The 114285-nt window shown below is 52.9% G+C and carries 111 protein-coding genes and 2 riboswitches (2 of these 113 only partly in view); of the genes, 85 read left to right on the forward strand and 26 right to left on the reverse strand.

Going from position 1 to position 114285, the window contains the following annotated elements; genetic code table 11:
• A protein-coding gene (locus ACFOLF_RS18345; protein ID WP_210039235.1) for a helix-turn-helix domain-containing protein crosses the window boundary here: on the reverse strand, positions 1 to 409 show its beginning. It extends 566 nt beyond the left edge of the window; 409 of the gene's 975 nt are visible here — the first part of the coding sequence; the start codon lies at positions 407 to 409; its stop codon lies off the left edge, out of view.
• A 214-nt stretch (positions 410 to 623) separates the two neighbouring features.
• Between ACFOLF_RS18345 and ACFOLF_RS18350 the strand changes: the two genes are divergently transcribed.
• The 5 genes from ACFOLF_RS18350 (at position 624) to ACFOLF_RS18370 (ending at position 6059) form a co-directional block, all read left to right on the forward strand.
• A complete protein-coding gene (locus ACFOLF_RS18350; RefSeq protein ID WP_210039234.1) occupies positions 624 to 1931 on the forward strand; it encodes an ABC transporter substrate-binding protein in 1308 nt (435 codons plus the stop codon).
• Positions 1932 to 2011: 80 nt separating this feature from the next.
• Positions 2012 to 2872, forward strand: coding sequence for a carbohydrate ABC transporter permease (locus ACFOLF_RS18355; RefSeq protein ID WP_210039233.1), 861 nt, complete (start codon positions 2012 to 2014; stop codon positions 2870 to 2872).
• Between the two features lie 21 nt (positions 2873 to 2893).
• Positions 2894 to 3760 (forward strand): carbohydrate ABC transporter permease, encoded by an 867-nt coding sequence (locus tag ACFOLF_RS18360; protein WP_210039232.1) that lies wholly within the window; start codon positions 2894 to 2896, stop codon positions 3758 to 3760.
• Positions 3761 to 3767: 7 nt separating this feature from the next.
• Positions 3768 to 5252: a sulfatase gene (locus ACFOLF_RS18365; protein WP_210039231.1), complete on the forward strand. Its 1485-nt coding sequence runs from the start codon at positions 3768 to 3770 to the stop codon at positions 5250 to 5252.
• A gap of 321 nt (positions 5253 to 5573) precedes the next feature.
• Complete coding sequence (locus ACFOLF_RS18370) at positions 5574 to 6059, forward strand: glutathione peroxidase (protein WP_210039230.1); 486 nt, start codon at positions 5574 to 5576, stop codon at positions 6057 to 6059.
• A gap of 199 nt (positions 6060 to 6258) precedes the next feature.
• Here ACFOLF_RS18370 and ACFOLF_RS18375 read toward each other — a convergent pair whose 3' ends face one another.
• A complete protein-coding gene (locus ACFOLF_RS18375; RefSeq protein WP_210039229.1) occupies positions 6259 to 7455 on the reverse strand; it encodes a helix-turn-helix domain-containing protein in 1197 nt (398 codons plus the stop codon).
• Between the two features lie 279 nt (positions 7456 to 7734).
• Here ACFOLF_RS18375 and ACFOLF_RS18380 point away from each other — a divergent pair, with 279 nt between their 5' ends.
• The 4 genes from ACFOLF_RS18380 to ACFOLF_RS18395 are packed head-to-tail and all read left to right on the forward strand — an operon-like array spanning position 7735 to position 11509.
• Complete coding sequence (locus ACFOLF_RS18380; protein WP_210039228.1) at positions 7735 to 8739, forward strand: sulfonate ABC transporter substrate-binding protein; 1005 nt, start codon at positions 7735 to 7737, stop codon at positions 8737 to 8739.
• A gap of 44 nt (positions 8740 to 8783) precedes the next feature.
• Positions 8784 to 9926 carry an FMNH2-dependent alkanesulfonate monooxygenase gene (gene ssuD / locus ACFOLF_RS18385; RefSeq protein ID WP_210039227.1) on the forward strand — a complete coding sequence of 381 codons (1143 nt, stop codon included), beginning with the start codon at positions 8784 to 8786 and terminating at the stop codon, positions 9924 to 9926.
• Positions 9927 to 9950: 24 nt separating this feature from the next.
• A complete protein-coding gene (gene ssuC / locus ACFOLF_RS18390; protein WP_210039226.1) occupies positions 9951 to 10724 on the forward strand; it encodes an aliphatic sulfonate ABC transporter permease SsuC in 774 nt (257 codons plus the stop codon).
• Positions 10725 to 10741: 17 nt separating this feature from the next.
• Positions 10742 to 11509, forward strand: coding sequence for an ATP-binding cassette domain-containing protein (locus ACFOLF_RS18395; RefSeq protein WP_210039225.1), 768 nt, complete (start codon positions 10742 to 10744; stop codon positions 11507 to 11509).
• A gap of 254 nt (positions 11510 to 11763) precedes the next feature.
• Here ACFOLF_RS18395 and ACFOLF_RS18400 read toward each other — a convergent pair whose 3' ends face one another.
• Positions 11764 to 12774, reverse strand: coding sequence for an LLM class flavin-dependent oxidoreductase (locus tag ACFOLF_RS18400; protein WP_210039224.1), 1011 nt, complete (start codon positions 12772 to 12774; stop codon positions 11764 to 11766).
• Positions 12775 to 13062: 288 nt separating this feature from the next.
• Between ACFOLF_RS18400 and ACFOLF_RS18405 the strand changes: the two genes are divergently transcribed.
• The 12 genes from ACFOLF_RS18405 to ACFOLF_RS18460 all read left to right on the forward strand — a co-directional run bounded on the left by ACFOLF_RS18405 (position 13063) and on the right by ACFOLF_RS18460 (position 24798).
• Positions 13063 to 13728, forward strand: coding sequence for a response regulator transcription factor (locus ACFOLF_RS18405; RefSeq protein WP_210039223.1), 666 nt, complete (start codon positions 13063 to 13065; stop codon positions 13726 to 13728).
• Positions 13718 to 15274 (forward strand): sensor histidine kinase, encoded by a 1557-nt coding sequence (locus ACFOLF_RS18410; RefSeq protein ID WP_210039222.1) that lies wholly within the window; start codon positions 13718 to 13720, stop codon positions 15272 to 15274. Before ACFOLF_RS18405 ends, ACFOLF_RS18410 begins: the two co-directional genes overlap by 11 nt.
• Positions 15275 to 15289: 15 nt before the next feature.
• Entirely contained in the window at positions 15290 to 15901 is a 612-nt protein-coding gene (locus ACFOLF_RS18415; protein WP_210039221.1) for a hypothetical protein, read from the forward strand.
• Between the two features lie 370 nt (positions 15902 to 16271).
• Entirely contained in the window at positions 16272 to 17468 is a 1197-nt protein-coding gene (locus ACFOLF_RS18420) for a ParM/StbA family protein (RefSeq protein ID WP_210039220.1), read from the forward strand.
• Between the two features lie 56 nt (positions 17469 to 17524).
• Complete coding sequence (locus ACFOLF_RS18425) at positions 17525 to 17899, forward strand: hypothetical protein (RefSeq protein WP_210039219.1); 375 nt, start codon at positions 17525 to 17527, stop codon at positions 17897 to 17899.
• Between the two features lie 593 nt (positions 17900 to 18492).
• Complete coding sequence (locus ACFOLF_RS18430; protein ID WP_210039218.1) at positions 18493 to 19221, forward strand: amino acid ABC transporter ATP-binding protein; 729 nt, start codon at positions 18493 to 18495, stop codon at positions 19219 to 19221.
• Positions 19222 to 19251: 30 nt separating this feature from the next.
• Positions 19252 to 20136 carry a transporter substrate-binding domain-containing protein gene (locus ACFOLF_RS18435; protein WP_210039217.1) on the forward strand — a complete coding sequence of 295 codons (885 nt, stop codon included), beginning with the start codon at positions 19252 to 19254 and terminating at the stop codon, positions 20134 to 20136.
• An 80-nt stretch (positions 20137 to 20216) separates the two neighbouring features.
• Positions 20217 to 20870, forward strand: coding sequence for an amino acid ABC transporter permease (locus ACFOLF_RS18440; RefSeq protein WP_210039216.1), 654 nt, complete (start codon positions 20217 to 20219; stop codon positions 20868 to 20870).
• Between the two features lie 15 nt (positions 20871 to 20885).
• Positions 20886 to 21536 carry an amino acid ABC transporter permease gene (locus ACFOLF_RS18445; protein WP_210039215.1) on the forward strand — a complete coding sequence of 217 codons (651 nt, stop codon included), beginning with the start codon at positions 20886 to 20888 and terminating at the stop codon, positions 21534 to 21536.
• Positions 21537 to 21633: 97 nt separating this feature from the next.
• Entirely contained in the window at positions 21634 to 22926 is a 1293-nt protein-coding gene (locus ACFOLF_RS18450; RefSeq protein ID WP_379114407.1) for an ATP-binding protein, read from the forward strand.
• 9 nt (positions 22927 to 22935) lie between these two features.
• Positions 22936 to 23847, forward strand: a complete 912-nt coding sequence (locus ACFOLF_RS18455; RefSeq protein WP_210039214.1) for a response regulator — start codon at positions 22936 to 22938, stop codon at positions 23845 to 23847.
• A 132-nt stretch (positions 23848 to 23979) separates the two neighbouring features.
• Positions 23980 to 24798 carry an S-layer homology domain-containing protein gene (locus ACFOLF_RS18460; protein ID WP_210039213.1) on the forward strand — a complete coding sequence of 273 codons (819 nt, stop codon included), beginning with the start codon at positions 23980 to 23982 and terminating at the stop codon, positions 24796 to 24798.
• A 168-nt stretch (positions 24799 to 24966) separates the two neighbouring features.
• Here the strand turns inward: ACFOLF_RS18460 and ACFOLF_RS18465 are convergent, their stop codons facing one another.
• Positions 24967 to 26130 carry an epoxide hydrolase family protein gene (locus ACFOLF_RS18465; protein ID WP_210039212.1) on the reverse strand — a complete coding sequence of 388 codons (1164 nt, stop codon included), beginning with the start codon at positions 26128 to 26130 and terminating at the stop codon, positions 24967 to 24969.
• A 263-nt stretch (positions 26131 to 26393) separates the two neighbouring features.
• On the opposite strand from ACFOLF_RS18465, the gene ACFOLF_RS18470 reads away from it, so the two are divergent.
• From ACFOLF_RS18470 to queF, 6 genes are all read left to right on the forward strand, one after another.
• Positions 26394 to 26993: a TetR/AcrR family transcriptional regulator gene (locus tag ACFOLF_RS18470; RefSeq protein ID WP_210039211.1), complete on the forward strand. Its 600-nt coding sequence runs from the start codon at positions 26394 to 26396 to the stop codon at positions 26991 to 26993.
• 69 nt (positions 26994 to 27062) lie between these two features.
• Positions 27063 to 30188, forward strand: a complete 3126-nt coding sequence (locus tag ACFOLF_RS18475; protein ID WP_210039210.1) for an MMPL family transporter — start codon at positions 27063 to 27065, stop codon at positions 30186 to 30188.
• Positions 30189 to 30272: 84 nt separating this feature from the next.
• A riboswitch (PreQ1 riboswitch) is annotated at positions 30273 to 30317 on the forward strand.
• Between the two features lie 168 nt (positions 30318 to 30485).
• Complete coding sequence (gene queC, locus ACFOLF_RS18480) at positions 30486 to 31157, forward strand: 7-cyano-7-deazaguanine synthase QueC (protein ID WP_210039209.1); 672 nt, start codon at positions 30486 to 30488, stop codon at positions 31155 to 31157.
• Positions 31154 to 31600: a 6-pyruvoyl trahydropterin synthase family protein gene (locus ACFOLF_RS18485; protein ID WP_210039208.1), complete on the forward strand. Its 447-nt coding sequence runs from the start codon at positions 31154 to 31156 to the stop codon at positions 31598 to 31600. The genes queC and ACFOLF_RS18485 overlap by 4 nt, the downstream gene beginning before the upstream one ends.
• Positions 31590 to 32318 carry a 7-carboxy-7-deazaguanine synthase QueE gene (gene queE, locus ACFOLF_RS18490; protein ID WP_210039207.1) on the forward strand — a complete coding sequence of 243 codons (729 nt, stop codon included), beginning with the start codon at positions 31590 to 31592 and terminating at the stop codon, positions 32316 to 32318. Before ACFOLF_RS18485 ends, queE begins: the two co-directional genes overlap by 11 nt.
• 24 nt (positions 32319 to 32342) lie before the next feature.
• Entirely contained in the window at positions 32343 to 32843 is a 501-nt protein-coding gene (gene queF, locus ACFOLF_RS18495; protein WP_210039206.1) for a preQ(1) synthase, read from the forward strand.
• Between the two features lie 328 nt (positions 32844 to 33171).
• Here queF and ACFOLF_RS18500 read toward each other — a convergent pair whose 3' ends face one another.
• Genes ACFOLF_RS18500 through ACFOLF_RS18510 form a run of 3 tightly spaced genes read right to left on the reverse strand, consistent with a single transcriptional unit; the run spans position 33172 to position 36528 of the window.
• Complete coding sequence (locus ACFOLF_RS18500; protein ID WP_210039205.1) at positions 33172 to 34251, reverse strand: mannose-1-phosphate guanylyltransferase; 1080 nt, start codon at positions 34249 to 34251, stop codon at positions 33172 to 33174.
• Positions 34244 to 35347: a glycosyltransferase gene (locus tag ACFOLF_RS18505; protein WP_210039204.1), complete on the reverse strand. Its 1104-nt coding sequence runs from the start codon at positions 35345 to 35347 to the stop codon at positions 34244 to 34246. The genes ACFOLF_RS18500 and ACFOLF_RS18505 overlap by 8 nt, the downstream gene beginning before the upstream one ends.
• The gene (locus ACFOLF_RS18510) at positions 35347 to 36528 is read right to left on the reverse strand and encodes a glycosyltransferase family 4 protein (protein WP_210039203.1); all 1182 of its coding nucleotides are present in this window, start codon (positions 36526 to 36528) and stop codon (positions 35347 to 35349) included. Before ACFOLF_RS18510 ends, ACFOLF_RS18505 begins: the two co-directional genes overlap by 1 nt.
• A 436-nt stretch (positions 36529 to 36964) precedes the next feature.
• Here ACFOLF_RS18510 and ACFOLF_RS18515 point away from each other — a divergent pair, with 436 nt between their 5' ends.
• The 6 genes from ACFOLF_RS18515 to ACFOLF_RS18540 all read left to right on the forward strand — a co-directional run bounded on the left by ACFOLF_RS18515 (position 36965) and on the right by ACFOLF_RS18540 (position 41204).
• Positions 36965 to 37240, forward strand: coding sequence for a helix-turn-helix domain-containing protein (locus ACFOLF_RS18515; RefSeq protein ID WP_210039202.1), 276 nt, complete (start codon positions 36965 to 36967; stop codon positions 37238 to 37240).
• Positions 37241 to 37271: 31 nt separating this feature from the next.
• Positions 37272 to 38216 carry a DUF1861 family protein gene (locus ACFOLF_RS18520; RefSeq protein WP_210039201.1) on the forward strand — a complete coding sequence of 315 codons (945 nt, stop codon included), beginning with the start codon at positions 37272 to 37274 and terminating at the stop codon, positions 38214 to 38216.
• Between the two features lie 226 nt (positions 38217 to 38442).
• On the forward strand, positions 38443 to 38880 hold the full coding sequence (locus ACFOLF_RS18525; protein ID WP_210039200.1) for a DUF6526 family protein: 438 nt from the start codon (positions 38443 to 38445) through the stop codon (positions 38878 to 38880).
• A 173-nt stretch (positions 38881 to 39053) separates the two neighbouring features.
• Complete coding sequence (locus ACFOLF_RS18530; protein WP_210039304.1) at positions 39054 to 39497, forward strand: MarR family winged helix-turn-helix transcriptional regulator; 444 nt, start codon at positions 39054 to 39056, stop codon at positions 39495 to 39497.
• A gap of 69 nt (positions 39498 to 39566) precedes the next feature.
• Positions 39567 to 40625, forward strand: coding sequence for an LLM class flavin-dependent oxidoreductase (locus ACFOLF_RS18535; RefSeq protein ID WP_210039199.1), 1059 nt, complete (start codon positions 39567 to 39569; stop codon positions 40623 to 40625).
• 12 nt (positions 40626 to 40637) lie between these two features.
• The gene (locus ACFOLF_RS18540; protein ID WP_210039198.1) at positions 40638 to 41204 is read left to right on the forward strand and encodes an NADPH-dependent FMN reductase; all 567 of its coding nucleotides are present in this window, start codon (positions 40638 to 40640) and stop codon (positions 41202 to 41204) included.
• A gap of 110 nt (positions 41205 to 41314) precedes the next feature.
• Here ACFOLF_RS18540 and ACFOLF_RS18545 read toward each other — a convergent pair whose 3' ends face one another.
• Together ACFOLF_RS18545 and ACFOLF_RS18550 are read right to left on the reverse strand one after the other, a co-directional pair.
• A complete protein-coding gene (locus tag ACFOLF_RS18545; RefSeq protein ID WP_210039197.1) occupies positions 41315 to 42145 on the reverse strand; it encodes a carbohydrate ABC transporter permease in 831 nt (276 codons plus the stop codon).
• Positions 42146 to 43045, reverse strand: coding sequence for a carbohydrate ABC transporter permease (locus tag ACFOLF_RS18550; protein WP_379114410.1), 900 nt, complete (start codon positions 43043 to 43045; stop codon positions 42146 to 42148). It lies immediately after the preceding gene.
• 181 nt (positions 43046 to 43226) lie between these two features.
• Between ACFOLF_RS18550 and ACFOLF_RS18555 the strand changes: the two genes are divergently transcribed.
• The 6 genes from ACFOLF_RS18555 to ACFOLF_RS18580 all read left to right on the forward strand — a co-directional run bounded on the left by ACFOLF_RS18555 (position 43227) and on the right by ACFOLF_RS18580 (position 54509).
• Complete coding sequence (locus tag ACFOLF_RS18555; RefSeq protein ID WP_210039196.1) at positions 43227 to 45074, forward strand: sensor histidine kinase; 1848 nt, start codon at positions 43227 to 43229, stop codon at positions 45072 to 45074.
• On the forward strand, positions 45052 to 46695 hold the full coding sequence (locus ACFOLF_RS18560) for a response regulator transcription factor (RefSeq protein WP_210039195.1): 1644 nt from the start codon (positions 45052 to 45054) through the stop codon (positions 46693 to 46695). Before ACFOLF_RS18555 ends, ACFOLF_RS18560 begins: the two co-directional genes overlap by 23 nt.
• Before the next feature lie 121 nt (positions 46696 to 46816).
• Positions 46817 to 48145 carry an ABC transporter substrate-binding protein gene (locus ACFOLF_RS18565; protein ID WP_210039194.1) on the forward strand — a complete coding sequence of 443 codons (1329 nt, stop codon included), beginning with the start codon at positions 46817 to 46819 and terminating at the stop codon, positions 48143 to 48145.
• A 134-nt stretch (positions 48146 to 48279) separates the two neighbouring features.
• Positions 48280 to 50382 (forward strand): alpha-galactosidase, encoded by a 2103-nt coding sequence (locus ACFOLF_RS18570; protein ID WP_210039193.1) that lies wholly within the window; start codon positions 48280 to 48282, stop codon positions 50380 to 50382.
• A 519-nt stretch (positions 50383 to 50901) separates the two neighbouring features.
• Positions 50902 to 52644 carry an ABC transporter ATP-binding protein gene (locus ACFOLF_RS18575; RefSeq protein WP_379114412.1) on the forward strand — a complete coding sequence of 581 codons (1743 nt, stop codon included), beginning with the start codon at positions 50902 to 50904 and terminating at the stop codon, positions 52642 to 52644.
• 122 nt (positions 52645 to 52766) lie between these two features.
• Complete coding sequence (locus tag ACFOLF_RS18580; RefSeq protein ID WP_210039191.1) at positions 52767 to 54509, forward strand: ABC transporter ATP-binding protein; 1743 nt, start codon at positions 52767 to 52769, stop codon at positions 54507 to 54509.
• Positions 54510 to 54556: 47 nt separating this feature from the next.
• Here ACFOLF_RS18580 and ACFOLF_RS18585 read toward each other — a convergent pair whose 3' ends face one another.
• From ACFOLF_RS18585 to ACFOLF_RS18595, 3 genes are read right to left on the reverse strand one after another with little or no spacing between them, the layout of a single operon-like run.
• Positions 54557 to 55111, reverse strand: a complete 555-nt coding sequence (locus ACFOLF_RS18585) for a DNA polymerase III subunit beta family protein (RefSeq protein WP_379114479.1) — start codon at positions 55109 to 55111, stop codon at positions 54557 to 54559.
• Complete coding sequence (locus ACFOLF_RS18590; protein ID WP_379114481.1) at positions 55108 to 55674, reverse strand: DNA polymerase III subunit beta; 567 nt, start codon at positions 55672 to 55674, stop codon at positions 55108 to 55110. The genes ACFOLF_RS18585 and ACFOLF_RS18590 overlap by 4 nt, the downstream gene beginning before the upstream one ends.
• Positions 55675 to 55692: 18 nt before the next feature.
• The gene (locus tag ACFOLF_RS18595) at positions 55693 to 55947 is read right to left on the reverse strand and encodes a hypothetical protein (RefSeq protein WP_210039188.1); all 255 of its coding nucleotides are present in this window, start codon (positions 55945 to 55947) and stop codon (positions 55693 to 55695) included.
• A gap of 143 nt (positions 55948 to 56090) precedes the next feature.
• Between ACFOLF_RS18595 and ACFOLF_RS18600 the strand changes: the two genes are divergently transcribed.
• The 9 genes from ACFOLF_RS18600 (at position 56091) to ACFOLF_RS18640 (ending at position 64624) form a co-directional block, all read left to right on the forward strand.
• A complete protein-coding gene (locus ACFOLF_RS18600; protein WP_210039187.1) occupies positions 56091 to 56432 on the forward strand; it encodes an MGMT family protein in 342 nt (113 codons plus the stop codon).
• 155 nt (positions 56433 to 56587) lie between these two features.
• The gene (locus ACFOLF_RS18605) at positions 56588 to 56953 is read left to right on the forward strand and encodes a winged helix-turn-helix transcriptional regulator (RefSeq protein WP_379114414.1); all 366 of its coding nucleotides are present in this window, start codon (positions 56588 to 56590) and stop codon (positions 56951 to 56953) included.
• Between the two features lie 352 nt (positions 56954 to 57305).
• Positions 57306 to 58844 (forward strand): GNAT family N-acetyltransferase, encoded by a 1539-nt coding sequence (locus ACFOLF_RS18610; protein ID WP_210039186.1) that lies wholly within the window; start codon positions 57306 to 57308, stop codon positions 58842 to 58844.
• 16 nt (positions 58845 to 58860) lie between these two features.
• Complete coding sequence (locus ACFOLF_RS18615) at positions 58861 to 59763, forward strand: carbon-nitrogen hydrolase family protein (RefSeq protein ID WP_210039185.1); 903 nt, start codon at positions 58861 to 58863, stop codon at positions 59761 to 59763.
• 202 nt (positions 59764 to 59965) lie between these two features.
• On the forward strand, positions 59966 to 60844 hold the full coding sequence (locus ACFOLF_RS18620) for an aldo/keto reductase (protein ID WP_210039184.1): 879 nt from the start codon (positions 59966 to 59968) through the stop codon (positions 60842 to 60844).
• Between the two features lie 46 nt (positions 60845 to 60890).
• Positions 60891 to 61709 (forward strand): ATP-dependent sacrificial sulfur transferase LarE, encoded by an 819-nt coding sequence (larE, locus tag ACFOLF_RS18625; protein ID WP_210039183.1) that lies wholly within the window; start codon positions 60891 to 60893, stop codon positions 61707 to 61709.
• 61 nt (positions 61710 to 61770) lie between these two features.
• Positions 61771 to 62460 carry a nickel pincer cofactor biosynthesis protein LarB gene (larB, locus tag ACFOLF_RS18630; protein WP_210039182.1) on the forward strand — a complete coding sequence of 230 codons (690 nt, stop codon included), beginning with the start codon at positions 61771 to 61773 and terminating at the stop codon, positions 62458 to 62460.
• Complete coding sequence (gene larC, locus ACFOLF_RS18635; RefSeq protein ID WP_210039181.1) at positions 62457 to 63935, forward strand: nickel pincer cofactor biosynthesis protein LarC; 1479 nt, start codon at positions 62457 to 62459, stop codon at positions 63933 to 63935. Before larB ends, larC begins: the two co-directional genes overlap by 4 nt.
• 149 nt (positions 63936 to 64084) lie before the next feature.
• A complete protein-coding gene (locus ACFOLF_RS18640; RefSeq protein WP_379114416.1) occupies positions 64085 to 64624 on the forward strand; it encodes an RDD family protein in 540 nt (179 codons plus the stop codon).
• Between the two features lie 50 nt (positions 64625 to 64674).
• Here ACFOLF_RS18640 and ACFOLF_RS18645 read toward each other — a convergent pair whose 3' ends face one another.
• Together ACFOLF_RS18645 and ACFOLF_RS18650 are read right to left on the reverse strand one after the other, a co-directional pair.
• Positions 64675 to 65628 (reverse strand): RNA methyltransferase, encoded by a 954-nt coding sequence (locus tag ACFOLF_RS18645; RefSeq protein WP_210039180.1) that lies wholly within the window; start codon positions 65626 to 65628, stop codon positions 64675 to 64677.
• 50 nt (positions 65629 to 65678) lie between these two features.
• Entirely contained in the window at positions 65679 to 66695 is a 1017-nt protein-coding gene (locus ACFOLF_RS18650; RefSeq protein WP_210039179.1) for a GTPase, read from the reverse strand.
• Positions 66696 to 66929: 234 nt separating this feature from the next.
• Between ACFOLF_RS18650 and ACFOLF_RS18655 the strand changes: the two genes are divergently transcribed.
• The 12 genes from ACFOLF_RS18655 (at position 66930) to ACFOLF_RS18710 (ending at position 77685) form a co-directional block, all read left to right on the forward strand.
• On the forward strand, positions 66930 to 67829 hold the full coding sequence (locus ACFOLF_RS18655; RefSeq protein ID WP_210039178.1) for a diacylglycerol/lipid kinase family protein: 900 nt from the start codon (positions 66930 to 66932) through the stop codon (positions 67827 to 67829).
• A gap of 55 nt (positions 67830 to 67884) precedes the next feature.
• Positions 67885 to 68163, forward strand: a complete 279-nt coding sequence (locus ACFOLF_RS18660; protein WP_210039177.1) for a hypothetical protein — start codon at positions 67885 to 67887, stop codon at positions 68161 to 68163.
• Positions 68164 to 68277: 114 nt separating this feature from the next.
• Complete coding sequence (locus ACFOLF_RS18665) at positions 68278 to 69279, forward strand: MBL fold metallo-hydrolase (protein ID WP_379114483.1); 1002 nt, start codon at positions 68278 to 68280, stop codon at positions 69277 to 69279.
• A 125-nt stretch (positions 69280 to 69404) separates the two neighbouring features.
• Entirely contained in the window at positions 69405 to 70157 is a 753-nt protein-coding gene (locus ACFOLF_RS18670; RefSeq protein ID WP_210039175.1) for a hypothetical protein, read from the forward strand.
• A 336-nt stretch (positions 70158 to 70493) separates the two neighbouring features.
• Positions 70494 to 70961 carry a hypothetical protein gene (locus ACFOLF_RS18675; protein WP_210039174.1) on the forward strand — a complete coding sequence of 156 codons (468 nt, stop codon included), beginning with the start codon at positions 70494 to 70496 and terminating at the stop codon, positions 70959 to 70961.
• Positions 70958 to 71953 (forward strand): CehA/McbA family metallohydrolase, encoded by a 996-nt coding sequence (locus ACFOLF_RS18680; protein WP_210039173.1) that lies wholly within the window; start codon positions 70958 to 70960, stop codon positions 71951 to 71953. The genes ACFOLF_RS18675 and ACFOLF_RS18680 overlap by 4 nt, the downstream gene beginning before the upstream one ends.
• Before the next feature lie 11 nt (positions 71954 to 71964).
• Positions 71965 to 72711: a glycerophosphodiester phosphodiesterase gene (locus ACFOLF_RS18685; protein WP_210039172.1), complete on the forward strand. Its 747-nt coding sequence runs from the start codon at positions 71965 to 71967 to the stop codon at positions 72709 to 72711.
• A complete protein-coding gene (locus tag ACFOLF_RS18690; protein ID WP_210039171.1) occupies positions 72701 to 73705 on the forward strand; it encodes a LacI family DNA-binding transcriptional regulator in 1005 nt (334 codons plus the stop codon). The genes ACFOLF_RS18685 and ACFOLF_RS18690 overlap by 11 nt, the downstream gene beginning before the upstream one ends.
• Positions 73706 to 73720: 15 nt before the next feature.
• Positions 73721 to 74545, forward strand: coding sequence for an ABC transporter permease (locus ACFOLF_RS18695; protein WP_210039170.1), 825 nt, complete (start codon positions 73721 to 73723; stop codon positions 74543 to 74545).
• 45 nt (positions 74546 to 74590) lie between these two features.
• The gene (locus tag ACFOLF_RS18700) at positions 74591 to 75631 is read left to right on the forward strand and encodes an ABC transporter ATP-binding protein (protein WP_210039169.1); all 1041 of its coding nucleotides are present in this window, start codon (positions 74591 to 74593) and stop codon (positions 75629 to 75631) included.
• 24 nt (positions 75632 to 75655) lie between these two features.
• Positions 75656 to 76849 carry an extracellular solute-binding protein gene (locus ACFOLF_RS18705; protein WP_210039168.1) on the forward strand — a complete coding sequence of 398 codons (1194 nt, stop codon included), beginning with the start codon at positions 75656 to 75658 and terminating at the stop codon, positions 76847 to 76849.
• A complete protein-coding gene (locus ACFOLF_RS18710; RefSeq protein ID WP_210039167.1) occupies positions 76846 to 77685 on the forward strand; it encodes an ABC transporter permease in 840 nt (279 codons plus the stop codon). Before ACFOLF_RS18705 ends, ACFOLF_RS18710 begins: the two co-directional genes overlap by 4 nt.
• A 188-nt stretch (positions 77686 to 77873) precedes the next feature.
• Here the strand turns inward: ACFOLF_RS18710 and ACFOLF_RS18715 are convergent, their stop codons facing one another.
• The 3 genes from ACFOLF_RS18715 to ACFOLF_RS18725 all read right to left on the reverse strand — a co-directional run bounded on the left by ACFOLF_RS18715 (position 77874) and on the right by ACFOLF_RS18725 (position 80238).
• Entirely contained in the window at positions 77874 to 78998 is a 1125-nt protein-coding gene (locus ACFOLF_RS18715) for a stalk domain-containing protein (RefSeq protein WP_210039166.1), read from the reverse strand.
• A gap of 104 nt (positions 78999 to 79102) precedes the next feature.
• On the reverse strand, positions 79103 to 79672 hold the full coding sequence (locus ACFOLF_RS18720) for a beta-class carbonic anhydrase (RefSeq protein ID WP_210039165.1): 570 nt from the start codon (positions 79670 to 79672) through the stop codon (positions 79103 to 79105).
• Between the two features lie 347 nt (positions 79673 to 80019).
• The gene (locus ACFOLF_RS18725; protein WP_210039164.1) at positions 80020 to 80238 is read right to left on the reverse strand and encodes a DUF1540 domain-containing protein; all 219 of its coding nucleotides are present in this window, start codon (positions 80236 to 80238) and stop codon (positions 80020 to 80022) included.
• 131 nt (positions 80239 to 80369) lie between these two features.
• Between ACFOLF_RS18725 and ACFOLF_RS18730 the strand changes: the two genes are divergently transcribed.
• The 5 genes from ACFOLF_RS18730 (at position 80370) to ACFOLF_RS18750 (ending at position 84051) form a co-directional block, all read left to right on the forward strand.
• Entirely contained in the window at positions 80370 to 80777 is a 408-nt protein-coding gene (locus ACFOLF_RS18730) for a VOC family protein (RefSeq protein WP_210039163.1), read from the forward strand.
• A gap of 378 nt (positions 80778 to 81155) precedes the next feature.
• Complete coding sequence (locus ACFOLF_RS18735) at positions 81156 to 82154, forward strand: LacI family DNA-binding transcriptional regulator (protein WP_210039162.1); 999 nt, start codon at positions 81156 to 81158, stop codon at positions 82152 to 82154.
• 383 nt (positions 82155 to 82537) lie between these two features.
• Complete coding sequence (locus ACFOLF_RS18740; RefSeq protein ID WP_210039161.1) at positions 82538 to 82792, forward strand: GlsB/YeaQ/YmgE family stress response membrane protein; 255 nt, start codon at positions 82538 to 82540, stop codon at positions 82790 to 82792.
• A 215-nt stretch (positions 82793 to 83007) separates the two neighbouring features.
• On the forward strand, positions 83008 to 83706 hold the full coding sequence (locus ACFOLF_RS18745) for a pirin family protein (protein WP_210039160.1): 699 nt from the start codon (positions 83008 to 83010) through the stop codon (positions 83704 to 83706).
• 15 nt (positions 83707 to 83721) lie between these two features.
• Positions 83722 to 84051: a hypothetical protein gene (locus tag ACFOLF_RS18750; RefSeq protein WP_210039159.1), complete on the forward strand. Its 330-nt coding sequence runs from the start codon at positions 83722 to 83724 to the stop codon at positions 84049 to 84051.
• Positions 84052 to 84314: 263 nt separating this feature from the next.
• Here ACFOLF_RS18750 and ACFOLF_RS18755 read toward each other — a convergent pair whose 3' ends face one another.
• The 3 genes from ACFOLF_RS18755 to ACFOLF_RS18765 form a co-directional block, all read right to left on the reverse strand.
• Positions 84315 to 85304 (reverse strand): Gfo/Idh/MocA family protein, encoded by a 990-nt coding sequence (locus ACFOLF_RS18755; protein WP_210039158.1) that lies wholly within the window; start codon positions 85302 to 85304, stop codon positions 84315 to 84317.
• A gap of 106 nt (positions 85305 to 85410) precedes the next feature.
• The gene (locus ACFOLF_RS18760; RefSeq protein ID WP_210039157.1) at positions 85411 to 85920 is read right to left on the reverse strand and encodes a cupin domain-containing protein; all 510 of its coding nucleotides are present in this window, start codon (positions 85918 to 85920) and stop codon (positions 85411 to 85413) included.
• Between the two features lie 55 nt (positions 85921 to 85975).
• Positions 85976 to 86488 carry an acyl-CoA thioesterase gene (locus ACFOLF_RS18765; RefSeq protein WP_210039156.1) on the reverse strand — a complete coding sequence of 171 codons (513 nt, stop codon included), beginning with the start codon at positions 86486 to 86488 and terminating at the stop codon, positions 85976 to 85978.
• 484 nt (positions 86489 to 86972) lie between these two features.
• On the opposite strand from ACFOLF_RS18765, the gene fdhA reads away from it, so the two are divergent.
• From fdhA to ACFOLF_RS18790, 5 genes are all read left to right on the forward strand, one after another.
• Positions 86973 to 88190 carry a formaldehyde dehydrogenase, glutathione-independent gene (gene fdhA / locus ACFOLF_RS18770; RefSeq protein ID WP_210039155.1) on the forward strand — a complete coding sequence of 406 codons (1218 nt, stop codon included), beginning with the start codon at positions 86973 to 86975 and terminating at the stop codon, positions 88188 to 88190.
• Between the two features lie 163 nt (positions 88191 to 88353).
• Entirely contained in the window at positions 88354 to 88716 is a 363-nt protein-coding gene (locus tag ACFOLF_RS18775) for a DUF2294 domain-containing protein (RefSeq protein ID WP_210039154.1), read from the forward strand.
• A gap of 404 nt (positions 88717 to 89120) precedes the next feature.
• Positions 89121 to 91475 carry an FdhF/YdeP family oxidoreductase gene (locus ACFOLF_RS18780; protein ID WP_210039153.1) on the forward strand — a complete coding sequence of 785 codons (2355 nt, stop codon included), beginning with the start codon at positions 89121 to 89123 and terminating at the stop codon, positions 91473 to 91475.
• 174 nt (positions 91476 to 91649) lie between these two features.
• Positions 91650 to 92438, forward strand: a complete 789-nt coding sequence (gene fdhD, locus ACFOLF_RS18785; protein ID WP_210039152.1) for a formate dehydrogenase accessory sulfurtransferase FdhD — start codon at positions 91650 to 91652, stop codon at positions 92436 to 92438.
• 178 nt (positions 92439 to 92616) lie between these two features.
• Positions 92617 to 93579, forward strand: a complete 963-nt coding sequence (locus tag ACFOLF_RS18790) for a phosphotransferase family protein (RefSeq protein WP_210039151.1) — start codon at positions 92617 to 92619, stop codon at positions 93577 to 93579.
• A gap of 154 nt (positions 93580 to 93733) precedes the next feature.
• On the opposite strand, the gene ACFOLF_RS18795 is transcribed toward ACFOLF_RS18790, so the two are convergent.
• Positions 93734 to 95974, reverse strand: coding sequence for a hypothetical protein (locus ACFOLF_RS18795; RefSeq protein ID WP_210039150.1), 2241 nt, complete (start codon positions 95972 to 95974; stop codon positions 93734 to 93736).
• Positions 95971 to 100179 (reverse strand): hypothetical protein, encoded by a 4209-nt coding sequence (locus tag ACFOLF_RS18800; protein WP_210039149.1) that lies wholly within the window; start codon positions 100177 to 100179, stop codon positions 95971 to 95973. The genes ACFOLF_RS18795 and ACFOLF_RS18800 overlap by 4 nt, the downstream gene beginning before the upstream one ends.
• Positions 100180 to 100589: 410 nt before the next feature.
• On the opposite strand from ACFOLF_RS18800, the gene ACFOLF_RS18805 reads away from it, so the two are divergent.
• Positions 100590 to 101372 carry a YheC/YheD family protein gene (locus ACFOLF_RS18805; protein ID WP_210039148.1) on the forward strand — a complete coding sequence of 261 codons (783 nt, stop codon included), beginning with the start codon at positions 100590 to 100592 and terminating at the stop codon, positions 101370 to 101372.
• 153 nt (positions 101373 to 101525) lie between these two features.
• On the opposite strand, the gene ACFOLF_RS18810 is transcribed toward ACFOLF_RS18805, so the two are convergent.
• Entirely contained in the window at positions 101526 to 102428 is a 903-nt protein-coding gene (locus ACFOLF_RS18810) for a LysR family transcriptional regulator (protein ID WP_210039147.1), read from the reverse strand.
• Positions 102429 to 102563: 135 nt separating this feature from the next.
• Here ACFOLF_RS18810 and ACFOLF_RS18815 point away from each other — a divergent pair, with 135 nt between their 5' ends.
• The 3 genes from ACFOLF_RS18815 (at position 102564) to ACFOLF_RS18825 (ending at position 106224) form a co-directional block, all read left to right on the forward strand.
• Positions 102564 to 103310: an SDR family NAD(P)-dependent oxidoreductase gene (locus tag ACFOLF_RS18815; RefSeq protein WP_379114419.1), complete on the forward strand. Its 747-nt coding sequence runs from the start codon at positions 102564 to 102566 to the stop codon at positions 103308 to 103310.
• A 286-nt stretch (positions 103311 to 103596) separates the two neighbouring features.
• Positions 103597 to 103704: riboswitch (guanidine-I (ykkC/yxkD leader) on the forward strand.
• A gap of 83 nt (positions 103705 to 103787) precedes the next feature.
• A complete protein-coding gene (locus ACFOLF_RS18820) occupies positions 103788 to 105125 on the forward strand; it encodes an APC family permease (protein ID WP_210039145.1) in 1338 nt (445 codons plus the stop codon).
• A 178-nt stretch (positions 105126 to 105303) separates the two neighbouring features.
• Positions 105304 to 106224: a helix-turn-helix transcriptional regulator gene (locus ACFOLF_RS18825; RefSeq protein WP_210039144.1), complete on the forward strand. Its 921-nt coding sequence runs from the start codon at positions 105304 to 105306 to the stop codon at positions 106222 to 106224.
• A 10-nt stretch (positions 106225 to 106234) separates the two neighbouring features.
• Here the strand turns inward: ACFOLF_RS18825 and ACFOLF_RS18830 are convergent, their stop codons facing one another.
• Complete coding sequence (locus ACFOLF_RS18830; protein WP_379114421.1) at positions 106235 to 106795, reverse strand: GNAT family N-acetyltransferase; 561 nt, start codon at positions 106793 to 106795, stop codon at positions 106235 to 106237.
• Positions 106796 to 106950: 155 nt separating this feature from the next.
• Here ACFOLF_RS18830 and ACFOLF_RS18835 point away from each other — a divergent pair, with 155 nt between their 5' ends.
• The 5 genes from ACFOLF_RS18835 to ACFOLF_RS18855 all read left to right on the forward strand — a co-directional run bounded on the left by ACFOLF_RS18835 (position 106951) and on the right by ACFOLF_RS18855 (position 110074).
• Positions 106951 to 107550 carry a DUF1349 domain-containing protein gene (locus ACFOLF_RS18835; protein ID WP_210039143.1) on the forward strand — a complete coding sequence of 200 codons (600 nt, stop codon included), beginning with the start codon at positions 106951 to 106953 and terminating at the stop codon, positions 107548 to 107550.
• A gap of 97 nt (positions 107551 to 107647) precedes the next feature.
• Entirely contained in the window at positions 107648 to 107947 is a 300-nt protein-coding gene (locus ACFOLF_RS18840) for a hypothetical protein (RefSeq protein ID WP_210039142.1), read from the forward strand.
• A 206-nt stretch (positions 107948 to 108153) separates the two neighbouring features.
• A complete protein-coding gene (locus tag ACFOLF_RS18845) occupies positions 108154 to 108933 on the forward strand; it encodes a hypothetical protein (RefSeq protein WP_210039141.1) in 780 nt (259 codons plus the stop codon).
• A gap of 23 nt (positions 108934 to 108956) precedes the next feature.
• Positions 108957 to 109430, forward strand: coding sequence for a hypothetical protein (locus ACFOLF_RS18850; RefSeq protein ID WP_210039140.1), 474 nt, complete (start codon positions 108957 to 108959; stop codon positions 109428 to 109430).
• A gap of 71 nt (positions 109431 to 109501) precedes the next feature.
• The gene (locus ACFOLF_RS18855) at positions 109502 to 110074 is read left to right on the forward strand and encodes a CBO0543 family protein (RefSeq protein ID WP_210039139.1); all 573 of its coding nucleotides are present in this window, start codon (positions 109502 to 109504) and stop codon (positions 110072 to 110074) included.
• Here ACFOLF_RS18855 and ACFOLF_RS18860 read toward each other — a convergent pair.
• Complete coding sequence (locus ACFOLF_RS18860) at positions 110071 to 110853, reverse strand: ABC transporter ATP-binding protein (protein WP_210039138.1); 783 nt, start codon at positions 110851 to 110853, stop codon at positions 110071 to 110073. The genes ACFOLF_RS18855 and ACFOLF_RS18860 overlap by 4 nt on opposite strands.
• Positions 110854 to 110886: 33 nt before the next feature.
• On the reverse strand, positions 110887 to 111222 hold the full coding sequence (locus ACFOLF_RS18865) for an MFS transporter (RefSeq protein WP_379114423.1): 336 nt from the start codon (positions 111220 to 111222) through the stop codon (positions 110887 to 110889).
• Positions 111223 to 111339: 117 nt separating this feature from the next.
• Here ACFOLF_RS18865 and ACFOLF_RS18870 point away from each other — a divergent pair, with 117 nt between their 5' ends.
• The 6 genes from ACFOLF_RS18870 to ACFOLF_RS18895 all read left to right on the forward strand — a co-directional run.
• A complete protein-coding gene (locus ACFOLF_RS18870; protein WP_210039137.1) occupies positions 111340 to 112164 on the forward strand; it encodes a helix-turn-helix domain-containing protein in 825 nt (274 codons plus the stop codon).
• 131 nt (positions 112165 to 112295) lie between these two features.
• A complete protein-coding gene (locus ACFOLF_RS18875) occupies positions 112296 to 112763 on the forward strand; it encodes a MarR family winged helix-turn-helix transcriptional regulator (protein WP_379114426.1) in 468 nt (155 codons plus the stop codon).
• A 66-nt stretch (positions 112764 to 112829) separates the two neighbouring features.
• The gene (locus ACFOLF_RS18880; RefSeq protein ID WP_210039136.1) at positions 112830 to 113279 is read left to right on the forward strand and encodes a peroxiredoxin; all 450 of its coding nucleotides are present in this window, start codon (positions 112830 to 112832) and stop codon (positions 113277 to 113279) included.
• Between the two features lie 334 nt (positions 113280 to 113613).
• On the forward strand, positions 113614 to 113814 hold the full coding sequence (locus tag ACFOLF_RS18885) for a cold-shock protein (protein ID WP_040951936.1): 201 nt from the start codon (positions 113614 to 113616) through the stop codon (positions 113812 to 113814).
• A gap of 78 nt (positions 113815 to 113892) precedes the next feature.
• Complete coding sequence (locus ACFOLF_RS18890; RefSeq protein ID WP_210039135.1) at positions 113893 to 114120, forward strand: cold-shock protein; 228 nt, start codon at positions 113893 to 113895, stop codon at positions 114118 to 114120.
• Positions 114121 to 114257: 137 nt separating this feature from the next.
• Positions 114258 to 114285, forward strand: the 5' portion of a protein-coding gene (locus ACFOLF_RS18895; RefSeq protein WP_210039134.1) for an ATP-dependent DNA helicase. It continues 2348 nt past the right edge of the window; only the first 28 of its 2376 coding nucleotides appear in the window; the start codon lies at positions 114258 to 114260; its stop codon lies beyond the right edge, outside the window.

The following is a 114285-nucleotide window of genomic DNA, read 5'->3' on the forward strand; positions in this document are numbered from 1 at the left end:
CTGCGTAATCCGCGGCGAGCTCCCGCCAAAGAGTGACCAGACGGTCGAAATCCTCCTGGCGGATATCAGAGACCACACGGGGAAAGCGGTACAACCTGATAAAATCAAAATAACCCACTTTGCCCTCACAGGCAAGCGATAGATAATGGAACGGCTCCTCACCCTCAAGAGATATCCACGATTGATAGGTCTGTGGCGGAATACTGACGATATCCCCTTGCCTGAGCGTATACCGGACCTGATCCAGCTCGATGACCGCAGCTCCGGAGAGGACGATCCATATCGCGGTATAAGGGAAAATAAACAAGTAAGTATGCGGCGTGGTTACGGTCCATTCCTTCATCCACCTCACATTGATATTCAACTGATCCAATGAGCTCTGATTGCTGAATTCCATCAAATTGGTCATTTATACCACCCTTGTCTATACAGGAATCTGCATTTTTGAAACATTATTGACCATTTAGGATAAATACGGCGGAGAGGCTCCGTGCTATAATCTTAAACATTGGCAGGCACAAATACAAGTAATTTAATAGGAATAGTAGACCTGTATTTCAGACCGGATAACCGAATGATGTGCTGCATAACATGAGACCAATAGAATCAGGGGGAAACCGAAGATGAAAAAAGCTTCACTGTTATCGCTCACTCTACTGCTTATGCTCACCATGCTCGCGACGGCGTGCTCGGGCGGCACCTCTAATGAACCCAATAATCAGGCAAACGCCGGTTCGGGAAATGAGCCACAAGAGGAGATGATTACGCTGAAATTCTGGTATCCGGGGACAGAGGATATCCTTACGACAGCTGTTAAGGACATTATTCAGAAGTTTGAAGACCAGAATCCCAATATTACGGTCGAGCTTACGTCCATTCCATGGGCCGACTATTTCCAGAAGCTGACCGTCTCCTATGCAGGCGGCCTGCAGCCGGATGTGCAGGGACTGGGCTTCGGTCAATTGATCTCTACCGTGAATCAAGGCAAATATCTGGATTTGAACCCCTATATAGAAGCGGATAACTGGGAGGGGAAAGAGGACTTCTTCCCGGATATTCTGAAGGCGGGTCAATATGAGAACGGACAATACGGACTGCTGATGCCGGAGATCCGTCCGCTGGCATACCGCAAGGACTTCTTCACCGAGGCGGGGCTTGATCCGAACAATCCGCCCAAGACCTTGGATGAAATCTTTGAGTATGCCGAAAAGCTGAAAAAGGTGGAGAACGGAAAAACGGTGCGCGGCGGAATTGATATCCAGACCAGCAACGGGGAGCAATCGTATCTCTCGCTCCTGCTGCTGCTGGGCGAGGACTTCTATGACGAGAAGGGCAATCCGACATTCGACTCGCAGACTTCCATCGATCTGGTGCAGAGAATGGTCGATCTGTACAAGTCGGGCGCCATTATCCAGGCAAATCAGCAGCAGGTAACCGGAACGCCCTTCCAGAACAGCCAGGCGGCGCTTGCATTCATCTCCACTTCCGGTGCGGCAGCGCTCAAGCAATCGGTGGGCGCTGACAAAATCGGTTGGGTGCTCCCTCCGGCAGGCAAAGACGGCAAACAGACCGCTCTGATGCTGGGGACCTTTCTGACCGCTTCCCAGAAGTCCAAGCATCCCGAAGAAGCCTGGAAATTCATTAAATTCTGGTTCGACAAGTCGAATATTCTTGATTTCACCACCAAGACAGGTTATATTCCTCCGCTTCAGTCGGTTAAGGCGGATTTTGTGAAGCTGGCTCCCGAGAATGAAATCTCCTTCGAAGCGCTTAATGATGCGCGTGGTTACGGGGCATCCGGCAGCTGGGCCATCAATGTGAAATATTTGCGGCTTGCGCTTGAGGAGTCCTACGCAGGAGTCAGACCGGTGGCGGAAGCGTTGAAGGACAATGCGGCCAAGGCCAGAGAAGAGCTTGCAAGCGCCCAGTAGAGTGCAGCTCAAGCAAAATAAGGTTTCTCCCGCGGATCGATCTTGCGGGAGAAGCCTTGATGTTCAAGGAGGAACCAAGGATGCAAAAGGGCTGGAACCGGATCGTTCCTTATTTTCTGATTTTGCCGAATGTGCTCATCTTTACTGTTTTCATCCTGGTGCCGGTCATTTGGGTATTGTATTTGAGCCTGACCGACTATACGATGCTGCAGGCTCCGGATTGGGTCGGCCTGAAGAATTACAGCCGTCTTCTGCATGACTCGATCTTTCACCGTGCGCTGATCAATACGGCCTGGTACTGGGTGGGCACAGTCGTTCCGGGTATGGCGATCGGTATGGTGCTGGCCAGTCTGCTGACGATGAAGCTCCGGGGACTTGCCGTGTTTCGGGCGCTTATTTATCTGCCTGGCGTCATATCTTCCGTCGCTGTCGCCATGACCTGGCTGTGGCTGCTGGATCCCCTTCAGGGACCGGTGAACCGGCTGCTGGATGTTGTCGGTATCGGCGGCCAGAATTGGCTGCAGGACCCGCATACATCACTCGGGTCTGTTATCGTGATCGGCATATGGACAGGGATGGGTTATGCGATGATCGTTTTTCTGGCCGGCATTCAAGGCATTCCCGAGACTCTGTATGAGGCGGCGGGTCTGGACGGCGCTTCCGGAATCAAGAAATTCTGGTTCATCACGCTGCCCTTATTGAAGCCGATGACGCTGTTTCTGTTCATTACGGCTACGATTCGTTCCTTCCAGGTGTTCGATCTCGTTTACATTTTGACCGGCGGGGGACCGGCCAATTCGAGCACCACCATCGTGACCCAAATCGTCGGAGCCAGCTTCCAGGAATACCGTATGGGATACGCATCGGCCATGGCCGTTTTCCTGCTGGCGGCGACGCTTGCGATCACATTGATTCAATATGGGATCGGCAGCCGGAATTAGGCGGCGGAATAGGAGCGGATCATGAGACATACACGAATCGAACAAAGCTTGGCCTATCTGGTGCTCGTGATCTTCTGCGCCATGACCATACTGCCGCTGCTGATTACATTCTTCACTTCCATGAAGGGAGATGAGGAGTTCTCGCTCGGGGCCATGAAGCTGCTGCCTGCGGCCTGGCATCCGGGCAACTATATCCGCGCCATGCATATGGGCGACTGGATGACCTATTTCAAGAATACGGCGATTGTGACGGCCGTCACCGTAATCGGCAGTCTGATCTTCAATCTGCTGGCGGGCTTCACTTTCGCGCGGATAACATTCAAAGGAAACCAGCTGATCTTCCTGACGCTGCTGGTCGGGATGATGGTGCCTGCACAGGTGACGGTCATTCCCCAGTTCCTGATTATGAAATCAATCCCGTTCTTCGGCGGGAACGATTGGCTCGGCAGCGGCGGCAACGGCTGGCTGGACAGCTACTTTGCGCTGATAGTACCCGAGCTTGCCGGTGCCTTCGGTATTTTCATGGCCCGTCAATATTATCTGCAATTCCCAAGAGCGCTGGACGACGCGGCTTATATGGACGGATCCGGTTATCTGCGTCTGTTCTTCTCCATCTATCTGCCGCAGAGCGGTCCGCTGCTGGCATCGCTGGGGATTTTCAAGTTTGTGGCGGTGTGGAATGATTTCTTCCATCCCCTTATCTATACCAACAGCGAGTCCATGCGGACGATTCAGCTGGGATTGCAGGTGTTCCGCGGTGAGCATCAGGTGCATTACAATCTGCTGATGGCCGCATCGCTGCTCGTTTCGCTGCCGATTATCGTCATGTTTTTCATCTTTCAGAAGCAATTTATCCGCAGTATGGTGGCATCAAGCGTGAAAGGATGATAATGAAATGAAAGCCATTATGGTCATGTTCGATACATTGAACCGGCATATGCTCTCTCCATACGGGGGCCCGGAATGGCTTCAAACGCCGAATTTCAAGCGGCTGGCCGAGCGCACGGCCGTGTTCGACAACAGCTACGTCGGGAGCATGCCCTGCATGCCTGCGAGAAGGGAGCTGCATACCGGGCGGTATAATTTCCTGCACCGCAGCTGGGGACCGCTGGAGCCATTCGACGACTCTGCTATTGAGAGGCTTGGGGAAGCGGGCGTGTATACGCACTTGGTTACCGACCACCAGCATTATTGGGAGGACGGAGGCGGAACGTATCATACAAGGTATGAATCCTTCGAGCTGATCCGCGGGCAGGAGGGCGATCCCTGGAAAGGCGAAGTGAAAGCTCCGGAAGGGCTGAACCTGGACAAGCTCCCTCCACATGCCCGCAAAATGGTCCGGCATGACCGGATCAACCGCACATATATCCAGGAGCCGGAGGAGTTTCCTCAAGCCCGGACGTTCGAGAAGGGACTTGCATTCATCCAGCGGAACCATCAGGAAGACCAGTGGTTCCTGCAGCTGGAGACCTTCGACCCGCATGAACCCTTTTACAGCCCGGATGCGTTCAAAAAGCTCTATCCGCACGAGTATGAGGGCCGTCCCTTCGATTGGCCGCCGTACGGTCCTGTAACCGAATCGCCGGAGGAGGTCCGGCATATGCGTTATGAATATGCGTCGCTGCTGAGCATGTGCGATCATTATTTGGGCAAGGTGCTGGACTTGATGGATCAGCTGGACTTGTGGAAGGATACGCTGCTGATCGTCAATACCGACCATGGCTTCCTGCTCGGAGAGCATGATCAGTGGGCGAAGTGCGTACAGCCCTTCTACAATGAAGTGGCCCACACTCCGCTGTTCATCTGGGACCCGCGCAGCGGGGTGCAGGGCGAGCGGAGGCAGAGTCTGGTACAGACGATTGATCTGCCTGCAACGCTGCTGGATTTCTTCGGCGCAGCGCTTCCTCCCGACATGCAGGGCAAGCCCCTGCGGCAGGCCATTGCTTCGGACGAGCCGGTCCGCGAAGCGGCATTGTTCGGGATTCACGGGGGGCATGTCAATGTGACGGACGGCCGTTATGTCTATATGCGTGCCGCGGATTCCGTGAAGAACGGGCTGCTCTACGACTATACGCTGATGCCGACCCATATGCGCAGCCGCTTCCATCCGGCAGAGCTGCAGAATCTGGAGCTTGCGGAGCCGTTCTCCTTCACCAAGGGCGTGAAGACCTTGCGCATTCCTGCACGGACCTATGGCAATCTCCACGCCTATGGAACGCTGCTTTATGATGTGCAGACGGACCCGCAGCAGCGGGAACCAATTGCGGATGCTGCCGTCGAGGCCAGAATGGTCGGCCTCCTGACGGAGTTGATGCGGGAGAATGAAGCACCTGAAGAGCAGTATGCGCGCCTGGGACTGCCTGTCCGAGGTAGAGAATAGAGCTGAGATATTCGCCTCGTCAACCTATGATTTGGAATAAATGTAGAGGAAGTCATTTTGAGAAGGCCGTGTATTCAGGCCGGTTCGAAATGGCTTTTTCTGAATAATGGAATGAAGAAGCTTCATAATTCTGTTCTGCTAATTCCGTTTGGCAGAAGCCTGCATCGTCATGTATAAAGATCCAGCCGGTCCTTTCTTTTTGGAACAGGGAAGAATATAGAAGGGAACTCACCAACAGGTTGACAAAAGGGGCAGGGAGAGGTATATTATACACAATTAAATTGTGAACAATTTAAAATAAGCTTTGTGGAGGGAACCATCATGTCCGTTTATGACTATACCGTTAAAACCGCAGCATCAGGAGAGAAAGCGCTATCGGATTATAAGGGAAAGGTTCTGCTCATTGTGAATACGGCAAGCGCTTGCGGACTTACACCGCAGTATAAAGGCCTTCAGCATATTTATGATACCTTCAAGGATGACGGCGTCGTCGTATTGGGCTTCCCGAGCAACCAGTTCAATGGCCAGGAGCCGGGCACGGACGAGGAAATTCAAAGCTTCTGCGAATTGAATTATCAAGTAACATTCCCTGTTTTCTCCAAGGTTGACGTGAAGGGCGAGAATGCGATTCCGCTGTACAAATATTTGGTGGATAACGCTCCGGCTCCTTATCACACAGGGGATATCGAATGGAACTTTGTGAAGTTTCTGGTGGACGCCGAGGGCAATGTGATCAGGCAGTATTCAGCGCGTACGGAGCCTGAAGCAATTGAAGGCGACATTAAAGAGCTGCTGGAAGCAAAATAATGCGATGAATGCCGTCCCGGCTTGGACAGGCCTGGATTCAGGAAGGACCCATATATGAAAAGGGTTCTTTTTTGGCTTATAGAATGTATAAGTTTCACGCCTATTTCTGTCAGACCCAGGGAAGAAACGGGCTGGGCCGCCAAAGGACGGCGCAGCCCGTTTCTTCTTGGTGCCCGTTTTCCGCGAATAGCAGAGGCACTTAATACAAGTCGTCGCTCGACCATTCCCCCGGCAGCGGAGAGTCCGGAAGAATGGGTAGCTTCAATGCCTGCACAGCCTCCTGCAAATACTGCTTGGGGAACTCGAAGATGCCGGCATGACTGGCAGGAAGAGACAACGAATCGGGCTGTCCCTCGTCCAGACGCCCCAGTGTCTGCAGATCCCGGCTGTAGAAGGAAGCATCCCAGCGGATTTGCGACAGTACACCAGCGACGACGGCCAGCGGAAAGCCGCTCGCTTCATGGACGAGCTGAGCGGCGCGCACCGGTTCGCGCCGGATGAACGTATGCGCTCTTAAATGAGCCTTGAGATAAGCAATCACGATATCCTCATTGCCGGCGACCCAGCCCCCATCCGCCATGAGCCCGGTCAAATAATCGCCGCCTATGCCCTCGGAGACGAGGGGAGTACCTGCTCCGATCGACTTGACCCAGCTCAGATAAGGCTCCCACAGCACGCTGGCTCCCACTTTGCCCCCAAGAAAGCCGCTTACGCATTCCTCCATCCCGCGATGAATCACAGGCTCAGCCTGCAGTCCGAACGTATTCATCCACTCCTTCAGCCGATAGGAGGCGCTGGAGCTGCCAACCGTAGCGATGGGCAGTGATGACAGATCATCCGGATGATGGATATTGCTTCCTGTCGGAACGACCAGGGAAATTCCGCCTCCGCTTCTGGTTTTGCCGTCGAAGGCCAGCACCTGGGGCTTGAAGCGGGGCAGGATTTGGTTGAGTGTACGGCTGGCGATAATCGGATAGTCGCCAACCGATGCTATATTGACCCGGCCTGCGATGAGTTCTTCCACAAGCTCCATCCCGTTTGGTGCGTTGACCCAGCTAACCTGGTACGCCATCGACGGGCGGATCCGGCGGAGCTCCTCTTCGAAGAGGCCCAGCTGCTTCATAACCAAAGGGCTCCACAGCAGCGCCGCGCCGCTTTGGTAACCGATTGTAATGACTTGAGGGGAAGATACGCTCTCTGAGACATGCTGCTTCCCGGCAATGGCATGAAGCTTGACCCAGGCTTGCAATTTATCGGGATCGATCCATATTTCTTTGCCGATCTTAATATGAGGCAGCTGTTTGTCTTTACGCCAGCGGTCGATTGTCGCGCGGCTGACGCCCAGGATATCCATGGCTTCCCGGAGGCTCAACAGATTAAAGCGTTCACTTTGCATGCCGGACCGCCCTTTCCCATTCACAATCCAATAAAACCGACTTTATTTATAGGAATTATAAGTTATATATAATAATAATCGATAGGAGCTTAAACTTCAATTGATAAATGGCTCCCGAGGGAGGTCATTTTCCTCATTGCTCCTCATTGTTCATCATGTATCCTCAAGCTATTGACAGTCCGGCGCACAAGGTGATAACTTCGATGTTAATAAAGCTCAGTAATTAACTAGGAATTATGAGTTTTAAATTATCCGGGATCATAAAGGGGCATGAGACAAATGAACAAGAAGAACAGCCATACAAGGCAAGGTGTGAAATGGATAGGGGCACTCATCTTATCTTTATTCCTGCTGGCCTTGACCGCTTGCGGCTCCAACAATAACGCAGGCAGCAGCGAAACCTCCGAGGGCGGGAAGGCGGGGGCCGACAAGGTCGTCCGCATCGGCTATCAGAAATATGCATCGGTTAATATCATGAAGGAGCGGGGCACTCTGGACGAGAAGCTGGGAGCTGTCGGCTACAAAGTCGAATGGACGGAATTCCCCGGCGGACCCCAGCTGCTGGAAGCGATTAATACCGGCAATATCGATGTGGGCCATACCGGGGAAGCGCCTCCTGTGTTTGCCCAGGCTGCGGGCACGCCTCTCGTCTATCTGGCTCATTCGCCGGCAAGTCCGAAAGCGGAGAGCATACTGGTGCCGGAGAATTCCCCCATCAAGACGGGCGCTGATCTGAAAGGCAAGAAAATCGCGCTCAACAAAGGCTCGAATGTGCATTACCTGCTCGTCAAATATCTGGAGAAGGAAGGCCTCTCCTACGATGATGTTGAAGTGGTATTCCTGCCTCCCGCCGATGCGAGGGCGGCATTCGAGAGCGGCAATGTAGACGCCTGGGTGATCTGGGAGCCTTTCTACTCAGCGGCGCAGCTTGCGACCAAAGCGCGTGTGCTCGCAGATGGCGAGGGCTTGGTCAAAAATTATGAGTTCTATCTGGCATCCCGCACCTTCGCGGAATCCAATAAAGAAGCCGTCGATACGATACTTGATCAAATAACGGAGACGGACAAATGGGCTGTCGACAATCTCCCTGAGGTTGCGAAGCTGTTATCCCCGGCGCTGGGCGTGGATGTGCCTTCCCTGGAGCAGGCCTTATCGCACCGTACCTTCGGGGTGGAGCTGATGACGGATGAGAACATTGCGGAACAGCAGGCTATCGCGGATGCTTTCCTCAAGCTGGAATTGATCCCGAGCGCCATTGATGTAAGCGAAGCGGTAATCAAGTAAGACGCTACTTCACATACCCTGCAAAGCGGATGGAGGAGAAAGATATGGAAGTATTCTGGTTTATCCCCCTTCACGGGGACGGCCGTTACCTGGGAACCTCGGAGGGTGCGCGTTCGGTTGATTACGATTATATCCGGCAAATCGCGCAGGCTGTGGACCGCCTTGGCTACCATGGCGTTCTGCTGCCTACCGGCAAAGCCTGTGAGGATTCCTGGATCGCCGCATCGTCGCTGTTCCCGGTGACCCGCAGATTGAAATTTCTGGTCGCGATCCGTCCGGGCCTGATGCAGCCGTCGGCAGCGGCAAGAATGGCCTCAACCTTTGACCGGCTGTCGGGCGGCCGGCTGCTGGTCAACGTGGTCACCGGAGGCGATCCCGTTGAATTGGCCGGGGACGGCATTTTCCTTTCCCATGATGAACGTTACGGTCTAACGGATGAATTTATGACAATCTGGCGAGGTCTGATGCAGGGGGATAAGGTAACCTATCAAGGCAAACATTTGCGCGCGGAGACGGGGGAAGTGTTATTCCCGGCGCTTCAGAAGCCGTATCCTCCCGTATATTTCGGGGGCTCCTCGCCTGCCGCGCAGCAAATCGCCACCGATCATGTCGATTGCTATTTGACCTGGGGCGAGCCGCCTTCCGAAGTAGCCGGCAAGATTGCTCAGGTCCGCAAGCTGGCGGAAGCCAAGGGCAGAAAGATCAAATTCGGCATCAGGCTTCATGTCATTGTGCGGGAGACCGAGGAGGAAGCATGGGCTGCGGCCGATCAGCTGATTCGCCATGTGGATGATGCAACCATAGCCGAGGCGCAGAAGGTGCTGGCGCGTTATGATTCGGTCGGGCAGCAAAGAATGGCCCAGCTGCATAAGGGAGACCGATCTTCCCTGGTGATTTCGCCGAATCTATGGGCGGGCATCGGACTTGTACGGGGAGGAGCGGGGACCGCGCTGGTCGGCGATCCGGCCACCGTTGCCGAGCGGATGAAGGAATACGCGGAGCTCGGCATTGAAACCTTCATTATGTCCGGTTATCCGCATCTGGAAGAGGCTTACCGGACGGCAGAGCTGCTGTTTCCGCTGCTGCCGCTCAGCGGGCACGCCGAAGACAACCAGACTGCGATTCCGGCCCAAGGCGAGCTTGTGGCGTATAACGTTCGCCCTGCCAAATCCGGCAGCAGGTCGTAACCTGGAGGGAGGAGCATCAGGATCATGTTGAATAAATTACTCCGCAGCCGCGTTACACCTGCTATTGTTCCTGTATTGATTGTTATCGTTTGGCAGCTTCTTGGCGAATTCGGGCTGATCTCCGTCCGGACGCTGCCGACTCCGCTAAAGGTGGCGGAAGCAGGCTGGACGCTCGCGAAGTCCGGCGATCTGCTGCAGTATATCGGCAGCAGCACCCGGCGGGCTTTTATCGGATTTATTATCGGGGGCGGAATCGGTTTCGTGCTGGGCATGCTCAACGGGCTGTCCTGGGCGGCGAACCGGCTGCTGGACAGCAGCATGCAGATGATCCGCAACGTGCCTCATCTGGCGCTCATTCCCCTTGTTATCCTGTGGTTCGGCATTGGCGAGACGGCCAAGATCTTCCTGGTCGTGCTGGGCGTATTCTTCCCGATCTATATGAATACCCTGCATGGCATCCGCTCGGTGGACCCCGGGCTGATTGAGATGGCCAAGGTCTACGGGCTGCGGGGTTTCGCGCTGTACCGGCATGTGATTCTGCCCGGCGCTATTTCCTCCATTCTGGTGGGAGTCCGTTATGCGCTGGGCTTCATGTGGCTCACGCTCATTGTTGCGGAGACGATTTCCGCCAACTCCGGGATCGGTTATATGGCGATGAACGCCAGAGAATTCATGCGGCTTGATATTGTCGTATTGGCGATTATTATCTACGCCCTCCTGGGGAAATTATCCGACACGGCGGCAAGGCTGCTCGAGCAGCAATTATTGAAGTGGCATCCGAATTATGCCAAGCGCTAAGGAAAGGAGTGGGGCTTGTGACGAACGGTAAAGAAACAGAATCCCGGCTCCTCGTGCGCGGCGCCTCCAAGACATTCGGCGAGAAGGAAGTGCTGCGGGGAGTCGATCTGGACATCCCGGCCGGGCAGTTCATCGCGATTGTCGGACGCAGCGGCTGCGGGAAGAGCACGCTGCTGCGTCTGATCGCGGGTCTGGAGCAGGCGACGCAGGGCGAGCTTTCCTTCGACGGAACGGAGATCGCGGGAATCCGCGAAGATACCAGGATGCTTTTCCAGGATGCCCGCCTGCTGCCGTGGAAGCGTGCCGTTGACAATGTCCGGGTCGGCGTCAAGTCGGGCGACAAGGAGAAGGCGCTGGAAGCGCTGGAGCAGGTGGGGCTGAAGGATCGCGCCAATGAGTGGCCCGGCGTGCTGTCGGGCGGCCAGCGCCAACGTGTGGCGTTAGCCAGAGCCCTGGTGGGTTCGCCCCGGCTGCTGCTTCTGGATGAGCCATTGGGAGCGCTTGATGCTCTTACGCGGATTGATATGCAGCAATTAATCGAGGAGCTGTGGGCGGAACAGCGGTTTACAGCCGTTCTCGTCACCCATGATGTCAGCGAAGCGGTTGCCATAGCGGACCGCGTCATTCTGATTGAGAATGGACGAATTGCGCTGGATGTTCTTATCACGCTTGACCGGCCGAGGGAGCGGGACAGCGGCTTCGCTCATTTTGAGAAGCTGATCCTGGACCGGATCCTGGAGCGCAGCGAGCTGGAGCTCAGGAAGAAGGAATCCTACTCCATCTGACCCTATATAAAAACTCCTGCCGAAGGCGCACATCGGCAGGAGCGCGGTTACCCGATCATTCAGGGAAACAGGGGATGTTATCGAAAGAGACGGATTGTTTGTTCTTCTCCGGGACGTTTGGTCCTATTAAACAGGCTGCAGCCTCACAAAAAACCTGCTTACAGCATCCAATCCGGGATTGGATGCTGCAGGCAGGTTTTTTTGTGGAGACGCCCGATTGGACGCTCGAACGCAGAGGCAGCAGCGCAGCGCTGTTATTTGAGATTAACGGCTCCGGCCAGCAGCTGATAGGATTTCAACCGTGCTTCATGATCATAAATTTGGGAGGCTACGATACACTCATCAGCGCCGGTTTCCTCCAGATAGGCGGGAAGCCGTTTCCGTATCGTGTCCTGGTCCCCGACAATGGCGTAGCTCAGCTGCTTCTGCACGAGTGCCCGCTCATGCTCATGCCAGAGATCCTCCATGCTGTCCACAGGGGGGCTTAAACGGGCCGTGCGCCCGCGGATGAGGTTAAGAAACTGCTGCTGCTGCGAGGTCGCAAGCCTGTCGGCTTCCTTGACCGTATCCGCGGCAACGACATTCAGGCCGATCATGACGTATGGCTTGTCCAGCGCTTCCGATGGCCGGAAATTGCTGCGGTACAGCTCAATGGCCGGAAGCAGATATTCCGGTGCAAAATGGCTGGCAAACGCAAATGGCAGACCAAGCTGGCCGGCCAGCTGCGCGCTGAAGCCGCTGGAGCCCAGAAGCCAGATCGGAATATCCAAGCCTTCACCGGGAACGGCCCGTACGGACATATTGGCCCCGGCTGGAGGCTTCAAATAAGCCTGCAGCTCGCTTAACAGCTCAGGGAAATCCTGTCCGCCGCTGCCCAGACCACGCCGCAGCGCGCGGGCTGCCGCCTGGTCGGAACCCGGCGCTCTGCCAAGACCCAGATCAATACGGCCCGGATACAGAGATTCCAGCGTCCCGAACTGCTCGGCAATGACCAGAGGGGCATGGTTGGGCAGCATGATGCCGCCGGAGCCCACGCGGATGGTCTTTGTTCCGCCGGCAACATGACCAATAATGACAGAGGTAGCGGAGCTTGCAATGCCCGGCATGTTGTGATGCTCGGCAAGCCAGTAGCGGTGGTATCCCCATTCTTCGGCATGGCGGGCCAGATCAAGGGTATTGCGGAAGGAATCTGCCGGTGTGTTGCCTGCGATGACCGGGGCCAGATCCAGTACGGATAACCGGATATTTATTTTTTGTTCACTCATTTGTTCATATCCTCCTCTAACGGTTTACTGCGGATTCGTCGAGCCGTTTCTTCCTGGACATAAGGACATATGGATCAGCTTGCCCATTGAAACAGTCAGTATGTGCATTTCATGGAAAAAGCCGTATCTATAATTATGAAACAATGCTTCCCTATTAACAAGTAGATCCCTTCTCGTGTTCTACTAACCTTTTGTATACTTATGAATGCCCAGCAAATCCCTGTATATTTTCGGCCAATCTACAAATCAACTTCAGATTGGAGGCGTATAATGGAGGCGGGGTGATTATTGGTGAGTGAACGCATATTGGTAATGGAAGACGACGAGGCGATCCGGCAGCTGCTTGAGCAGTTTCTGTCCTCGCAAGGATATAGCGTGACGTCGGCAGCCGATGGAATCGAAGGGCTGCAGCTGTGGAACAAAGACTCTTATGATCTGATTATATCGGATGTGATGATGCCAAGCCTCTCCGGTTATGATGTTGTCCGGATCCTTCGCCAGCAGTCCAACGTGCCGGTTATTTTGCTGACGGCGCTGAGCGAGGAGGAGCAGCAGATCGAAGGCTTCGACAGCGGAACCGACGATTATATGACGAAGCCGTTCTCCTATAAGCTGTTGATCAAAAGGGTCCAAGCCGTCCTGCGGCGGTCAAAGCCCGCCCAAACGGGCAGCTGGCTGGAATTTGAAGAGCTCAGGCTGGATACCGACTCGTACAACGCTTATGTCGACGGCGTCTCCGTGGGACTGACGACGAAGGAGTTTGAGATTTTACAAGCGCTTGTCGAGCAGGCCGGCAAGATCGTAACCCGCGAGCAGCTTTTGGACAAGCTATGGGGCTATGACTATTATGGGGATACCCGGATTATCGATACCCATTTGAAAAATATACGCAAAAAAACAAATATGCCCTATATCAAAACGGTGAAGGGAGTGGGATATAAAATTGAGCGCTAAATGGCTGAAGCATCGCTTATGGAATACGATCACGTTCAAAGTTTTCGGCTTAACCGTGGCCGTTCTCCTCCTTTTCTCCGTCTGCACCTACCTGGTTATTTACACCCTGCTGCCCCATACGTACACCACTTACAAGCAGAATCAAATCGACAGCGGCATCGACAGCTTCATCGACAAGAGCGCCACGCTCTCGAACGATGAGGCTGTTAAAGCGCTGACGAAACTGCAGGAGCAGACAAACGCCTTTATCATGATTAAGGGCGAATCCCAGCAGATGCTCTATCCCTACATCCAGACTGCTGTAGCCCAAATAACCAAACCGTCAACCTTAACGCCTGTCACATCCCAGTTTCTGAATTCGCAGACGCTTTCGGCTGGGGCGATCCCGATCAAGACGCTTTCAGCCAAGGCGCCTCAAACGGCCAGGACCTTGACGTATAATGGTGAAAAAGCGTATTTGACTGCCTATTTCACGCCGCAGCCGATCGATGAGGCATCCAAAGTGCTGGTGCTGCTGTCCCCTTACGTTGCGCTGTTCATCCTCATCGCCGCTGTTGGGGCTTCCTATTTTTATTCGGTTATCATCACAAGGCCCATCCGCAAAATTACGGTTTCCGCCAGCCGGATGGCCCAATTACAGCTGGATACGCGGATTCCCGTTCATTCTTCCGATGAAATCGGGGGGCTTGCCGCCAGCCTGAACTCCATGGCCGCCAATTTGCAGGAATCGATCAGCGAGCTGAAGACGAGCAACGAACAGCTTCAACAGGAAATGATACGCGAGCGGGAGGTGGAGGCGCGCAGAAGGGAATTGTTCTCCGCCGTTTCCCATGAATTGAAATCGCCGCTTACGATCATGAAGGGACAGCTGGAGGGTATGCTTTACAAAATCGGCATTTATGCGGATCGGGATGCCTATCTCGATAAAACGCTGCAGGTGGCGGAGGAAATGGAGACGCTGATCGCCGATATTTTGCGCGTTGCGAGATCGGATGACTGGGCGCTTTCAAAAAGCGACGAGAATGTATCCCTGCGCGGGATGGTTGATGGCCTGATGGCCAAATATAAGGAGCTGGGGCTGCAGCGCGGCGTTGCGCTGCATTCGTCGGTACATGAGGACAGCCGGATACGAACCGACGGGGGATTGCTGGAAAAAGCAATGAGCAATATCGTGCATAACGCCATCATTTATACGAATCCCGGAAACAAGGTCGTAGTAAGCGAGGCGGAGAAAACCGGCTGCCGCATGATCGAGATTGTCAACACGGGAGCGCATATCGATGAAATGCAGATTGGCCGCATATTCGAGCCCTTCTACAGGCTTGAGCAGTCCCGGAGCCGGAATACGGGCGGAAGCGGATTGGGCCTCTATATTACCAAACGGATCTTACAGCAGTTAGGGATCGATATTCAGGTCAGAAACACGGATGAAGGCGTCGTTTTCTCCCTTATTTTCCTGCAAAACGCATCCAAAGCACATCCGGGCTCCATCCAGACTCCAGATAAGCGGGCTAAACTGATAGATGTAAGACACATTCTATCTTAAAGGAGTTTGGTTCAAATGAAAAAGAAACTTGCTGTACTGGGAGTCGGATTGGCTCTCTCCGTTGTCACGGCTCAGGCCGCATTCGCATCTCCGTCCACCGGGAAGGAAAGCTCTGCAAGCACAAGTACGGTCACAGCGGCTGCAACCCATTTCGATCCGGAGGCTTTCAAGGAGCTGCTGAAATCGGCAGAGAAGGGGACGTACACCATCGTTGACGGAAAAACGATCATCCCTGCTAGCTCCGGCGATGCGACCTTAACAGCAGTTCCGCTCGACCCCGAAGCCGTTCAGAAATTGCTGGCATCGGCCAAGAAGGGTAAATTGACAGTCGTTGAAGGCGTTGACGTCAAGAATCTTGTAGCTGCAAAAGGGATAACCAATGGGACGCTGTCATTTCCCGAAGGAGCAGTCAAGGTGACGGGCACTCCTATCGATCCGGCGACTGTCAAGAAGCTGCTGCAAGCGAATGGAAAAGCGGTGGAAACGTTGACTGCAGGGGCAACTCAAGGAACGCTGACGATCTCTTCAAAAAAATTATCGCCGGAATTGATCGCCCAGATGAAAGAACTGCAGCTCAAAACCTCGAAGGCTGAGAGTACACAATCAACTCCTGCTGAAACTGAATAACGGAAGAACAGTTCCAAGTAAAGCAACCGGGCAGTACCGCCGGTTGCTTTTTTTTGCGCTAATAAGAATGTCTGTCTTTCCCCATACTTTTCATACATTTCCGGGGGGAGAAACTGAAACTAACTGCGGCGCCAAAGGACGGCGAAAGCCATTCTTCTTGTAGAGGGATGGACGGACATAGACAGGCTGCATGCCAGAAACGGCCTTCATTATCCAGCATTTGCGCCGTTCATACAAGATTCGACCCCATCGTGAGAGAATTTTAACTTGGCGATTAGGACCATAGCGGGTTGTGCGAACATCACCTTGTATGGCAAAGTAATACTATCAGTATTTTTTACCATGTTCTATAAATAGGAGGTAGTTTCTTATGAAATTCCATTTCTTTGTGGGTAACGATAACGGGAACAGCGAGCATGATCTGATCATTGACGGCAAATTGATTCAACAGCCGAATGTGAATTGTACGGTGGACGAGCTTCCATGGAGCGAGGAGCAGACGCCGGAGAGCTTCATCAAGAATCTGCAGGAGCAGCTGGTTGTCACCATTGATTCCCCGGCCGCCCGTCCTGGCATGTACTATGTCGGCAAATTCGCACTGGAGAGCGGGGAGATTCTGGATAATCTGCAAATCGGGATCGACCTCAAAAGCGACATGGATCTGCCGATCATCAACACGCTCGCGCAAATTGCGGCTCTGGCGGTGCAGAAGGCGTATGAGGATGAGAAGAAGATACCTGCGAATATTGAGGTAGAGGCGGATATGGCAACCGCGCTTCCGGTCACGCAGCATACGGACGAGACTTCGTTGAAATTCGAGAAGCGCTTCACGACCGGCTCCCACAATGTCACGGTGCATCTGGGGATGCAGCGGATCGGCGTGAAAATCGTATTCCCTTTCACCAAGGTCGTTCCGGAGGCGACGCCTGTCATCTTCGCCCTGCAGAAGGATGCCGAGGGCAACTGGCGGGAAGGCGAGATTTTCCAATCGTTCATCGAGACCTACGATATCGAGAAGAAGTTTAACGGCAGTTATTTCAAAGACAAGCGGATCCTCCATGTCGATATCGGCGACGGCTCGACGGAATATCCCATCACCGAAGGCAATAAATTTCTCCGCCAATTTGTTTACGGCAGCCATCACGGAGCGGGTTATGCGATTGAAGAGGCGCTTGACGAGTTCAACCGGCTGATCCATCTGACCGACAGCCCCCGGCAGTTTTTCAGCGACGTGCTGAAGAATCCGAAGCATAAATTCCATGCGCGCGCCATCAAGACGCTCAAGAGGCCGCTGGAGAGCCAGGTCAAGCAGATTGTTCAGAATGTCAAACGGCAGCTGACCAAGACGCGGAATGAGATCGATCTGATCTGCGTGTATGGAGGCGGCAGTATTCTGATGCGCTCGATGCTCCATCCGCTGCTGGAAGAACTGTGCACGGAACGGGAAATGAAGCTGCTGTATATTCCTGCCGACTATGCGGTCCAGATGAACGCGCTGGGACTGGACGCATTTGTACGCGGGAAAATTTACGAAGCGCTCAAGAACAAAGCGGTGCAGCCGGTTTAATGAGGGGCACCCCGCTTAAAGAATAATCCAAGGACACGAAGAAGGTGGATCATCCCGTGAAAAAAACGAAACTGCCCGGCGACAATATCAGCTTAAAAACAAAAAAATCGGAGGATCCTGCGGTCATGCAGTGGATTAACGCACAGACCAATTTGATGGACTCTCTCCGTTATTTAATCGAGAACGAGATAAACCAGAGCGGTGTCCGTAATCTTCAGGCCTATATTCCAACCGAACGCAGCACCTTGAATTCCTCCGGATCAGCGCAGCTGCAGACTCTGAACAATGGCGCATTGAGTGCCAACCGCGAATTGGCGGCAGGCTCTGTGAGTCCGGAGGACAGCGCTGCGGCGGCAGCGCCGGAGCAGCCGGATTCCCCGAATACTGTCGAAGATGAGTTCGACGATGAGGATATAGAGGCGTGGACGTAGGAGAGCAATTATCGCGAAAAAGAAATTCTGGGAAATGTAAAGCGGTATAAAATATTATTAAGAAATACTTAGTGATACCGTAAAATACCTATCTGGCAATGCGAAATCCCATATTTCGGCAGATATAAACAAGAAAATTCAAGTTTCCATAGGGCGGTTTACTGAGCATTCTTTAAATGGTCATAAATTTCGGGCCGATTTATAATATTTAGTATTACCTAGTGGTATCCGGTGATTCTAAGAAACGCTTGACAGTACTTTCCGCCTCTTGAATATCATCATTCAGACTGATCAATAAAAAAGCATAATTTGACGCAGGGTCCGGACGGTTGTCCGGACTTTTTTTGACATGATTTTATAATTTTTCACGGCATCAGAGGTCGTCGGAAATCCCCTGCCTGTGGATAAGATGTGCATAAGATTGGGGGTAAGTGTTTTGCGAATATTCGCGTCGGATTGTATAGGTTTGCGTAGGTTGGGGTTCAAAATGAACTATACGTCATATTCCCTCACACATAACTAACGGTTTATGGATAGGGAAAAGGTTTGGCCGCTCTTCAGGCAAGCATCCAGGTTGGAAAGGAGAGGGTCCGGTGATTTCATTTCGCGAGGTTGAAAAGTACTACGGCGATTTCCATGTGCTGAATGACATCAATCTTCAGATTGAACAAGGTGAAGTGGTGGTCGTGGTTGGACCATCCGGTTCAGGCAAGAGCACGCTGCTTCGATGCATCAATCGTCTGGAAACGCTTAAAAGCGGGGAGTTGATCGTGAATGATTTCCCCGTACATGACAAGAAAACGGACATCAACAAGCTGCGGCGCAATATCGGCATGGTTTTTCAGCATTTCAATTTATATCCCCATAAGAAAGTGATCGACAATATTACATTGGCTCCGATGAAGGTGCTGGGGCTCTCCAGACAGGAGGCCGAGAAAACCGCCATGTATTATCTGGAGAAAGTAGGCATTCAGGAAAAGGCGCAGCAGTATCCCTCTCAGCTGTCGGGCGGACAGCAGCAGCGCGTGGCGATTGCCCGGGGGCTTGCGATGAAGCCCGGAATAATGCTGTTCGATGAGCCGACATCGGCGCTCGATCCCGAGATGGTCGGCGAGGTGCTGGATGTTATGAAGGCATTGGCGGACGAGGGGATGACCATGGTGATCGTCACCCATGAGATGGGCTTTGCCCGGGAGGTGGCGGACCGGATCGTATTTATGGATAAGGGTCAGATCATTGAAGTGGCGGAGCCCGAGGAATTCTTCACCCAGCCTCGCGAGGAGCGAGCCCGCTTGTTTCTCAACCGGGTGCTGCGCCACTAGAACAAAAACAAGTAAAAGGAGAGGGTATAAATGAAAGCAAAAACTTGGATGATGACTGGCCTGATGCTGATGCTGGTTTCCGTATTGGTTCTGTCGGGCTGCGGCAATGACAAAGGGAGCAATAATGGCGGCAATGCGGCCAGCGGCGAGAATGCGAATACAAGCGGTGCCGGCAGCGAGGCTCCGGCTGCAGGCTCAGCCATGCTGGATGAAATCAAAAGCAGGGGCAAGCTGGTAGTGGGCGTTAAATTTGATACGAAGCTGTTCGGCCTGAAGAATCCGATGAACGACGAGGTAGAAGGCTTTGATGTGGATATCGCCAAAGCGCTGGCCAAAATCATTCTCGGGGACGAAACCAAGATTGAGCTCAAGGAAGTAACCTCCAAAACCCGCATGCCGATGCTCAACAACGGCGAAATCGATATGATCATCGCGACGATGACCATTACGGAGGAACGGAAGAAGGAAGTCGACTTCTCGGACATCTATTTTAAAGCGGGACAGTCGCTTCTGGTCAAGAAGGGAAGTCCGATCAAGAGCCTTGATGATGTGACCAAGGATACGAAGGTTCTGGCCGTGAAGGGTTCGACTTCTGTCGACAACATCAAGGAAAAGGCGCCTGACGCTACCGTGCTGGAGTTTGAAAACTATCAGGATGCCTTCAGCGCGCTCAAGGCGGGACAAGGCGATACGCTGACGACCGATAACGCGATCCTGTACGGCATGGTTGCCCAGGACGGCAATTATGAGGTGGTAGGGGAGCCCTTTACGGATGAGCCCTATGGCATCGCGATCAAAAAGGGTGAAACGGCCCTTGTCGATGCGGTCAACGAAGGGCTGAAAACACTGAAGTCAAATGGCGAATATGACAAAATCTATGAACAATGGATCGGGGAAGCGCCCGCGGCGGAATAAAGCAAACGAAACGATTGAGATAGGGCGGCTTTAATGCCGCCCTTCTTCTCATTCAGATCATCATGGCAAGGAGGATGCATATGCCGGACTTCTCAATCCTTACCGATAATTTCGATATCTATCTGGAAGGCTTCCTCAATACGATTTATTCCAGCGTTATTGCCCTGATCGGAAGCTTTGTACTGGGAACGGTGATCGCGATCTTCCGGATTTCCTCTGTAAAGCCGCTGCGATGGCTGGGATCGGTCTATGTGGAATTTATCCGCAACATCCCGCTGCTGCTGGTTGTTTTTGTTTTTTTCTACGGACTGCCTTCACTCGGCGTTACGCTGAACGGGTTTGTCTGCGGAACCGTTGGTCTCACCGTGTACACAGCTTCCTTCATCGCCGAGGTAATCCGGGCAGGCATCCGCTCTGTCCCCAGAGGCCAGACGGAAGCGGCGCAGGCTACTGGGCTTACCTATGTGCAGGCGATGAGGTATATCGTGCTGCCGCAGGCCGTGAAGATTGTTATACCGCCGCTGAGCAACCAGTTCATCAATCTGGTGAAAAATTCGTCGGTGCTTAGTGTTTTTGCGGGACTTGACCTGATGTATTTTGCAGATTCGGTGGCGAGCAGCACGCTGGCTACCTTCGATACCTATATATTTGTCGCGCTCTTCTACCTGGCGCTGACGCTTCCTCTGAGCTATATGGCACTTCATTTCGAACGCAAATGGGCCCGCAGCGGCTAGAAGGAGGGGGAACAGATGGATTTTGCCAATGCTTTCTCCACAGAGAACCTTATGTTCATCCTGGAAGGCTTCTATGTGACGCTGAAGGTCGCTTTTATCTCTATTGTATTAAGCTTTGTGCTGGGTTGTATTGTCGGCACGATTCGCTATACCAAAATGCCGGTTGTTTCGCCCATTCTCGGCATCATCGTCGAAATTCTCCGCAATCTGCCGCTCCTGCTCATTATTTTCTTCACACGCTTTGCCCTGCCGGATGTCGGCATCAAGCTGGGGGTTGTGAATGCGGCCATTGTGGCACTGACCTTGTTCGAAGGGGCGATGATTTCGGAGATTGTCCGAAGCGGCCTCAGTTCCATCGATAAAGGACAGATCGAAGCGGCCCGTTCTTCGGGGCTCAGCTATGTTCGCACCCTGTGGCATATTATTCTGCCGCAAGGCCTGCGGCGCATGGTGCCGCCGCTTGTCAGCCAGTTTATTTCCCTGCTGAAGGATACGTCCCTGGCCGTCATCATTTCACTGCCGGAGCTGATGAACCATTCCAAGATCGTCATCGGCCAAAGCTATGATTATGTCTTTCCGGTGCTGCTGGTTGCCGCAATCCTGTATTTTACGGTAAACTATGCCCTATCACTGCTGTCCAGAAGATTCGAATCCAGGTTATTGTGACGAGAATCAGACGCGAGCCTGCCGTCATCCAGCCGTTGCTTCCCCGCTGCTGATTGGGCTGGCGAATCCTGGTCTAAGTAGAATAGGGGGAAACGGTTTGCCGGAACGAAAACGCCACTACGCCGAATGGGCGCAGATGCTTCTGGTTGCCATTGTGACCGCGGTTGCCGGAGAGTTCAAGATAACGCCTTTCAGCGGAGAGGTATTCCGGATTGGCCTCGGAAGCAGCGCCTTTCTGCTGTGCCTGCTGTTGATGAGGCAGCTGCCTTATGTGTACACAGGGATTGCAACCGGTATTATGGTGCTTCTCTTCCGTACCCTGAAGGACGCGGTGAACCTCTTAGATTTGTTTTCATTTGAAGCAAGCTTGCATACCCACTTCTCAGCGGCGATCTATTATATGATATTTGCAGTGGGGATGAGCCGGATCAAGCCCAAATTATCCGAGTTTCATCCGCTGCTGCTCGGCGGCTTTATTACCCTGATTGAATTTACGTCGAATGAGCTGGAGCTTCTTATCCGGAGCATCATGTTCGGTTATCGGTACCTGTATTCCTCGCAGTGGCTGCTGCTTGGAGCCACAGCCGTGCTGCGCAGCTACTTTATCGTAGGGCTGTACAGCAGCATTACGATCAGCCAGATGAGGGTGGTTCATAACGAGCAGCAAAAAAGAATGGAGCAGATGCTTAATATCGGCTCTGGCCTGTACGGCGAAGTCTTTTATTTGCGGAAATCAATGGACACGCTTGAGCAGATTACGGCCAAGAGCCACAATTTATACGGCAAGCTGAGCGAATCCGGAGAAAAAGCGAACAGCCGCTCGATGCTGGAAATTACGCAGCAGATCCATGAGGTGAAGAAGGATTCCCAGCGCATACTGGCCGGTCTGCTGAAGCTGTTTGACCGGAAAACGACGACAGAGATGTCCCTCTCGGAAATCGTTGATTTTGTGTTCCGCTCGAATCACGGCTACGGCCAGATGCTCCGGAAGGAAATCCGGATGGAGCGTGAGATCAGAACCGACTATGTCACCGATCATTATATTCTGCTGCTGACGGTGCTGAATAATCTCGTATCCAATTCGGTAGAGGCGATTGATAAGGACGGCCGGGTTCGCATACGAATAGATGAGCAGGGAGCGGAGACGGTGATTGCGGTCTCGGATACGGGGTCGGGCATTGCGGAGCAGAACAGGGAAATTATTTTCGAACCGGGTTTCACGACAAAATTCAATCAGGCGGGTTATGCAGCGACAGGCATCGGCCTGTCCCATGTCCGGGATATCGTGCATGCATTTGGCGGGAAGCTGCGCCTGCAGCCATCGGAGCAGGCAGATGACACCACTTTTGTTTTGGTCTTTTCGACTGATTCATTGAAAAAAGGAGTGTGAGGAACCAGGATGCTCTCATTTGGCATTGTCGATGATGATTCCGCGAGCCGGTTAATGCTGCAGTTCATTATTGAAAAAAGCGGACTGGGCGAGGTTGTGATATCGGCCGGGAATGGGACCACTGGCGAGAAAGGCATCCTGATCGCGAAGCCGGATGTTGTGCTGATCGATCTGTTGATGCCGGATCAGGACGGTATTGAAACCATTTACCACTTGAAGCAGCATGGCTTCGGAGGCAAATACGTGATGATTTCGCAGATCGAAAATAAAGAAATGATCGGCAAGGCCTATCAGGCGGGCATTGAATTTTATATTCAGAAGCCCATTAACCGGGTGGAAGTGGAGGCCGTGCTGTCCCGTGTTCATGAGCAGTGGAAGATCGGCTGTTATCTGGGCGAAATCAAGGCGTCCCTGTCGAAATTGAACAGCCTGAGTCCAGAGCTGGGCAGCAGCCCGAAGAAACGGACGGCCCGTGAAATTATCCAATCGATCCTGATGGACCTGGGTATTATCGGCGAGGGCGGCAGCCGGGATATCGTTGAAATTATGGAGCATTTGGTCCATCGTCAGCACCCGGAGACGCTCCCCCCTCTGAAGGAGCTGTACGAAGTCGCAGCCCAGGCGAATAAAGGCTTTGACAGCGATACGGAGAAAGAAGGCAAAGCCGTGGAGCAGCGGATCCGGCGTACGGTCATGGGGGCTTTGACCAATCTTGCCAGCATTGGGCTGACCGACTACAGCAATCCCAAATTCGAGCATTACGCACCGCTGTATTTTGACTTTCAGGACGTGCGCCTGAAGATGAAGGAAATGGATGAGAATCTAAAAACCGACAAAGGAAAGGTGAACATCAAAAAGTTTATGCAAGTCCTGTATATGGAGGTGTTGGATCGTGTAAGGGATGAGCAGCAGCAAATGTAATAATACGATGAAAAATTTGGCTGGCCCTGCTTCGTCTGCGTCCTAAAGCAAAACCAAGCTGCAACATCCGGTTGGTTGTGTGCGTTATAAGGGTAAACAAACACAACAAGCTGCCGGATGAGGAGAATGAATATGAAGAAACTAGTAATAACTTCAGCGCTCTCAGTCGCCCTGATTATGCCTGCGGCTGGTCAGGCCTTTGCTGCGAGCCCTTTCACGGATATCGACAACAGCACGGCCAAGACTCAAATTGAAGCCCTGCAGGATAAAGGGATGGTCAACGGTATATCGTCGACCGAATTCCGCCCAGCCGCCGAGCTGACTGCGGCACAAGGAATCGCCATGGTTGTCAAAGGCATGCAGCTGAGCTTGGCGGCAATCGACTTCAATAAGGCGCCAACGGCAGAAGGCTACTACACTACGGTCGCCAGCGACGCCTGGTATGCGGACAACTTCGTAGTCGCACGCGCCAACCAGCTCGATATTCCAGGGGATATCGACCCCAGGGCCCCGATGACCAAGGAAGCCTTCGTTCATTATCTCGTGCAGGGTCTGGAGAAAACCGGGCAGTATCCAACGGTCAAAATGTTTATCCCGATCGAAGATGAGAAGGATATTACGGTTGACTTCCAGGGCACAATTCAGCGCGCATTGCTCTACAAGCTGACAGCGCTGGATGATAAAGGCGAGTTCCATCCGCAGGCACTGATCACACGCGAGGAAGCGGCGGTTATGCTGTTCAATGCCGCTGAATTTGTGGAGAGCCACAAGGACATGGATAACGGAGCAGGCGCCGGCAGTGTTGAAGGTACGGATGGCGTTGACGGAGCAGGCGCGACAGACGGTTCCCAGCCAGCGGACGATTCCGATGCGGCGGGTGGAACTGACGGAGCCGCAGGGACGGATGCGGCGAACGGCACCGATGCGGGCGCAGGTGGGACGGAAGGCTAAGCCTAGCAGCTGCAAATAGCTGGCGGAGTTAGAAGTAGCTGCTTCCATATGCACAATCATTTTTTCAACAGCTTTCTTACAAAAAAGGATAGAGCGATCAGATTAACATCTGATTCTCTATCCTTTTTGTTTTAGGCGTCAATTTGGAATCTTCCCGCAAGCTCCTTCTTATCTGAAGCGTCGGAAGAAGGCCTGAATGTCGGGAGCCAGAAGATCCGGCGCATCCATGGCGGCAAAATGGGTGCCGCGGTCGAATTCCGACCAGTGCGCAATGTTGGTATTGTCGCGCTCCGCGAAGCGCCGGATGGATTTGAAGTCATGGGCGCAGACAGCCAAGCCGGTCACAGCCGTATTCGGCCCTTCCCCGCCCTGCTGATTATGCGCATTCTCGTAATACAGGCGGGCGGAGGACTCGGCTGTATTGGTCAGCCAATAGATCATAACATTCGTCAACAAAGCGTCGCGGTCAATGAAATCGATGTGGTCGCCGAAGCCATTGAACAGCTCGGCAATCCAGGCGAGCTGACCCACTGGTGAATCCGCTTGCCCATAGGCAAGCGTCTGCGGGCGGGTCGACTGAATGGCGTTGAAGCCTGCCCGCTCATGGAAATTGGCCAGAAATTGCAGGCGCTTCTGATCGTCCTCGGTCAGCCCGGCCATCTCTGCCGGATCGCCGGAAGGGAAGGACAACAGCTGCAGCACATGGATGCCGAGAAGACCATCCGGCTTCTGGATACCCAGCTCGCGGGATACAAGCGAGCCCAGGTCGCTGCCATGAGAACCGTATTGCTCATAGCCCAGACGTTTCATGAGTTCTGCCCAGGCTCTGGCGATACGGGAGATGTTCCAGCCCGGTTCAAGGTCAGAACCGGAGAAGCCGAAGCCGGGCACGGAGGGAATCACGAGATGGAAGGCATCCGCCGGATTGCCGCCGTGGGCCCGGGGATTGGCAAGCGGTCCGATCAGGTCGAGGAACTCGACAATAGAGCTCGGCCAGCCATGCGTGAGCAAGAGCGGAATCGCGTCAGGCTCAGGCGAACGGACATGCATGAAATGGATACGGGCGCCGTCGATTGTCGTCGTGAATTGGGGGAATTCATTCAGACGCGCTTCGTGCTTGCGCCAGTCGTACTTATTCTGCCAGTACTCTGCCAGCTCTTTCACATACGCGAGCGACACGCCGTATTTCCAGCCTGCTCCCGGCAGCGCATCAGGCCAGCGGGTATGGGACAAGCGGTACTGCAGGTCATCAAGGTCAGCCTGCGGAATAGCGATCTGGAAAGGACGGATTTCAGTGTCTGCGGATTGTGATGTTGGTTGAGTCATTGTCATTGGTAGTGCCTCCTCGGGTTTGGTTTAACTTGTTCGTTGCTATATTTCTATCTTAAGCCATGCACCCTGACAGCTGTATGTCAGGGTGCAGAGGGGCTGAAAAACAACTCGACGCCATTATTAGTTGAACATTTGATGAACATTCCCAAAATAGCGGGCTTGGCAGAGGGAAGAAGGCTTGCGCCCGGACTTGGCAGCCCTATATAATAATCATAAATTCAAAAGTAAACGGGTGTTTATTTATGCAGGTCCTCAAGGATGAAATGAAAAAGAATATTCTGCGCTCTGCCCTGCTGGAATTCAAGCAGCATGGCTACAGGGACGCTTCCATGCGTCAAATCGCGCATACAGCAGGCATTACGCCAGGAAATATTTATCGGTATTTTGCCAGCAAGGAAGCGATTCTTCATGAGCTCATCCAGCCCACCTACGAGAGATTCGTCGGATATGTACTGGAGATCAGGCGGGATATGGACAATACCCATACCAAGGAAGCGGACAGTTCCATGATTTATCTGCACAAGATACAGGGAACAATCGTGAAGCTGTTCAACCAGTCGAGTCCCGAGCTGTCCATTCTGCTGAACAGGAGCGAAGGCTCCAAGTATGAGAATGTGAAGCAGGAGCTGACGACGGTCATTTTCTCGATTCTGGAAAAGGCCTTTCACACGTTCCAGAACAGCGGAAGCGCACGGCGTCAGGAGGAAGAGAATCAGGCAGCGCGGATGATAGCGGCGACCATTGTGGAGGGCATGTGCATTATTTTGCGGGATTATGAGGATGGGGATACGATTGAACGGCTGGTGGATGAGCTGATCCGCATCTACTTCGCGGGTATCGGCGACAAAATAAACAGAAGCTAGGATCTAAATTTTTTTTGCTTCAATAATGAACGGCTGTTTACTATGGGTATTCGGGAGGAATTGCTGCATATGCAAAAAATCATCAAATGGCGCTGGATTCTATTAATAGTTTGGCTCGCGGCCACTGTGCTGCTGACGGTATTTCAACCGGATGTAAATGCAATTTTGCAGGAAAGAGGGCAGGATCCGCTTGCGGATAACAGTCCCTCCAAGATGGCGGCTTCGATTCTGAAGGATATGACGGGTGCGACGGGCACGAGCAATATTATCGTTTTTCATAACGAGAATAAACTATCCGACGAGGATATGAAGGGCATTGAGGCGGGTATTGCGAACCTGAAGGCCCACCAGAAGGAGCTTGGATTCGATGAGCTGCTGGACCCCTTCTCGCTCCCGGAGGCGAAGTCATCGCTGATCTCCGGGGACGGGACGACGCTGATGGCCAGCTTCAGCCTGAACAAGGACGGCCGCGGGGTGGATTTGATCCAGGAGCAGTTCGATGCGGTGCTGAAGGACGTGAAGGTCCCGTATTATTTGAGCGGGGAGGACTTTATCCAGAACGATTATATTAAAGCCTCTACATCCGGAGTGGAGAAAAGCGCCATTCTGACGGTTATTTTCATTCTGGCCGTTCTCATTATTATGTTTCGCTCCATTATTATTCCGTTTGTATCGCTGGCGGCGGTCGGTTTCTCCTATCTATGCTCCATGGGGATCGCCGCACAGGTCATTGATAAGTTGAATTTCCCCGTGACGAGCGTCACGCAGATGCTGCTTGTGCTCATTCTGTTCGGTATCGGAACGGATTACAATATTCTGCTGTTCAACCGGTTCAAGGAAGAGTTATCGCATGGCCGGACCATTGACGATGCCATTATCCACACGTACCGGACAGCAGGCAAAACGATTTTGTACAGCATTCTGACGGTGTTCATCGCTTTCGCGGCGCTGAGCTTCTCGAATTTTGGCATTTACAAGTCTGCGAATGTGGTCGCCATCGGCACGGTCATCCTGCTGCTGGAAATTGTCACGCTGACTCCATTCCTGATGAAGACGCTGGGCACCAAATTGTTCTGGCCGTCGAAGAACGTGGCCGCAGGCCACAAGGAAAGCAAGTTCTGGGCGGGTCTTACGGCTATCTCCGTCAAGCACCCGATTGTGGTCACTGCTGTTATTCTCATCGCGATGATCCCGGCGGTGATGTTCAGCTCGCAGAAGCTGTCCTTTGACCAGCTGGGTGAGCTTGGAGACGGCTATCCGTCGACCAAGGGCTTCAGCATTGTAGCCGAGCATTTCAGCAGAGGGCAGGCGCTGCCGACAACGGTCGTGATTAAGGACGACAATGCGCTGAATACGAACGAATCGCTTGGCGTCATTGACAAGCTGACCGACAGGCTCAAGGGCATCGAGGGGATCAAGCAGGTGTCCAGCATTACGCAGCCGCAGGGCGAGGCGGTCGATGATTTCTATATCAGCACCCAGACGGAAAGCGTGACAGAGGGTATTGCGGCGTCCAAGGATGGTGTCGATCAGATCCAGGGCGGCCTGCAGCAAATGAATGACGGGCTGCAGAGTCCCGATTTTGCCAACGTCCAGCAGTTGGTATCGGGTACCGGGGAAGTGCAGCAGGGTTACACGCAAATTACCGATGCGCTGAGCCAGGTATCCTCCGGCATCAGCCAGGGCGCGGATGGGGCGGGGGATCTCAAGAACGGGATTACCTCCTTGAAGGCCGGGCTGAAGACCGTCGCAGCGAACACCTCCAAGCTGTCCGGGGGGATGTCAGCACTGCAAACCGGTTATGCTTCTCTGGCAGACGGGTACAAGAAGCTGGAAGGACAGCTTCCCGGCATCCAGCAGGGACTTGGCGGAATGAACGGGCTGATCGGCAGCCTTGGAACCAAATACAGCGAGCTGAGCGGAGATCAGGATTATATTACGCTGAAGAAGACGGGAACCGATCTGGAGACAGGCATCGCCCAGCTTAGCGGCGGTCTTCAGGAGCTGAATAGAAATGTAGTGAAATTGAACACCTCCTTTGCCCAATCGGCGGGCGGGCTGAAGCAGATTGCTTCTGCGCATTCGCAGATGGTGACGGGGCTGTCGGCTCTGGAGAGCGGCGCGGGCAAGCTGACAACGGGTCTCCAGGCAGGCAGCTCGGGAAGCAAGGAAATCGCCGCTAATATGAAGAAGCTGAACGCGGCTCTCGCAAGCATCAAGGACGGTCAGCAGCAGCTCAATACGGGATTGTCCCAGCTCTCAGGGGGCATGACGCAGCTGAAGGACGGCCTCGGCCAAAGCGGCAGCGGTCTTGGCGATATCTCGGACGGCCTCGGCAAGACGGGCGAATTCCTGACGCAGCTGAAGTCGTCCAGGACATTCTTCATTCCGCGCGAGGCGCTGGAGAGCGCGGATTTCAATAAAGCGGTGGACAGCTTTATGTCCAAGGACCGTAAAACAACCAAGCTCATTGTCGTGCTGGACAATGATCCTTATTCTCCGGCAGCCATGGACACCATCGAGCAGATCAACAAGGAGCTGGCCGGGAGCCTGAGCGGAACGGCGCTTGCCGATGCCGAGTACGGGGCTGCCGGACCGAGCTCGACCACTTATGATACGAATAAGGTGCAGATCGAGAGCTTTAACGGCACAGCCATCATCGTCATCATCGGGGTGTTCCTCGTGCTGCTGCTGGTTATCCGCGCGATTCTGCCAACCATTTATATTATTTTGTCTCTGGTCGCTTCCTATTATGTTGCGATGACGGCCACCAATATTGTGACGCATTATATCATTGGCGCCGATGGCGTATCTTCCTTCGTCCCTTTCTTCTCCTTCATCATCATCATTGCGGTAGGTGTGGATTATAGCATCTTCCTGATGATGCGCTACAAGGAGGAGGGCGTGATGGAGCCAAGAGCGGCTATCGTGCAGGCAGCCAAGCATATTGGCGGAGTTATCATTTCGGCCATGGTGATTCTCGGCGGAACCTTCGCAACGCTCATTCCATCGGGGCTTGTCCTGCTGGTGGAGCTGGCCAGCGCCGTCATTGTCGGTCTGATCGTGCTCTGTTATATATTTCTCCCTATGCTTCTGCCCGCGTTGCTTGTCCTTCCGGATGCCAAAAGCAGGAAAAAGGCCGCAAGCGAAGCCAGTCCGCTGCATGCCGTAAGAGCGAAAACTGGAAATGGGTAGTATTGTCCCCTGCCCCCAGTTAGTGCTACAATAAGCAGCAACAGCATAAAAATCCACAGGATGTGTTGCTAAAACACGGCAGCTGTGGGAGAGGTTCTAGCAACACCCTCTATAAAAAACTAAGGAAACGGTACCTCCTTAGGTGCCGTTTTTTTATGCCGAAAATATTGATTCCCATCATATGCGATTCGAAGGAAGAAGCTGTATCGCTGGAAAAGACCGGCCGGGAAAGGAGTAGATGCGGTACTTAGCATCTCTATAAGCTTTTGCTCGGTAATGGCAGAATAGGAGAGGAAGATGATAATGAATGAGCAGAAAGCAGTTGTTGTTTTCAGCGGCGGGCAGGACAGCACGACCTGTCTGTATGACGCCATGAGGCGTTTCCGCGAGGTGGAGGTCGTGACCTTCAATTATGGGCAGCGCCACAAGCTTGAACTGGAAAGCGCAGCGCGTATTGCGTCTGATCTGGGCATCCGCCAGCATGTGCTGGACATGTCCTTGATCAATCAGCTGGCGCCGAATGCGCTGACAAGAGATGATATTGCCATTGACCAGAAGGAAGGAGAGCTTCCTTCGACCTTTGTGGACGGAAGGAATTTGCTGTTCCTGTCCTTCGCCGCGGTACTGGCCAAGCAGCAGGGTGCGCGCCATATTATAACCGGCGTCAGCCAGTCCGATTTCAGCGGTTATCCGGATTGCAGGGATGTGTTCATCAAATCGCTGAATGTGACCTTGAATCTCTCCATGAATTACGAATTCGTCATTGAAACGCCGCTCATGTGGCTGACCAAAGCGCAGACATGGCAGCTTGCGGATGACCTGGGCGTATTCGGGCAGGTGCGGAATCATACGTTAACCTGCTATAACGGCATCATCGCGGACGGCTGCGGAGAATGTCCGGCGTGCCTGCTGCGCGCCAATGGACTGCGGGAATATGAAGCGGCCAAAAGCGAGGGACGGCGCTTATGATTCAACAAATCTATCCGTCCACCCCGCATCCCTATCAGTACGAGCTTAACAAGGATATGCAGTTCGCCGCCGCCCATTATGTTCCGGGTCCGGGCGCAGGGCACTGCGGCAATATGCATGGCCATACGTATTTCGCCAATGTGACAATTGCCGGGAATGAGCTGGACGAGAACGGGTTTCTCGTCAACTTCTCGGATATCAAGAAGCTGATCCATGACCGTTTCGATCATTCTCTGCTCAATGAGCACACCGCGTTATTCAGCGATAAGGACCCAGACCGGTATCCGACTACGGAGATCGTCGCCCGTACGATGTTTGAGCTTATTCAGGAATTTCTGGACCGTATGCCGGCGAAGCCGCGCTGCGTGCAGATTTTTTTGCGGGAGACGCCGACCAGCTACGTGGTGTTCCGTCCAGCAGCGGGAGGTTCCTATGGCTCCTAGCAAATTCCCCGTCATTGAAATATTCGGTCCGACCGTACAGGGAGAGGGAATGGTCATCGGCCAGAAAACGATGTTCGTGCGCATGGCCGGCTGCGACTACCGGTGCTCATGGTGCGATTCCGCCTTTACCTGGGACGGCTCGGGCAAGGCGGAGATTCGTATGCTTAGCGCAGCGGAAATCGCCGCCGAGCTAGACAGCATCGCGGGCGACACCTACTCGCATGTAACGGTATCCGGAGGAAATCCGGCGCTGCTGCCCCATCTGAACGAGCTGATCGAGCTTCTGCACGGCAGCGGAATCGGAGTGGCGCTGGAGACCCAGGGAAGCATCTGGCAGGACTGGTTTCTGCATATTGACGAGCTGACGCTGTCGCCCAAACCTCCAAGCTCCGGCATGAAGACGGACTGGGACGTGCTGGATACGATTGTCGGCAAGCTCAGCGCTCAAGAGCGGAATTTCAGCTTGAAGGTCGTTGTGTTCGATGAAACGGATCTGCAGTATGCGATTTCCACCCATCAGCGTTACAACGGGGTGCCTTTCTATGTGCAGGCTGGCAACGAGGATGTGAAGGAGCAGGATACATCACTTCTGCTGCAGGCACTCCTGTCCAAGTATATGTGGCTGGTGGAGCAGGTTATGGCATCGGCGGAATTGACCAGGATTCGGGTGCTGCCGCAGCTGCATGCCTGGCTTTGGGGCAACAAGCGGGGGTTTTAACCAAGGGAGGGGAGAAATGAACGGATGACAAGAAGCAGCGAGGAATTGAAACGCGAGGGGATCAGCCTTCTTGGCAACCAGGGGACGCAGTATCCGTCCACCTATACGCCATCGATATTGGAGACCTTCGAGAACAAGCATCCCTACCGGGATTACAGGGTGAAATTCAACTGTCCGGAGTTCACGAGCCTGTGCCCGATAACGGGACAGCCTGACTTTGCAACCATCTATATCGCCTACATTCCCGATTTGAAAATGGTAGAGAGCAAGTCGCTCAAGCTGTACCTGTTCAGCTTCCGCAACCACGGCGATTTCCATGAGGATTGCATCAATATTATTATGAATGATCTCATCGAGCTGATGCAGCCGCGCTATATCGAGGTGTGGGGCAAATTCACGCCGCGGGGCGGAATTTCAATCGATCCTTACTGCAACTATGGCCGCCCGGGTACAAAATATGAAGGGATGGCGGAGCACCGCCTGCTTCAGCATGATCTGTATCCCGAGAAGGTGGACAACCGCTAGTAGCGCATTCTGGCTGCCTGTGGTCTGACTGCTGATATGCAGCGCAAGCAGCAGGATCGCGTGTTGTGAATCTTTCTTATCCGCAAACGTCAAACAGCCCGCATCATGTTATCGCGGGCTGTTTGTGATGCGCTTATGCGGCTGAAAATGATCTATGAAGCGTAATATAGCCGGTCAGCCAACCTGTAGGGGGAGCGATGAACCAGCATGATTCATGCATGACCCCCGCGAGATGCGGTCGCCAGCCGCACGGATGCCCGTGCAGACCAAAACCCCCGAAAGCAGCCGCTTAGGGGGTTTTGGTCTGCAACGTCCAGCAGCGGGAAGGTTACATATACTCCGTCATGCCTTTTTCCCTCAGCATATCGACAATCTCTTTGACGGACTGGGCTCTATCCTTGGGGCAGATCAGCAGGGCATCGCCCGTGTCCGCTATGATCAGTCCGTCGATCCCGATCGTTGTTATCAGCCGGCCATTGCCGTAAATAATGGAGTTGCGGGTATCGATGCCCAGGTAATTTGCCTTGACAATATTGCCATCGTCATCGGGAGGGAAGATGGCGCCCAGCGTATCCCAGCTGCCGATGTCATTCCAGCCGAAATTGCCTGATATCACAACCACGTCAGCGCTGCGCTCGAGGATGCCGTAATCGATTGAAATATTTTGCAGCGTTGGATAAATTTCATTGAGCAATGCCGTTAACTCTTCGCCGCCCGGATGATTGCGGAGCGGCAGCATGGACTTGAACAGCCGGGGCAGAAACCGTTGAAAATGATCGATGATAACCGATGTTTTCCAGATGAACATGCCGCTGTTCCACAAATAATTGCCGGAAGCGAGATAGGTCTGCGCTTTTTTGAAATTGGGCTTCTCCACAAATTCGCTGACCTCATGCACGGCGGCGGGAACGGTCATAAAAGGCTTGCTCTCGTAGCAGATATATCCGTACCCGGTGGAGGCGAAGGAAGGCTTGATGCCGATCGTGACGATCTTGTCTGTCTCCATGGCTACCGTGCAGGCTTCGTCCAGCGTCTGTCTGAACTGCGCATCATTGGTAATGTGATGATCGGACGGCAGGACAACCATGAGAGAATCGCCATGCTGCTTCTCCAGGAACAGGGCGGCATAGAGAATGCTCGCGGAGGTGTTTCGGGCAACGGGCTCAATGAGAATATTGCTCTTCAGCACACTGCTGTGCATAATGCTCTCCAATAATACCGACTGGGAGCGGTTCGTGACGATGACCGTATTTTCCTGAGGAATAATGCCCTTGAAGCGTTCAATGGTCTCATTCAGCATAATATCGTTGCCGCTGATGTTCAAAAATTGCTTGGGTGTCTCCTGTCTGGACAGCGGCCAGAATCTCGTGCCGCCTCCGCCTGCCAGTATCGTGACGAACTTATCCATAATGAGTCACCAGATGGGCGATCGAGTAGGAGATAATACTTTCTGAGCCCTGGTTAAGATTCAGGCCGCTCTCGTGAATGCCGTCATAGCAGCCTCCGGTTTGCGGGTCGATCAGGGAGACATTCAGAGAATTGTGACCGAGGTACCATTCATAGCACAAGGCCGCTTTTTTCGAATAGGAGGAATCCTCCAGGACCCCAGCCGCCTCCTTGCAGGCCAGCAGCATCTCGCAGGCTTCAATGGGCTGTTCGTCATAGGGAGCGGCTTCTCCCTCGCGGAGCTGCCAGCCGTGACTGCCGATTGGCTTAAAATGCCCTTCCGGCGAGAAGGTGCGGGAGGACAGGAAGTCCAGGCTCTCCTTGGCCGTCTGCTTGAAATCGGCTCTGCCGCTGATACGGGCGGCTTTGAGCAGAGACCAAGGCAGCATGGCATTGCCATAAGTCAGGCTGTCCTCGAACCAGTTCCAGCCGCCGCCTTTATTTTGCCGGAATTGGTCCTGCAGCCGCTCCGCCATTTCCTCAATAAGCTGGGCGATATCCGAGCTTGGCAGGAACGCCTTGGCTTCGCTGCTGTTCTCCGCATAAGGATAAGGAAAGGAATAGGCACAGGCGCGCGGGGTCTCCAGCAGGAAGCTGAGTCCCACCATGGCATAGGCGCCGGCGCGGGGCGATCCGAGGGTGTGCACATGCGGCAGCGCCTGGTTGATCATGTAGCGGCAGGTGTTTTGCAGATTATCCGGTACGCAGGAATGCGATAGCGTAAAGCCAAGCGCCCACAAGGTTCTTCCCTGACAGTCCTCCGATCCCCTGTCCTCCATGAAGAAGCGGTTATAATCCATGAAGTTGCGGAAGTTGCCGTCGGGATTCTGGGCGTGGTGGATGAAAGAAATATAGGTCTGGATCAAAGCCAGAGTCTGCGGATCCTTGTGTATGCTGTACATGAGAACAGCAGCAATCAGAGCTCTGGCATTGTCGTCCGTGGTGTAGCCTTTGGAGCGGTCAGGGACGCCGAATTTGGTATGCTGGAAGATGCCCGTATCGTCTGTCAATCTGTTCATATACTGGGATTGCACTTGCGGTACGGTCTGTATATTCATCAAATCACACTCCTGTTGGATAGGGTTGCGGCGCTGGAAATGCTTTCTTCGAACAGCGCGGCATAACGTTTGGCGATTTCGCTCCACATCATCGTTGTCCCCAATTCAAGGGTGCGGGCTTCCATTTCGGTAATCAGGTCGGGATTTCCCAACAGCTGAAGGATGCAATCCTCCAGGGAGGCGGAGTCGTGGAAGCCGGCCAGGAGCCCTCTTCCGCCTGCAAGCATCTCCATGGCATAGCGGTAAGGCGTGGAGACGATAACTCGTCCGTAACCGACTCCGTATGCCAATGTGCCGCTGACAGCCTGATCCTTCCCCAAATACGGCGTCATATAGATATCCGACATGACCAGGGACTGAATCACTTCCTCCTGTGTCAGCAATCTGTCTACGAACAGGACATTATTATTCAGCCCCAGCAATTCAACCAGTGCTGTCAGCTTCTGCCGGTATACTTCCCCGACTTCACGTTTCACCACGGGATGCGTCTTGCCCCAGATGATGTACAGGGATTCGGGATGCTTGGCGATTACACCCTGCATCGCTTCAATTCCATATTCAATCCCTTTCCCCGGACTGAGGAACCCGAAGGTAGAGAGAATTTTCCGGTCTGTGAATCCATACTGCGCTTTAAGCTCCAGTCTGGATTTCGTCTCGACATAAGGGACGCCATGATGAACAAAAGCGATCTTATCCTTATCGATGCCATATATCGTATGCAAATCATGTACGGTGGATTGGGCCATCGTGACGACCCTTACACTGGTTTCCGCGAGCTTTCTCATGATGAGGCGCTGTTTGCGGCTGGGCTCGGTGAGCACGGTATGAAAAACAACCAAATAGGGAATATTTAATCTCTCAACGAATGGGAGGAGGTATTCGCCGCTTTCCCCTCCGTATATGCCAAATTCATGCTGGATGACAAGCAGATTGGTATCGGAAAGGTTGAGGAGGTCGGCAGCCTCCAGATAATCCGGCAGGCTGTGCTGATCGACTTGATGAATGACTTGTTCGCCGTATGAATAAGACTCATTGTCGTTGACCGCAATGATGCGCGGACGGTTAAAGCCCTGGATTGCTGCGAATTGGTCCAGTAAGTCCTGTGTAAATGTGGCGATGCCGCATTCCCGCGGCAGGCTGGTGCCCAGAAACACCACATTTTTACTGTTGTTTTTGTTCATACGAGAGCCTCCCCTATTTTGTGATGCATTGAAATTGGAATAAAAAAAGAAAATAAAAAGGTTCTTTATTTTCTGAAAATGGCAGAGGTTATTTTGTTTAAATATTCGGAAAATTAAAGTGCCCATAGCTTTGGCCTATATTCAGAAGGGAAGAAAATCTTTTGCACCGAACCCGGTGATAGCCGTTTCTTCTTGAATAATTCTGAATATAAGGAAGTATAGGTTCCTTCATTATTTGCGCGAATATTTATTTAGCAAAGGGAGCAGGTGCTTCAATCGCTTCAACAAGCTGTAAAGCCGTCAAAGCAAGCCGTCTATTGCAAAATGAGCGCCGTAGAGTCAGTTTCCCTTCCTATAGCCTAACATGACCATTTTTTCTTGTCAAATTATTGACGGGCCTGTGCATTCCATATATATTGTTGTAGGAGGTGCTGGAATGCCAGCCATACGCAGCAATTTGAAGAGCGTCATGGAGAAACATGACCCTGATTTGTCGATTCGCAAGCTTGCCAAGGATGTTAATTATCACTTTGATTCCATTCGCCGGATGTACAAGGATGAAATGGTTCAGTATCCCCGTGATCTGCTGCTGAGGCTATGTACGTACTTCAATGTCCCGCCAGGGCAGCTTATCGTCATCGAGGATTATGATCAAGGTAATGATCTTAGATTTGACGGCGCTTCACATCAGGAGAAATTGAATGATCATTAACAAGATATGAATGATCACCGGGAGAATATGAATGATTATTAAAAAAACCAAGCCGGAAACCGCCAATCAGCTGTTAAAACAATTCTATGCCGCCCCGCGCGCCACAAAGGTCGAGAAGCTTATATTCTCGGGAGTCGGCGGGCGCGACGTGTATAATATTACAGCCCCGTTCCATTATGACGGGGAAGAAGTCATCATGGGCCGGGTCGAGGAGCGGGACAGCGAGTTCTCACAGGTTTTTTTCTTCACGCAGAGCGCGGATCATGTGTGGAGTCCAAGGGCACATACCCACACGTACAACTTGCAGGATCCCTGTGTGGCTCTCATCAAGAGTGAGCTGGTTTTCGGCGGCGTTGAATTGGTGACCGCTGCAGACAATCCGCGCCGGATTATCTCCTGGTGCACGCAATTTTACCGGGGCACCCATATCGATTCCCTCTGCCATTTCTCGTCCGGTCCGGCCAATATGAAGGATATCCGGCTGATTGAGCTGCTCGATGGACGTGTCGGCGTATTTACCAGACCTCAGGGAGCCAGAGGCGGAAGAGGGCAGATCGGCTTCACCATTATCGATTCTCTGGATGAGCTCAATGAGCAAACCTTCCACAATGCGGAGATTCTCCAGGATCAATTTGTCTCTGAGGAATGGGGAGGGGCGAATGAGGCCCATTTGCTCAAGAATGGTCTGGTAGGGGTGCTGGGGCATATTGCCTGTTTCGACGAGCAAAGCCATAAGCATTATTATTCCTGTGTGTTTGCCATGAATCCCCTTACCTTGGAGAAAACGCCTTTGAAGATTATTGCCGTAAGAGGCGATTTCCCCACTGGTCCGGGAAAACGTCCGGACCTGGAGGATGTAATCTTCAGCGGAGGGCTTGTAAGGCTGGGCAATGGCCGTGCCATGCTGTCCGTAGGCGTCAGCGATGCCGAAGCCTACCGGATCGAGATACCGGATCCCTTTGCCGAATACGAATAAGAGACCGGATGCCGACCGGTCTTGGATACATAAACCAGCAAAGAAGCGAGCCGCAACCCGGGAGCCCGGGGCGGGCTCGTTTTTGTGCTGTCGGGGTGTCATAATTTGGACAAGTAAAAGCATATTTTTCTCCATAAGCAGGACGTTTGCCGAGGACCAGGTGATATGATGTAGATAAAGGCAATTTGTTAGTGGAATCATACATACTTTGAGGAGGATGTTTATTATGAGCGAACAGAACAAAGGGAAGTCGCTGCGCTTTGACTGGGCTTATCATTATGTCACGGTACCGCTCGCGTTGATTGTATTCGTCTGGTCCATCGTTTATCTGGTGCAGGCTTTGGTTCAGGAGGATGGGCAAATCTCGCTCGCTCTATTGCTGTTCCTGTTCGCTCTCTGTCTGCTGTTTGTGGTCTCGCGGATCCGCCCGTATGCGACCAGGACGCAGGACCGGATCGTGCGCATGGAGGAGCAGTTCCGTCATTACCGTCTGACAGGACGGACGCTGGATGCCAGGATTAAGCTCGCCCAGATTATCGCGCTGCGCAATGCGGGTGATGATGAATTTCCAGCGCTGTGCGAACGGGCGGCATCTGAGGGTCTGAAGCCGGCTGATATACACGCGGCGATCAAGGATTGGCGCGCGGATACGATGAGAATATAAAACAGGCAAAGCCATAACAATGTCCGCATCGCTTATAAATGGCGTATTCTAGGCCTCCCTTTTCAGGAAGGCCTTTTAGATTATTTTCTGAAAATCTGCTAACAGACTCCTCTTGCTTTTTTATCAATTGAGTAGTAAAGTGATGATAACATTACGGATGGGGGGAATGCGAAATACGTAATCATACTTTAGGCTCTTTAATCTGGGTACGTCTAACGCGTTTTACGAACCAAAGCAATCAGATGTCGAATGAATTTTTAAAACGTTTTGATTTAACGACCGCCCAGTTTGATGTGCTTATGCAAATTCGCATTTTTCAGCCGCTTAGTCAGATGGAATTAGCCGAGAAAGTGACGGTTACGCAGGGCGGCATTTCGCGTATGCTCGTACGTCTTGAGAAAGAAGGCTACATTGTACGCAAGCATGACTGGAAAACGAAGACAATCAGCCTCACTATGAAAGCCGAGTCTATCCTTGAACAAGCTTTTCCCGAGCAATCTGCCTTCCAGTCGTCCTTTTTTGACGACGTGCTAAGCGAAGAAGAACAACAAACCCTGTATTCATTGATGACGCGTGTCCATAAGCACAGCCAAAAGAAAGAAATACCACCTGAGTAAATTTTTTTACCTTATCAATTGACTAGTCAAGTTATAATTATTTCCTTAAATGGAGAGGGAGAGAGCAGCATGGAAAAATTCCGTATTGATCCGGATAAAGGGATTGAATTCGGCTTATATTCGATTGGGGATCACCTGCCGAACCCGCATACAGGCTCAATGATCAGCGCAGAACAGCGCATTCAGGAATTTATCGAGGCCAGCAAGCTGGCTGATGAGGCCGGGCTTGATGTATTTTCTGTCGGTGAAAGTCACCAGACACATTTTACGACTCAGGCGCACACGGTGCTTCTGGGAGCGATTGCCCAAGCAACAAAAAGAATCAAAATTGCCAGCTCGGCAACGGTCTTGAGTACGTCCGATCCTGTCCGTGTTTATGAAGATTTCGCTACGCTTGATCTAATCTCAAAGGGCCGGGCTGAAATTGTCGCCGGACGGGGCTCAAGGGTAGGGGTATACAGCCTGCTTGGTTACGATGTGAAGGATTACGAAGAATTATTTGAAGAAAAAATGGAGCTTCTGTTGAAGTTGAATAACGAAGAAACCATAACATGGGAAGGCCAATTCCGTGCGCCTCTAGCAAATGCGCCTATTTTTCCGCAGCCTCAAAATGGCCATATCCCCATTTGGCGTGCGGTAGGCGGTACGACAGCCAGTGCGATCAAAGCGGGATACACAGGAGTGCCGATTATGCTGGCGCAGCTTGGCGGTCCTGCATCCCATTCGAAAACCATCATTGATGCTTATCGTGAGACAGCTGCGCAGAGCGGCTTTGATCCGGCAGCCTTGCCTGTCGCAACCACGACTTTATTCTATACAGCGGAAAATTCACAGGATGCGGTTCGTGAGTACTATCCGCATTTGAATTCCGGTATGGAAGCCCTGCGCGGGGTCGGCTATCCCAAGCAGCAATTCGCGCGGTCTACGGATTATCGCGATGTTTTACTGCTTGGCAGCCCGCAGCAAATTATCGAGAAGCTGCTCTATCAATATGAATTATATGGCCACCAGCGCATTATGGCGCAAATCGATTTCGGCGGCGTGCCTTTCGATAAAATTGCTAAAAATATTGAACTTATCGCTGCAGAAATCATGCCCGCCATTAAGAAGCATACAGCCAAAAAATAAGGGGTGTCCGAGATGAAGATAGTGGGAATTTCAGGCTCTATCGTAGGCTCTAAAACAAGAACGGCAATGGATTATGCGCTCCGTACAGCACGGGAAAAGCATGAGGATGCAGATATTACGCTGCTTGACCTTGCGGAGTACGATATCGTGTTCAGCGACGGCCGCGATTACCGGGAATATGAAGGCGACACGAAGCTTGTAACGGAAACCATCATGGCTGCGGATGCCATTATTATTGGAACACCCACGTTCCAAGCATCCATTCCGGCAACGCTTAAAAACATTTTTGATTTATTGCCGGTCAGCGCTTTTCGGGATAAAGTGGTAAGCATGCTTGTTACAGCCGGAACGGCGAAGCATTATTTGATGGCTGAACAACAATTAAAGCCAATCCTGGCGTATATGAAGGCGCATATTGTGCCCGCTTATGTATTTATCGAGGAGAAGGATTTCAACCGGAAGGAAATTGTAAATGATGATGTTCGCTTTCGATTGGAGCGTTTAGTGGAAGATACCGTATTGTATACCGATGCATTTGCAAAGGTCCGGGAAGCGAAAGATGCGGAATATGATTTTTAAATACCTGAATATTAAACCCACTTAATATTAAACACACAAAAACGCCAGAGGCAGCGGTCATGCACCGTCTGCTCCGGCGTTTTGTTTGCGTGCATTTCAAGCCTCGGGAATCATCCCTTGACGGCTCCGGCTACGACGCCTTTGACAATATATTTCTGCAGGAATATGAAGACGATGATGGATGGCAGCACGGCCATTACCATGGCGGTCATGGCATACTGCCAGTCGGACGTATACTGGCCGACGAAGGTATAGGCGGCCAGCGTCAATGTCTTGGTGGACGGCGAACCGTTAACCATGAGCAGCGGCAGCAGGAAATCGTTCCAGATCCACATTACGTCAATAATGATGATTGTCGTCGTCACCGATTTCAGCAGCGGGAAGATCACGAGAAAGAATAATCGCAAGCCCGATGCTCCGTCAATCGTGGCGCTCTCGTCGATTTCCTTGGGAATTCCTTTGACGAAGCCATGATAGATGAACAAGGCAAGCGGAGCTCCGAAGCCCCAATACAGGATGCCGAGTCCCCATGTGCTGTCGGAAAGATGAATCTTCCGGGCCAGCTGCAGGACGGTCAGCATAATGGACTGAAACGGAATGAGCATCGGCATAATACAGAGAAAATACACAATGCCGCTTAATCTTGATTTTGTCCGGGCCAGCTTGTAGGAGGCGACGGAAGCAAACAGAATAATTCCGGCCAATCCAATCACCGTAATGACCATATTGTTCAGAAATAACCGCGGGTAATTGATGAACTGCCACACGTAAGAGTAATTGTCGAACGCCAGATGCTTCGGCAGGGCAATGACATCGGTCATGACCTCGGAGAAGCTCTTCAGGGAGTTATTGATGGCCAGGAACAAGGGATAAAGGAACAAGAGGGACAGGATGATCATTCCGATCTCCAGCGTCCAGCGGCCGGCTTTGTTGGTTTTCATTTATGCCTCAACCTCCCTGCGTTTGAAAATTGCCAATTGGATAATCGTCACAATCAGGACCGCTACGAACAGGATCAGCGCTTTGGCCGTTCCATAGCCGTACAGATTGTTCTGGAAGGTATCCCGGTAAATATCGTATGCGATACTGTAGGTCGTGCCGCCCGGTCCTCCTCCGGTCAAGGAAAGAATGACGTCGAATACCTTAATGGAGTTGGTCAACGCCATGAACACGGAAATGGTAATGGATGGCGCGAGCAGGGGCAGCGTAATGCTGAAGAACCTGCGTACGGGACCCGCCCCGTCGACGGTCGCGGCCTCCTTGAGATCGTCCGGTACGGACTGCAGCCCGGCAATATAGATAACCAGATAGAAGCCGATGGACTGCCAGATGGACACGAACAGGACGGAGATGAAGGCAAGCCCGGGCTCCCCGAGCCAGCTGAGATTGAAGATGCCCCAGCCTGTACTTGCGCCCAGCGATTCAAAGCCCTGCATGAAAATAAATTTCCATATGAAGCCGACAATAACCAGACTCAGGATATAGGGCACGAAGAAAGCGGCTCTGAGCCAGGAGGTGCTTCTCAGCTTCATGTCCAGCAGAACGGCGAGCAGAATCGCCAGCACATTCACCAGAATAATGTACAGGACCGCATATTTTACCGTGAACCAGGCGGCGCTGGTAAAGTTGGAATCCCCCATGAAGATTTGTTTGAAGTTGTCCAAGCCGATAAACGTCGGATGCTTGGAAATTCCGTTCCATTTGGTCAGGGAATAACGAATCGTCATGGCAAACGGAATATAGAATGCAACTGCGATGCATATAAGCACCGGAACTGTGAATATCCCGAATTCCAGCCTCTGGGACCACTTTTTCCCTAATCTCATTTTTTCTGATTTCATCCTTGTGCACCTCTTTTTTATACTGCTGTTCTATGTGGAAGGGGCGCTTGCCCTTGGCCTACCCGGGAACTGCGAATGAGCTATAATAATTATAAACAGCTGGTCTTGGGCAAAAGAATGGATTTAAGAAAACAGTTAGGGGTAAAAAGGTGAACTGTACTCCGCCAAAGGGGATTGCTATATGGGTAGTATTGCAAGAAAAATGGCTTATTCCATAAGCATGCTGTTCGACAAGATTTCACGAAGGCTGGTGAATAAGCTGATCCTGCTGTTTACCTCCATCATTATCCTTGTCGTGGTGTCGCTTACGGTCATTTCGTATCAGATGCTCCAGCGGGAATCCATTAAGAGCAGCATCGAGAGTACCTCCAACAACCTGATGCTCGTCAATCAGAATCTGGAGGATTACCTGGCCGGGATCGAGCAGCTGTCCCTGCCCCAAATCCGCTATGATGAAATAAACGGGGCGATTGTGAACGAAGCCCATGATTATGCCTCCAAGATGTATTTGGAGGATTATTTGAGAAGCTTGTATTATTCCCGCAATGATCTGGAAGCGATCTACCTGTATTTGATCGACCAGCATAAGTATTATTCCATCTCGCGGGAAAACTATAACATTATGGTCCGTGTGGGCGAGGATGCCGCTATTCCCGATCAGTCATGGTACAAGCAGGCTGTGGCAAGTCAGAAGAATGAGGCTTTTCAATCGCTTGCTCTGCCTGAAACACAAACAGGCTATGCCGTAAATCGGGAAACCAGCTTCATGGCGTATCACCGGGTGCTGCGGTCGATTGCCACGCGGCAGCCCCAGGCGGTGCTTTCCTTTTATTTCAAATCCACCGGAATGGATGAAATTATGAAGGATATTCCGTTTAATGAGGGCGAGCATCTGATGTTTCTGGACCCGGATAACCATGCCTTCCATGTGGATAATCCCGCCTTTTATCAAGAGGTGCAGCGCTCGAGCTGGCTGGGCCGGGTCGGGGAGAGCAAGGCGGGCCAGCTGACATGGTCGGACGGAGACAGACGTTATCTGGTTGTTTATAATGTGGGCGAGCAGCAAAATTGGAAGCTGATAAAACCGATACCCTATGAGGAGATCTATGCCGCTGCGACAACCACGCGTAATCTGGGTTACGGGATCGGTCTGCTTTTTTTGCTGGTATCGATCATTCTGGTCACGTTTCTCTCCAATGCCATCACCAAGCCGCTCAAGAAGCTGTCCCGCCAGATGAGCCTGTTCAGCAGCGGCAGCTTCGATGTGGAGGCCCAGGTGAAGGGGAGGGACGAAATTGCTTTCCTCACCCGGCATTTCAACGAAATGGTGAAGAATACCAACGATCTGATCAATGAACGGTACAAAATGAAGCTGGTGGAGAAGAACGCCATACTCAAGGCGCTGGAAGCGGAAATCAACCCGCATTTTCTCTATAATGCGCTGCAGGCGATCTCAACCAAAGCGCTGAAAAGCAGCGAATTCGAGATTGCCGATATGGTGGATGCGCTCGCTTTGACCCTGCGGTACTGCATCAGCGGCAAGGATATCGTCTATGCGAGGGAAGAGCTGAAGCATATCGAACGTTATCTGGTTCTGCAGAAGGCGAGATTCGGCAGCAGACTTCATGTCGAGATCCGGTGGGATCAATCCTTGATGGAGCTGCAAATTCCGAAACTCTCCATCCAGACGCTGGTGGAGAACTCGATCAAGCATGCGGTTGAGCGGGTTTCGGGGACCGTGACTATCATCATCCAGGCGGAGCTGACACCGACCCAGACCATTATTTCCGTGATGGATAATGGTCCGGGTATTCCGCCCGGGCGGCTGAAGCAGGTGCTGGGGTCATTCCAGAGCAGCTGGGAGGAGAGGGAGAACGACAATATCGGCCTTACTAATTTGAATACCCGCTTGAAGCTGCTGTATGGGGAAACGGCAGGTCTGGAGATCAGGACGAATAAAACCGGAACGGAAATGAGAATGGTAATAGAGGGAGGTGGCGGCAGCCGTGTACAGGGTGTTGATTATTGACGATGAGGAGCCGCTGCGCGAGGCTATCCGCATTTTGGGGGACTGGAAGAATCTTGGGGTCGAAGAAATACTGGAGGCCACGAATGGGAAGGACGGGCTTGCTCTCTTGGAGCAGCACCGGATTGACCTGGTTATGGTGGATATGAAAATGCCGGAAATGGACGGAGTCCGTTTTCTGCAAATTATTGAACGGGATTACCCGGATTTATTCGCCATTGTCATCAGCGGCTATAATGATTTTGAATATACGAGGCAGGCGATCCACGCCAAGGTCGTCGATTATTTGCTGAAGCCGGTTAACCGGGCGGACTTGAATGAAGCGCTTGGCAAGGCGATAGGCGTGCTTGCGGCCAAGCGGAAAACGCAGAGCGAATTTATTACGAAGAACATTACACTCAACATGTCGCTGCCCAAGCTGAAGGAGAAGATCTATCTCTCGATCATCGAACGCAGCTTCAAGAAGCATACGAATGAAGCCTTCCTGCCTCTGATCGGAGCGGATGATGCCGGCGGCCGGTTCGGGGCGGTTGTACTGCGGATTCTGAATCTGGAGCAAATCCTGGCAGGAAGATTCAATGGCGATATCGGGCTGCTTCATTTTGCCGTGGCCAATGTCATTGGCGATATGGCGGGCGATTCCGTGCAGTGCTTCAGCTTCGCAAGCCCCAAGCATGAGCGGGAAATGATCGCCGTCTATACGATGAAGGGCGGTTATCCGGAGGATGCCAGCTTCCGCAGCGCCCATCTGGCGAAGAAAACGGCAGCGGCGCTGCAGCAGCTGTTCGGCATGAGCGTGGCTGCAGCCATCGGCCCGGATGGCAGCGATGTGATGCATATCGCAGATTCATACGAATCCGCCAAGGCATCCATCAATGGAGTTGATCTTCTAAAGCTGAATGGGACCGTTGTAGCGGGAGCGGCAGGCAAAACGGGGGGCGGCGAGAGCCATTCCATTATGAGCCGCATGCCTCTTATCCGGGGTGCGCTGGATGCGGGGAATTTCAACCATGCCCGCAATATGCTGAGCGACTTTACGAAGCAGATGCAGGCTTCCGGCGGGTTCACCTTAGGCGAGGCGGATCGCATCCTGCATGAATTCGTCCTGCTGTTGAGCGATCTGGCGCTGGAGCGGGGAGCTGCTGCCAAACGCCGTCAGCCCGAAGGAGAGAATCCGCTCAGAAGCGCCGGAATCGGGACGGATTTCGTTAATTTCAGCGAGTATGAAGCGGTGCTGAACCGAATTTTGTCCTATTACAGCGATGACATCCGCCATTCCATAGCCGCCGACCGGCCATTCGATATTGCCGAGATCAAGGCGTACATCGACCATTTTTATTTTGAGGATATCAAGATCTCGATGTTTACGGAGAAGTATTTCTTAAGCCGGGAATATCTGATGAAGCTGTTCAAGCAGCAGTTCGGATACGGCATTCATGAATATGTGCAGAAGATCAGAATGGATAAAGCCAAGGAGCTGCTGAGTGATCCGGGCCTGAAAATCCAGGAGATTTCCGAGATGCTGGGCTATAAGGACAAAAATTATTTCAGCAAGGCCTTCCGGAATTATTATCAATTTTCCCCGTCGGAGTATCGTTCGAACGAAGAAGCGGATAAAAAGTAAACAGCGGCAGGACTCCACTTTTTTACCCTCAATTCATCACTTATCTGCATTCTTATCTCATTTTGAATTCTTTAGAATAAGCGGTGAAAGACGATAACACATCGAAAACGGGGGCTAAACCATGTCTAAGAAATTACTAGCGCTGTCCATCAGTATGGTGCTGCTGATCAGCGTGCTGGCGGCTTGCGGCAGCAATAATACGGCCAACAATGGCGGAGCGGCCAATAACGGCACGGAAGCCGGAGGCGGCAACGCGGCAGACGATTCCAAGCCGGTGACGATCAATATGTTCACGGCATCGCCGGAATATACCGACGCTTTTAACGCCTATATTGCGGAGTACAAGAAGGTCAAACCGAACGTCAAAATCAATCTGGAAATTATGCAGGCGGATTACAACACGGTTCTGAAATCCAAAATCGCCTCAGGCAGCACGCCGGATGTATTCCAGACGACGGCTGGCGGCGATATCGATACCTATGCGGAGTACAGCGCCGATCTCACCAATGAGCCATTGGCTGCTGCGATGACCGATGCGGTGCGCGCAAACATGTCCTCTACGGACGGCAAAGTGCTGGGGCTGCCGGTGAAGGGCAATTTGTTCACCTTGGTTTACAACAAGAAGCTTCTGGCTGATGCCGGTATTACGGAAGTGCCAAAAACAACTGCCGAGATGCAGGATGCGGTTACCAAGCTGGAAGCCAAAGGCATTACGCCATTCGCTAACGCTTATAAAGAGTGGTGGGTCTGGAAGCATATTTTCCAGCACTATGTGGATGCTGCGGCAATGGATGCGGGCACGGATGCCAAGCAGCTTGTAGCTGACTTTATCGCGGGCAAAGCAACGTTCAAAGACCATCCGGTGCTTTACAACAACTTCTTTGATTTCATCGATCTGACGGTCAAGCATGGCACCAACAAGCCGCTTGAGCGCGACAGCAATGCCGAAGTCAGCGACTTCGCCGCAGGCAAAGCCGCATTCATGACCGGTAAAGGCGCATGGGACGAGGAAGCGATCAAGAAAATCACCCCGGATATTCAAATCGGGATCATGGGTTACCCGGTCAGCGACAAGCCTGAACAATCGTTCATCATTACCGGTGCCGATCAGGCTCTGCGGATCAATAAAGATTCGCCTGTCGCAAAAGAAACAGTGGAATTCTTCAACTGGCTTTACACATCGGATTACGGGAAAAAATGGTTCTCCGACGTAGCGAAGGTGATACCTCCGATCAAGGATGCTCCAATACCGGATCTGGATATGCCGAAGCAAATGAATGAAATCTTGAAAACCGAAAAATCCGGCGATCTGTCGATCAACTACTCCCTGGATACGTTCCATCAGAAATTCGGGGAAATCATGCAAGCCTACATCGGCGGCAGCAAAACCAAGGATCAAGCCGTTGATGAAATCCAAAAAGCATGGATTCAATTGGGCTCAGCCCAGTAAACGTCTGCCTGAACCGGGCACGAATGCCAGCAGGGTAAGCGTATAACGATTCTACACTTCGTAGCTCAGCGCCTTTTTTCAGGTGCTGGGCTACGTTTGATAAACGGCAGATTTACATGGGGAGGCCACGCTTGATGAATACCAATATTGAAGTGACGGAAAATGGACTATACCTGGTGCTTGAGGTGACGGAGCAGCTGGACGTGCGTCTGCTGCATTTTGGCAGCAGCCCTTATGATGCGTCCTCCATTGATGAATCGCAAAAGCCGGGTTTCCGGCTGATGGAGCTGCAGCTGACCGGCGAGGACCGGGCTGAATATCACGGACGGACACATCGGGCCTCATTTCCGGGGCTTCGCATGCAGTATGAGACACACCGCGATTACTTCGGCGGTCCGGGGCGGAAGCTGGAGATTGTACTGAGAGACCCTGTAACTGCGTTGAAGGCTGAAGCGCATTTTCAGTTCTATAACAGCGTCTCCACTGTCCGGACGTGGACGGTCCTGGTCAACGAGGGCGGCGGGCCTGTTGCTGTGGAGTATGTTTCATCCTTTGCGCTGACTGGTCTTGATAAGGAGGGCACTCAGGACCGGGATGAGAAAATGCGGCTTACTGTGGCCCACAACGGCTGGCAGAGCGAGCTGCAGTGGCGTACTTACACGCTTCCGGAGCTTGGGATGTCGCATCTGATCGACCGCGGCACGAAGCGGCTGGCTTACAGCAATACCGGTTCATGGTCGGCGGCTGAGCATATCCCGATGGCTGTGCTGGAGAACAGGGAAGCGGGGACGAGCCTGTTCTGGCAGATTGAGCAAAACGGCTCCTGGCACTGGGAAATCGTGGACCAGTTCGACAGACTGGCGGTTCTGGTCAGCGGTCCGACGGAGCATGACAACCATTGGTGGATCAGGCTTCAGCCAGGGCAGGAGTTTGTCTCGGTTCCGGTTGCGGTCGGCTCCGTACAGGGCGGATTTGAACAGGCGATCGGACAGCTGACTGCCTACAGGCGGAGAATACGCCGTCCCAATGAAGATAACCGGCAGCTGCAGGTGATTTTCAATGATTATATGAACTGCTTATGGGGAGATCCGACGACTGCGAAGCTGCTTCCGCTCATTGACGCTGCCGCCGAAGTCGGCTGCGAATATTTCTGTATCGATGCGGGCTGGTATGCGGCGGGCGAGTGGTGGGACGGCGTCGGGGAGTGGATGCCCTCACCGGAACGGTTCCCCGAAGGCATCAAATATGTGCTTGATTATATCCGCGGAAAGGGCATGACTCCCGGCTTGTGGCTGGAGCTGGAGGTTATGGGCATCAACAGTCCGAAGCTGGCCGATGCCAATGACGGCTGGTTCTTCATGCGCCATGGCAAGCGGGTCAAGGACCGCAGCCGGTATCAACTGGATTACCGGAATCCGGAGGTGATTGCGCATGCCAATGAAGTGATCCGGCGGCTTGTTGAGGATTACGGAGTCGGCTACATCAAGATGGACTACAATATCAATGCCGGAATCGGAACGGAGACCGAAGCGGACAGCTTCGGCGACGGTCTGCTGCAGCATAACCGGGCTTATCTTGCCTGGCTGGACAATATATTCGCCCGTTATCCCGAACTCGTAATCGAGAACTGCTCCAGCGGCGGCATGCGGATGGATTATGCGATGCTCAGCCGGTACAGCATTCAATCCACCAGCGATCAGGAGGACTTCAGGAAATATGCGGCCATCGCAGCAGGATCGCCGGCGGCGCTGACGCCCGAGCAATCCGCCATCTGGTCCTATCCGCTGCGGGAAGGCGATGATGAAGAGGTTATTTTCAACATGGTCAATGCGCTGCTGCTCCGCATCCATCAAAGCGGCCATCTGGCCGAATTAAGCCCAAGGCGGAGGGAACTGGTCAAGGAGGCGCTCGATTATTACAAGACGATCCGTCAGGATATTCCGGAAGCCTTGCCATTCTGGCCTCTGGGACTACCCGGGCATAAGGACGATTGGGTCAGCCTTGGACTCAGGGCGGATAGCCGGATTTATCTGGCAGTCTGGCGTCTTGGCGGCGATTCGACGCAGGTGCTGCTTCCCCTTCCCGGGCTTCAGGACCAAGAGCTTGAGGTGCGCTGCGCATACCCGGCCGAGCATGATTGCAGCTGGAAATGGAGCGCCCGTGAAGCCCTGCTTAATGTCCGGATGCCGGGTGCGAATACGGCGAGACTGTTTGAAATTCATATCAAGACCCCGTAATGGGCGGCAGGGGAACAGCTAACTTACGTGGTGACTGAGAGCCAAAATTTTTAATTACATGACGAAGGGTGTCTCCAGTAAGGAAATTCCTTCCTCCAGTTATTCCAACCGTAGGAGGTGACTCGGCAGGTAGGAAAAACCTTGCTGCATTACTGATTTGACTCCTGCCAAGCCCAAACAGAGCCTCTAATAAGGAAATTCCTTTTTACAGCCATTCCTGCATGGCGAGCAGGTCTGCAAGCAGGAAAAACCTTGCTGGAGAGTTGAGCTTGATCGTCAGGTTCAAACAGAACCTCCAGCCCTGAACGCAAGGGCAGCTTAACGGCTGCCTTTTTTGCTGTTTCAAAAAAGATTTGTAATGGGAACATATGTTTGGTATTATGTTATAGGGCGCTTGAGGGGAGAGTCTGTATCGGAGCTGCGCGATGGCTTTCTTTTTCCAATACATAGACTTGTATGAAACTAACCTGTAAACTTACTGTGTATGTCTATTGTTATTTCCGAAAAGGGGTGAACGCCTTGTCTTTTGTGACACGGCTGCAGTGGTTTTTTAAAACAAGATGGAGCAGCTATGCGATTGCCATCGGCCTGATGACAGCTGTCAGTTTGCTGACAACCATACCGCCCAAGATGATTGGGAATACCATCGATCATATCCGTCAGGAGAATCTGACCTCGGCAGGCCTTAACCAGACGGTTTTGCTGCTTGTCGGACTCGCCTTGCTCTTATACGGCATGGTATACATATGGATTACTACCTTGTTCGGCAATTCGGCGCTCATCGAGAAGCTGCTGCGCGGGCGGCTTCTGGCCCATTTGACGAAAATGACTCCGGCCTTCTTCCAGCGCAACAGCACCGGGCAGCTGATGGCGCTTGCGACCAATGACATTCTCGCGATCGGACAAACATCGGGTTACGGTGTTATGACGCTTGTGAACACCTTGGTAGGCGCTTCTGTCGTTATCGTGACCATGATCTCCTTTATCAGCTTCAAATTAATGCTTGCGGCGCTCATTCCGCTGCCTTTTCTTGTGGTCGTGATCAGCTCGCTCGGGAAGAAGGTAAGAACCCGGTTTCTTGAGGCACAGGCCTCCTTCGGCAAAATGAACGAGCATGTGCTGGAGTCGATCTCCGGCATTCGCGTCATCCGTTCCTATGTGCAGGAAGACCACGATCTGAATGCCTTCGATACGATGACCTCTGAGGTCAGGGACAAGAACAAGCGGGTATCCATCCTTAATGCGCTCTTTCAGCCGCTGATTTCGCTGATTGTCGGCATCAGCTATTCCATCGGCATCGGTTACGGCTCCTATCTTGTTTTTGAAGGCGAAATTTCATTGGGCCAATTGATTTCATTCAATATATATCTGGGCATGCTCATCTGGCCGATGATCTCATTCGGGGAATTTATTAACGTCCTGCAGCGCGGCAGCGCTTCGGCAGACCGTGTGGAAACCGCGCTGGCGCAGAAAGCGGATCTGCAGGATCCGGAAGCTCCGGTGGCTCTGGCTATCCCGTCCCGGATCGAAATGAGAGGTCTCAGCTTCACCTATCCAACAGCCAACCATGCAAGTCTCAGCAATATTTCCTTCCGGCTGGAACGGGGGGAGACGCTGGGGATTGTAGGGAAGACCGGCAGCGGGAAAAGTACGCTGCTCAAGCAGCTGCTCCGTCAATATCCCGTGGATGACGCCCGGCTGTTCATCTCGGATATTCCCGTCGAACAGATCGCCCTGGAACAAATGAAGTCCTGGGTTGCCTATGTGCCGCAGGAGCATCTGCTGCTGTCCAAGTCCATCCAGGAGAACATCGCCCTGGGCAAACCGGATGCGACGCTTGCAGAAGTGGAGAGAGCGGTTGAAATGGCCTCCTTCACCTCCGATATCGCCCAGATGCCGGAGGGTCTCGGCACCATAGTCGGGGAGAATGGCGTTATGCTTTCCGGCGGCCAGAAGCAGCGGCTTGCGATTGCCCGGGCGCTGCTCATCGACTCGGAGATTCTGCTGCTTGATGATTCATTATCGGCGGTGGATGCCCGGACGGAGAACCGCATTCTTCATCATATCCGCAAGGCACGCGCAGGCCGGACCACGATCATTACGACTCACCGGCTGTCTGCCGTCAGTCATGCCAACTGGATTCTGGTACTGGAGGACGGAAGGATACTGGAGGAAGGCACGCATCAGGAATTGATGCTGCTTGGCGGCTGGTACAAAGAGCAGTGGGAACGTCAGCAGATGGAAGCCAGCCTGGAAGAGTAAGATAAACGATAAGCAGCGTATCAGGCTGAGATTGGAGATATGCTTCACGGCTGGACGGTTTATAACCTTGCGGTCAGGCGTCCAGGGAAGCTTGCACAAAAAAGCTCAGGAGGGCTATTTGAATGTCCAAACCATCTACAACGAGACGACTATTCGCGTATGCGCTCGTTTATAAATTCAGAATTATCGGCGCTTTGCTCATTTTATGCTGTTCCGTAGGCGCTGAGCTCGGCGGACCTTTCATTACGAAGACTATTATTGATAAATATCTCACCCCCGGCACAGAAGATCTGAGATCCGTCCTTCTGCTCCTTGGGGGTTATATGGGGCTGCTGCTCATTGCCAGCGTCGGTAATTTCTCGCAATCTTATATCCTGCAGGCGACTGCGCTGCAAATTATCAAAAATATGCGCATGGATCTGATGCGGCATATTCAGCGGATTCCCTTGCGCTTTTACGATAATACGCCCATCGGGCAGGTTGTATCGAGAATAGCCAATGACACGGAGGCCATCCGCGATTTGTTCATGAGCTTCATGGCCACCTTTGTCGTAAGCATGGTGCAGCTGACTGGGATTTTCGTAGCCTTGTTCATACTGGATGCGCGCCTGGCGCTGTACTGCCTGCTGCTGCCACCGATCTTTGTGGTCATCATGATTGTCCATTTGAGATATTCCAAAATTTTTATCACGATTATGCGGGCCCGTCTCAGCGATATGAATGCCATGATTAACGAATCCATCGTCGTTATGCCGATTATCCAGGCTTTTCGCCGCGAGAAAGTGACGCTAGAGGAATTCGAGGAGCTTAATGAAGACCGCTATGTGAACCAGATCAAGCAGTTCCGGATTTTTTCCCTGTCTTCACGGAATATCGTGGGTACGATCGGCAGTCTGGTAACCGCGCTGGTGATTTATTACTTTGGCCGCGATGCCCTGCAGGCTACAATTGCCTTTGGTGTGTTCTATGCATTTATCGATTATTTGGGACGGATTTTTCAGCCGATCATCGGGATTTTCGATCAGTTGACGAATGCGCAGCGGGCCTTTGTTTCCGCCGATAAAGTATTTGCGATTATGGATCTGGAGGGCATGGAGGTAGAGAAGACCGCTGACGTAAGCCGTCCGGAGGGCGTGGTGAAGTTCGATAACGTAACCTTTGCCTACAAAGAAGGGGAGGATGTGCTGAAGCAAATTTCCTTCGAGGCCCGAAAAGGAGAGACGGTGGCGCTTGTCGGCCATACCGGCTCAGGCAAGAGCTCCATTATCAACCTGCTTCTGGGCTTCTATGAACCCGGCCATGGCCTTATAACCGTCGATGGACGGGATATCACGACGTTCTCCAAGCAGGCGCTGCGCAAGCATATGGGGATTGTTCTGCAGGATCCATACTTGTTCGCAGGGGATATCAAATTCAATGTCAGTCTCTATAATGAGGAAATTTCACTTGACCGGGTGAAGAGCGCGCTGCGTGATGTGGGGGCGGCGCCCTTTATCGAGCAGCTGCCTCACAGTTATGACGAGCAGGTGGTAGAGCGGGGAAGCACGCTATCCTCCGGACAGCGTCAGCTGATCTCTTTTGCCAGGGCGCTCGCATTCGATCCTGCCATTCTGATTCTGGATGAAGCGACAGCCAGTATCGACAGCGAGACCGAGGGTCTTATCCAACGGGCGTTGAAGGTGGTCAGTGAAGGGCGGACAACCTTAATCATTGCCCACAGGCTGTCAACGATTCGCGAGGCCGATCAAATTCTGGTGCTGCACCGCGGCGAAATCGTCGAGAGAGGCAACCACGATGAGCTGATGGCGCTCGGAGGCCGCTATTTCAAAATGTATCAGCTGCAAAAAGGGGAGAAGGCCTCTTAGCCCGGTCAGGATGGCAGAGTCTTACGGCGGGTATCCGCTTGTCCACTTTAGCTATTTGATTTGATCGGAGTAAGAATGTATAAGGTCTCCGGGCTATTATCAGGCTGAATGATTATAGGGCTCCACCTCCCGGAGAACTTTACGATTACCTGACGGCTGCCCATCGACTGCAGGATATCCATCATATACTTGCCATTAAAAAATATGGTGATCTCGTTGCCATTCAGCGCATTCACAATAAGCTCTTCACTGACATCGCCGATTTCCGTCGTTTTGGAGAAGAGCAGTATTGTGTTTTCTCTTATAATGGACAATCTGACGACATGGCTTTTATCTGCGAGCAGACAAACACGCTCCAAGGCCTGCAGAAACATGACGGAATCCAGCATCATAACCGTGGTGACGGCCTTGCTGGCCAGATTATCCGGTATGGGATATTTCCCGTCGAGGAGAGAAGACTGCATTTGCAGGTTATGGGTTCTGAAGAGAATGCTTCGATCTCCAACGCTGATATCCGTCCTTGACTGCTCATCCTGCAGCATTTTCGAATAATCCAACAAATGTTTCCCGGGGATTACGATGGATACAGAATCCTTGATCAGGGATGCTGAAGCGCATTCGTCACCTGCGAAGCAAGCCGTACGCCATCAGTAGCCAGCAGCCGCAGCTGCTTCCCTTCGACTGTAAAAGACACGCCTGTCAGGATAGGCTTGAATTCCGAAGCGGAGACAGCGAAGGCAACCTTCTTAATAAGCCCCGCCAGAAGAGAACTTTGCAGACTGACTTTATTGGACCGGCTGTCACCCGCCATACGCGGATATTCCTCGGCGTTCATGCCGGACAAATGATAGACCGAAGTATCCGAGCGGATACTGACGATCAGGCTGTTATCGCACTCCAGTGTTACCATGGAAGATGGGCAATGCCGGATAATATCTATAAAATAAAGTGCGGGGATGACGACGCTTCCGCCCAACTCAACGATATTCCGATTGTCTTCCGCTGGCAGCTCATACTGCAGCATCATGCTGGTATTGCTGGCACTGAGCCGTAATCTCTGCGAATCGGCTTGCAGCAGAATTCCGGACAGCAAGGGTATTATGCTCCTGGACGATACTGCAGGAGCAACATGATGTAATGCATGAAGTAATAACTTCTGACTCACCTTAACCAGCAAGCGGAATCACTCCTTCCTCACTTCTTTCTCATGAAAATGAGCTTCCAGAATTTCACGAAGCAGTTCAGATCTCGACTTATCCAGCTCGCTGCATTGGTTTTCAATCTCCTGCCATGCTTCTTTAGACAGGGTTAGGGAGATTTTTTTGGTTTCGCCGATTGCCCTTCTTCCGGCACCTTCCCGGGGACCTCCTCTGGGAAACATCATGGATAACTGGCCTTCTTGACGGGGAACGCCCAGCTTCACTTTCTTTGTTGTCATCAGCAATACATCCTCTTATTGATATAGGTTACCTTAATCAATTTTAGTATAAATTAACCTTACCATATATTCTCTTCCATTGACAATAGGGCAGCCTCCTTCTGTAATATAAGGATAGATATCCTTTCTAAGGAGGTACAGACTTGGAGCTATTCACGCAGCGCGTCATTGAGATAATTAAAAGCATCCCGGCAGGATACGTCATGAGCTATGGGCAAATCGCGGAAGCTGCCGGAAGCCCGAGAGGAGCCAGGCAGGTCGTGCGAATTCTGCATTCTATGAGCAAAGCACATGAGCTGCCATGGCATAGAGTTGTCAATAGACTGGGGGAAATTGCTGTACAGCAGGATGAATCCCGTTTTCTGCAAAAGCTGTATTTGCAGGAAGAAGGCGTTCCCTTCGATGGCGAGGGACGGGTTCGACTGGAGATCTGCCGGCATTATCCCGTTGAGGGTCACGAAGAACCGGAGTTGCCACCAGATTAACAATCGAAGAATCAGCGACTGCTCAGCCTTTGAGAACACATGGTATATTAATCATACCAAGTATGGAAATCAGTAGTACTATTTAAAATATGCTCATTTTGATAACATGGCTGATAGTGGGGGAACAAGCGGTTCGATTGAAGGGAGTGGACAATATGCGCATGAAGGAAGACAGTAGAGGTGCGACGGATGGAATTGCGGCAACCCTGCATGCGATCGGCGGCAAGTGGAAGCCGTTGATTTTGTTTATTTTGCTGAATCAGGGGACCAGGCGGTTTGGAGAACTGAGACGTCTGCTTCCTAAGGTTACACAGGGGATGTTGACCAGCCAGCTGCGGGAATTGGAGGCGGATGGGCTTATCGAGCGGCAGATTTATCCGGAAATTCCTCCAAAGGTCGAATACTCCCTCTCTGCGCATGGACGAACCCTTGGCTCAGTTCTGACGGATATGTGCGGTTGGGGTTATGATCATCTGGATTTCATACAATCCAATCCGGCAGCGAAAGACAATAAATCGTAATTATTTTTAATAAGAATCTTTCGTCCGCTATTGCTTCAATCGGGAACGAGTCCAATAAGAACCTTTTGTCCCTCACCTGGAGAGAGGAACAAGAGGTTATTTGTTTTTTCATCCGTATCAGCGGGGATTACGGCGCACGAAAGGACAATCTTGAACGCTGGCTGGGCTTGCAAAAGGAAATCGTTCAGCATGCCTAATGACTTAAGTATTCCTGGCATATAATAACGGTAGAACCATTCGCGATGATTACAAATCCCTGAAAAAGTTTACAAAGCAATGATAGTCCATTAATACGGCTATGAATATGGCGGTGTATCATTAATGATTAATGACTTGGATGAGGGGTTTATATATGACAGGTGACCAAATTTCACAATTCGAGAAGAAAATTATTATTCGGACGATTGAGCGCGAGGATTTTGGGAAAATCATTGAGCTGCAAAATATTTGTTTTCCAGGTATGTCTCCATGGAAGCTTGACCAGCTGGAAAGCCACAAGAAAATATTCCCTGAGGGCCAGCTGTGCGTGGAACTGGATGGCGAAATTATCGGATCCTGCTCAAGCCTGATCGTCAATTTCGATGACTATCTGGAGCAGCACACCTACTCGGAAATTACCGATAACGGCTATATTCGCAACCATAACCCGCGCGGCGAAAGCTTGTACGGGATGGAGGTTATGGTCCATCCGAGTTTCCGCCGCATGAAGATTGGCCGCCGTCTCTACGAAGCCCGAAAGCAGCTTGCAGAGCAGCTGAATCTGAAAAGTATTATTGTCGGCGGACGCATTCCCGGTTATCATAATTATAGTGATCAAATGTCGCCAAGAGCCTATGCGGAAGAGGTGCTGCAGCAAAATATTTATGATCCGGTGCTGACCTTCCAAATGATGAACGGCTTTACGCTGAAGCGGATTATTACGAATTATCTATCGGATGACGAGGATTCGATGAATTACGCCGCTTTGCTGGAATGGAATAATATTGATTACAAACCGAGCGCCAACAAAATCCACTACAAGCTGTCGTTTCCCGTCCGTATCTGCGTCATTCAATATATGATGAAGAAGATCGACTCTTTCGACGAGTTCGCTACGCAGTGCGAGCATTATGTGGACGTCGCTTCCGACTACAAGTCGGATTTTGCCGTATTTCCGGAAAATTTCACCATGCAACTGCTATCCTTTCTTGAAGAGCGGTCTCCGAGCCTGGCTATCCGCAAGCTCAGCACCTACACGGAGCAGTATGTGGAGCTGTTCTCGGAGCTTGCCGTGAAATATAATGTGAATATTATAGGCGGCTCGCACTTCATCGAACAGAATAACCGGATTTATACGGTTGCCCATTTGTTCCGCCGGGATGGAACGATCGCCCAGCAGTATAAGCTTCATATATCGCCCAATGAGCGCAGATGGTGGGGCATCAACGGCGGTTCCGTTCTGGAAGTGTTCGATACGGACTGCGGGAAAATATCGATCCAGCTGAGCAGCGATATTGAGTACCCGGAAATATCGCGCATCGTCGCCGAAGAAGGGGCGCAGATTATTTTTGTTCCCTTCTGCGCGGAAGACCGGCAAACCTTTCTGCGGGTCAAATACTGTGCCCAGGCGCGCGCGATTGAGAATCAGGTCTTCACTGTCACCTCAGGCACGGTGGGCAACCTGACCCATGTCGATAATGTCGATATTCAGTATGCGCAGTCCGGTGTATATACGCCGGCAGACTTCTCATTCCCGCCGGATGGCATTGCGGGTGAATGCAGCGAAAACACGGAAACGGTCATTATGGCCGAGGTAGATATGGAAACATTGCAGCGTTTTCGCAAATCCAAGGATGTACTGACGTTCAGGGACCGCCGTACAGATATTTATTCCTTGCAGATTCGTTCCTGAAGCTACGGAGGTGGACATGGAGAACCTGACAATCGCAGCCGTTCAGTATGATCTGACAGATATCCAATCTGAGGAACAATTCTGGACGGGACTGCAAGCAAAAATTACACATGCCGCCCTGCAAGGCGCCGACATGATTATTTTTCCCGAGTATGTAACCGCCCATCTGCTGGGCATTGTACCGGAACTTACGCATCTGGAAGCATGCGAATATCTGGACTCCTTCACCGAGAAATATGTGGAGTTTTTTCAAGGTTTAAGCCGGGAGCAGCAAATCGTCATTCTCGGAGGCACGCATATATGCCGGGAGGAGGAAGGGTTCGTCAATAAGGCGTTCATCTTCTTCCCGGACGGTCGGATTGAAATGCAGGATAAGCTGCATCTGACCCCGGAGGAGCAGAACCGCTGGCCGCTGCTCAAAGGCGAGGAGCTGGTAGTGTTCGAGACCGATTGGGGCAAGGCGGCTATTCTGATTTGCTACGATATTGAATTTCCCGAGCTGTCCCGGATTGCAGCCGAAAGAGGTGCGGATTTGATCCTTTGCCCATCCTACACAGACAATGCCTTCGGCTACTACCGCGTTCGTCACTGCTGCCAGGCGCGGGCGGTTGAGAATCAGCTCTTCGTTGCGTTAAGCGGCATCGTGGGTGTGCTCACGGAGGGACGCCCCCAGATTGATACGGGATTTTCCCAGGCGGGTTTGTTCACGCCCTGTGATTTTCCCTTCACGGAAGAAGGCGTTGCTGCGATCGGGGAAATGAATCAGGATTCCGTCGTGCTGGCCAATGCCGATTTTGCCAAGCTGCGCGATAACCGGATTCGCGGTGCGGTCGCTCCTTATCAGGACCGCAGGCCGGAGCTTTATGCGGAGCTCAGAAAGGGACATGCGGTAAGCACGATACCACTGACCTCAGGTTGAAAATAGAACCTCTATAACAAAAAGAAACGGCCCTTCCGACCGTTTCTTTTTGTTTCCTTACAGGGTAACCGGGATATGCGAATCGCCAACTGTGAGAAATATCGATCGTTTTGTTGAAGCCAAAACGGAAATACAGGTTTATAATAGGAATAGATAGGCGATTGATCCAAAGTACGATTCTAATTCTGGGAGGCGTTCACGCATGTTGAAGCGAAGGATAGGCCGTTTGGGTTATGAAGGATCTGTGGTCATGTTTGGTGCCGCGAGCTTGGGGAATGTCACACAGGAAGAGGCGGATGAGTCGATTTCGTTTGCACGGGCGCATGGCGTCAATCATTTTGACACGGCGGCAAGCTATGGCGATGCGGAGCTAAGGATGGGACCAATCATCAGCGGCATCCGCAGCGATATTTTCCTTGCCACGAAAACCGGCGAGCGCACGAAGGCCAAAGCGAAGGAAGAGATCTATCGTTCAATGGAGCGTATGAAGGTGGATTCCGTCGATCTGCTTCAGCTGCATGCTGTCGGCACGATTGAGGAGCTGGACCGCTGCACGGAAAAGGGAGGCGCACTTGAAGCCGCTCTGGAAGCCAAGGATGAAGGCATTGTAAAAAATATCGGAATTACAGGTCACGGACATCAGGCGCCTGCTACTCATTTGGAAGCGCTTAGAAGGTTCCCGTTCGCAACGGTTCTGCTTCCGCTTAATTATTATATGTATTCTTTGCCGGAGTACCGCGCAGATTTTGACGCTCTGATGGAAGAGGCGGGCAAACAGGATGCAGCCGTCCGTGTGATCAAAGCTGTTGCGAAGGCTCCTTGGGGCGAAAATCAGAAGCGCAATTATGCGACCTGGTATGAGCCTTTCGACCAGCAGGAGGTTATCGATGCCTGCGTGCATTTTGTGCTCTCTTTTCCCGGTATTGCGGGATTTGCCAGTGCAGGTGACATTCATCTGTTCCCCAAAATCGTTGATGCCGTAGAGCGCTTTGGCTCCATGAACGATGAGGAGGCAGCACGGATTCTTAGTGCCATCAGCGGTTACACCTCTGTGTTCGAGTCGCCGACATCAATTGCTTAAAGCGTAGTACATGGGGATGAGAATGGAAGACGAGAGGAGAAAGAGCATGCCGCAGCAGAAATTGGAGGCCTTGAAGGCCAAGCTTCGCGAGATGGAAAGTGTCGTGGTCGCTTTCTCCGGCGGAGTGGACAGTACGTTCCTGCTCAAGGTAGCACTGGATGAGCTGGGTGCGGACAACGTTCTGGCGGTTACGGCCGATTCGGAGACATACCCTTCCTCGGAGCTGCTTGAAGCGAAGAAGCTCGCCGAGCAGATGGGTGCTCCGCATCAGGTGATCGAGACCTCGGAGCTTGAAATACCCGGATACAGCGAGAATACGGCGAACCGCTGTTATTTTTGCAAGAAAAGTTTATTTGAGCACTTAATGCCGATTCTGGCTGAGAAGGGTTATAAAAATATGGTGTTCGGCCTGATTGCGGATGATATGAGCGAACACCGGCCCGGCGTCAAAGCAGCACAGGAGCATGGGGTCAGAGGACCGCTTGCCGAAGTGAATCTCTATAAAGAAGAGATCAGAGCCCTGTCCAAGGATCTTGACCTGGATACCTGGGATAAGCCATCCTTTGCCTGCCTGTCCTCCCGGATTGCTTACGGGGAAATGATTACGCAGGCGAAGCTGACGAAGATCGACAAAGCGGAGGCTTTTATCAAATCGCTGGGCATTCGTCAGGTCCGGGTGCGGACGCATGGGGAAATCGCCAGAATTGAAGTGGAGACGGCGCAAATGCCGATTGTGGTCAGCCACTTCGAGCAGATCGCAACAACGCTGAAATCATATGGTTACGGCTATGTCACACTGGATCTGGTCGGCTACCGCAGCGGAAGCATGAATCAGGCGCTGAAGGTAGGAGCAGGGGCGGAGTAACCGCACGGGTAACTGGTTTTGGATCAAATTGGGGCCGGGATCATCCTGGCAGGAGGATAAAATGGACAGCAAGAATCAATTCGAAGACCTTGGTTTCAGCAAGGTGGATTACGCCAGAGAAGAAAGAACGGGCTTTCCCGAGGTGATATTCGGCAAAGGCAAAACCGTCGACCAGGTGCGCCAAATCGTGGAGCGTTTGATGAATGCCCACGGCAAGGCGCTGGTAACCTTGGCTACGGAAGAAATGGCGCTTGCCGTGCAGGAAGATTTTCCGGAGGCCGTATATAATCCGACATCCCGCCTGATTACATTGGGGGAACCTTCTGTGCGTTTCGCAGGGAAGGTTCTTGTACTCTGTGCAGGCACGTCCGATCTGCCTGTGGCCGAGGAGGCGGCAGGCACAGCCCGGTGGATGGGCTGCGAGGTGGAGAAAATTTATGACGTGGGCGTTGCCGGCATTGACCGTCTGCTTGCCTATCGCGACAAGCTTCAGGAAGCCAATGTGCTGATTGTGGTGGCAGGCATGGAGGGCGCCCTTGCAAGCGTCGTTGGCGGTATGGTCCGTCGACCGGTCGTCGCCGTTCCAACCTCCGTGGGGTACGGGGCTCATTTTCAGGGGCTAACCCCGCTGTTGTCGATGCTGACCTCCTGCGCGGCGGGAGTCACCGTGGTCAATATTGATAACGGCTTCGGAGCAGGCTATCAGGCTGCTATTATTCAGCAATTGGTGACGGAGGCGGGAGCACGGTGAAGGTACTTTACTTGGATTGCATCTCCGGTATTGCTGGAGATATGGCGCTGGCGGCATTAATTGACGTGGGTGCGGATCTCTCCTATATTGAAAGCCATCTAAAGGCGCTTCCGATTGATCCGTTCAGCATCGCCGTCGATCCCGTTATTAAAAAGGGGATTTCGGCGAAAAAGCTGCGTCTGCATATTGGCGGGTACAACCATGACGAGGGCCACAGTCACATACATAGGCACGATGACGGGCACAGCCATAGTCATGCACACAGCCATGATGATGGCCACACTCATAGTCACGCGCATATTCATGATGACAACCACAGCCACAGCCACGCGCATACGCACGATGACGGCCACACTCATAGTCATGCTCACACACATGATGACAGCTACAGTCATGCCCATACACACGATGACGGCCACAGCCATGCCCATACGCACGATGACGGCCACAGCCATACACATAGCCATGAGCATACTCATGGCGGGGACCATGAACACCATCACCGCAAAGCGTCCGATATTCTGCGGATGATCGCGGAGAGCGGACTGCCCGGGCGGGTGAAGCAGCGAAGTACGGCCATTTTTCAAACCATAGCCAAGGCAGAAGGAAAGATCCATGGGATGAGCCCGGAAGAGGTGCATTTTCATGAGGTGGGGGCCATGGACTCCATTATCGATACGATCGGCGTATGTCTGGCGATGGAGAATTTGGGAATCGAAGAAATCTATGCGTCCCCTGTTCCAACAGGTCATGGAAAACTAAAAATGGCGCATGGGCTGTATCCGATTCCAGCCCCGGCCACAGCGGAAATACTGATCGGGATTCCGATCGCCAAGCTGGATGCGGCCGGCGAACTGACAACGCCAACCGGCGCAGGAATTCTGAAGGCGCTTGCCAAGGGCTTCGGCGATATCCCCGCCCTGACCATCGAGAGGATCGGCTACGGCGCGGGCACCAAAGAATTTGCCCATCCCAATGTGATCCGGGCGCTGCTGATGGAGCAGGCAGGCACGGATGAAGAGGATTCGGTCATGGTGATGGAAGCCCAATTGGATGATATGACCGGCGAAGCGCTTGGTTACACGATGGAGAGGCTGTTCGAGGCCGGAGCGGTTGACGTATTTTTTACCCCGGTATATATGAAGAAGAACCGTCCGGCAACTTTGGTTACTGTACTGGCACCGGACGCCGCTGTGCCGCGCTGTGAGGATGTGCTGCTGCTCGAAACCACTACTCTTGGCGTGCGGAGAACGAAGTGGACGAGACGGATTCTGAAGCGGGAGATGGCTCTGGTCGCCACCGCCTATGGTCCTGTAAGGATTAAGCTGGCTATCCGGGAGAGCCGCGTGTTCCGCTTTTCTCCCGAGTATGAGGATGTTGCAAAAGCGGCACGCGAGCATGGGCTGCCTTTTCAGGACATGTACAAGCTGGCCGTATCGGCAGGAGAGGAATATGTCTCCAACCATTCGGCCTGACAGATAGAGAAACATCGCAGCCGTCCGGAAACGGCTGCGTTGTTTTTTGAACGTATAGCTTTAATATTATCCCGCGGCTATCATATCCCAGAGGGACTCAGTGTGGAACCAGCTTTGCTGTCAGAGGATGAAAGAGAGGAGTTGAAGCAGTGAAGGAACAGATTCAGGAAAATCCCGGGCGTGTCCCGTTTGGAACCCGCATCATCGCATTTTTATGGGATTATGTCCTCATTCTGGGATATATCGTCCTGCTTGTCGGGTTATCTTTTCCTGCAAAACCGCTGCTGGTTCCGCTTTTTCAGACCAGCGCTGCGACGGCGGAGCTCACCGGATTTCTATTGATTACACTGCCTGTCTATCTGTATTTTGCCCTATGCGAAGGCTCCAAATCGCATGCGACATGGGGAAAACGTAAGATGGGGATTATGGTGGCAGGCATGCGCGGTCAACCCGTCGGCTATGGGCACTCGTTCCGCCGTTCCGCCCTTAAATTCATCCCGTGGGAGCTGGCCCACTTTACGATTTGGCATATGATTATACCTTCGGGGTATCCCGACATCTTAATTTATTGCTTATTGGCAGTGGTCTACGGATTGGTGTTCCTTTACCTGCTAAGCCCTTTATGGAGCAAACAAAATCAAACGCTGTATGACGCCATCTCCGGAACCGTAATCAGGTACAAGGGATAGGATTTCATCGGATCTGCTCCAGCCGGCCCCTTTGGAGTGTCAACGACTGCTTACTCGCAAACAAGCAGATGCCTGGAAAATAAACCCTTTCTGGCGATGCAGCGGTCTGTAATGGTAAAGCCGGCGTTCCCGATCATTTCGTCGATGGCTTCGATGGAGACGACGACGACTCTTTTTGCAATGCGCCTGGCATGAAGGAGAAGCGAGAACTGCTCCTCCGGCGTTATTTTCGAGTAAAGATTATAGGGCATATCAACAATGGCGGCATCGTAGGTTTCGGCAATATCGGCAATATCCCCCCGTGTAACCACGCCCTCCAGTCCAAAAAAAGCGAGATTCTCCCGTGCTCCGCGGGCGATAAAATGATTGATATCCCTGCCAACCATGTCGATTCCCATAGACAAAGCCTCGACGAGAACCGTTCCGATCCCGCAGCAGGGGTCGATGGCCCTGATTCCTTCAGGCCGGGGAACGGCAATATTAACGGCCGCCCGGGCCACCCGGGTGCTCAGTGCAATGGAATAGCTGCGCGGCTTCTTCATATGATGCAGCCAGAGAGCCGTATTCTTGTGATAGCTGCCAAAATACCACCGCCCGCCGAAGGCAACAATGCCGTATAGAAGATCTGGCCTGTTTATATCCGCTTCCCCTTCGATATGCATGCCGATCTCCCGCTCAATGATGCGCCGCTCGGCGTACTCCACCTTGTCCCCGGGAGCCAGATCATTGGTTTTGACGAATATCGCCTTGAAGGTTGCACTCCCCAGATCGAGTTGCTCGACCTGCTCATAAATATCGGCAAGCTTGTCCCCTTCATACATGACATCGATGCGTTCTTTAATAAAAGGGCTGCGGCTGACATCGACAAGAATATCTGTTTTGAAAAGATTCGCCTGCGTCTCCATACCAAACAAGGAGCGCAGTTCCAATTGACATAAAGAAATTTCATCCTCGCGGCAGGCATACGTATAAATATACGCAGGCATCCGGTTCGTGTTATCCAATCTGTTCCCATCCTCTGTCGCATGAATATCCGGTTTGTACGGTTCATCGATTATTGTTTTTCGGCTCTCTCGCGATAGCGCGTATAAATCTCTTTAATATTTTTGCCGGTAATTTCGATATTGTGCTCATAGGCATATTTCATGGCATAACCAAGCGCGAGCGTCATCGCTCCGGCAACACTTGCGCCAGCGATGGAGCCGGCGCCCGGAAACAGCTTGAGCACCTGGCGGAAAATGCTTTTGCCGATATTGCCGACAATGGTCGTCAGCACGATTTCCTTGGCGGTTTCCTTGGACAGGGGTTTGTTATAAAGGGCGGCAAGCTTGGTCAAAAGGCCAATCTGGATCGCGGTAATCGGGATGATATCCGAGCCGGGAACCGGCAGCGCGCCGGCGGCGCCGGCTGATGTTGCCGCACCGATAATCCAGGTATGGGCGGTTGCAGCCTTTTCTTTAATGCTTTTGGCGAACAGAATATCCTTGCTCTTTTTTTTTAGAATCTCCAGAATCTTGTTCCGCAGCAGATCGATGTTTTCACCCGTACGGGATGAGATCGGCACGACCTCGTATTTCTCGCCGGTTTCCTTGCGCACCCGCTTGACAAGCCGGTCGATTTCGTCGGCGGCATCAATTTTATTGAGGACCACCAGTATATTTTTGTTGATTTTCTCTATCTGGAGGAAGGACTCCTTCTCCGATTCGGAGAAGACGGTGCCGGCGGCATTCAGGAAGAATAACACGACATCGGCATTTTTGAAATATTTCAGCGTTTCCTCGGAATTTTTGTGATTGATATCGTTCAAGCCGGGCGTATCGACAAAATAAATCTTGTCCGTGTATGCGTGAGGCTTGATTTCCGTGGTTTCGCCAGGCTCTGCGCCGACTCCCGCCACTTCCTCGCCGATCAGTTTGTTGATCGTGGAAGACTTGCCCGCATTGACATCGCCAATCAAGGCAAAAAGAATCTCCTGCTCCAGCTGCTTGTTGATCGCTGCGATTTCCTTATCGTAGGCCTCTGCTGCCGCCTTTTTGATTTCATCTTCCCACTGCTTGCTGGTGATATCCATTAGGGGCCGCCCCTTTCGTCTATTCGTATGTAGTAAGTATAACCTATTTACACGTCGAGCGGGCTATGCCAAACAGGGCGGTAAGTCGCTGCTCCCACAGGTTATCCGCATGTCATGTAACTTTATCCCTCCACGCGTTTTGTCGTCAGCTCTGTCAGGTCCGGCTTTCTCTGCCGCCGTAGCTTGTATATAATGGAAGTATATCTTCCAAATGGCTGGTAAAGGAGAATGGGCATGCAAAGAGCAGTTATTATTCTCAACCCCGCTGCAGGCAAATCGACAATGGTGAATCAAATCGGCATTATTTCAGATAAGCTTAAGCAGCGCTATGAAGAGGTTGTCATTTATACAACGGAGGCTGCGGGTGACGGCGCTGCATATATCGGGAAGCATGCCAGCGAATTTGATCTGATAATTGGCGCAGGGGGAGACGGGACGGTCCATGAGCTCATCAATGCGCTGTGTCCCCTGGAGCGGCGGCCATTGTTTGCTATTTTGCCCGGGGGCACATGCAATGATTTCTCCAGGGCGATTGGAATGAATCAGGACCCTCTGCTCGCGGTGGAGCAGATTCTGGCCAATCAGGTGAAGCAGGTGGATGTGGGCAAATCCGGCAGCCGCTATTTCCTCAATTTTTGGGGAATCGGACTGATTACGCTGGTATCAAACAATGTGGACTCGGACAAGAAGGAACGGTTCGGCAAGCTTTCCTATTATATTTCAGCAGCGCAGTCAATCACGGGATTCGAGCCCTTCTCCCTGAAAATCAAAAGTGCGGATTTCGATTATGACGATACGGCATGCTTGCTCGTCATCGGCAACGGCGCTTTCACCGGGGGAATGCGGACCTTCTTTCCGGAAACCGATCTGGAGGATGGAAAGTTCGATGTTCTGATCATCAAGGAAACCTCTATGGAGCTGGCCTGGAAGGCCATTGCGCTGAAGCTGACCAATGAAATGCCCGAGGGCGGCGCCATCCGTTATTTCAAGACCGGCAAGCTTTCCATCGAGGCATCCCCCGGACAGGAAATCGATTGCGACGGCGAGATTGGCGATCGGACACCGGACGAGCTGGAGAATTTGAAGCAGTATTTGTCCGTGCTGGTGGGGGACTTCCCGGGCTTTAGAAATTAAGCCTGCACTGTGTTACAATGACAGCATTCCAGACAACTAAGGAGATGACAATGCCATGAGCGAAGAAGTCAATGAGCAGGAGCTTGTACAGTACATAGCCGATCAGGTAAAAGTCAATGCAGCCAGCATTAAGCTGGTATTGAAGCATGAACAGACCTTCATCAACAGTTCCAAGGAAAATGCCAAAGGCGAAGTCGAGGTCGACAGCGACGAGCTTGTGGATTATGTGCTCAGCCGTCCTGATATCAAGCTGGACGAGCCGACCGTGGAATCCATTCTGGAGACCGAAATGGATTTTCTGATGGAGAAGGGGATCGCGGGCTACGAGGACTAGAGGAGAATGATGATCATCCTGACTGTACTTATTATCATTATCGGACTGATTCTGCTGGGTTATCTGTTCCTGAAGCTTAATCCGGCCTTTGGGAGACGGGCGTCGGGTGAAACCATGGAGATCTACAAGCAATCGGGCAATTACGCCAAAGGCAGGTTCATGAATGCCACGCCGACCTCAATGGCGATGGATCCCAAGACATTAATCAGTATATTGAGAGATTATATGCGGACCAATACGAACCGGAAGCCCGCCAGACCGATTGGGACCGTGACGTCGGCTGTGCCGTACGCCGAGCTCCCTGATCAGACCGTTGTCAGATGGTTCGGCCATTCCGCGCTCATGCTGGAGCTGGAAGGGAAGACGCTGCTGATCGACCCCATGTTCGGCAAAGCCCCTATGCCGGTGCAGATATTCGGAAACAGACGCTTCAGCAGGAGCGTTCCGCTTGAGCTTACGCAGCTGCCCCTCATCGACGCGGTGCTGATTTCCCATGATCATTACGATCACCTGGATTACGGCTCGATCAAGAGAATCAAGGACCGCGTGAAGCAGTTCATTGTTCCCTTGGGCGTGGGCCCGCATCTGGAGAGGTGGGGCGTGGACAAAGCGAAGATCCAGGAGCATGACTGGTGGAGCGAATTTCAATATGAAGGGCTTCAGCTGGCATGCACGCCGGCCAGGCATTTCTCCGGCAGGGGGCTTGGCGACCGTGAGGCCACATTATGGTGCTCCTGGGTCATTAAAGGCCGGAATGTCAGCGTCTTTTTTAGCGGAGACAGCGGGTATGGGGATCATTTTCAAGCGATAGGACAGAAATACGGCCCCTTCGACTTAACCTTCATGGAGTGCGGGCAATACGATCGGCGATGGGCAGGCATCCATATGCTGCCGGAGGAGTCCGTGCAAGCCCATCTGGATGTAAGGGGCAAGCTGATGATCCCGATCCATTGGGGGGCATTCACCTTGGCCATGCATGAATGGACCGATCCCATCGAGAGGGTGTCCAAAGCCGCCAGAGAAAACAAAGTAGCGCTGGCTGCCCCGCAGATCGGACAGACTCTGGTTCTCGGAGCACCGGACTATCCGACTTCTCCCTGGTGGAGGTCGGTATAAAGCAAAATCCCCTATTTGGTCAAGCGAAACCGAATGGGGATTTTTGTCATATTTGTATCGCTTGATCAACTCCCGAAAATGACAAACCATGTACCACAGATGGAAGAGAAGCTAGGGGATGTTTTATGTACAGCAGATGGCTGAAATGGGGTATATGCGCGCTCGTGATCGCGCTGCTTGCGGGATGTGCGAATGGTTCAGCCCATGTCTCGCTCCGGAAGGACGGCAGTGCGGATCTGGACATGAAGGTCACCTTGAAGGAGAGCACGCAGAAGCTCGTGGGCGGCAAGCTGGGGGAGATGCTGCAGGCCAAGGCTGAGGAGCTGGGCATCGACTATGAGACCCGGGAACAGGGCACCGGGACTGATTATTTGCTCCACAAAAGCTTCGGTTCCCTGCAGGAGGGCATCAAGCAGTGGAACTTCGCAGATCAACAAAATATCGTCAAAACGACGAAGCACTTCTTTTACACCCGGGTTGAAATCCGCCTGACGGTCGATATCGGAAAATATCTAGATCCGCTGATCCGAAATCAGGACTTGCTGAAGGTGCCGGACACCCTCATCAAGCTTGCGCTCTCGCAGCTCAATCTTGATTTTCTGCTCACGCTGCCGATCTCCACCTTCGGAAATAATAATGCCGATCAAGTTGATGGTCATACGATGAAATGGGACCTCTCGATGACGAAGCCGACAGAGATCCAGTTCGCGTTTCTGATCCCCAATATCAAGCATATCCTGATTGGTGCAGGGATTCTGCTGGTAGCGGCCGTGGTGCTGGTTATTCTGCTCATAAGAAGAATCACAAGCAGAAAACGCCGGAAAAAGGCTATGAGTGTGCCTCCTCCTGAAGAGAGACGCGACGAGGATGAAGATTGATCAGGATCTGAACCTAGGCGGATGCTAGAGAACCGTACGATCACTTCTTGTGATTGGTGCGGTTTTTTTCTTGAAAACAGATAATATAAATACTTACCATATCATCCTTATATTATATTGCGAAAACGCATGACTTCGCCCGTCAGCGGACGAAAGACCGCCGTTTCTTCCCGTTTTTCGGGTATGACGGGTCGCTTGGATGGATTCATACATAGTCGTCGCTTCCGCGCATCTTTACAAACTGTTATTGTCCAGAAGACATTGCTCTAATAAATGAGGGTTAAATTATAGCCATGGGACCGTTCCCACAATGATGACATCAGGGGGGATACTCTCATGCTGATTGATATAAAAACCACTGTTAAACCGGAAGACTCCCGGACGCATATCCGTTATCCGTTTACACTGGACCAGCCTGCTCATGCTCTGCGGATCCGTTTTGAATATTCGCCCAAGCTGCTGGAGGACGATAGCAAGGCGCGCAGATTGCTGGAACAAAGCATGGAGCTGTATGTCCTGCCGGAGCAAAGAGAGCTGGCTATAGCCGGGATCGACCGCTACTTGCCGCTGAGCAATCTCATCACCTTATCGGTGGACGATCCGGACGGCTATCGCGGAGCTTGCCACCGGCACGATCCGAAGCAGCAATTCCTGCTTTCGCATAGCGAGGCTTCCCCGGGACTTGCGAAGGGAAGAATTGGAGCGGGGGAATGGACAATAACGCTAAGCTTCCATTCCATCGTTACGGAGGAGTGCACCTATCATTTGGAAGCATGGATTCCGGAGGAGGAAGAGAAGTCATGAAATGGTTAGCCTGCGAGCTTCATACCCACACCCTTCACAGCGACGGAAAGCAGACGCTGCATGAACTGGCAGCCGGAGCGGCCAAGCTCGGCTTCGATGGCCTTGCGCTCACCGATCATAACACGATGTCCGGTCTGGCGGACAAGGAAGCGGTGGAGCAGGCCACGGGACTGGTCATTCTTCCGGGCATGGAATGGACGACATTCTATGGGCATATGGTCACCGTCGGTCTGTCGGCATTGGCGGACTGGCGCGAGGCGAACCGGGGCAATATCCACAGCGGCGTATCCGCCGTTCATCACCACGGGGGAGCTGCGGGGCTTGCTCATCCGTTCCGGATAGGAAGTCCGGCTTGTACAGGCTGCTACTGGGAATACGAGGTGGATGATTGGAATAGCCTCGATTATATCGAGGTGTGGTCGGGAACCTTCGCTCCGATCAAGACGGATAATTCACGCGCATTCTCGCTGTGGACGGATAAGCTGAATGAGGGCTATCGTCTGGCGGCAACCTCGGGACGCGATTGGCATGAACAGTCAGAGACGGATGAGCCAGTCTCCGTCACGTATTTGGGATTGGAAGACGAAGCGGGACAGGTAAGCGAAGAAGCGGTGAAGGCGCTCCGTCAGGGACGGGTATCCGTTACGATCGGCCCTCTCGTTACATTGGAGCTGGAGGCGACCGAGGGCGGACCGGCTTACGGGCTTGGGAGCATCGTACCGGCCGATGAGGCCAGTACTTCCGCCCGCATCACGATAGATTTCGCTGTCCGCAGCGGATTGTGGGACCTGCCAAATCCGGATTACCGCATCCTCCTGACGAGCAATAACGGAGTCTTGGAGGAGCGTCCGCTTGAAGCATCCGATGGAACGCAGGATCTGCATTTTGCCGTGCCGCGGGAAGGGCTGCTGTGGATCCGGGCCGAATTGCGGGGAATCGTCCGGGGCGTCAGGACGATGGTCGCTTTTACGAATGCTATTTACTTTGAATAGGAGCTGGTGACATGATCGTATTTCCGCTTGTGACGGCCCATACCGGATGTATGGGCATGCCGGACAACTCGGCTGCTTCCGCCCGTGAAGGACTTTCGCTGGGGGCCGATATTATCGAGGATGACATCCGGGTCACCCGCGACGGAATTCCCGTACTGAGCCACGATGACCGGGTAGGGTTGGCCGATGGGCGGGAGAGAAGCGTGTCGGGTCTGACGCTTCAGGAATTGAATGAAGGATTGGCGGCGCCGATTGTTCTTCTGGAGACGGTGTTGAAGCTGCTGGATAACTATCCGGGCGCGCGAATGAATCTCGACCTCAAGACGGATGACAGCATCGGGCCAGTTGCCGCACTGGTCCAGAAGCTGGGTATCGTCGACCGGGTGTTCCTGACCGGCTGCGAATATGACAGAGCCCTGCAGGCAAACAGCCATGATAACGGAATCGCGAAGCTGTTGAACGTAGATATCAACAGCTTCAGGAACAACGAATTTATGGACGCGGTCGGGCAGGCTTGCCGGGAAGCGGCAGACTCCGGCTGCTTCGGCCTCAATGTACCCTATCAGATTGTTCGGCCCGAACTCATGGACTTTGCTGCCGATAAAGGGCTGTCGGTCTTTATCTGGACGGTCAACGAAGCGCAGGAAATGAGAAAGTACGCCGCGATGGGCGTAGGTTCCATAACAACCAGAGACGTAGCGGCATTGCTGCTTGTCAAACAACAATGGCGAAAAGAGAGTGCGGCGGATGAGCTATAACATCAAAGAAATCGCTTCGATGGCCGGGGTGTCCAAATCGACCGCATCGAGAGTCATCTCAGGCAAAGGCTATGCCAGTCAGGAAGTGCGGGACCGCGTCCTCGGAGTTGTGGAGCAGCTGCAATACAAGCCGAACGCGGTGGCAAGAGCGATGGTCGCCAAACGGACGAACAACATCGGAGTGATCGTCTTCCGCGAGAAACAGCCGATCGTCTCTCATCCGCTGTATGGCAAGCTGATCGATTCCATCCTGTTGGCTGCCGAACGGCGGGGCTACTCGGTATTTCTCAAGACCGATCAGGAGATGTCGGTGCGTTCGACCGATTACATGCTGGAGCAGCGCGTCGACGGTCTCATTCTGATCAGCAGGCTGCAGAAGAACGTCATCGACCACGTCAAAAAATTCAATGTGCCCTATCTGATGGTGAACGGCTCGACCGACGATCCGGACGTGATTCATCTCGTCAGCAATGACGAGGTGGGCGGAGGACGGGCGGCAGCCTACCTGCATGGGCTCGGACACCGAAAGTTTTTCGTCATCGCCGGTCCGCAGGAGCATCGAAGCCATAATTTGCGGCTGAAGGGCTTTCGGCTGGGTCTGCAGCAGCTGGGCGTTGACGAATCGGATGTGTCCGTCATCCCTTCTATGGAATCGGACTTTGCGCATGGCTGTCGTCTCATGAACGAGCATTGGGAGACATTCAATCGCGGCGGATATACCGTCCTCTTCACCACAAACGATATGTTGGCGCTTGGCGCCATGAAGGTTCTGCTGGAAAAATCCGTCCATATCCCCGGGCAGGTGGCGGTTATGGGCTTTGACGATATTGATTTTGCAGCCGCATATACGCCATCGCTCACAACGGTAAAGGTGGACACGGACCGGATGGGTCATGACGCCGTCGATCTGCTTGATCGTCTGATTCACCAGGATCAGGACCTGTCCAAGCTGTACGAATACGCAAGTGAAATCATGCTTCGCCAATCGACCTAAAAAGGAGGGAATTACTTGGGATGGTATTTTAAAGCCGTCGGCAAACGAAGGATCATTGAGTTTATTCTCCTGACGGTGTTCGCCGTGTTTTTCGCCGGTCCGCTGCTGAATCTGGTCGTACTGGCTTTCAGCGATCAGTGGAACTACCCCAATATGCTGCCGCAGCAGTGGTCTTTCCGATGGTGGGACTTCGTGCTTAAGCAGGATGATATTGCCCAATCGATCGGGCTGTCTTTTATGATCGCGGCAATAGTGACGGCGCTGTCCATCGTTCTGTGCGTTCCCGCAGCTTATGCGTTCGCCCGCATCCGCTTTCCGTTTAAAAGAGTGTTTCTATTCTCGTTCCTGCTGACGCACGCGTTTCCGAAGATGGGGCTTTATGTGTCGATAGCAGTGCTCTTCTATAAGGTGGGGCTGATGAACACGCTGCTGGGAGTCGTACTCATTCATATGATCAATGTGCTGATGTTCATGACCTGGATTCCGACGGCCGCCTTCCGCAATGTGCAGGCTCCGCAGGAGGAATCCGCCCGGGATGTCGGAGCAACTCCCTTCCGGGTATTCCGGAGTATTACGCTGCCGATGGCCATGCCCGGCATTATCGTGGCGTCAGTGTTTACCTTTTTGAATTCGCTTGATGAAGCACAGGGCACGTTCCTCGTCGGGATTCCCGATTACAAGACGATGCCGGTTATCATGTATTCGATTATTTCGGATTTTCCGAGCAGCGCCGGCGCAGTATTCTCGATAATTTTGACGGCGCCGACCATTATTCTGCTGCTGGCTGCACAGCGTCTTGTGAGCGCGGACGTGCTCGCCAGCGGATTTCAAGTGAAATAACGGATTTGGGCAGCATCCGGTTTCGTTAGAGGAGGATTGGAATAGATGAGCATTCAATTAGCCGTCCGCGGCATGACCAAACGGTACAAAACGGGCGAGGGCGTCTCCGGCATCAACCTTGAAGTGAACAAAGGCGAGCTGGTGACGCTGCTCGGACCATCCGGCTGCGGAAAAACAACCGTGCTCCGCAGTATCGGAGGCTTTCTCGAGCCCGATTCGGGAGATATCCTGATCGAAGGCCAAAGCGTGATCAAGCTGCCGCCAGAGAAACGCCCGACTTCGATGGTGTTCCAAAGCTACAATCTATGGCCGCATATGTCCGTATTCGACAATCTGGCCTTCGGCCTGAAGATTCGCCGTATGCCAAAAGCGGATATCAAGAGCGCAGTCGCGGATGCGCTTCGGCTTGTACGTCTGCCCGGGGCGGAGAAGAAATATCCGGGCCAGCTGTCGGGAGGCCAGCAGCAGCGGGTAGCTTTGGCGCGGTCGCTGCTGCTCAAGCCGGCTGTGCTGCTGCTGGACGAGCCCTTCTCCGCACTCGATGCGAAGCTGAGGCATGAGATGCGGGAAGAGCTGAGGGAGATTCAGACGCAGACCGGCCTTACGATGGTGTTCGTCACCCATGATCAGGAAGAGGCGCTGTCCTTGTCGGACCGGATCGTTGTCATGAATCATGGCCATATTGAACAAATTGCGCAGCCGCAGCACATTTACAACGAGCCGGAGACGTTATACGTCGCCGAGTTTATTGGCAAAATGAATTTCCTGGAGGGGGTGGTGGACGAAGAACGGATTCGGGTAGGGCCGCTTGCATGGCCGAACACGAAACGTCTTTCGGGACAAGTCAAGGTGGCCGTGAGGCCGGAGGACGTCAGTCTGGGCAAGGAACCTTTTCAAGGGCAGGGTCTGACCGGGACAATAAAGCAAATTATGATTCTCGGGCATTATGCCGAAGTATCGGTCGAATTGGACAAGCACGGAGTAATTCGGAGTTTTCAATCCAAGGAAGCTGTCCAGCTGCTTAAAGCGGGACAGAAGGTTCATGTTGGCTTTGCTGCTATGATCGCTTATCCAAATAAACGATGAGTAAACTTTAGGAGGATGATTGGGATGATACGCTTGAAAAAGACATTGACGACGTTGTGCGCACTGACGTTGACCGTAATGGTAATGGCCGGCTGCGGCAGCAAGGATAACTCAAATGCAGAGGGGACTCCCGCTGCGTCCAACAACACATCTTCCAACGCCGCTTCGCCTGCTGAGAACGCAGAACCGGTGGAATTCCAGTTTTATTTTACGGGCTCCCAGAACGTGAAGGATCTGTGGGATACGCTGATCCCGATGTTCGAGAAGCAGAACGATAAAGTCAAAGTAAAAGAGGTCTATATTCCTTCCGGAACGGGCTCCGAATCGACCTATGACCGGATTTTGGCTGCCAAGCAGGCAGGCAAGGGCTCCGGCGATATCGATCTCTACGAGGACGGCATCAACGTAGTTACCCAGGGCGGCAAAGACGATGTCTGGTCCGCGCTTGACACTACCGGCATTCCTAATCTCGCCAATATCGATGCAGAGACGATGAGCGATGTATCCAATCTGGCTGTTCCGTACCGTTCTTCCGCTGTCCTGCTTGCCTATGACAGCTCGAAGGTAACCAACCCCCCAACTACCCTTGATGAATTGCTGGAGTGGATCAAACAAAATCCGGAGAAATTCGCCTATAACGATCCGTCCACCGGCGGTGCCGGAAGCTCTTTTGTCACCACTGTGCTTTACAAGGATTTGCCAGAGGAAGATATTCATAACAGCGATCCTGCCATTATGGCGAAGTGGGACAGCGGCTTCAATACGTTGAAGGAGCTTGGCAAATATGTTTACGGCAAAGGGATTTATCCGAAGAAGAATCAGGGTACGCTTGATCTGCTGACCAGCGGAGAAGTGGAAATGATTCCGGCCTGGTCGGATATGGTGCTCCAGCAGCTGAATGAGAAGCTGCTTCCGGACACGGTGAAAATGCAGCAAATTACGCCGGGCTTCAACGGCGGACCGACTTATCTGATGGTGAACAAGCTTTCCGAGAAGAAAGACGCCGTCAACCAGTTTCTGAATTTCGTTCTGTCTCCGGAAGCGCAAGCGGTTATCGTGGACAAAATGAACGGTTTCCCGGGCATTCAGCTCACGCAAATGTCGCAGGAGATGCAGGATAAATTCAAAGGCGTTTCCGAAGGATTCCGCACATTCAATATCGGGGACCTCGGCACCGAAATTAACAAACGCTGGCAGAGCGACGTAGCTGCGCAATGAGGAAGGAAGTCAAGCAAGCGATAGCGGGGCTGATTATGGTCAGCCCTTCTTTTCTTCTGCTGCTGATCATTGTCGTCATTCCGATCGTACAGTCTCTCATCTCCAGTCTGGGCAACGATTCGGGCGGTTACGATCTGAGCCGCTACCAGTTCCTGTTCACGGATAAAGGGATGCGCTCGAACATCATTTTCACGATTAAGGTTACTCTCCTGTCCTGTGCATTGGTGCTGCTGGTCAGCTACTCGATGGCGCTTTATATACGGTTCAGCTCGGGAAAGCTGGTCGATTGGATCCGCAAAACGTATATGATACCCTTGTTCATTCCGGGTGTAATCGCCACATACGGGCTGATGAATCTTCTGGGCAATCACGGCTGGCTGGCCCGGCTCCTGATGCCGCTCGGGATCGTCCTGCCGCGAATTATTTTCGATGAGAAGGGCATCATTATAGCGAACTTATGGTTTAATATTCCGTTCGCAACGATGCTGCTGAGCTCTGCGTTGGCAGGTATTCCGGCTTCCATCATCGAGAGCGCGCGCGACATGGGAGCAGGCAAGCTGCGGATTTTTCTGCGCTTCATCTTTCCCTTGTCCTACAAGACTTTTCTTGTTGCGCTGACTTTTGTGTTCATGGGCGTTATCGGGTCCTTTACCGCGCCGTTTCTATTGGGCGCCAACTCGCCTCAAATGCTCGGCGTGTCCATGCAGCAGGTATTCGGCGTGTTCCAGGAACGCGAGCAGGCCGCTGCGATGGCATTCTTCACCTTCCTGCTGTGCTCGGTGCTGGGATTCTTCTACATTCGTTCGATGGCAAAAGAAGAGGCAGCCAATGGTTGACGGCTGCCAAACAAGAAGAAACGGCTGCCGCCGTCCTGTTGCGGCGCCGTTAGTTTCTTCCCTTCGACCTTATAGAAATGTACAGGCGTGAAACTTATACATTCTATAAGATCGATAAAGGACGGTCTCCAGGCTCGATTTGACCCTGAAGACCGTCCTTTTGCTGCTCGGGTATGGCGCTGAATAGGCTAAGCTCCTCGAAGCGTGTAGGTATACTCCGGCTTGGAGGGGTCATCGGCATTGTTCACGAAATATAGCGTGCTGTCTTCGCGCTTCATGTACTTGAGCTGATCGCCGTAATAAGGAACATCGTTATTCTCCGCATAATCCTGCTCCTCAGCCGTCAACAGCTTCTTGTAGAGGAGAGTGCTGGCTCCTGTCGCACGGTCAATGAGCGTGAGCAGCCCTTTCTGGTTGGGGCGGATCAGCAGGAAATCCTTGTCGAAGGCTTCGATGAAGTAGCTGTCGTCCTCGCCGCCCAGCTTCACCAGGTCAATCGTCTGTGTAACGGCTCCCGTTCCATCTTGAATGAGGCGGAGCGTCCTGCCGTCGGTAAGCAGCAGTTGATCCCCGTACTGCGTGACATTCTGTTCCCAGCGTTTCCAGTACTTGACGTCCGACACCCGGATGAGGCTCCCGTTCTTGAGCACCAGTGTAAGAGTCTGATGATTGATATGCGGTTCACCATAATTGTTATTGACGGTCAGGACGAGCAGCCCGCCCTTCGTCTTGGCAAACTGCATACTGAGAAGATCGGCATAAGGACCAAGGGAAGCAAGTCTGCGCGGCTCTCCTGTGCCTTTGGTGACAAAAAGCTCGCCGTTTTCTACGTTGACCGAGTAAGTGGACCCTTCGAAGGTCTGGGAGTATTGTTTAAAGAAATGCAGTCCATTAGCCATGATCAGGTTGTTCTTGGCATCCCAGCTAACCGTTCCGCCTTCCAGAGCATGGACAAGAAACCGTGCTGGAACATACACATGTTCTCCCTGCTTAATGACGACGGCTCCAAGGTCGGTCAGCTTGCCGTCAAGCATACCCGTCCTTGAGCCGATGCGAATGGCAAAATGCTTGTCCCAGCCGTCGAATTGAATCCGGCTTCCCGAAGCGTCCGCTTGAACCGTAAGCCCTGCCGAGCCGCCGATTCCCATGGCATCAAGATAGGTTACGCCGTTCTTGATCATGGCAGATCCGCCCGATTCTAGGCCTCCGCCGGACCAGCCCAGTCTGTAATTGGCCGGAGCGCCGGCATGAACAGACGCAGGTAAAAGCAGCATGGACGATAGGGCAAGCGCAAGCCATCTCTTTTTTTTCATGAGGCTGTCCCTCCTGGAATGAGTTTGTCAGTATTACCCACTCCTAAGACGGGAAGGCCGGGTCAAATGTTGCGAATGCCTATATGATCCATCCGGGCACTGAATCAGGGCGATTCCCTGTAATTCTCCATCAAGAGCTCCAGCGCGCCTGTCTCGGGATGGATCAGAAGACCATGAACAAGTACGGACTGGGGCACCAGCGGATGATTGCGGATGAGCGAAACGCTGTGTTTCACACCCTCCTCGGGGCTTGAGAAGCCCTTCAAGAACCGATCCATCCTGATTCCTGCGTTCTCCAGGGTGGAGATAGCCAGGTCAGGAATCCCATGCTGCCGGAATTTCTCGACCATTGCAGCGGAATCCAGATTGGTCATCCCGCAGCCGTGATGGCCGATGACCAGCACCTCGCGCGCATCCATCTCATAGATCGCGACCAGAATGCTGCGCATGGCGCTGCCGAAAGGCTGCGTGAGGATAGCGCCGGCATTTTTAATGATTTTGGCGTCGCCGTTCCGCAGGTTGAGCGCTCTTGGCAGCAGCTCGCTCAATCGGGTATCCATGCAGGAGAGGATGGCTATTTTTTTCTCGGGGAACCTGTCGGTCAAATAGGCTTCATACTGCTTCTGTTCCACGAATTGTTTGTTGAATTCCATAAGTGTGGGTAACAATGACATTGAGATTCCTCCCCTTCCTGTTATTAATTATTCTCCCAAAAAGCAGCCGAGTATATGAAGAATTTGTTGATAATGGATAAATGCGAGCACCATCTCCACAAAAAAGGCGGCAGGGCTCAAACGTATCAAAATGGCGCGGGGCAGCGCCAGAAGAACCGGCTGTCGCCGTCCTCGGGCTGCTTAGCCCAGTTTCTTCCCCCCGGAAATAGAAGCAGCATATAGCCAATTATAATCCTGCTTATTGTGTAAATAAAAAAGCAAACTCACCGCTTACATGAGTTTGCTTAGCCTGGCATATATCCGTTTGTGGTAACCAGCGCACTGTAAGCCACCCGCTTGATTTCCGCTTAATGAGTACGCTCCTGAAACGTGTGACAGCAGGTATCGGTTACGCCACCAGCAGAATCCTGATGCTTTGTGTCGTATTTCCCGCTTCCTGAGCCTTGCGGAAGCGGGCTGTTTGCATGCGTATTGATCTCGATCATAATCGTCTCCGCCACGCAGTTGTTGCCGGATTCCCAATGCTGACAATTTGCAACACTGCATTTCACCATAGGATGTTCCATTGCAGGTTCACCTCTCCTTAAGTGTCGTGTATGTGTACATACCACGGATATGGACAGATTAAACACGGAGCGTATATGATTCATTATATTAGCACTCGCAGAAATACAAATAAACGAAGGGAGCAAACATCATGTCCGATTCGTATAAACCGCGTAATTACAGCACCGTAACGTCTTATTTCATTGCAAAGGATGCCGCAGGCCTGATGGACTTTCTTAAGCAGGTTTTTTATGCGGAGGAGCTCAGCCGCAATTCGGATAACGAAGGTAGAATTACACATGCCGAGGTTCGCATTGGCGATTCAATTATTGAGCTGTCGGAGGCCAATGATCAATTTCCGGCAAGAACCAATACGCTTCATCTTTTTGTCGCTGATACAGATGAATGCTACACACGCGCTCTGGCAGCGGGTGCAGCCTCACTCTATGCGCCGGCAAACATGCCGTACGGAGAACGAAGCGGAGGAATCGAGGACCCCTTCGGCAACCACTGGTACCTCGCTACGTTCACGGGCGGAGAAGGAAATGGTTACGATTGATCGTTTAAACATAGAGTTGTTCTTCACCATGATTGAACCAGATCTGCAGAATTAGCAAGAAAAGTGGCTGTCCATCAGTGCAGCCTCTTTTCTTGCTTCTTTTTTTGTGTATAAATTTCAATGTGCGGACGCATGCCCTTCAACAGCTTATTTAACTTTTTCGCAGCTCTTTCCTCTTTTTTTTCACAGATCTACTCGCTTCATCAGCTGCATTCATAGTCGGCAATAACGGTCCTGCCAAGCATAATTGTAACTCTTACATTCAGTATTTCATCAATAATTCTTCTCTTCCTCATTTACTGGATGGATGGATTGCATAAGTTGTAAGTCTTACATATTAAGTGTTATAATGAAAGAAAAATGATCAGGGAGAATGAAATGAACATCTACGATATCGCCAAACAAGCAGGGGTTTCCATTGCAACCGTCTCCAGAGTCATGAATAATCCGGCAGCGGTGAGCGTCAAAACGCGCGAGAAGGTGCTGGAGATCATACACAGCGCGAATTTCATGCCCAAACTGGGCGCGAATTTGAATAAATCCAAAGATCTGGCCTTCTTCACGACGGCGCAATCCCTGCAGCTGGAGAACAGCATTTTGGCTGGGATCAGCGAGGCGGCTTTTGCCGAGAAGCTGAGCATCAAGCTGTGCCCGTTGGACGAGCTGCCCAAGAAGCGCAATGAATTGGCCGGCTACTTTGCCGAGAAAGGAATTGGCGGGGCAATCTTTACGTCGATTCCGTATAACGAGGAGCATTACAACGATATTGCCAGAGCGATCCCGAGTGTTTTGCTGTTCAACCAGCTCAAGGATTACAAGGTCCACTATATCCGTGCCGACCATCGAAAAGGCGGATTTATTGCGGTGCAGCATCTCGCCCATATGAATCATAAGCATATTGCCGTTGTGGACGAAATCCATTCGGCGGATCATCACGAGAGGCTGGCCGGAGTCAGAGAAGCCATGGAGACTCTTGGTCTCCAGGATTTTACGGAAAACCATTTGATCAATGTGTCCAACCTCGATGAGATGGACATATGCGCCCAAATCGACCATTATCTGCTGCGGTATCCCCAAACGACGGCCCTTTATGTGACCAACGATCAGTTCATTCCGGCTTTATACCGCCATTTCCGTTCCAAGGGAATCCGTATTCCGGAGGATATCTCCGTGGTAGGGGCGAATGACGTCCCGGGAAGCTCTGATCTGTATCCGCCACTGACGACAGTGAGGCAGCCGGTCAAGCAGATGGGCATGAAGGCTGCCCAGACGCTGATAGATATCATCCACGGCCTTAATGCCCCGGAGGAAGCGCTGCAGGAGGTTTTTGATGTCCAATTGGTAGTCAGAGCTTCCACAAGCAGGGTTCCAGAATAATAATGCAGCATTATAGTCAGTGACTCACAGAGCCGGCTTGGAATCAAGAATCTTACTTTAAGTGTCTGAAAACACTTACCGTAAGGTTTTTTCATTTTCTGTCCTTGTTACATTATAAGAGCATTTTCGTCATAAACTGCGCTTATTCGTGAAAGAATTTGTTGATTCATTCTTTTTAGCAATGTAAGCCATATTATGTATAGCATTTCGTGTCGGGACTTTCTGTGTAACAGACGGACAATAGGCATGTTTCATACCTTAAGCTTATAGAATAGGGAAAGGCTCGATTGAACAGCATGGTTGATCCATTGCCTTACAGGGTATTAACCTTATACTCACTTGTGAATACTGACAATTGATGAACACAAAAGGGGGATATGCACATGCATTTGTTATGGACATTGATTATTGGCGGCATTATCGGTTGGCTAGGGGGATTGATTGCAGGCAGGGACGTACCGGGCGGCATTATCGGGAATATAGTAGCCGGCTTCGTCGGCGCTTGGCTGGGTACGCTTATATTGGGTGACTGGGGTCCGAATATAGCGGATTTCGCTCTTATTCCTGCCATTATCGGCGCCATCATCGTCGTTCTGATTCTGAGCGCCATCATGCGCGGCGGCAGCAGAAGAACATAGTACGGGAAGCGCGGGATACAACAGTTTTCTTGGAATCGTGAACAGTAATAAAGCCGCCGGCAGGCCGTTGGAATTTCCAACTCCCGCTGACGGCTTTTATTGAGCTAAGAAGGGAAGGAGTTTCCGGAGGAAACGGAGAAATGGTTGAATTACATAGGGCGAATAACTATAATTTGGTTAGAATCTATCAAAAATATAGATAGGAGGACACCGGTATGATCCAGGTGTTTCCCGCAGACGAAAGATATTCGGTCGATAATGGATGGCTGCGCGGACGTCCCAGCTTTTCCTTCGGTGAATATGCTGATCCGGCCAATACGGGCTTTGGTGTGATGCGCGTGTGCAATGACGATTTTCTCGATCCGGGGAAGGGCTTTGGCGCTCATCCGCACAGCGACATGGAAATTGTCAGTATTGTGCTAAAGGGTCAAATTCGTCATGAAGACAGCTTGGGCAACGTGGAGACGGCATCGGCCGGCGAGCTTCAGCGCATGTCCGCTGGCACCGGGATTGTGCATGCCGAATATAATCCCTCGGAGACGGAAGAGCTGAACCTGCTGCAGCTGTGGTTCATGCCCAGAGAGCGGGGGCTCGCTCCCTCATACGAAACAGGCCGATACGATGCGGAGCAGCTGATCAATACGCTGGTTCCGGTTGTGACGCCGGATGGGGCAGGACAGACTGCGAGCATTCAGCAGGATATGACGATTTATCTGGGCAGGCCGGAGGCCGGCAGGGAGCTGATCTTCAAGCAGGAAGAGGGCAGGCGGATGTTCCTTTTTAACATCGAAGGCTCTTTGTCTGTGAACGGAACGCCAATGGCTGCAAGAGACACAGCGCGGATTGAATCCGTATCCCGGTTGACATTATCGGCTGATGAGGCTTCATTCGTCATGCTGATCGATCTGCCATAAGGAGGGCATTAGTCCATGAAAGAAACCTTTATCGTCAAGCATGCGGTCGGAGGGCCGATCTTTATTGACACGAAGAAAGAAGCTGTTCCTTATACGGTGGAGCCCTTTGGCGAGGGATGGAAATTCACGGTATCGGTGCCTTTGAACGAGAAGATCCGTGAGCTTCTGCAGTTCAGCCATGAGCTTAACATGTTTCTCTTTCACGAATTCGAGGATGCGCCAACAGTCAAGACCTGGTACTACATCAAGGAGGGTCCGGTCGAATACGATGCGGCTTCGGAGCAGCTGACTATCGTGGCGGATTCGCGAATCGAATATGTGCCGGATACGTTCATGAAACAATAGAGCTGTTGCGGAAGTTTAATGGAGAGTAAACCTTATCTCCGAACCGGAAAGTGCAGATTGTTGTCCTGATGTGTGAAATTAATCCCAAGGCGCATGATGTGGTGAGCTTCATACATACGCAGCGGCTCACGCCATCAAAGCACAGCAAAAACAACCCCCCAATTCGACTGCTTGCAGCGGAATTAGGGGGTTGTTCTTATTTATGGAAGAAAGCAGTCGCCGCTTCCTGTTAGAACGGAAATTTAGTCCGGTCGGTTGCGAGATTATTCACCCGCATAGGTCAGGTTCCACTGGGCTCTGACAGCATCCATTGTTTCCATCAGCTGAACCGTCTCGGACACCGGCATGATGGAGCTCTCCGTGCGTCCTTCACGCACGCATTCCATGGCTTCCAGCGCCTGGAACATATGCCCGGTAATTGTGCGGTCGTCGGTTACGGTTTCTTCTTCTTGGCCATTTACATATAATGTAGCCTTTCTGGCAGACAGAAACTCGGGAATATGGATTTTTCCTTTCGTCCCGTAGATCCATGCATCGTTATTCATCCATAAGCGGATCGCTCCATGCAGTGAAGCCGTAGCGGCGCCATTGTAATCGAAAATCAATGAATACTGCTCGTCCACACCGGTTTCTCCGATGAAGGCGGAGCTCAGAATTTTCGTAGGCTGCGAGCCGAACACCATCGAAGCAAAGGAAATCGGATAAATACCGGCATCCAGCAGGGTGCCACCGCCCTTATTCTTATCCAGCAGCCGGCCTTCGGGATTCCAGCCGGCGTCAAAACCGAATTCAGCCTTGAGCAGCTTGACCTCGCCGATTGCGCCGCTCGCCAGCCATTCTCTGACTTTCTTGATGACTGGAAGATAACGTGTCCACATTGCCTCCATGACGAATACACCCTGTTCCTTGGCATAGTCGGCGATTTCCCTGGCCTCGGCTGCGTTCATCGTGAAAGGCTTCTCACAGAGAACAGGTTTGCCCGCCCTCAGGCAGGTCATGACATTCTCCTTATGAACCGTATGGAGCGTACCGACGTAGATAATATCCACTGCGGGATCGTTTGCCAGCTCCTCAAAGCTTGAATAAACCTGCGGGATGCCGAATTTAGCTGCAAAAGCTTCCGTTTTCTCGAGGTTGCGGCCGGCTACGGCTGCGATCTTGGCATCCGGGGCATGAGCAACCTCGGAAGCGAAAGTGCCTGAGATACCGCCCGGGCCCATAATGCCCCATTGGATGACGCGTTTATCAGTCATATACAGTCTCCTTTAGTTGGTTGATTGAATAAACAAACTTATAACCCTTATGTTATCACTTCAGCGGTCACGATTAAACTTTTTTTAAAAGCAAGGCGGTTTCCTCCTAGAACAAACCCTTCCAAAGCCTGAGCAGCGGTCCCGACTCGCCGAATACAGGATCGCAATCCGGCAGGGGAACCTGCTCAATTTCCTGCAGGACCTGCGGCCGTTCCCCTTCTTTTCCTGTACGAAGATTATAGTCCATCCCGTCCGGGTAAGCGCCTACGACCTGAAAGTCAGCGGATGCCGAAAGCCGCTTATGCCCGGTTCCCGCAGGCAGCACGACGACATCGCCGGCGTTCAACTCCACATGTTCCCCCTGTCCGCCGCCAAGCTGCAGCGTTATCGATCCGCGAATGACGCCAAGCACTTCATGGGCGTTGCTGTGGTAATGGTGGTAAGGAAATACGCCATTGGTCCAGCTATTCAGCCAATGATGGCGGTTGAACAGGTTCTCCGTTTGCGCCGCTTGGTCCTTCAGAGCGCCAGGATAGAGAACAACAGGCAGAACCCGGTTGTTCGGTATCGTCCCGTCGTCTTGAAACAGATAAGTCCTGATCTCAGGCAGTTTCATCTTCCAACCTTCTTTCCTCTTTGATCCGGCAGCTATCTTGCTGCTTAAGCCGGTATTATTCCCAAGGAAATCTCATTTGCAGGAAGTCGGCGAATTTCCTGCTCTCTTCTCTGCGGTAACGCCGCATTTCGGCACGCTGCGTGGCCGTTTCGTGCAGCCGCTTCTCCTCCGCCGTCTCCGGTACGATGTCCGGAACCATCACCGGTTTGCGGTTCTCGTCCAGGGCTACGAAGGTAAGGAACGCAGTTGCCGCAATCGCCCGGATCCCCGTCCGCAAATCCTCCGTGATCACCTTGACGAACACTTCCATCGAGCTTCTGCCCGTCCACGTCACGATCGACTCCAGGCAGACGGAATCCGTCGGACGGATGGGCAGCAGGAAATCCACGGAATCCGTGGAGGCCGTGACGACGGATTTGCGGCAGTGCTTCGATGCCGTGATGGAAGCAATATCATCGATATAGGCCATCAGCTTGCCCCCGAACAGCGTATTGTGGTTATTCACATCGGTCGGGAAAATTCTGGCGGTTTTGTAGCAGCGGGACTCCTTGACGAAGCGTTGTTCCATAAGCTTGGATGCCCTCCATCGTTTTTCTTCCAAGTTTACCTTATTTGCCGCAGGCTGCAAACTTGGAATTGCCCGGGGTGGGAACCAGGAACGTCAACCCAAGCCCACAGCCCTGTACTTTACAGGAGGCCGGTATTTAACCGGCTCCGTTGGTGGAGCTATTTTTTCACTGGATCTCAGGGAGTAGGAAGTAATTCTTAAATAGGGGATGTGAAACATCTCCACCGCCGCCGCCGAGAGGCCGGAGAAAGCGATGATATTTCCCGATATACAGCGGAAATTATCGGTTCAGCCGAAGGAGAGGCCCTCTCCCGAACCTTCTGCCAGACTGTCCCCGATTCTCTTTCTGCCGGTGTGGTGAAATGAGAGGCAATATGGTATACTTTTACACAGATTGCTAGTGATAACGCTTACAATAATAGGGCCATTTTAATTCGAATGAACCTGTTAATTCAAACCTATCATCACAAAGGGAGTGACGTGAATGGCTGGAAATCGTGCGGTGGCTTATGTGAAACCTATGGAAGTTGAGGTGCAGGATATTTCCTTTCCGGATTTGATTCTTCGCGACGGACCGGGAGTGAACCCGCTTAATGTGGGGCGCAAATGTGAGCATGGCGTTATTTTGAAGGTCGTGACCACCAACATTTGCGGCAGCGACCAGCATATGGTCAGAGGACGCACGACAGCTCCCAGCGGTTTGGTGCTGGGTCATGAAATAACGGGAGAGGTCATCGAAGTAGGCCGGGATGTGGAATTTATCCGGAAAGGAGACCTGGTCTCCGTTCCGTTTAATATCGCTTGCGGAAGATGCCGCAGCTGCAAGGAGCGCAACACGCATGTATGTCTCAATGTGAATCCGGATCGTCCCGGCTCAGCCTATGGTTATGTCGATATGGGCGGCTGGGTAGGCGGACAATCGGAATACGTCATGGTCCCTTACGCCGATTTTCAGCTTCTGAAATTCCCGGACAAGGACCAGGCCATGGAGAAAATTATGGATCTGACGATGCTCTCGGATATTTTTCCGACGGGTTATCACGGGGCGGTCAGCGCAGGCGTCAAGCCCGGCTCGACGGTTTATGTGGCCGGAGCGGGTCCGGTCGGTCTGGCAGCCGCGCATTCGGCCCAGCTGCTGGGAGCGGCGGTCGTTATCGTGGGCGACCTGAACAACGAGCGGCTGGCGCAGGCCAGGAGCTTCGGCTGCGAGACCGTCAATCTGCGGGAGCATGCGAATTTGTCCGAGCAAATCGAGCAGATTCTGGGCGTGCCCGAAGTGGACTGCGCGGTTGACTGCGTAGGCTTCGAGGCGCACGGTCATGGCCATTCCCACGGCGAAGCGCCGGCGACGGTGCTCAACTCTATTATGGAAGTAACGAGAGCCGGCGGACGCCTCGGTATTCCAGGCTTGTATGTAACGGGTGATCCGGGCGCGATTGATGCGGATGCCAAGCATGGCACGCTCAAAATCCGCTTCGGCCTGGGCTGGGCGAAATCCCATACCTTCGTAACCGGGCAAACTCCGGTTATGCAGTACCATCGGGATCTGATGATGTCTATCCTAAGCGGCAGAGCCCAAATCGCCAAAGCGGTCAACGCAACGAAAATTTCGCTGGATCAGGCTCCTGCGGCTTACGCCGAGTTTGACAAAGGCGCTTCCAAGAAATTTGTTATCGATCCGCATGGACTGGTTAAAGCCTGAACGATTGGGCAGGAGCTTGCAGCCCGGCTGTAAATTCTTATAGCCGGATATGGGTTGCGGCTTTGTCATAAATGCGATAAGTTGGTCATATAATGAGAAATTAAGGCCGTTCGATAAGGAGCAGCGAACCTGCCGCCTGTCCACCGGCATGCGAGGATCAACCATGAATCGTTATGAAGCGGAGTTCAGCAATTTGGTCAAGGCTTACCGGAAGCGGCATATGGGCAAAGGGCCAAGCCGGATCACAACGACCTTCTGCAAGCAGTGGGCGATTTGCGAGATGGAAGGCAATTTGTCGCCGGTGGAGAAGTTTATGGCCGCAGCAGAGGAAGGAAAGCATATTCTGCGCGAAGCCCGCACGCAGTGGGTGAAGGATATGTACCGCAAGGAGCCTCCCGTCGAGATGGAAGAGCTGCTGGGGGCGAAGCTGATGGATTTATTCGTTGATATTGATATTGATAAGGATTTCGGGATGTCCATCTTCGTATTCGATCAGGACATTCAGCAGAAGTTCGGTTCTCTATAATGGAGAGGATTGGCGCTTGGCAGCGTTCCTGCCCAGGACCAGCCGCATGATGATGATTTCGTGATGAAATCATTTTCCTGCGGCTTTTTATTTTTAAACGATAGAAAGTTACACGTTTCTTCGAGGCTCTATGACTCGTGTTCAGAAGGAAGAAAATCTCGGCCGGCTTTGAGGTTGTTTCGGGCATTCGCAAGGAATCGCGGCGCAGCAGCAGTAAGGTTTTCCCGTGCTGGAGCATCCGAACAGAGGTAGAGGCATGCTCTAAGCAGGATCAAACCTGCTTAGAGGGTGTTTCGGGCAGCGGGGTTTCGTGGATCCAATTATCTGAGAGGGGCCAACTTCGCCACCGAGGATGGCGAATGCTGGTTATATATTATTTCATGAAGCAAGGGGAGATGAATCATATGGGAAAGACGCTGCATTCGGGCCGTATCAAGCTGCCGGGCAAGCCGGACCCGAAGCTGTGGGTGGGCAAGGCGCCGTTCGGCCTGGGCAAATTGAAGCCGCATCACATTCGGGATACGGTGAAGGTGGTATGGGACAATCGGGATAATCTTCCGTATGCCTACCGCATCTTGACGCAGGGTGTGTGCGACGGCTGCGCGCTTGGTGTATCCGGTCTTTACGACCAGACGCTGACCGGCCCGCATCTGTGTACGACGCGGCTGAATGTGCTGCGCCTGAACACGATGCCGGCGATCAAGCCGGAGCTGCTTCATGCGGACATCGATGAGCTGCGGAAGCTGGACAGCACTGCGCTGCGCAAGCTGGGAAGGCTGCCATATCCGCTTCTAAGGAGCAAAGGGGAGCGCTCGTTCCGCCGCATCTCCTGGGATGAGGCGCTTGAGCGGATTGCCGCCAAAATCCGCAGCATAGATCCCAAGCAGCTCGCTTTCTATCTGACTGCGCGGGGCATTACGAATGAAGTGTATTATGCCGCTGCCAAGGCGGCGCGTTTCATCGGCACGAATAATATCGACAACGCTTCGCGCATCTGCCATTCGCCATCCAAGACGGCACTGAAACGCTCCGTGGGCATCGGAGCATCCAGCTGCAATTACAAGGATTGGATCGGGACGGATGTGCTGATCTTCTGGGGCAGCGTGGCGGCGAATAACCAGCCGGTCTCGACCAAATATATGTATGCGGCCAAACGGCGCGGGACCAAAATCATCGTGATCAACCCTTACCGGGAGCCTGCGATGGAGGGCTATTGGATTCCCTCTATTGCCGAATCGGCGCTGTTTGGAACGAAGCTCGCGGATGATTTTTATCAGGTCAATATCGGCGGAGACATTGCGTTCATGCACGGCGTGATGAAGCATTGGTTTGAAATGGAGGAAGAGCAGCCGGGCTCGGCAATTGACCATGATTTTGTACGGGAGCATGCGAACGGATTTCAGGAGCTGCGGACCCATGTGATGGGCCAGCAATGGGGGCTGCTGGAGAAGTCGTCGGGACTGACCAAGGAGCGGATGCGCGAATTTGCGCAGCTGCTGGCGGGGGCGAAGTCGGGGGTATTCGTATGGAGCATGGGGCTGACCCAGCACCGTTTTGGCACGGACAACATCTCGCAGGTAGCCAATCTGGCTCTCCTGCGCGGTTTTCTTGGGCGTGAGCATTGCGGTCTGATGCCCATCCGCGGACACAGCGGCGTGCAGGGCTCCGGCGAGATGGGAGCCGATCCCTTCAGTCTGCCGGGCGGTGAATTCAAGGGGGACGATATCGGACGGATCGAGCAGGTGTGGGGCTTCGAGCTTCCCCGCTGGCAGGGGGATATCGTGGGGGTATCGCTGGAGAATACGCAGCTTCCTGACGATCATGAACGCAGGCTGAAGGTATTCTATACGTCCGGCGGCAATTTTCTCGAGACCATGCCCGACCCGGAGTTTGTGCGAGAATGTCTGGAGGCTGTGGACCTTCGCGTCCATCAGGACATCGTCCTGAACACATCGACGCTTGCGGACGCGCAGGAGGAAGTGATTGTGCTGCCGGCGATGACCCGGTACGAGCAGCCGGGGGGAGGGACCTCCACATCGACGGAGCGGATGGTTTATTTCTCGCCGGAGATTGCCGGCCCAAGGGTGGAGGAGGCGCGCGCGGAGTGGCAGATCTATGCGGAGCTTGCGGCCAAAGTGAAGCCCGGACAGCATAATCGGGCGGCATTTGCGAGCGCGGCTGCCATTCGCGAGGAGATTGCCAAGGCGGCTCCCGCGTATAACGGCATCCAGAAGCTGCAGGGGAAGGGCGATGTTTTTCAATACGGGGGTGCATGGCTGTGTGAGGATGGCCTCTGCCCAACGTCAGACGGCAAGGGCAATCTCATTGCGATCGAGCTGCCGGAGCTGCGTAAGCCCGAGGGGAATTTCTATGCGACCACACGCCGCGGCAAGCAGTTCAATTCCATGGTGTACAGCGATACCGATGCTTTCAACGGGGCGGACCGGTATGATGTCCTGATGAATGCCGGCGACTGCGCGGCGCTTGGGATCGTCGAAGGCAGCGCTGTCGTGATCTATAACCGCAGCGGATTGATGCATGCCCGGGCGAAGAAAGCGGACATCGCCCCGGGCAATATAGAACTGTTCTGGCCGGAGGGAAATGTGCTGTTCCACAAGGGCGTCTATGAGCCGAAAGCGGGTATTCCCGAATATAATACCTCGGTTGTCATCGAGAAGGCCGAGACCTTCCATGCGCTGAAGGATACCAAATATGTCGAGAAGCGGATTGATGAGCTGGAGATGGATATACCGTCTTGATCGTACAGCTGGCATTTTGCCAGGAAACCGGCAGGTAAACAAGGCTTGATATGAGCTGTTCCCAAACATCCGGCCGGCCCAATAGACTGGCTGTGCATGTGAATATGTCCTCCACTTGTTCCGGCAGTGAATCATCGGCCTTATAAAGGCGTTGGCAGAAAGGAGGTGCAGCGCGTGGATAACAAGGTAACTACCGGATGGCGCGTCATCCGGTTCAACGGCGGTCAGCATGAGGAGCAGGATGACGAAATCGCGACGGAGATGCCGCTGACTGTCCGTCTGGATGGCGAGGAATTTGCCACAATCGTATGCACGCCAAGCGATTTGCAGGATATGATTGTCGGGTTTCTCGCCTCCGAAGGCGTAATCCGGACATTCGGTGAATTGAAATCCTTAACGCTGGACGAGGATCGGGGTTATGCTTATGCCGAGCTTCATATCAAGCAATCGACGGGCAAGGAGTTCCATTCCAAACGGTTTATCGGGTCATGCTGCGGCAAGAGCAGGCAGTTTTATTTTCACAATGACGCAAGGACGGCGAAAACGATTATGAGCCGTCATCCACTTGCGGCGGAGCAGTGTCTGGAGCTGATGCGGCTGCTGCAGGAGAGCTCGACGGATTTTCATCAGACCGGGGGCGTCCATAATGCGGCGCTCTGCACGTCGGATGGGATTATCGCTGTACGAACCGATATCGGACGTCATAATGCACTGGACAAAATATATGGCCACTGCCTGCAGAACCGCATACCGGCAGGGGACAAAATCATTGCTTTCAGCGGGCGCCTCTCCTCCGAGGTTGTGCTGAAGGTGGCGAAGATCGGCTGCGGCATTCTTTTGTCCAAGTCCGCTCCCACCGATCTGGCCCTGAAGCTTGCCGAGGATCTCGGCATCACCTGTGCGGGGTTCATACGCCGCGGCAGCATGAATGTTTATACGCATCCTGAGCGGATACGCTCTTAGCAGCCCCGGCGATCCTGTTGTTTAAAGCAACCCCTACCCTCGAATATTCAGCACTGCCGAGACATGGCTTCATGTTCCCCGATTTCCCGGATTAAGGATTGGCAAATTCAAATTTGGCCGTCCGCGTGGTAGACTAAGAAAATAGAGTTTAACCATGAGAAACGAAAGGTGTCATGACATGGAAGCAGAACCCAAACTGCCTGAGGGTGTGATGCTGCCGGACGGAACGCTGAACAGCGAGCTGATCAGCAGGCGGGAAATCATATACCGGGGAATGAACGGGCAGGCGGTTGAACGGATCTACATCTTGCCCGGGCAGAGCTATATCTATAAGCCGTTAACGAATGATGACCAGTGGGGAAAAGAAAAGTGGGTCTACGATCACATCCTGCCGTCGCTTCCTCACATTTACCCCAGAATGCTGCTCAGCTCCTTCAACCTTCAAACCGGACGGCACACCATCATTTTCGAAGACCTCGGCCATCTGGAGCACGGATTTCGGGAACCGGTGGCCGTAGAGCTGGCCCGACAGGTTGCAGGCTTGCATTCGCTTAGTACGGACCATCTGTTCCATGCGCCGCTTAGGGGGCCCAAGCCCCCCATTGAAGCGATCGTCGGCGAGCTTCTTCGTGATCAAGCCGAAACGATTGAGGCTTTATCAGATGTGTCTATTCCGCGAATGCGGCTGGAGACTCTGTACGAGGCCATGGAGCAGACGGTGTTTCCGGATCTTCGGGTTGTTTCCCATGGCGATTTGCATTCAGGCAACTATGCCCTTGCAGCGGGCCGGCTGGTCGTGCTGGACTGGGAGCACACCCACCTCAACTCCCCGTTATGGGATCTGTATCATATGATCGATATGTCTCATCCGTTGTTTCCGAAGAGAATGACAGCGGACAGCCGCAATGCAATTCTGCAAGCGTATCTGGAGGCTGCTGAAGGCAGGGGTTATTTATCCGGAATAAATGCGGCGGCTTTTATAAGGGAGTACATGCTGTTTGCCTCCATCTTCTCCATCTGGATGCTCCGCCTAATCCAGGGCGACCTTGCACGGGATGACGACAGATGGCCGCGCGCTCAGCTTGAGCAGCAGCTGGAGGAGACTACCGCAAGTCTGGAGCAATGCGCAGACTGGTTATAGCCAGTCCGGGGACCACACAAAGAAGCTGTAATGGATTGGACGCCATTACAGCTTCTTTGTGCTGTTCCGAAGGATAATGAACATGAGCAGGAATAATTTGTATGGATCCAGCAGCGCTGGCAGCTGCCGCAATGATCGGTTTGCAGGCGGAACGCTAAGCCTGCAGCGCCGGCAGCGGGAATGGAATGACGGCAAATCCGCTGACGGCGCCCTCGCTCACCTGCTGGACGCCAATTGTGATGAGGCGGTCCATATGCTGCGGAATAGGCAGGGTCAGTGTCTCGTACAGATGAAGGCCGTTTTGCGCTTCCTGCGCCTGATGGGTGCCTGGCGAGCCGCGGCGCACCAGCTCTTCGGGTGACGCAGCGCCGTCGCACCACCAAACGGTATAGCGGCCGGAAGCAGCCGGCGTGGTGAAGCGGATTTTCAGCAGTGTCCGGTGAAAGAAATCGATGCCAAGCAGCTCCGCTGTGAATGGTGGCGGAACGTCGGGAATTGCCGGCAGCCTCACCGCCCTCACGACTCCGCCTGGCGGGCCGGTGCGGCCATAATAGGCCAGCCTGGCCATATAGGTAACGACAGCAGTTCCTGCTGCCGGAGGAAGCGGGTCGCTGAAGACCAGCTCCTTCGGCAGATTGTCGGCCGGGAAATCTGCCGCCTGCACCCATAGGGAAGGATGCTTGAGGTCCTGAACCAATCTGCCGGACCCGGAGCCGAAAGCCATGCTGCCCGAGCCGGCATTCCCGGAAACACGGAAGACAATGTCGGTTCCGCTAACGGCAACAATGTTCTCGGTCACACCGCCGGTAGAGAATATGCCCCCAATAAAATCATTGAGCGCATTCACGCCCGTTACGGCTGCGCGGTATAGGCCGTCGCCGGCTGGAACAGCGCTGCCAAACCCGGCGTCCGTCGTCCGCGGAGCGGCGTTCTGCCTGTAAATAACCAGCCTCCCTCCCGTGCGCCGGACGAGTGAATCCGGCTTCCAGTCTGCTTCGCCGGGGATATCGGTCCGCCGCATAATGCGCGCCATCCCCGATTCATAAGCAGCCGATTCCAGAGGCGGCGGAGGCGGGTCATGCCGCAGCGTCAACGGCGTTGGCGGCATCCAGGCGGAATACCCGCTGACGCGGTCCCAGCCGTCGATGGCCCGTGCTCTGGACTGCAGCAGCACGTCGGGGAAGCTGACGTCGAAGGAGCGGGCGGATGAGTAGACAAGCGGCGGGTCCTCCGGCAGCCGGGAGCGGTTGAAGAAGGTCCGGTTAAGCTCACGCTCCCCTGTCGCAGGGCTGGCAGTGACGATCTCCTCCATCTCCACGCCATGAGCCCTAATGTCGGACTGCCTGGTCAGATGGATTAACCGCACTTCGAAGCGGTCCGCCAGAAAAGGCAGAGGGTTGAAGGCTGCCAGTGTCCGGCTGATCGAAACAGGCACGGCGGGCTGCGGGGATATGGCTTCCGGCAGGCGCACTTCCGCGGAGATATACTGGGGCATGTCTGGAATTCCCAGTTCTGCGGCCGTTGTCGGCATCACAACCGTCACATTGCTGGTTTCCCCGCTGTCCGCATCGCGAATCCGGTAAGCAAACCCGGAGTGATCCGGAGATTCCAGTGGCGCTGCGAGCTGATTGTCCAGATCGCTGCCGGCTGTGTCCGGTCCATCATGGTAAGCAAAGCCGCAGAGCAGCGCAATCTCCCAGCGCAGTCCAAGCAGCAGCTCGAACAATTCCCAATCCGTGGGTTCCCCGGCGATGGCATCCGCGGGAACGGATGCTCGGGCCTTTTGCCCGGTGCGGACGATATCGGCCCATTGTTCCTCCGTCAGCGTGACGGGCTGGCCATAACGTTTGCCTGCTGTATTCAAGTCGGCATCAAGACTTTTCTCCACGGCAATTTCAGCGATGCGTTCCCAGTTCAGCTGGCGGTCGCGGAATAAATCAAGCATGCGCAAATCCTCAAGCATCCCTCCCGTGCCGAGCATCGCAACCGTATCCATGGCTTGTCCTTCGACGTAGACGACTGTGCCGTCCGATACCGAACGCACAGCCTCGAGCTCACCGGTCTGCGAATTTTGAAACTCGATCCGGGCAGGCGCCCCTCTCCAAACGAAGGTGACTGCCTGCGCCGGCCCGGGGAGCTTAAACTCATCTGCCAGCAGCAGTCCGCCCACCGACTGGCTTCCCAGCAAGTCCCACCAGCCCGGCGGATAAATCGACAGGGATACCCGGGACGGCACCATCCGCAGGTTCAGGGGGGCCCTTTCAATAATGACCGCCTGCGGCAAACCGCGGTATCCGCCCCCGTCCGCAAGCTCCCTAAGCGGAAAATGCCAGCGCAGCCGGTTGCCTGCCGGTGTTTCGCTCAACCAGCCTATCGATGACAAATAAATCGTCATGGCTTATCGCCTCCTGATTCGATAACGGATGTCAGATCAACCCTTGGAAACTCCCCGGGCAGCGGGAGATGAATAAAAGCTTTCCTGTCGGCATCAACCGGCGGAGGTGCTCCATCAGAACCGGAATCCTCCGTATCCCCTGTATTTCCTCCGCTGCTCCCCGCTTCGATATTCCCGATTGCATGTACTGTCAGGTTCTGCAGGGTATGAACATTGTGCACCAGGTCATCTGCCTGCCGGAGGCTGGCATCGTTTAACGGTTCGGCCATCCGGCCCGGATTGACTACTGGAAACGGAACTGGACCAGGTATTGGAAACGGACCGGGTTCCGGAAAAGGAATCGGTCCGGGGATTGGACCAGGGACCGGTATCGGGATGTCCGGCAGATCCCATGGGAACGGAGGCCGGGCGGAAGGCAGCGGCCAGGTGAGACCAAGCGGCTGCACGAACCGTAATACAGCCGTTTCCGGCAGCGGCCCAGCGGAGTCCCCGGGGTAAAGCCGGGGCAGTCCGGCTCTAAAAGGATCAAAGGTCAGCTTAAGCGTGTAGTCGCCCCGCGGCAGCCGTGTCGGAATGCCGCCTAACGATCCGGTTAGAAAAGCGGAGCTCCCGTCGAATCCGGGCAGCACGGAAATCTCCAGCTCCAAGGCACGCCGGTGCGTATAGCCGGTCGGGCAGCCGGCAGCCGGCTCGACATGCCGGATAGCGAGGGTGAGCGTCACCCGCCGCCAATCGACAGGCTCAGGCGTGCGCAGCCATATGGCGTACGGTCTCCCTTGGGCATCGCAGACCGCTTCGACAGTGGTCGCCGGGACCGTATCGTTAATATCGGCCAGCGCGGCGCCGCCGAGGCCGAACAGTGCTCCGCTCTCTGCTGCGAACCTCGTGAAGCGCAGGGCGGAGGTTTCGTTCAGCGGACCGATCTGGGAAGCAAGCGGGGCTGGCAGTCTCCACTGGCTTGGCGGCGCCTCCAGTTCATCGGGGAAGGGAGTGAGCGGAGTGGTGACGATTGGAAAGTCCGCTATCGGCGTGAGCTCATTGATAGAAAGCAGCGGGTTCGCGGGCAGGCGCTTGTTCAGCACAATATTGCCGATGCCGCTGGCCCCGCGGTAATGACGGACAGGGTCGAATTTACCGTATTTGACAGGCCTGCCTGATTGGGGCAGAGGGCACTCGGCCACGCTGTGCCTGCCGGAGCTGTCATAATAGGTGGACAAGCCCGTATGCGGCCAGGCCAGATGAGCCTTGAAGCCCATGAAAGCAGACACGCAGCCGGACCATTCATCGATGCGGACCTCTCCGTTTTGAGGATGCTCGAACAGAATGGTCAGCTTGGCCGGTCCGGATTCTCCAGGCAGCGAATTCATCACGATTTCCTGATCGGGAGCAGCGGTTCCTCCGTGAGCGGCAAGCCAGCTGCGGCTCTCCGGGGGAAGCGAGCTGGCGCCGTCGGCGGCGGGCAGGGGCGTGAGGGTTTCTGTTATCTCGCCTCCGCGCTCATAGGTGATGCGAAGTTTAAGCGGCGTCTCTGCAAAGATGCCGCTGACATACGGCACCATGAAGCGGACGGCAGTCTTATAGCCTCTGTAAAGCGGAAATCCGAAGCCGAATTGGGTCGGATCCCACGTATTCAGCGTCCATTGCGTCCAGGGATGCTGAGCCTTGGCGAAGATTTTCATATCGCCGAAGGTGGAATAATACATATAAGGACGCAGTGTTTCCGGATACGCAACCTCGAACTCTTTGTCATAAAACCATTCCACGGGGCTCGAAGGCGGGAAGGGCGAGGAAGCGCCGCCGCCGCCGGACGGATGGACCGCGTTTGACGCGCCCTTGATATGAAGGCGGTACCGGCCGGGCATGAGCAGCTTCTTGCTTAAGATGCCTGTCGAGGATTTGGCGGCCTCCAGATAACGGATCGCATAAATGTAAAGGGGCTGACGCCCGGATGCCGCCCGTAGGCGGAATTGATCGACAGGAGCCGGGAAATCGAACCGGGCTGAGACAAGCCGCAGGTTCTGAAAGACGGCGCCGTGGTCCTGGAAAACCGCCGCTGCCCCGTCTTCAGACACAAGCGAAGGATAAGTCACGAAGCGTGTGGACCGGGCGAGAATAAGGAACAGCACGATCTTCGAGACCTGAAGGGATTCGCCGTCATTTGCCGCAAATCGGAGGGTAAAGCCGCTTGTTTGCAGTATCCGCGCCGGAATGTCCGGTTTGAATACTGTCAGCAGACGGTCCCCCTCGGCTGCAGGCGTCAGCTCAAGCGATGCGAAGCGCCGCGGCTGCACAGGCAGGAGCTGGGGCGGCCCGTATCCGAAGAAGGTATCGACAGTCCTTGCGGGAGAATCAAGCGGAAAGGTTGAGGTGTCAAGCTTCGAGGTCATCCATGCGTACGGGTCGCAGCCAAGCACATGAAGCTGCGCCATGCCGCCGCCCGGCCCATCCGCCCATACCGCCCGCACATCCGGTACCGGAATAGCGTGGACCAGGTCGGTCAGCTCGAGCTCCAGCAGCTCGTCCGTCACCGTATAGCCGCCTTGAACAGACGGGCTGACCGCCTGGCTGGCTTCCACTTTGCCCGTCCGGTCGGTTACCCGCCTGCTGAAGGGCACGACCAGTTCCAGATCCGGCCAAGGCTTGTCCGAGTCCAGATTCCACTGCAGGTCGCTGATGATATGAATGGCATCAACCGGCTGCTTCTGAACCGTCGGCGTTCCGCCAATGATATAGGTTCCGGCGGCCAGCGGCGAGGATATGGAGGGAGGGTTCACGATATCGTCCCCGAAGGACTTGCTGAAGGGAACATCGGGAATCGGCCATGGGAGGTTCATCTTGCCTGCGATCTCAAACCGGAACAGGGTCGGGCTTGGAAAATATACCTCCGCTTCCGCATCTCCGCTGAGAATAAATTCGAACTTCCACACTTTTATGCCAATTTCGCCATGTACCTTGATGCGGGCGTTCACCAGCAGCGGGTCCCAGCCCATATAGGCATGAAGTGAGACGGCAAGCTTGGAGATGAGCTTCAGAATATCCCCGATTTCAAACGTTCCGCCGATAGCAAGCGTCGCGCCGAAGGCAATGCGATGATGATTGATGCGAAGATACGCTTCCGCCTTCTGCGAGAAAAGCAGGCTGATCACAGGAATCTTCTGCAGCACCTCCAGCTTCACCGGCTTGCTCTCGGTACCCAGATCCAGATACCAGGCAGTGGGGTCGGAGAACGAGAAGAAGATATCCAACTGGCCGCTGCCTTTCAGCAGCTCCAGATCGATATTGACGCCTACTCCAAGGGCGAGCGAGGCGCGCTCTGCGTCAAACACAAAGTATCCTTCGGCGCCAAAACCCTTCTGCTTCAGCAGGACGCCCTTCCCTCCAAAAATAAACGTGCCGCCGGGGAGCAGGAAAGCGAAGCCGACGGGATTCAGCTCAATGGCGTAGCCTTCGTCGGCCTTGGTGCATATCACCGTTCGGATTCCCACACCTACCGAGGTTTGATCAATCGGGCCGGCCATCCAGCGGTCGATGCTGCTGGTTTCCCGCGCCCATTTGACATAATCGGCCGCTGTCGGCTCTGCGATCGGCAGTCCCTCCTTCTCCAGGCGGGCCACAAAATTGTATGCAAAATCGCCGCCGATTCCCCGCAGCCCAAGCCCGGTCGGCCCAAGCGGAATCGAAACGCCCTTGGGCAGCTCCCCGTCCAGTCCCAGCACCAGCCCGCGATCACTGAATCCGCCATAGATGGCCGCGCCAATGCTGAGCGGAATCAGCTTCAGCGAGCCTTGGCCCATCCAGCTGTTTTGCTGCGCGTCAAAGCCGAAGCCGAGACTTCCCTTGTATTTGTCTTTTGACCCGATAGTCAGATCCCCAAGTACCGTCTGCCAATGCGTGATCCGGATTGGCGGATCCTCGCCTGTTATGCGGATGTCCTCGCGTGCCCGCGAGACAATCACTTCCACCCGCATGAACGCCGTTAAGCCGGAGAACGTGAAAGGCCCCCGCAGAAGCAGGGTGATCGTCTCTTCCAGATCGTTGACGGCAATGATTTTGATCAGCGGCGAAGGAGAGATGACTTCCCCTGCCTTAAGACTTCTTAGAAACTCATACAGCTTGTCCTCCGCCATTCCTGGAAGAGCTTCCACAAAATCGGCGATCGCTTTCCAGATCATATCCCGGATCAGCTTTTCGAACCATTCGAACATAATAAGTCTCCTCTCGCGCTTGCGCCTTATATTGGACGAAGAGGGGTCATCGGGAAGCGGCATGATGAGCGAAGCCGTCGGGTATGAACAAGGGAGGGGGAGACAGAAGGGAGGCGGGAGATAGAAATCAAGGGAATTTAACATTTTCCTGTTCAATATAACATATCGCCCTGAAGGAGAAATATAGTCGTCCGGACTCGTAGCGGGTCCAACTTTCAGCCTATTTCTCAGGTGCATTCCGACCCCTTCTTCGCCTGCTTGTCGAATGAAGCTGGATTATACAAGCGGCAGCCTCGGGGGAATCGCTCTGTCCCTGCCGGTGATGACCGGATCAGATATCCGCGCCGGATCTGTACGGTTGCACAATTGCCCCTGATACGAGCGGCATATAGTATCAGGAGGTGAGACCATTGAATCGAAAGAATTATAAAAGCAGTACGATCTGGGGCAAGCTGCGCGTCTGCAAATACCTGTCGGCAAGCCGTTCGCTCAGGGAAAATGTTCCATACACTGTCCGCTTGACCTTGCCCCAATTGTACTCCATGTCCGCGCGGTATTCATCGCTGTACATCAAGCCGGATATCGGTTCGCTTGGCATTGGCGTCTATAAATTGAATCGGATGTCCAAAGGCTATGAGCTGCTGTCTTCCCGCAATAAAAGGCAGACCAGAAAAATTTTCCGGAATCTCTCTTCAGTCTTCCGCCATATTCAAGCCGGGCAGAGAGGCCAGAAAATGATCATTCAACAGGCTGTAAAACTGGGCCGGCTTGCAGGGCGGCCGTATGATATCCGCAGCATGGTCCAGCGCAAGCCGGGAGGGTCCTGGGTATGCACGGGAATAGCGGCCAGGGTCGGAGCGCGGAACCGGATTGTTACCAACCTCTATCAAGGCGCCAGTATGCAATCCCTCCATTCTCTGCTGCGGAAAAAGGGGATGTCATCCGCGGCGCGGAGCGCTTGCCTGAAGCGGATAACGGCCAAATCCCTGAATATCGCAAAGGTACTGAGTGCCAGGCGCTCAGGCATGCATGAGCTGGGTATTGATTTGGCCCTGGACTCCAGGCAGCGGCTGCGGATTCTTGAGGTCAATTCCCATCGTCCGCAGTTCCATGCGCTGAAGACTATATACCCCTCCGCTTATCGTCGCATGATGTCGTTTGCCAGAAGCTATGGCAGGCGCAGCGGGAATTGAAACAGCGTCATGCAAAGGGTGGTCGTTCGGAACGCCGGCAGCAGCTGCAGTACGCGGCGGAATATCCGGATTAAGCAGAATGGCTCTGTCATGGGCAAGCGGGCATGAGCCATTTTTGTTGTGCGGGTAATTCAACAGGAAACGGGAAGCTCCTCAGGCAGAGCTGCCGGTTGGCTCCTGCAGCTCTGTCTTAAGAAAATGGAAGACTCTCGCCCCAGCCTGCTTCAGCGGGTAATCCGGGGCTCTGCAGACGATGCCGCAGGTCATGTCTGTAATAGGGCTGTCCAGCGAACGTATAGTGGTTCCGGCCGGGGAGGGATTCAAGGCAATCCGGGGGACAAGGGCGATTCCAAGCCCTTGTTCGACATAATATTTCAGAGCGGCCATGCTCCCGATCTCCATCATGTCGATAGCGGTCGTTCCTGATTCCTGGAGCGCTATCTCGAGTTTTCGGCGGTAAGGGCAGCCTATGGAAGTAATGAGCAGGCGATGCCCGCGGATATCCTCCGGTCTGATGACGGCTTGCCTGGCAAGCGGGTGTCCCTCGGGCGGCATAAATACGACGAACGACTCCGTATATAAAGGTTCGAAATACAGCCCGGAAGCAAGCTCGGGAGCTGAGCAGAGCGCAAGGTCGAGAGTACCGTGGAGAAGCTGCTCGCATAAAGCCGGTGTGCTGGCGATATCAACGGAGATACGGATATTGGGGAACCGGTTCATGAATTTCCCGAGCAGGACGGGCAGCCGGTAGCTGGCGCCAGGCTCAGTTGCTCCAAGGCGGATCATTCCGGCATCCCCAAGCTGCAAATCGGCCAGACGATTCTGCAGCTGCTGCAGATCCTTGACGATGGGCAGGCTTTGTTCATACAGCAGTCTTCCTGCCTCTGTCAGCCGGATTTTTTTCCCTCGTTCGATTAATTGTACGCCCAGATCGGCCTCCAGCTTCTGAATTTGCATCGTTACGGTGGATTGGGCGTAATTCATTTCTTCGGCGGCACTGTGGAAGCTTCCGCAGGCCACGATCCTGTGAAAGGTATTTAAAGCTTTCATATCCATCCTTGCAACCTCCGTTACGAGTTCAATTATAGTGAACAAAGTCTTCAATTTATTCAATTATACAAAATCGGGATAACCCTTTAAAATAAAGCCAAGATCGGATACTGACCAAGCCTACACACAAACAAGGAGTGAATGCCAGTGGATTTGAACAGCAAAGTGGTTCTCGTTACAGGCGGAGGCACCGGAATCGGCCGGGCGGTAAGCCTGCTGCTGGCTGCGAAGGGAGCGGCAGTAGGCGTCAACTATTCCCGCTCGAAGGCCGAGGCGGATGAGACGGTACAGCTGATTGCCGAAGGCGGCGGGCGCGCAATCGCGATTCAGGCGGATGTTTCCAGGGACGGAGAAGTGCGGGAGATGGTGGACGTCATTATCATGCATTTTGGTTCTGTCGATCTGCTCGTCAACAATGCAAGCATTACCCGGCATATTCCTCTTGATGACCTGGAGGCGGCAGGGGATGATGTATGGGATGAGCTGTATGATGTCAATGTCAAAGGCATGTTCTACTGTGCCCGCGCCGTCGCCCCCTGGATGAAGAAAAATAAGCAGGGTGCTATTGTGAATCTGGGCAGTATAGCGGGACTAACCGGCTCAGGCTCGTCCCTGCCCTATGCGGTATCCAAAGCGGCGGTGCACGGCCTGACGAAATCATTGGCCCGCGCGTTGGCGCCGGAGATCCGGGTCAGCAGCGTAGCTCCGGGAGCAGTTGCGACAAGATGGTGGACAGGCCGGGAGGAACAAATGCATAAACTGGGCGGAAAGCTGCTTCTGCAGCGCATTACGACGCCCGAGGATATCGCCGCCATCATCTGCGCCGCTCTGGAGCAGGAATCGATGACCGGACAAATCATAACGGTGGACGGAGGGCAGACGCTGTAGCGGATATTTGAGACAAGCAGGCCATTTACGGAGGAACTCAGCCGTGGGATGGCCTGCTTTTTTTCATCTGTGCCCACAGCGGATTAGCCGGAAATACCGGATTTCTTAGTGGGTTACCCAGATCATATATAACATAACATGGTAGATATATAAAAATAATTAAACAAAAAGGTTTTCAAAACCTTGTTTTTTATGTTATATTATCTTACATAAAATATGAATGCATGGCGATGCTCTTCCAACTCAGACAAGAATGTATGTTAATCTGCCATCAAATATGAATAATTCACAAGTTTTCTAGGGTTCCGCGGTTGGCATGCCACCGGTCCGGTCCAAGAGAAGACGCACAGCAGGGCCTTTGCTGTGTACACGGAGGGACAAAAGCCCGGGAGGATATCAGATGATGATATCACCCGGGCATTTTTATTTTCGGTGCCTGAAGGGCCTGTCAGTCCTTGACGAAGGGTGAGAGAGATCATGAAAGAAGAAGTAAAGCTTCGCCAGACCTTAACCTTGTTTCAGGTTGTTTTCCTGGGGCTTGCCTGGATGACGCCGATGATTTATTTTACCGTCTACGGCATTGCCTATGATACCTCGCGGGGGATGCTGACGGTGGCGTACCTGATTGCGGTTATCGCCATCTTCTTCACCGCCCGCAGCTACGGCGTTATGGCCAGGACCTATCCTGCATCAGGCTCGGCTTACACCTACGCCGGAAAGTCGCTCCATCCTTATGTCGGCTTCCTCGTCGGCTGGGCGCTCCTGCTGGATTATCTATTCTCGCCCATTATCGCTTGTCTGACCTTCGGCATCTATCTGCACGCGCAATTCCCGTCCGTCCCGACCTTTGTCTGGATCGTTCTGCTCAACGCGGCACTTGCTGTCGTCAATATCATCGGCATTAACTTCTCTGCGATTATCAGCAAGCTGTTCGTCCTGCTTCAGCTTACATTCATCGCCGTATTCTGCTTCTTCCTGATCAAAGGGCTGGCCGGGGCGGAAGCCATCCATCCGCTGCAGCCGTTTGTCCATGCGGGAATTCCATTCTCCACTATACTGGCTGGCGCTTCTATTATCTGTTTCTCGTTTCTGGGCTTCGACACCATCACCACGATGGCGGAAGAGACCGTCGATGCCAGGAGGACGATTCCAAGGGCTATCCTCATTATTATCATAGCCGCAGGCGTCATGTACCTGATTCCTTCCTATTTGACGCAGCTGGCGTATCCGCAGCTTTCCTTTGTCAATTTGGATTCGGCCGGCTTCGAACTGGTGAGAATGGTCGGCGGAGCCGGGCTGAGCGCGTTGTTCATCACGATTCTGATCCTGGCGATCTTCACCCAGGGACTAACGTCGATTACAAGTGTTTCGAGACTGCTGTATGTAATGGGCCGGGATTCGATCCTGCCCAAGCGGATATTCGGTTACCTGCACCCGCGTTTCAAAACACCGACACGCAATATTATCATTACAAGCGTCATATCGCTGCTGGCTCTGACGATCAGCCTGGACGCCGCGGTTAAATTCGTCAGCTTCGGCGCGCTGACCGCCTTCGTTTTCGTCAACCTGTCCGTTATCGCAAAACGTTATCTGAAAGACAACCAGCGCTCGTTGAAGCAAACGCTGCTTTATCTGGTGTCACCGCTCCTTGGGGCCGGCTTTATCATTTACCTGCTGTTCCAGCTGGACCGGAATGCGCTTCTTGCAGGCTCCTTATGGATGCTGCTTGGCATTGTCTATCATCTATACCGGACAAGAACTTCCCAGGCAGCCGGGGAAAGACTCAAGCCAAGACCTGCGGAGACTCAAATCTAGATCAAAATGCAGCTATCTCAAAGGGTCGGGCAGGCTTCATCTGTTCGACCCTTTCTTCCTCCAGCCGGGCTTTCTCGACAAATTCGTTGAGAAGAAGGTCATTTCATCGGCTTTGTAGAAGAAAATAATTGTGATCTAAAATATAAAATCATATATAACGGTGAGGGAGGTGCTTAGCTTGAAGCTGGATCGACTGCTCGCCATCACCATGACGCTGCTGAATCAGACCCGGGTCAGCGCAACGGAGCTGGCTGCACGGTTCGAGGTCTCTCTGCGGACGATTTACCGGGATATGGATTCGATTAATCTGGCTGGCATTCCGATCATTTCTTTTCCCGGCTCGGATGGGGGCTATGAGATATTGCCCGGCTACCGCCTGGACAAGCAGATTCTGTCGCTTGAAGACTTTTCATCGATCTGCAGCGCACTGCGCGGGGCCCGTTCCGCAACGGACAACCCGGATATCGACGGACTGCTCACGAGAATAGGAGCTCTGATGCCGGGTAAAGCAAAGTCTGCCGATACCTATAAAGTCGATCTTGATTTTACCCCGACCCCCAACGATAAGGACAAGCTTGCGCCTATCCATCAGGCGATTAGACTGCAGCAGCTGGTCAGGTTCGACTATCTGGATAACCAAGGAACAGAAACGCAGCGAACGGTTGAGCCCATGGGGATCTTTCTGAAGGGCTACGTCTGGTATATGTACGGTTATTGCCTCGCCAGATCGGATTATCGCGTATTCCGAATCAGCCGCGTCAACAAGCTTGCCGATTTGCCGGATACGTTCATTCGCCGCAATTACACCCTGCAGGATGTCGAGCGGCGGTTTATGAGTCAGGCCAATTTCGCAAAGGTGAGCGCTGCTTTGCGTTTTGATCCCGCTGTCAAGACCAGGGTGAGGGATGAATTCGGCTTTGATGTCGTTACCGAGAATCCGGATGGCACGCTGTCGGTTAACGCCCATTATTCATCAATGGAACGGGCCATTCAGAATATTCTCAGCTACAGCTCATATGTCACGGTAGCCGATCCGCCCGAATTAATTGCCGAGCTGCGGAAGCAGGTGGAGAATATGATGCTGCATTATCAATCATGATTTCAGACTCTCACAGGCGCTTGACCATATGATCGTAGTCAGCGCCCGCAATATCGATTTGTCCATCCGAAACATACCCCTTGCTCATATACAGTTTCCTGGCCCGGGGATTGTCTGAGCTGACAATAAGGGCGACCCGGTCATACTGCTGCCGGGCGGCCGCGGCTTCGAACGCCTGCATCAGCCGGCTGCCAATTCCTTGTCCCCGGCAAGCGGGATTCACTGCGAGCGAGTCCAGATAAAATTCGTTCTCCCGCGACTCCGCCGGGAAGCTGGCAAGTATAATGCCTTCCCTGGCAGCCAGCCGATCCAGCAGCGGCTGGTCCAGTTCCGCGATCCGGCTGCCATGATAGAACAAGGCTGCTCCGACCGCTTCACCGTCCTTCTCGGCAACCAGCACATTTTCATAACTCAGCCGATTGTTGCGCTGTTTGTACCACTCGCTCATAGCGTGGATAGCAGATGCAGGATTATCGGTTCCGGTCAGTACATAAGCAATACTGCCGATCGCATCATAAAGCAGCGGAATGACCTGCCCGGCATCCTCCGGTGCAGCTGGACGAATAATCATACGGTAACCTCCCATTGGATATGCGGCGCCTGCGCTCTGGAAGAATGCAAGGCTGTGGAATGATTTTATAATATAATAGTTGAAGCTGCGAGATTAGGAACGGGTCATCTGCGGTTATTGTTTATGAATCTATACTATGAAATGGAGTGAAAGGGATGGCAGGTCAGCACAAAGCAGCAAACATAGTCCATTTTTCCCGTTTATCAGAAGAAGGTTACCGATGGCTGAGAGAGGACAAGGCTGGATGGCGGTCAGAGGGAGAAGCGCTGCATATTGCAGCTCTTCCGGGAAGTCTCTGGGAAGACAGCAATAACGCGCGCAACATTCTCATACGCAGCGAGGGCCTTGCGGGGGCCGTCCGACTGGAAGTTGAAGTAACGCTGGCGCCGGAGCGGAACTCGGAGCAGGCGGGACTGCTGCTGTATGCGGATGATGATAATTATATCAAGCTGGTCAAGGAGCTTGTAAACGATGAGCATGTGGTCGTGCTGGCCGTCGAGGTTCAAGGGGCAACACGGGTTCTCAGCCTCGTCAAGATGGCAACGGATGCCAGAACAATCCGGCTTCAGCTGGACTGGAGCGGGAATGAGGCGGCGGCGCGTTTTCTGGAGAGCGAAGACGGCATCTGGACGGAGATGGGGCGGTATGCCGGGCTTGAAGCGGGAGCATTCAAGCCCGGTCTGTGTTCGCATGGCGGCGGGGAGACTCCGGCGCGCTGGGCGGCGTTTACGGGCTTACAGCTAACGGATTTGTAACCAGCGCTGCAAGAAAATCCTTGACGGGCGTTCGGGATCCGGACAATCGGGGTAATATATACCCGATAGCCTATAAATCATCAAGGAGGCCGCCCGAATGGATAAGAAACTCAGCGAAGATCAAGATTTGGTCACACAGCGTGATATTGATAAGCATGCCGGCTTGTTTGCCGATGAAATTCCGGAGGATGAGGTTCAGGGCGATGTGGAAGAGCTGCTGGAGGTTTATCCCTACGATGCGGTCCTGAAGGCGGATGAAGATAGAGTTGCCGAGGCAGAAGCCGATGTCGACAGCACTCCTGTTGACCCGGCTGCGCCGCAGGAGGAATTCCACGGCACAGACCTGCTCAATGGGGTCGGCAATGAACCGGAGGAAGAAGAGCTGGACGAGCATTAGGACATCTTGTACATCTTTTTCTTTCTAAAATGGAAGAAGCGGTCCTGGCAGGCACAGGACGCTTCTTTTTTTTGGATAACAAGTCCGTCAGCATATATCGCCTTGCGTTAATCCGCGAGAGCGGGATTTTGGCTGATCCGGAATATTTGCACGGGATGTGGCAAAGATAACCTTATTCCAACACAACCAACAGGAGTCCACCGATCATGCCCTCCAAAAACAATGGCGTCAAGTCGTCCCAACGATACGTTTCCGCCTATATCAGTTCCTATAATGTCAACTTTATGCATATCCGGAATCCTTGGGTCGTCGCCTGGTGGTCTGCTGCTTATCCCGGACTGGGCCATATGATGCTGAGCAAGAATATCACTGCATTTATATTGATTCTCTGGGAATCCGTCGTGAATTATGCGGCAGGAATTAATATGGCCATTTTCTATTCCATGACCGGTCAATTTGAGCTGGCTGTCCAGGCATTGGATACGGAGTGGTTTTTGTTTTATATAACGGCGTATCTCTTCTCTATATGGGACGTCTACAAGAAAACGGTCCAGTACAATCATGATTATGTGCTGAGCAGCGCGGAAGGCTTCAACGTCATATCAGATAATATATCCTTTCTGGAGAGGAACAATCTGGCAAAGAGAAAGCCATTGATGTCGCTCCTGTGGTCCATCCTGGCTCCTGGTCTCGGGCATATCTATCTCAACTGCCTCCCATCAGCCTGCATCTTCATCGGCTGGTTCATGGGCGTAGTTTATCTCTCCGGCATTCTTCCCGCCATCCACGACAGCATGGAGTTTCACTTTGCTGCAGCCAAAGCGGATTTGAACATTCAATGGTTTCTTAATCTTCCTTCTCTTTATACCTTTGTGGCCTACGATGCCTACGTGATTACCGTGGAGTACAACCGGTTGTTCAAGAAGGAGCAGGCCGCCTTTTTCAAGCAGGACTATCAGGATCAGCTGTATGACATGCCAATTTGAAGGAAAGGAGTGAGAGTTCAATCATGTATGTCGTCGCCTCGTTTGAACATTCCGGAAGGCTCGAGCTTGCGATTGCGGAAATCCAGAAAATCGGCGTTTCGAAACAGTCCATCCTGGTTCTGCCTCTTGATAAAAGGACGGAACCCAATCACACCCTGGATACCATTCATTATACAGACGGGAAGAGCTTTGTGGACTTATCGGCCATTATCGGAGCGGTTCTGATGCTGCTGGGGGGCATATACGGTTTTTTACTGAAATGGGGACCTGTACTGTGGGCATTAATCGGACTTGTAGCCGGAATTCTCATCGGATTCGTCGTGGATTACTGGCATACCAATAAAGGCAAGAAGAAGACCTTCAAGAGCGATAATCGGATCGATGTTTTCGTCATGGTCAAATGCAAGGAGTATCAGACAGAGAAGGTAAAGGATCTGCTGTGGAACCAATTGGCTCTTGGCATCACCGTCTTCAACAAGGAGGAGCCGACTGCATGAGGCGGGAAACGGCAGCAAAAAGCACTGAAAGGGATCGGACGCATTCAGCATCGTAAAAAGGGTGATTGAAGATGGCGGTTAAGGAAAGTCCAACCTTTGAGGAAATAAAGGAGATAAGCGAGGAGTGGAAGGAACTCAGGAACGAGTACTGGCTGCATCACGACTTATTTACGCCGCAGTGGTGGTTTTTGCTGGCTGCGCTGATCATACCATGGGTGATCTGGTGGAAGCTGGTTGACCGTTCGCGGTTAACGCAAATTGTTATTCTGGGTTTGATTACGATTATTGTGGTCGATTGTCTGGATGATATCGGCTCGATGAATATGTACTGGTCATACCCCTATCAGCTGCTTCGTATATCTCCGCGGCTGATTTCCGTCGATTATAGCATGCTGCCTGTCATCCACATGCTCACCTATCAATATTTCAGAAGCTGGAAGCCCTTCATGATCGTCCACCTGATTCTGTCTGCGGTGTTCGCTTTTGCATTTGAACCGATTATGGAAGGGCTGGGCATCTATGAACCGCATCATTGGAAGCATATCTATTCGTTTCCTATTTATTTGGCTCTGGCAATAGCGGTCCGCTGGGTGACGGAAAGAGTTATGTACAGTTCCGCCGCCCGGCGGCGCCAGCTGCCCTAAGAATGCGGGCGGAGATAAATCCGATTATCATGGTTTTCCACGGCAACGCGATTCTCGAAGAAGGCGCTGAGAATATCAGCATTCATGACCGATTCCCTCTCGCCGGCTTGAACGACCTGCCCGCGCCGCAGCAGCAGTATATGGCTGAAGAGAGGCAGAATTTCCTCGGTATGGTGAGTGACATAGATCAAGGTCGGCGTGTCCGTACGGGAAGCCAGGGCTGTAATCGCCGATAGCAGGCTTTCGCGGGAAAATAAGTCCAGCCCATTGCAGGGCTCGTCAAGGATAAGCAGCTGCGGATTCGCCATCAAGGCGCGGGCGATAAGCAGCTTCTGCTTCTCTCCCTGCGAGCAGGTGCGGTATTCACGACTCCACAGCTTCGTGCACTGCAAGGCCTCCATGCAGGCGTAGGCGTAGCTGATATCTTCCTCAGAGGGACGGTCATACAGCCCGATCGTGGCGTACTTGCCGCTTAGCACAATACGCTCCCCGGAATCGGTGCCGTACAGCTTATCCTGAAGGGAAGAGCTGACCCAGCCGATCGACTGGCGCAAATGGCGGACATCCGTTTCGCCGAGCGTGCGGCCAAGCACCTTGATGCTGCCTTTTGTCGGCCAGAGATAGCCGTTAATCATGTTCAGCAGCGTCGTCTTGCCTGATCCGTTGAGGCCAAGCAGCGCCCAGTGCTGCCGGGGCAAGACCCTCCAGCTGACCTCATTCAGCAAAAGCCGGTCCTCTCTCTGCCAGCTTACTCCCTGCATATCAATAATCGTTTCCATATTATGAAGGTCCTCATTTCCATTGCAAAGTTTTTAAATCCGCCGGTCCTTGGGCAGAAGGAATGCACATACACCGAGCAGAGGCAGATAGGCGCATAGGACAGGCATAGGCTTCTTATCTGTATAATAACCGATCAGAGGCTGCAAAATCGATGCCGTGATGCTTAAGCAGAACGCAACCCAGCCGATCTGGGCGAAGCTTAGCTGCATGGATTTCTGAAACAGGGGAAATACGGCCGAGACGACAGATTGCATGGCGTCGTTAAGCAGATGGGCAAGGCTGACGCCGAGCAGGACGTAGAAGGCTGTGCGATTGGGCTTGTTCAGGGAAACGGCTTGCGATACTGTTTGTCCTTTCAATTGCGGCATTGGTTATCATCCCCCTTTTTAATTTCCTTATTTTACAGGAGGGAAGCGGCGGAAGTCGCCGCGAAAAGTGCTATTCGCGGGAGCAATAATTGCTATAATAAGCACAGGTGAAGACAGATGAAAATCATAATTGAAACGCCGCAGCTTGAGCTGTGGCGGATAGAAGAGGCTTTTTCCAATCTGCCGCATGTCCATGAGGACCGGCTCCAGCTGACGATTCCAACCAAGGGAATCTGCTACCTCACACAGGAGAACAAGGATTACGGTATCAGGGACGGCCATGGCCTGCTCCAGTACTCCGCGCAGGAACACAGCTTCCGCATCGGGGAGGATTCCAGCGTGATCGTCATTCAAATACGCAACGACCGGCCCAGTGATTTCTTCCGCGAGCCGGAGGTTGATTTTGCCATGCAGCAGACATTCGATCCTTCTCTTATTATGAAGCAGTTCCAGAGCTGGTCATCGGAGCTGTTCAGGGGCGATCCGGCCGATCCGCTCGCTGTGGACGAGACGGAATCGCGGGTGCTCTCCTTCCTGTATTACAGCTTGAAGGGCAGTCATGCCATTAATGGAGGGAACCCGGTACCCTTCAGCGCGCCGGGGGATGGGCTGACCTCTTCAGACAGGCATATGACCAGAGTGCTGGATTATATACACGCGAGCTATACGGATCGAATCAATATCGACACATTGGCGGCCATCGCGCTCCAGAGCCGGTTTCATTTTATAAGGACATTCAAGGCCTATACCCATAAAACTCCGTACCAGTATGTGCTGGGGCTGAGAATGGAGGAGGCCAAGAAGCAGCTTCGCCAAGGGGGCTGCACCATAACCCAGATGAGCGTCAAGCTTGGCTTCTCCAGCACCAGCCAGTTTTACCGGGCTTTCCTGAAGGCGGTTGGCGTTACACCGGAGGAATTCCGGACAAGCAGCAGCCGCTGACAGCGGCCGGACAGCAGTTCAGGATGGGTGCATGCTGCGAAGTTGACATTCCGCTCCGGATTGAGCTATGATAAGTCTATCAAATTTAATTGTGCACAAATGAATTTGACAACAAGAGAGGGCAAAGTAAAATGATGAGCCAAAATGAACATGAATATTTGAAGCTGGACAATCAACTATGCTTCTCCCTATACGCTGCCTCCAGAGCGATTTCCCGGATGTACCGCCCGCTGCTTGACGAGCTTGGACTGACCTATCCGCAGTATCTGGTCCTGCTTGTGCTGTGGGAGCGCAGCCAAAGCACCGTGAAGGAGCTCAGCGAGACGCTTGATCTTGATTCGGGAACGCTGACGCCGATGCTCAAGCGCATGGAAGCTGCGAATCTGGTGGAGCGAAAACGTTCGACGGAGGATGAACGGATCGTTATTGTGCGGATTACCGAGAGTGGGCTTGCCCTGAAGGAACGGGCGGTGTGTATACCGCAATCGCTGTTTGCTTCCAGCAACCTGCCCCTGGAGGAATTGACGGCGCTGAACGGCCAGATCAAGAAATTGATGACGCAGATTAATGCAGCTATGCCGCAGTCCGGCACAAGCTGATTGACGGACAGGCGGAAACCATCAAGCCAGGCGAAGAAAGGCTATACAACACGGGGGGAGTTCACAATGCTGCAAGTTGGAGATCAGGCGCCTGTATTTGAAGCGGAGAGCACGAAAGGAAAGGTAGCTTTGCAAAACCATTTGGGCAAACAGCCGATCGTACTGATTTTTTACCCGCAGGACGAAACCCCGTTATGCACCAAGCAGCTGTGCGCTGTCCGCGATTCCAGCAAACAATACGAAGCTGCCAATGCGCTCGTTCTGGGGATTAATCCTGGATCGCTGGAGCATCACAAGCGTTTTGCGATGAAGAACAATTATGATTTTCCGCTGGTTACGGACACGGACAGCCGCATCAAGGACAGCTATGACGTCAAGAAAGGGATTCTCGGGATTATCGGACAGCCGCAGCAGCGCGTTGTGTATGTGATCGGGAAGTCCGGCAGGATCATTTATGCCAGGAAAGGCAACCGCCCGACGGAAGAAATTCTGGCAGCCATCGGCTCAGCTGAATGATACGTAATGGAACGGGAGATTGTCATGATGCGCAGCAGGTGACCGTTTCTCCGCCGCGGGGAAGCGGTTTTTTATTTCCGGTCAGGGAGAGAAAATGGCGGCTTTTCCTTGATTCAACATGATTGGAAAAATAAATTGGGCAATAATGTGTCTAAACATTTGCTTTATAGAAATGGCTGTGCTATTATAAGGTTACTCGTAAACAAAGAACCTGCATTCACTCATTGAAAAGGGTTGGCATTTGTGAGAATGATTCCTTTTTCAATGTGTGAATTTTTTATTTGCTTCTCTGAATAAAAAGGTACATGTTAATTTATTTTTGGAGGTTTTACCTATGCAAACAGGAACAGTTAAATGGTTTAACGCAGAAAAAGGCTTTGGTTTCATCGAGGTTGAAGGCGGCAACGACGTATTCGTACACTTTAGTGCAATCGTTGGCGACGGTTTCAAATCCCTTGACGAAGGCCAACGCGTTGAGTTCAACGTTGTTCAAGGCAACCGTGGACCACAAGCCGAAAACGTTGTAAAACTGTAGTCTTAACAAGCTGCAAGGTAAAGACTGCCCTTAACATGAGTTGAGGGCGGTTTTTTTCTATCAAAGGAGGGAATCATCTTGTACAACAGGAAAAAACCGTTAGAGGATATCCCTGAAGAAAATACAGTCATCTGGTCCTGCCCGAAAGACGATTGCAAAAGCTGGATGCGTGATAATTTCGCTTTCGAGTATGTACCGACCTGTCATGTCTGTCATACCCCTATGGTAAAAAGCATGAGAATGCTGCCGGCGCTGAACAATTCGAATGGCGATCTCAAAGCCTTGAAAAAGGGTGTACAAATATAAGAACCGCCCCTGAGCACTGCGGGGCGGTTTTTTATTGCGCATATAAGCTTGTCGAAGCTTCGCAAGTAGCGCATGATCCGTCGTTCATGTTAAGATGAAGGAACAAATGTTCCTATGACGGACAATGAGGAGTCGCTATGACGGACATCGTCCAACTATCGGTCA

This window comes from Paenibacillus sepulcri, assembly GCF_042647105.1.
GTDB lineage: Bacteria > Bacillota > Bacilli > Paenibacillales > Paenibacillaceae > Paenibacillus_Z > Paenibacillus_Z sepulcri.

What these genes read in the sequence shown, in the direction of transcription:
- ACFOLF_RS18350 (WP_210039234.1), top strand. Translation starts at nt 624, where the DNA reads ATGAAAAAAGCTTCACTGTTATCGCTCACTCTACTGCTTATGCTCACC.
- ACFOLF_RS18355 (WP_210039233.1), top strand. Translation starts at nt 2,012, where the DNA reads ATGCAAAAGGGCTGGAACCGGATCGTTCCTTATTTTCTGATTTTGCCG.
- ACFOLF_RS18360 (WP_210039232.1), top strand. Translation starts at nt 2,894, where the DNA reads ATGAGACATACACGAATCGAACAAAGCTTGGCCTATCTGGTGCTCGTG.
- ACFOLF_RS18365 (WP_210039231.1), top strand. Translation starts at nt 3,768, where the DNA reads ATGAAAGCCATTATGGTCATGTTCGATACATTGAACCGGCATATGCTC.
- ACFOLF_RS18370 (WP_210039230.1), top strand. Translation starts at nt 5,574, where the DNA reads ATGTCCGTTTATGACTATACCGTTAAAACCGCAGCATCAGGAGAGAAA.
- ACFOLF_RS18375 (WP_210039229.1), bottom strand. Translation starts at nt 7,455, where the DNA reads ATGCAAAGTGAACGCTTTAATCTGTTGAGCCTCCGGGAAGCCATGGAT.
- ACFOLF_RS18380 (WP_210039228.1), top strand. Translation starts at nt 7,735, where the DNA reads ATGAACAAGAAGAACAGCCATACAAGGCAAGGTGTGAAATGGATAGGG.
- ssuD (WP_210039227.1), top strand. Translation starts at nt 8,784, where the DNA reads ATGGAAGTATTCTGGTTTATCCCCCTTCACGGGGACGGCCGTTACCTG.
- ssuC (WP_210039226.1), top strand. Translation starts at nt 9,951, where the DNA reads ATGTTGAATAAATTACTCCGCAGCCGCGTTACACCTGCTATTGTTCCT.
- ACFOLF_RS18400 (WP_210039224.1), bottom strand. Translation starts at nt 12,774, where the DNA reads ATGAGTGAACAAAAAATAAATATCCGGTTATCCGTACTGGATCTGGCC.
- ACFOLF_RS18415 (WP_210039221.1), top strand. Translation starts at nt 15,290, where the DNA reads ATGAAAAAGAAACTTGCTGTACTGGGAGTCGGATTGGCTCTCTCCGTT.
- ACFOLF_RS18420 (WP_210039220.1), top strand. Translation starts at nt 16,272, where the DNA reads ATGAAATTCCATTTCTTTGTGGGTAACGATAACGGGAACAGCGAGCAT.
- ACFOLF_RS18435 (WP_210039217.1), top strand. Translation starts at nt 19,252, where the DNA reads ATGAAAGCAAAAACTTGGATGATGACTGGCCTGATGCTGATGCTGGTT.
- ACFOLF_RS18440 (WP_210039216.1), top strand. Translation starts at nt 20,217, where the DNA reads ATGCCGGACTTCTCAATCCTTACCGATAATTTCGATATCTATCTGGAA.
- ACFOLF_RS18445 (WP_210039215.1), top strand. Translation starts at nt 20,886, where the DNA reads ATGGATTTTGCCAATGCTTTCTCCACAGAGAACCTTATGTTCATCCTG.
- ACFOLF_RS18455 (WP_210039214.1), top strand. Translation starts at nt 22,936, where the DNA reads ATGCTCTCATTTGGCATTGTCGATGATGATTCCGCGAGCCGGTTAATG.
- ACFOLF_RS18460 (WP_210039213.1), top strand. Translation starts at nt 23,980, where the DNA reads ATGAAGAAACTAGTAATAACTTCAGCGCTCTCAGTCGCCCTGATTATG.
- ACFOLF_RS18465 (WP_210039212.1), bottom strand. Translation starts at nt 26,130, where the DNA reads ATGACAATGACTCAACCAACATCACAATCCGCAGACACTGAAATCCGT.
- ACFOLF_RS18470 (WP_210039211.1), top strand. Translation starts at nt 26,394, where the DNA reads ATGAAAAAGAATATTCTGCGCTCTGCCCTGCTGGAATTCAAGCAGCAT.
- ACFOLF_RS18475 (WP_210039210.1), top strand. Translation starts at nt 27,063, where the DNA reads ATGCAAAAAATCATCAAATGGCGCTGGATTCTATTAATAGTTTGGCTC.
- queC (WP_210039209.1), top strand. Translation starts at nt 30,486, where the DNA reads ATGATAATGAATGAGCAGAAAGCAGTTGTTGTTTTCAGCGGCGGGCAG.
- ACFOLF_RS18485 (WP_210039208.1), top strand. Translation starts at nt 31,154, where the DNA reads ATGATTCAACAAATCTATCCGTCCACCCCGCATCCCTATCAGTACGAG.
- queE (WP_210039207.1), top strand. Translation starts at nt 31,590, where the DNA reads ATGGCTCCTAGCAAATTCCCCGTCATTGAAATATTCGGTCCGACCGTA.
- queF (WP_210039206.1), top strand. Translation starts at nt 32,343, where the DNA reads ATGACAAGAAGCAGCGAGGAATTGAAACGCGAGGGGATCAGCCTTCTT.
- ACFOLF_RS18500 (WP_210039205.1), bottom strand. Translation starts at nt 34,251, where the DNA reads ATGGATAAGTTCGTCACGATACTGGCAGGCGGAGGCGGCACGAGATTC.
- ACFOLF_RS18505 (WP_210039204.1), bottom strand. Translation starts at nt 35,347, where the DNA reads ATGAATATACAGACCGTACCGCAAGTGCAATCCCAGTATATGAACAGA.
- ACFOLF_RS18510 (WP_210039203.1), bottom strand. Translation starts at nt 36,528, where the DNA reads ATGAACAAAAACAACAGTAAAAATGTGGTGTTTCTGGGCACCAGCCTG.
- ACFOLF_RS18515 (WP_210039202.1), top strand. Translation starts at nt 36,965, where the DNA reads ATGCCAGCCATACGCAGCAATTTGAAGAGCGTCATGGAGAAACATGAC.
- ACFOLF_RS18520 (WP_210039201.1), top strand. Translation starts at nt 37,272, where the DNA reads ATGATTATTAAAAAAACCAAGCCGGAAACCGCCAATCAGCTGTTAAAA.
- ACFOLF_RS18525 (WP_210039200.1), top strand. Translation starts at nt 38,443, where the DNA reads ATGAGCGAACAGAACAAAGGGAAGTCGCTGCGCTTTGACTGGGCTTAT.
- ACFOLF_RS18535 (WP_210039199.1), top strand. Translation starts at nt 39,567, where the DNA reads ATGGAAAAATTCCGTATTGATCCGGATAAAGGGATTGAATTCGGCTTA.
- ACFOLF_RS18540 (WP_210039198.1), top strand. Translation starts at nt 40,638, where the DNA reads ATGAAGATAGTGGGAATTTCAGGCTCTATCGTAGGCTCTAAAACAAGA.
- ACFOLF_RS18545 (WP_210039197.1), bottom strand. Translation starts at nt 42,145, where the DNA reads ATGAAAACCAACAAAGCCGGCCGCTGGACGCTGGAGATCGGAATGATC.
- ACFOLF_RS18550 (WP_379114410.1), bottom strand. Translation starts at nt 43,045, where the DNA reads ATGAAATCAGAAAAAATGAGATTAGGGAAAAAGTGGTCCCAGAGGCTG.
- ACFOLF_RS18555 (WP_210039196.1), top strand. Translation starts at nt 43,227, where the DNA reads ATGGGTAGTATTGCAAGAAAAATGGCTTATTCCATAAGCATGCTGTTC.
- ACFOLF_RS18565 (WP_210039194.1), top strand. Translation starts at nt 46,817, where the DNA reads ATGTCTAAGAAATTACTAGCGCTGTCCATCAGTATGGTGCTGCTGATC.
- ACFOLF_RS18570 (WP_210039193.1), top strand. Translation starts at nt 48,280, where the DNA reads ATGAATACCAATATTGAAGTGACGGAAAATGGACTATACCTGGTGCTT.
- ACFOLF_RS18580 (WP_210039191.1), top strand. Translation starts at nt 52,767, where the DNA reads ATGTCCAAACCATCTACAACGAGACGACTATTCGCGTATGCGCTCGTT.
- ACFOLF_RS18595 (WP_210039188.1), bottom strand. Translation starts at nt 55,947, where the DNA reads ATGACAACAAAGAAAGTGAAGCTGGGCGTTCCCCGTCAAGAAGGCCAG.
- ACFOLF_RS18605 (WP_379114414.1), top strand. Translation starts at nt 56,588, where the DNA reads ATGCGCATGAAGGAAGACAGTAGAGGTGCGACGGATGGAATTGCGGCA.
- ACFOLF_RS18610 (WP_210039186.1), top strand. Translation starts at nt 57,306, where the DNA reads ATGACAGGTGACCAAATTTCACAATTCGAGAAGAAAATTATTATTCGG.
- ACFOLF_RS18615 (WP_210039185.1), top strand. Translation starts at nt 58,861, where the DNA reads ATGGAGAACCTGACAATCGCAGCCGTTCAGTATGATCTGACAGATATC.
- ACFOLF_RS18620 (WP_210039184.1), top strand. Translation starts at nt 59,966, where the DNA reads ATGTTGAAGCGAAGGATAGGCCGTTTGGGTTATGAAGGATCTGTGGTC.
- larE (WP_210039183.1), top strand. Translation starts at nt 60,891, where the DNA reads ATGCCGCAGCAGAAATTGGAGGCCTTGAAGGCCAAGCTTCGCGAGATG.
- larB (WP_210039182.1), top strand. Translation starts at nt 61,771, where the DNA reads ATGGACAGCAAGAATCAATTCGAAGACCTTGGTTTCAGCAAGGTGGAT.
- ACFOLF_RS18650 (WP_210039179.1), bottom strand. Translation starts at nt 66,695, where the DNA reads ATGGATATCACCAGCAAGCAGTGGGAAGATGAAATCAAAAAGGCGGCA.
- ACFOLF_RS18655 (WP_210039178.1), top strand. Translation starts at nt 66,930, where the DNA reads ATGCAAAGAGCAGTTATTATTCTCAACCCCGCTGCAGGCAAATCGACA.
- ACFOLF_RS18660 (WP_210039177.1), top strand. Translation starts at nt 67,885, where the DNA reads ATGAGCGAAGAAGTCAATGAGCAGGAGCTTGTACAGTACATAGCCGAT.
- ACFOLF_RS18665 (WP_379114483.1), top strand. Translation starts at nt 68,278, where the DNA reads ATGGAGATCTACAAGCAATCGGGCAATTACGCCAAAGGCAGGTTCATG.
- ACFOLF_RS18670 (WP_210039175.1), top strand. Translation starts at nt 69,405, where the DNA reads ATGTACAGCAGATGGCTGAAATGGGGTATATGCGCGCTCGTGATCGCG.
- ACFOLF_RS18675 (WP_210039174.1), top strand. Translation starts at nt 70,494, where the DNA reads ATGCTGATTGATATAAAAACCACTGTTAAACCGGAAGACTCCCGGACG.
- ACFOLF_RS18680 (WP_210039173.1), top strand. Translation starts at nt 70,958, where the DNA reads ATGAAATGGTTAGCCTGCGAGCTTCATACCCACACCCTTCACAGCGAC.
- ACFOLF_RS18685 (WP_210039172.1), top strand. Translation starts at nt 71,965, where the DNA reads ATGATCGTATTTCCGCTTGTGACGGCCCATACCGGATGTATGGGCATG.
- ACFOLF_RS18690 (WP_210039171.1), top strand. Translation starts at nt 72,701, where the DNA reads ATGAGCTATAACATCAAAGAAATCGCTTCGATGGCCGGGGTGTCCAAA.
- ACFOLF_RS18700 (WP_210039169.1), top strand. Translation starts at nt 74,591, where the DNA reads ATGAGCATTCAATTAGCCGTCCGCGGCATGACCAAACGGTACAAAACG.
- ACFOLF_RS18705 (WP_210039168.1), top strand. Translation starts at nt 75,656, where the DNA reads ATGATACGCTTGAAAAAGACATTGACGACGTTGTGCGCACTGACGTTG.
- ACFOLF_RS18710 (WP_210039167.1), top strand. Translation starts at nt 76,846, where the DNA reads ATGAGGAAGGAAGTCAAGCAAGCGATAGCGGGGCTGATTATGGTCAGC.
- ACFOLF_RS18715 (WP_210039166.1), bottom strand. Translation starts at nt 78,998, where the DNA reads ATGAAAAAAAAGAGATGGCTTGCGCTTGCCCTATCGTCCATGCTGCTT.
- ACFOLF_RS18720 (WP_210039165.1), bottom strand. Translation starts at nt 79,672, where the DNA reads ATGTCATTGTTACCCACACTTATGGAATTCAACAAACAATTCGTGGAA.
- ACFOLF_RS18725 (WP_210039164.1), bottom strand. Translation starts at nt 80,238, where the DNA reads ATGGAACATCCTATGGTGAAATGCAGTGTTGCAAATTGTCAGCATTGG.
- ACFOLF_RS18730 (WP_210039163.1), top strand. Translation starts at nt 80,370, where the DNA reads ATGTCCGATTCGTATAAACCGCGTAATTACAGCACCGTAACGTCTTAT.
- ACFOLF_RS18735 (WP_210039162.1), top strand. Translation starts at nt 81,156, where the DNA reads ATGAACATCTACGATATCGCCAAACAAGCAGGGGTTTCCATTGCAACC.
- ACFOLF_RS18740 (WP_210039161.1), top strand. Translation starts at nt 82,538, where the DNA reads ATGCATTTGTTATGGACATTGATTATTGGCGGCATTATCGGTTGGCTA.
- ACFOLF_RS18745 (WP_210039160.1), top strand. Translation starts at nt 83,008, where the DNA reads ATGATCCAGGTGTTTCCCGCAGACGAAAGATATTCGGTCGATAATGGA.
- ACFOLF_RS18750 (WP_210039159.1), top strand. Translation starts at nt 83,722, where the DNA reads ATGAAAGAAACCTTTATCGTCAAGCATGCGGTCGGAGGGCCGATCTTT.
- ACFOLF_RS18755 (WP_210039158.1), bottom strand. Translation starts at nt 85,304, where the DNA reads ATGACTGATAAACGCGTCATCCAATGGGGCATTATGGGCCCGGGCGGT.
- ACFOLF_RS18760 (WP_210039157.1), bottom strand. Translation starts at nt 85,920, where the DNA reads ATGAAACTGCCTGAGATCAGGACTTATCTGTTTCAAGACGACGGGACG.
- ACFOLF_RS18765 (WP_210039156.1), bottom strand. Translation starts at nt 86,488, where the DNA reads ATGGAACAACGCTTCGTCAAGGAGTCCCGCTGCTACAAAACCGCCAGA.
- fdhA (WP_210039155.1), top strand. Translation starts at nt 86,973, where the DNA reads ATGGCTGGAAATCGTGCGGTGGCTTATGTGAAACCTATGGAAGTTGAG.
- ACFOLF_RS18775 (WP_210039154.1), top strand. Translation starts at nt 88,354, where the DNA reads ATGAATCGTTATGAAGCGGAGTTCAGCAATTTGGTCAAGGCTTACCGG.
- ACFOLF_RS18780 (WP_210039153.1), top strand. Translation starts at nt 89,121, where the DNA reads ATGGGAAAGACGCTGCATTCGGGCCGTATCAAGCTGCCGGGCAAGCCG.
- ACFOLF_RS18790 (WP_210039151.1), top strand. Translation starts at nt 92,617, where the DNA reads ATGGAAGCAGAACCCAAACTGCCTGAGGGTGTGATGCTGCCGGACGGA.
- ACFOLF_RS18795 (WP_210039150.1), bottom strand. Translation starts at nt 95,974, where the DNA reads ATGACGATTTATTTGTCATCGATAGGCTGGTTGAGCGAAACACCGGCA.
- ACFOLF_RS18800 (WP_210039149.1), bottom strand. Translation starts at nt 100,179, where the DNA reads ATGTTCGAATGGTTCGAAAAGCTGATCCGGGATATGATCTGGAAAGCG.
- ACFOLF_RS18810 (WP_210039147.1), bottom strand. Translation starts at nt 102,428, where the DNA reads ATGGATATGAAAGCTTTAAATACCTTTCACAGGATCGTGGCCTGCGGA.
- ACFOLF_RS18815 (WP_379114419.1), top strand. Translation starts at nt 102,564, where the DNA reads ATGCCAGTGGATTTGAACAGCAAAGTGGTTCTCGTTACAGGCGGAGGC.
- ACFOLF_RS18820 (WP_210039145.1), top strand. Translation starts at nt 103,788, where the DNA reads ATGAAAGAAGAAGTAAAGCTTCGCCAGACCTTAACCTTGTTTCAGGTT.
- ACFOLF_RS18830 (WP_379114421.1), bottom strand. Translation starts at nt 106,795, where the DNA reads ATGATTATTCGTCCAGCTGCACCGGAGGATGCCGGGCAGGTCATTCCG.
- ACFOLF_RS18835 (WP_210039143.1), top strand. Translation starts at nt 106,951, where the DNA reads ATGGCAGGTCAGCACAAAGCAGCAAACATAGTCCATTTTTCCCGTTTA.
- ACFOLF_RS18840 (WP_210039142.1), top strand. Translation starts at nt 107,648, where the DNA reads ATGGATAAGAAACTCAGCGAAGATCAAGATTTGGTCACACAGCGTGAT.
- ACFOLF_RS18845 (WP_210039141.1), top strand. Translation starts at nt 108,154, where the DNA reads ATGCCCTCCAAAAACAATGGCGTCAAGTCGTCCCAACGATACGTTTCC.
- ACFOLF_RS18850 (WP_210039140.1), top strand. Translation starts at nt 108,957, where the DNA reads ATGTATGTCGTCGCCTCGTTTGAACATTCCGGAAGGCTCGAGCTTGCG.
- ACFOLF_RS18855 (WP_210039139.1), top strand. Translation starts at nt 109,502, where the DNA reads ATGGCGGTTAAGGAAAGTCCAACCTTTGAGGAAATAAAGGAGATAAGC.
- ACFOLF_RS18860 (WP_210039138.1), bottom strand. Translation starts at nt 110,853, where the DNA reads ATGGAAACGATTATTGATATGCAGGGAGTAAGCTGGCAGAGAGAGGAC.
- ACFOLF_RS18865 (WP_379114423.1), bottom strand. Translation starts at nt 111,222, where the DNA reads ATGCCGCAATTGAAAGGACAAACAGTATCGCAAGCCGTTTCCCTGAAC.
- ACFOLF_RS18870 (WP_210039137.1), top strand. Translation starts at nt 111,340, where the DNA reads ATGAAAATCATAATTGAAACGCCGCAGCTTGAGCTGTGGCGGATAGAA.
- ACFOLF_RS18875 (WP_379114426.1), top strand. Translation starts at nt 112,296, where the DNA reads ATGATGAGCCAAAATGAACATGAATATTTGAAGCTGGACAATCAACTA.
- ACFOLF_RS18880 (WP_210039136.1), top strand. Translation starts at nt 112,830, where the DNA reads ATGCTGCAAGTTGGAGATCAGGCGCCTGTATTTGAAGCGGAGAGCACG.
- ACFOLF_RS18885 (WP_040951936.1), top strand. Translation starts at nt 113,614, where the DNA reads ATGCAAACAGGAACAGTTAAATGGTTTAACGCAGAAAAAGGCTTTGGT.